Genomic DNA, 110,354 nt, shown 5'->3' with positions numbered 1-110,354 from the left:
GCCTGCCGCCCAGGCCGCCATCCGCGACTCGTTGGAGAGCAACGACGACACCCAGATTCTGCCCGCCTACTCCGACAACTCCTACGACACCACCGTCCGCCAGGACCTGTCCAAGAGCTGACCGCCTGGCGGGGACAGTACTCGAAATGCCGTGTGCCGGTGCGATTTCCGAATCGCACCGGCATTCTGTTCGTCAGGGGAGGTGTTGCGCCCGCCGTCGCTGCCCGGGTGCGATGTCGGCTCGCCGAACCCGTATGACCTGCGAAATCGCACTGGCGCAGCCCTTCTCGGCGGGCGTGGGCCGGCCCTGCCACTTGACGAGTTTCGCCCGACCCGTCACGCTATTGGACAACAGTGATAGCTGTCAGAGGCGGTCCGACCGACTCCGCGGCTCCCGGCGCAGCCAGCGTTACGGGGAGCGGGGAAGGCTCGGCGCGCCACGGGCGCGCTGGATCACACGGATGGTACTTTGACATGTCCGTGCCCAGGGGTGTAAGCTTGGACGTTGCGCTGGCTGCCTCCTGTCCACACCTCGATTCGCACACGTGAGTTCCACCCTTCCGGTGTTACTTCCGTCGTTGCCTGTTCGAGTTTCGTTCGGGTTGTAACCAGCGGAATTCGTAGCAGAAGCAAGCGACGGTCGCGGACCACCACGCGACGCGCGTGAGGTGCTGGAAGGACGCATCTTGGCAGTCTCCACCCAGACCAAGGCAGTTGCCGGAATCCCCGGAGCCCCGAAGCGGGTGTCTTTCGCGAAGATCCGTGAACCCTTGGAGGTGCCCGGTCTTCTCGATCTACAAACGGAATCGTTCGCCTGGTTGATCGGTTCGCCGGATTGGCGTGAGCGGGCCGCCGCTCGCGGCGACGTCGGACTGGTCGGTGGACTGGAGGAGGTGCTCGAGGAGCTCTCGCCGATCGAGGACTTCTCCGGCTCCATGTCCCTGTCCTTCTCCGATCCTCGCTTCGAAGAGGTCAAGGCCTCGATCGACGAGTGCAAAGAAAAGGACATGACCTACGCAGCTCCGCTGTTCGTCACCGCGGAGTTCATCAACAACAACACCGGTGAGATCAAGAGCCAGACGGTCTTCATGGGTGACTTCCCGATGATGACCGACAAGGGCACGTTCATCATCAACGGCACCGAGCGCGTGGTCGTCTCGCAGCTGGTCCGCTCGCCGGGCGTCTACTTCGACCACAGCATCGACAAGGGCACCGAGAAGGATCTGCACAGCGTGCGCGTGATCCCCTCGCGCGGCGCCTGGCTCGAGTTCGACGTCGACAAGCGCGACACCGTCGGTGTGCGCATCGACCGCAAGCGTCGTCAGCCGGTCACCGTGCTGCTCAAGGCGCTGGGCTGGAGCACCGAGGAGATCGCCGAGCGCTTCGGTTTCTCCGAGATCATGATGTCGACCCTGGAGAAGGACAACACCGCCGGTCAGGACGAGGCGCTGTTGGACATCTACCGCAAGCTGCGTCCGGGCGAGCCGCCGACCAAGGAGTCCGCGCAGACCCTGCTGGAGAACCTGTTCTTCAAGGAGAAGCGCTACGACCTGGCGCGCGTCGGTCGCTACAAGATCAACAAGAAGCTCGGCATCAACCTGGGTGTCCCGGTCACCGGTTCGGTGCTGACCAAGGACGACATCGTCACCACGATCGAGTACCTGGTCCGCCTGCACGCCGGCGACAAGGTGATGACCGCGCCCGGCGGCGAAGAGGTGCCCGTCGAGGTCGACGACATCGACCACTTCGGCAACCGTCGTCTGCGCACCGTCGGCGAGCTGATCCAGAACCAGATCCGGGTCGGCCTGTCGCGCATGGAGCGCGTCGTGCGTGAGCGCATGACCACGCAGGACGTCGAGGCCATCACGCCGCAGACCCTGATCAACATCCGCCCGGTCGTCGCCGCGATCAAGGAGTTCTTCGGAACCTCCCAGCTGTCGCAGTTCATGGACCAGAACAACCCGCTGTCGGGCCTGACCCACAAGCGCCGTCTGTCGGCGCTGGGCCCCGGTGGTCTGTCCCGTGAGCGCGCCGGCCTGGAAGTGCGCGACGTGCACCCCTCGCACTACGGCCGCATGTGCCCGATCGAGACCCCGGAAGGCCCGAACATCGGCCTGATCGGCTCGCTGTCGGTGTACGCGCGGGTCAACCCGTTCGGCTTCATCGAGACCCCGTACCGCCGGGTCGAGAACGGCCGGGTGACCGACGAGGTCGTCTACCTCACCGCCGACGAAGAGGACCGGCACGTGCGTGCCCAGGCCAACTCGCCGGTCGGCCCCGACGGCACCTTCCTCGACGACCGGGTGCTGTGCCGCCGCGGTAACGAGGAGATGGAGTACGTCGCGGTCGCCGAGGTCGACTTCATGGACGTCTCACCGCGCCAGATGGTCTCGGTCGCGACCGCGATGATCCCGTTCCTCGAGCACGACGACGCCAACCGTGCCCTCATGGGCGCGAACATGCAGCGTCAGGCCGTGCCGCTGATCCGTTCCGAGGCTCCGATCGTGGGCACCGGTATGGAGTTGCGCGCCGCGGTCGACGCGGGCGACGTCGTGGTGAACGAGAAGGCGGGCGTGGTCGAGGAGGTCTCGGCCGATTACGTCACCGTGATGGCCGACGACGGCAGCCGCAAGAGCTACCGCATGCGCAAGTTCAACCGCTCCAACCAGGGCACCTGCTCCAACCAGCGTCCGATCGTGGACGAGGGGCAGCGCGTGGAGAAGGGCCAGGTCCTGGCCGACGGGCCGTGCACCGAGAACGGTGAGATGGCCCTGGGCAAGAACCTGCTCGTGGCGATCATGCCGTGGGAAGGCCACAACTACGAGGACGCGATCATCCTGTCGCAGCGCCTCGTGGAGGACGACGTGCTCACCTCGATCCACATCGAGGAGCACGAGATCGACGCGCGTGACACCAAGCTGGGCGCCGAGGAGATCACCCGGGACATCCCGAACGTCTCCGACGAGGTGCTGGCCGATCTCGACGAGCGCGGCATCGTGCGCATCGGCGCCGAGGTCCGCGACGGCGACATCCTGGTCGGCAAGGTCACCCCGAAGGGCGAGACCGAGCTGACCCCGGAGGAGCGGCTGCTGCGCGCGATCTTCGGTGAGAAGGCGCGCGAGGTCCGCGACACCTCGCTGAAGGTGCCGCACGGCGAGTCCGGCAAGGTCATCGGCATCCGGGTGTTCTCCCGCGAGGACGACGACGATCTGCCTCCGGGCGTCAACGAGCTGGTCCGGGTGTACGTGGCGCAGAAGCGCAAGATCCAGGACGGCGACAAGCTGGCCGGCCGCCACGGCAACAAGGGCGTCATCGGCAAGATCCTCCCCACCGAGGACATGCCCTTCCTGCCCGACGGCACCCCGGTCGACATCATCCTCAACACCCACGGCGTGCCGCGTCGTATGAACATCGGCCAGATCCTGGAGACCCATCTGGGCTGGATCGGCAAGGCGGGCTGGCAGGTCGAGGGCACCCCCGAGTGGGCCGCGGCGCTGCCGGAGGAGATGTGGGGAGCCCCGCAGAACTCCAACATCGCCACCCCGGTGTTCGACGGCGCCCGCGAGGAAGAGCTCACCGGTCTGCTCAGCTCGACGCTGCCCAACCGCGACGGCGAGCGGATGGTCGACGACAACGGCAAGGCGGTGCTGTTCGACGGTCGTTCCGGCGAGCCGTTCCCGTACCCGGTGGCCGTCGGCTACATGTACATCCTCAAGCTGCACCACCTGGTCGACGACAAGATCCACGCCCGTTCGACCGGCCCGTACTCGATGATCACCCAGCAGCCGCTCGGTGGTAAGGCGCAGTTCGGTGGCCAGCGCTTCGGTGAGATGGAGTGCTGGGCGATGCAGGCCTACGGCGCCGCCTACACCCTGCAGGAACTGCTGACCATCAAGTCCGACGACGTGGTGGGCCGTGTGAAGGTCTACGAGGCGATCGTCAAGGGCGAGAACATTCCGGAGCCGGGCATCCCGGAATCGTTCAAGGTGCTCCTCAAGGAACTCCAGTCGCTGTGCCTCAACGTCGAGGTGCTGTCCTCGGACGGCGCCGCGATCGAGTTGCGCGAAGGCGAGGACGAGGATCTGGAGCGCGCCGCGGCGAACCTGGGCATCAACCTGTCCAGGAACGAAGCGGCCACCGTCGACGATCTGGCGAACTAGGCGGACGGGGCGGACGCCGACGTCGTGCGTGCGCCCCTCCCGCGCTCGATACGAGTTCGGCCGGGGAACCCGGCCGGACCTCACTAGTGAACTCTTGCTCGAATTCGACCCGCACAGGGGAAAGGAAGTTACGTGCTAGACGTCAACTTCTTCGATGAACTCCGGATCGGCCTGGCCACCGCCGACGACATCCGCCAGTGGTCCTACGGCGAGGTGAAGAAGCCGGAGACCATCAACTACCGCACGCTCAAGCCGGAGAAGGACGGCTTGTTCTGCGAGAAGATCTTCGGTCCCACCCGGGACTGGGAGTGCTACTGCGGCAAGTACAAGCGCGTGCGCTTCAAGGGCATCATCTGTGAGCGCTGTGGCGTCGAGGTGACGCGCGCCAAGGTGCGCCGTGAGCGGATGGGCCACATCGAACTGGCCGCGCCGGTCACCCACATCTGGTACTTCAAGGGCGTGCCCTCGCGCCTGGGCTACCTGCTCGACCTGGCGCCGAAGGATCTCGAGAAGATCATCTACTTCGCCGCCTACGTGATCGTCGCCGTCGACGAGGAACTGCGCCACAACGAGCTGTCCACTCTCGAAGCCGAGATGGAGGTCGAGAAGAAGGCCGTCGCCGATCAGCGCGACGCCGACCTCGAGGCCCGCGCGCAGAAGCTGGAAGCCGACCTGGCCGAGCTGGAGGCCGAGGGCGCCAAGTCCGACGTCCGCCGCAAGGTCAAGGACGGCGGCGAGCGCGAGATGCGTCAGCTGCGCGATCGCGCCCAGCGTGAGCTGGACCGGCTCGACGAGATCTGGACCACCTTCACCAAGCTGTCGGTCAAGCAGCTCATCGTGGACGAGGTCCTCTACCGCGAGCTGGTCGACCGCTACGGCGAGTACTTCACCGGCGCGATGGGCGCGGAGTCCATCCAGAAGCTGATGGAGAACTTCGACATCGAGGCCGAGGCCGAGTCGCTGCGCGAGACCATCCGCTCCGGCAAGGGGCAGAAGAAGCTGCGCGCGCTCAAGCGACTCAAGGTCGTCGCGGCCTTCCAGTCCAACGGCAACTCACCGATGGGCATGGTGCTCGACGCCGTTCCGGTGATCCCGCCGGAGCTGCGCCCGATGGTTCAGCTCGACGGTGGCCGTTTCGCCACCTCCGACCTGAACGACCTGTACCGCCGCGTGATCAACCGCAACAACCGCCTCAAGCGACTGATCGACCTCGGCGCACCCGAGATCATCGTCAACAACGAAAAGCGGATGCTGCAGGAGTCCGTGGACGCGCTGTTCGACAACGGCCGTCGCGGCCGTCCGGTGACCGGTCCGGGCAACCGCCCGCTCAAGTCGCTGTCGGACCTGCTCAAGGGCAAGCAGGGCCGGTTCCGTCAGAACCTGCTCGGCAAGCGCGTGGACTACTCCGGTCGTTCCGTCATCGTCGTCGGCCCGCAGCTCAAGCTGCATCAGTGCGGTCTGCCCAAGCTGATGGCGCTGGAGCTGTTCAAGCCGTTCGTGATGAAGCGCCTGGTGGATCTGAACCACGCGCAGAACATCAAGTCCGCCAAGCGGATGGTGGAGCGGCAGCGCCCGCAGGTGTGGGATGTCCTCGAAGAGGTCATCGCCGAGCACCCCGTGCTGCTCAACCGCGCGCCCACCCTGCACCGTCTGGGCATCCAGGCATTCGAGCCGCAGCTGGTGGAAGGCAAGGCCATCCAGCTGCACCCGCTGGTGTGTGAGGCCTTCAACGCCGACTTCGACGGTGACCAGATGGCCGTCCATCTGCCGCTGTCGGCCGAGGCGCAGGCCGAGGCGCGCATCCTGATGCTGTCGTCGAACAACATCCTCTCGCCCGCCTCGGGTCGCCCGCTGGCCATGCCGCGTCTGGACATGGTCACCGGTCTGTACTTCCTGACCCGCCTGGACGAGAACGCCCCGGGCCAGTACCGGCCCGCCACCGCGGACTCCCCGGAGTTCGGCGTCTACTCCTCGCCCGCCGAGGCGCAGATGGCCGTCGACCGCGGCGAGCTGACCGTGCGCTCGATGATCAAGGTCCGCCTGACCACGCAGCGTCCGCCCAAGGACGTCGAGGCCGAGCTGTTCCCCGAGGGTTGGCAGCGCGGCGACGCGTGGACCGTCGAGACCACGCTGGGCCGGGTGCTGTTCAACGAACTGCTGCCCGCCGACTACGCGTTCATCAACGAGCCGATGCCCAAGAAGCGGCAGGCGACGATCATCAACGATCTCGCCGAGCGCTACCCGATGATCGTGGTCGCCCAGACCGTCGACAAGCTCAAGGACGCCGGTTTCTACTGGGCCACGCGTTCGGGTGTCACCGTCTCCATGTCGGACGTGCTCGTTCCGCCGGAGAAGGCCGAGATCATGGAGCGCTACGAGGCGCAGTCGGATCAGATCGAGAAGAAGTACCAGCGTGGTGCGCTCGATCACCAGGAGCGCAACAACGCCCTGGTCAAGATCTGGCAGGAGGCGACCGAGGAGGTCGGTAGGGCGCTGCGCGCGCACTACCCGGCCGACAACCCGATCATCACGATCGTCGACTCGGGCGCCACGGGTAACTTCACCCAGACCCGTACCCTCGCCGGTATGAAGGGCCTGGTGACGAACCCGAAGGGTGAGTTCATCCCGCGGCCGATCAAGTCCTCCTTCCGTGAGGGCCTGACGGTTCTGGAGTACTTCATCAACACCCACGGCGCGCGTAAGGGTCTGGCCGACACCGCGCTTCGGACCGCCGACTCGGGTTACCTGACCCGTCGTCTGGTGGACGTCTCGCAGGACGTGATCGTGCGCGAGCACGACTGTGGCACCGAGCGCGGCATCGTGGTGCCGATCGCGGAGAAGCAGGCCGACGGCACGATCATCCGCGACGCGCATGTCGAGACCTCGACCTACGCTCGCACCCTGGCCTCCGACGCCCTCGACGCCGACGGCAACGTCATCGTGGCCAAGGGCGCCGATCTGGGCGATCCGGCGCTGGAGGCGCTGCTGGAGGCCGGCATCACCGAGGTGAAGGTCCGCTCCGTGCTGACCTGCACCACCGGCACCGGCGTCTGCGCCACCTGCTACGGCCGCTCGATGGCCACCGGCAAGCTGGTCGACATCGGCGAGGCCGTCGGCATCGTCGCCGCCCAGTCCATCGGTGAGCCCGGTACCCAGCTGACCATGCGTACCTTCCACCAGGGTGGCGTCGCCGGCGACGACATCACCGGTGGTCTGCCGCGTGTCCAGGAGCTGTTCGAGGCGCGTGTCCCCAAGGGCAAGGCCCCGATCGCGGAGACCTCCGGCCGGGTGCGGCTCGAGGACGACGACCGCTTCTACAAGATCACCATCATCCCGGACGACGGGAGCGAGGAAGTCGTCTACGACAAGCTCTCGAAGCGTCAGCGTCTGCGTGTGTTCAAGCACGACGACGGCTCCGAGCGCCTGCTCTCCGATGGTGACCACGTCGAGGTCGGCCAGCAGTTGCTGGAAGGCGCGGCGGATCCGCACGAGGTGCTGCGCATCATGGGCCCCCGTCAGGTGCAGGTCCACCTGGTCCACGAGGTCCAGGAGGTCTACCGCTCGCAGGGTGTGTCGATCCACGACAAGCACATCGAGGTGATCGTGCGCCAGATGCTGCGTCGCGTGACCATCATCGACTCGGGTGCGACGGAGTTCCTGCCCGGCTCGCTCACCGAGCGTGCCGAGTTCGAGGCCGCCAACCGCCGTGTCGTCGCCGAGGGCAACGAGCCCGCGGCGGGTCGCCCGGTGTTGATGGGTATCACCAAGGCATCGCTGGCCACCGATTCGTGGCTGTCGGCGGCGTCGTTCCAGGAGACCACTCGCGTGCTGACGGACGCGGCGATCAACTGCCGCTCCGACAAGCTGATCGGTCTCAAGGAGAACGTGATCATCGGCAAGCTGATCCCGGCCGGTACCGGTATCAACCGCTACCGCAACATCCAGGTGCAGCCGACCGAAGAGGCTCGTGCCGCGGCGTACGCGGTGCCGTCCTACGACGACACCTACTACAGCCCGGACAGCTTCGGCGCCTCCACCGGCGCCGCGGTGCCGCTGGACGACTACGGCTTCAGCGACTACCGCTGATCCGCTAGGGCATGAACACATCGGCCCCCGCTCCGAAAACCGGAGCGGGGGCCGAAGTGCGTTGTCGTGAAGTGCGCTCAGCCGACGGCGACGCCGCCGTTGTTGCTCTGCGAGCCGGCCGAACCGGTGATGAACGCGCTGAGGAAGTTGTTGACGAGCACGTTGCTGTCGACCGAGTTGGCGGTGGCGGAGTCGATGAGGGCGATGAAGTTGAGCATGGCTGCGTGTCCTCTTGCTTAAGGCGGATCGAGAAGATCCGAGTGCCTGTGGGGTTCCGGAAGCCCGGTCTGATGCGTTGACGCAATCGGAACAGCAGCTTAGTCACATTGCCGCGATTGTGACCAGAGTTTGTTTCGGATTGGTACGCCCGTGCTGATGCCCGGCGACGGCGCTCGCGCTCAGGGTTGGCCGGTCAGGTAGGCGATCGCCGCGTCCACGGCCGGTTGGCCGCCGCTGTTGTAGAGCCCGACGAAGGCGCCCGCCACGCCGCCGATCACCGCGCCCAGCGGCACGGTGATGAAGTCGAAGACGAACAGTCCGAGCGGGAAGCCCAGCAGGGCCCCGATAGCCGCGCCGATGCCCGCGGCGGCGGTGATCTCGGGCATCGCGCGCTGGGTCGCCTCGTGGAATCGTTCGTAGGAGCTGATGTCGCGCAACGGGGCCGCGGCCTGCTCGGCCGGGGTGAGGGTGAGCCGGGTGCCCGCCTCGTCGACGGTCGGGATCAGGTCGACGTCGTGGTCCTGGATGTGCAGGGTCATCGGCAGGGCGGCCAGCACGCGGCCGTCGGCGTCGTTGATCGTGACGATCCGGTCGTCGTGGACGAGTTCGAAACGGCCGCCGGTGATGTCGGTGACGGTGGCCCGGTGGTCCTCGGTCACCGTCATCCGGTAGTCCACGCCGCCGGTGCTGCCCCGGAGATCGGGAGTCGGCGCCGGGGCGTTCTGGGTGGGCCGGTCCTGTGCGGGTTCGGCGTGCGCACCCGCCGCGGTGAGGCCGATGGCCGCGGCGGCCAGCGCCGCCGCCATCGTCATTGCGCTGCTTCGCATGTGGTCTTCCTGTCGAGCTTCCGGGGATACCGGTTTCCGTATTGTCGGGATCGCCGGTCAACGTACCGGGTGGGCGCACATGCGGGAAGCGGAACCGCGCCGGTCAGTCCCGCGCGGCGTCGCCGATTCGGCGCTTACGCGGCTTCAGGTTCAACGGAGGCATCGGCGGCGCCGGAATGCGTTGCTCGGGAGGATGACCCGCGATGTCGGGGAACCGCGCGGTATCGCGGTTCTCCCACGCGGCGCGCGCCGCCACGATGTCCTCGTGGCCGCGGCCGACGAAGTTCCACCACATCACCAGTTCTTCCTCGAAGGGCTCCCCGCCGATCAGGGCCAGATGGGCGCCGGTGGCGCTGCTCAGCCGCAGTTCGGTACGGCCGCTGCCCAGGTACAGCAGCGGGCCCGGCTTCACCGGTGCCTCTGCCACCGTCACCTCGCCCTCGACGACCAGGACCGCGTGCTCGAAGCTCGGATCGACCGGCAGCGTCACCTCCGCGCCGGGCTCGATGCGGATGTCGGCGCCCACGATCGGGGTGTAAGCCTTGGCGGGCGAGGTCCGCCCCGCCAGGGTGCCGATGAGCACGATCGCCCGTACTCCCGGCGCTTCGTGGACGGGCAGGTCGCGGTGCTGCTCGAAATGCGGGGCGACCCCGGTGCTGTGGGCGGGCAGCGCTATCCACAGCTGCAGCCCCTCGCTCGCGGGCGCGTCGGTGGCGTGGTACTCCGAGTGCGCGATGCCGCGGCCGGACGTCATGAGGTTCAGTTGGCCCGGCTCGATCTCCACATCCGAGCCGACCGAGTCCCGGTGCCGGATGCGGCCGACGAACGGCCAGGTGACCGTCTGCAGACCGATATGCGGATGCGGATCGATATTCGAGGGGGCCTCGGTCCTGGTGACCGTCGGCGCGCCGAAATGATCGAGGAAGCACCAGGCGCCCACTGTGGGCAGATCCCGCTGCGGCAGGACTCGTTCCACGTAGACACCGCGCACGCCGCCGAGCGGCACCTCACGCGCGGGAAAGAATTCCGTCACCGGGCCGGGCCCGGGAGCCGGCGTGCACAGCGCCTCGTCGGGGCGCGGATCCAGATCGCTCATCTCGACACGCCCCGCTCTCAGCCCACCAGGTTCGGGGCGTACTCGGGATGCTTGTCGATGTAGCCCTTGATAAAAGGGCAGGTCGCGACGATGCGCTTGCCGCGGGCGATCGCGTCGTCGAGCGCGTACTTCGCCAGCGCGCCGGCCAGCCCCTTGCCGCCGAAGGCGTCGCCGACCTCGGTGTGGACGAAGTCGGTCCGCTCCCCGCTCTCCTCGTACTCGGCGAAACCGGCCGGCTCGCCGCCGTAGAAGACCTCGTAGCGGCTCTTGTCCGCGTTGCGGGTGAGCGTGATTTCCCTTGCCTGATCGGACATGGCCGACCTCCTTTCGGCTGCGCGGCGCCTCGGCGGCGCACGGGGTGTCGGACAACAGTCGCCTCGCCCGAGCGTACTCACGTCCGAGGGTGTCTTCATCGGCAAGCGTGGCCGTCACCTCGGCCGGGCCGAGCGCGGCTCGGTCCAGTGGCCCAGCTCAGCGCGGCACGTGGAAGGTGACCAGCTCGCCGACGCCCTCCCCGATCTGAGCCCACGGCCGGTCGAAGGTGAGCACCGCCAGTGCGGAGGTGGGGAACTTGCGGCTCAGTTCCATGGCGGCGTCGCTGTCCCGGTTGCCCGCCAGCTCCCAGGCCGTCCACGGCATTCCCGGGGCGTGGCCGATGAGCATCAGCGTCGAGATGTCGTCGTCGGAGAGCTGGACCAGCTCGATCAGCCTGCGCGGGGAGGCCTCGTAGATGCCCCGCTCGTAGACGACGGGGGCGGTGATGCCGGTGGCGTCGAGAGTCTGGCGGGTGCGGGTGGCCGTCGAGCAGCGCACCGCGTCCACGGCGGGCTGGGTTTCGCGCAGCCAGTCGCCCGCGAGCGCGGCCTCGCGCCGTCCGCGCGGGGCGAGTGGACGCTCGTGGTCGTCGACGCCCGCGGGATAGCCGGATTTGCCGTGCCGCATGAGGATCAGGGTCCGCACCATGTCGCCACGGTAATTCGTCACCGATTTCGGGTGCCGAAGTGGGGGAGTTCGCCGCGCCGTAGGTCCGATTGTGGTACTCAGGAGGGGTTCCGAGGAGAGGCGCTCGCCACTCTCGAGGCACACTGAAAGCGGGGTCACATTTCGCTGTGCGTCCATGTGGTCCCGCTGTCCACCTCCGACCCGCGGGTGGCGCACAGCCCCACGTACGTTTCGAGGATCTGCACACTATGGCCTACGTAATCACGCAGCGTTGTTGCAACGACGCCAGCTGCGTCTCCGAGTGCCCGGTCGACTGCATTCGTCCCACCCCGGACGATCCGAATTTCGCGACCACCGAGATGCTCTACATCGACCCGGACACCTGCATCGACTGCGGTGCGTGTGTAGATGCCTGCCCGGTGGAGGCCATCTTCTCCGAGGACGACCTGAGCGCTTCGCTCGCCCGCTTCAGGGACGTCAACGCGGCCTACTTCCAGCGCCATCCGCTGGAGCCGAACTTCGATCCGATCGTGGCGCCGGTGCGCCCGCCGAAGGAACTCGGCACCCTGCGCGTCGCGATCGTCGGCGCGGGCCCGGCCGCCTGCTACGCGGCCGAGGAACTGCTGCGGCGCTGTGAGGTCGAGGTCGAGATGTTCGACCGCCTGCCGACCCCGTGGGGCCTGGTACGCGCGGGCGTGGCGCCCGACCACCCGGGCACCAAGACCGTCTCGGCGATGTTCGAGTCGGCCTTCCGGCGCGAGACACTGCAGTACTACCTCAACGTCGAGATCGGCACGCATCTCAGCCACGAGGAGTTGCTGGCCCATCACCACGCGGTGATCTACGCGGTCGGCGCCGCGGCCGACCGCCGGATGAACGTGCCCGGTGAGGATCTGCCAGGCAGCCACTCCGCGACCGAGTTCGTGGCCTGGTACAACGGTCATCCCGATTTCGCCGAGCGCGGCTTCGACCTGTCGGGCGAGCGCGCGGTCATCGTCGGCAACGGCAATGTCGCCCTCGACGTGGCCCGGGTGCTCACCGTCGATCCCGACGAGCTGGCCAAGACCGACATCGCCGACCACGCGCTGGCCGCCCTGCGCGAATCCAACATTCGCGAGGTGGTCGTGCTCGGCCGTCGCGGCCCGCTGCAGGCCGCGTACACCAGCCCCGAGTTCATGGCGCTGACCCACCTGAAGGGTGTCGACGTCGTCATCGACGATGCCGAACTCGTGCTCGATCACGCCAGCCAGGCGCTGCTCGACGATCCCGAGGTGGAACCGTCGTTGCAGCTGAAATACACCCTGGCGAAGGAGTACGCGGCGGCCACGCCGAACCCGGACAACAAGCGCATCGTCTTCCGCTACCTCGCCTCTCCGACCGCGGTGCTCGGCGAGGACAAGGTCGAGGGCATCGAGTTCTGCCGCAACGAACTCGTCGAGCTGGACGGTCAGCTGGTCGCCCAGGCGACCGGCGAGACCGAACGGCTGGACGCGTCGCTGGTGCTGCGTTCCATCGGCTACCGGGGAGAACCGGTCGCCGATCTGCCCTTCGACGCGAGTCGTGCCGTTGTGCCGAACCAGAAGGGCCGCGTCATCGCCGACGGCGCCGTGCTGCCCGGCGTGTATGTCAGCGGCTGGATCAAGCGCGGCCCGCGCGGCGTGATCGGCTCGAACCGGGTCGACTCGCAGGAGACCGTCGAGCAGTTGATCGCCGACTTCATCGCAGGCGCGCTGCCCGCCCCCGGTGCGGACCGGGCGGCGCTGCGGGCGCTGGTCGCCGAACGTCAGGCCGATCTGGTGGATCGGCAGGGCTGGAAGAACATCGACGCCGCGGAGAAGACGGCGGGCCGCGATGCGGGCCGTCCGCGGGTCAAGTTCACCTCGCGCGAGGATCTGCTCAAGGCCGCGCGCGGCTGACGTCGATCGGTCACACGCGGCCGGTCGCCACGAACACACGCGGCGGACGTCTCTGCACGAGGCGTCCGCCGTGTCGTGTGCGGTTGTCCGGCGGTCGGGCGCGGCGATGGGGCGTAGAACTCAGCCCGGCAGCGGCATGATGCGCACGACCGTGGTGGTCGCCCCGCCCACCACGAACCACAGCCGCAGCATCGGCCGTCCGGTGCTGCGATCGCCGGGCTCGAAGCGGCTGCGCACCGTGATGTGCTGACGCGCCAGGACCGGCGCGACGTACTCGATGACCGCCCGATGCGGCCCGGCGATGAGCTTCGGGTACTCGGCCACGAAGTGCTCGACCGCCTGCCAGTAGCAGGCGTTGTTCACGTGGTTGTACTGGTCGATGTCGGTCACCCGCACCGGGAACGGCAGGTCGGTGTCGGATTCCGGCGGCGCGGCGTCGGTGAGATAGGGCCGCCAGCGCAAGCGGTGCTCGTCGGTGCTCCTGGACAGGTAGGCCAGCCCCTCGTCACTGATCCGGGCGGGCATGCCGGTGGACTCGCTGATGTTGATCCAGAAACCCTCGGTCTCGATCAGCCCGCCGTTGCCGCTGGTGATCCGCACCCGCATGTTCGTCCAGCGCGTGCTCATGCTCGAGCACCACCGCAGCAACCGCACGTCGTCGGGCCACAACACCGGGCGCACGACGTCGATGACGGTGCGCCGCACGATCCAGTTCGGATCGCTGCGTGCCAGGAAGGTCTGATGCAACTGCTCCCAGGCGATATCCTGCAGATACCGCGCGACGGCGTCGAAACGCAGCCGGTTGTAGGGGTCCACATCGCCAGCCCGGACGGGCCACGCCGAATCGAAGCCCATGCCCTGTTCGGGAACCGGGGCGAGTGGCTGATCGAGTGACACTGGTGCTCCTCGCGCTGCACGTTGTGCCGCGGTGTTTCTTGCGGTGCTGTTATGAGACGACTTTACGGGGCGGTTGCCCCACCCTCGTGTCGAGCCGACTGTACTCACAGGTAGAGGCCAGGTGTACCCCCACCGTTACCCATTGTCGCAGCGAATCCGGGGGACAGCACCCGGTGCGGCCGATGGCTTGACCCCCGGCATCGGCCCGCGATCTCGTCAGTAGCCCTGGTAGGCGCCGCCCGAGTTCACCCCGGCGACACCGGGCACGCCGGCCAGCGATCCGTAGCGGTCGATCGCGTACCTGGTGGCGGCGACGATGTTGTCCACCGGGTTCCAGATGTCGGTGTGACCGGGGGCGGCGTAGGCGTTGAACGTGCTGTCGATGGTCTGCATGATGCCTTTGGACGGGTGCCCGGCGAGCCAGTTGCTGTCCCAGCGGTTCTCCGCGTAGGGATTGCCGCCGGATTCGTGCTGGATGATCAGCGCCAAGGCCCGCTCGTCGATGTCCTCGGGCCGGTAGCCCATCTCGATGAGGATCTTCTTGGCGTCCTCGATCCACTTCGCCACATCGCCGGTCGGCATCGGCCCGGTGGGTGCGCTCGAACCCGGACCGGCCGACAACCCGGAGCTCCCCGAATACCCCGGGTTGCCCGAAGACGGAGTGGACCCGTTGTTCCCGGACATGACGTAGTTCGGCTGATTCCCGCCGACCGGCGTCGCGGCGGGCGTGGTGGACGCGGGCGCGGTGTCGGTCGGCGCCCCGAGCTTCGGGTCGCCGAGGGTGCCGAAGGCCTGCTCGAGCGCGGCGTTGGCGGTGTTCACGGCCGCGGTCGCGGCGGCGGCCGCGTCTTCCGCGGCTTTCAGCGCCAGCCGCAGATCCAGGGTGCGCTGGGCGGCCGCGGTCTCCTCGCCCAGGACCAGGGCGGTGACGTCGGCGCCACCCGCGTTGTCGCGGATGCGCTGGATCCGGGCGGCCGCGGTGACCAGGCCGTCGGCGGCCACCTCGAACCCGACCGGCGCTTCGTCGACGTACTGGTTGCGCAGCCGCACGACGGTGTCCTTGCCGCCGGTGAGGATGCCGGCCTGCGTGCGGTAGGCGGTCTCCAGCGCGAGGAGCGCGACGCTGACGACCGAGGCCCGGGTCTTCTCGGTCTCCATACGGGTGGTGGCGGCGGCTCCCGCGACACCCGACCAGGCCTTCGAGTCGGTCAGCCCCTGGGTGTCGGTCAGGGCCTTGCCGACGATGCGGTCGATGCCCTCGTGGATGGTCTTCGCATGCTCGGCGGCGGCGGTGAGCTGCTCGGGCTTCCAGGCGATGACGTTGTCGACGGTCAGGGTCATGGCAGCTGCAGTCCGATGGTGGTGAGGGTCCGGGTGAATTCGGCTTCGGTGAGTGCGAAGACGCCCGCGGCGTTGTCCATGTTGTCGGCGACGGTCGTCAGCCGTTCGCCCATCCGGGACAGGCAGCGGCCGGTCACATCGCCGGATTGTCTTGCGGCGGAACCGAACTCGGTGCCGGGTAGCGCGCTCGCGGCGATCGTGAAGGCCTCGCCCGCGCCGAGTGCGGACAGTTCACCGGCTTCGGCGCCCAACCGGGTGGCGAAGGTCCGCAGCGCGTCCGGATCCACCCGCAGCTGGTCCTCGGACATAGGAATCCCCCCTCCTGTTTCCCCAACCCTCGAAACGGGGCAAGCATAACAATTTCGCGGCTGGTCAGCGGTGGTGTCGGCGAGCCTGGCAGTGTGCGGCGCGCCGCCGGAAAGACCGTTCGTTATGTTGGTCACGGTGTTCGGCGACGACCGGTGTCGCCGGATCGGACCCGTGGAATCGGACAGACCGCGGAATCGGACAGAGAGGTCGGCCCATGCGCGCAGCCCAGGTCAGTAAGTTGGAAGGACCGGAAGCGGTCGAGATCGTCGACATTCCCGAACCCGCCGCCATCCCCGGCGGCGTGGTCATCGACGTGCACGCCGCGGGCATCGCCTTTCCGGACGTGCTGATGTCGCGTGGGCTCTACCAGATGAAGCCGCAGCTGCCGTTCGTGGTGGGCGGCGAGGTCGCCGGCGTGGTGCGCGAGGCCCCCGAGGGCGCGCACGTGCGGCCGGGCGATCGGGTGCTGGCGTTGACCATGCTCGGCGGCGCGACCGCCGAGGTCGCGGTGACCCTGCCCGACCTGGTGTTCAAGCTGCCCGACAACATCTCCATGGCGGCCGGCGCCGGCATCCTGTTCAACGACCTGACGGTGCACTTCTGCCTGCGCAATCGGGGCAGGCTGGCCGAGGGCGAGACCGTGCTGGTGCACGGCGCGGCGGGCGGCATCGGCACCTCCACCCTGCGGATGGCGCGGGCGCTGGGCGCGGGCCGGGTGATCGCCGTGGTCAGCACCGAGGAGAAGGCCGAGGTCGCCAAGGCCAACGGCGCCACCGACGTGGTGCTCACCGACGGCTGGCTGGCCGCGGTCAAGGAACTGACCGGCGGTCGCGGCGTGGACATCGTGCTCGACCCGGTCGGCGGTGACCGGTTCACCGACAGCATCCGCTCGCTGGCCCAGGGCGGCAGGCTGCTGGTCGTCGGCTTCACCGCGGGCGAGATCCCCACGGTGAAGGTCAACCGCCTGCTGCTCAAGAACGTCGAGGTGATCGGCGCCGCGTGGGGCGAGTGGTTCATGTCGAACCCGGGCTACGTGGTCGAGCAGTGGGCCGAGGTGGGGCCGCTGCTGGCGAGCGGGGCGATCCCGGCGCCGGAGCCGGTGACCTACCCGCTGGAGAAGACCGCCGAGGCGGTGGCCTCGCTGGAGAACCGCACCGCCACCGGCAAGGTGGTCGTCACGGTCCGCTGATCGCGCCGACCGCCGAGGGCTTCTACCTGGGCCGATTGTCACGAGCCCGAGGCGGTTTCCGGCAAACCAGTAGAGTGCCAAGCATGCGGATACCGTCGGCGCTGTTCACCGGTCTCGCCCTGGTCGTGACGCTGTCTGCCTGCGGTTCCGGCGGCGGATCGGACACCGACGAGCCGCTGCGCCCGCCGCCGAAAGTGGCCTCGCTCGGCCCGTTCGTGGGCGAATGCGGGCATGTCGGCGACGACGAGGTTCGAGACATCGCGGGAATGTCGCAGATCTCCCAGGTGTTCAAGAATTCGGTCGGCTGCAACTATCAGGCCGCCGGAATCGGTTCGCCGAGCGTTACTTTCGCCTCGTACCGCGGCAGCCCGATCGACCGCGAGAAGGCGTGGGTGAGCAATGTCGGCCGCGAGCCGGACAAGATCGAGGTGGCGGGCAAGCCCGGCTTCGCGGCCCTGGATCCCACCGGCACCGTGTGCGACCTGGCGGTCCAGCTCGACGACGATTTCTTCGAATGGTCCATGTCCTACGGGTTGTTCGGTCCAACCGGCAACCCGTGCGACACGACCAGGAAACTGGCCGAACTCACCGTGTCGCGGCTGAAATGAGGACACTGATGACCGGGGCGGGGAAGCGGGGAGCGGCCGGGCGAGCCGGACGTGTGCTCGCGCTGTGTTCGTTGCTGGCCGCGGTCTCCGCCGCCGTCGGCTGCGGCCAGACCGTCGAGGGCTCCGCGCATCCGGCGGGCGGAAGCCAGGAGATCAACACCAACTTCGACAAGCTGATGCGTGAGTGCGACGTGGTGGAGCCCGCGAAGATCGGCGAAGCGCTCGGCGGCGCCCGATACGTGACCGGATCGTTCAACGGCGCGGTGTGCATGTGGGACGTCGAGGACGCTCCGGGCGGGCTGGCGATGGTGACGTTGAACTGGTACGAGATCGGTTCGCTGAACAACGAGAAGGCCACCGCCGACAAGCTGGGCTACAGTCACGAGACAGTCACCGTGCAGGGCACCCGCGCCTTACAGATGCGCAGGCCGAACGACCCGGACTCGTGCGGGGTCACCGCCTCGGCCGCCGACACCGGCGTGGTCGGCTGGTGGGTCAACTACCGGGCCGGTTCGGGGCACCCCGATCCCTGCGTCGCCGCCAAGACACTCCTGGAGCTGACGTTGAACCTGGCCAGGTGAGCGGGCGGCGGTAGGGCCCGCTTTGACCGTCGGTGCAGGCCGCGAGTATCGTGGACCGCTGTGCCCGACAGCATGCGGGCAAGTTCGTGCGTAGAAGTAGGCCAGCGAGAGCGGCTGACCTCTCCGGCGTGCCCGGATTCCGGGCTCCATCCCGCGCGCGACACGCCCGACCTCGGGACGCGAGAAACGTGGTTGGACGTGCGAGGACAGCTCGAAAACCAGCCATGTAGTTCGAAACACCGTTCCGACACCGCGTAATCAACAAGGAAAGCCGGTCTATGCCAACCATCAACCAGCTGGTCCGCAAGGGTCGCCGTGACAAGGTCTCCAAGACCAAGACCGCGGCCCTCAAGGGGAGCCCGCAGCGTCGTGGCGTGTGCACCCGCGTGTACACCACGACCCCGAAGAAGCCGAACTCCGCGCTGCGCAAGGTCGCGCGTGTTCGCCTGACCAGCGCGGTCGAGGTCACGGCTTACATCCCCGGTGAAGGCCACAACCTGCAGGAGCACTCGATGGTGCTCGTCCGTGGCGGTCGTGTGAAGGACCTTCCCGGTGTGCGCTACAAGATCATCCGCGGCTCGCTCGACACCCAGGGCGTGAAGAACCGCAAGCAGGCCCGCAGCCGCTACGGCGCCAAGAAGGAGAAGAGCTGATATGCCTCGCAAGGGCCCCGCTCCCAAGCGTCCGTTGATCAACGACCCGGTGTACGGGTCTCCGCTGGTCACCCAGCTGGTCAACAAGATCCTGCTGGACGGCAAGAAGTCCACCGCCGAGCGCATCGTCTACGGCGCGCTCGAGCAGGCGCGCGAGAAGACCGGCACCGATCCGGTCGTCACCCTCAAGCGCGCGCTGGACAACGTCAAGCCCGCCCTCGAGGTCAAGCCCCGTCGTGTCGGCGGCGCCACCTACCAGGTGCCGGTCGAGGTCCGTCCGGGCCGCGCCAACACCCTGGCGCTGCGCTGGCTGGTCAACTTCTCCCGCGCTCGTCGTGAGAAGACCATGGTCGAGCGTCTGGCCAACGAGCTCCTCGACGCCAGCAACGGTCTCGGCGCGTCGGTGAAGCGTCGTGAGGACACTCACAAGATGGCCGAGTCGAACCGGGCCTTCGCGCACTACCGCTGGTGACAGCCGCCCGGCCCGTCGCTCGTGTCGGCGCCGGAAGGCCTCACGGTCGGGAGGGCACTACGGTGCCCCTTCCGGCGTTGACATAGTGATGATCCGAACAGGGTCAGACATCAAGATCCCAAAGCAATCGCTGACAGAGCAGAGCGGGGAAGATTTCCGTGGCACAGGACGTGCTCACCGACCTGAAGAAGGTCCGCAACATCGGCATCATGGCCCACATCGATGCCGGTAAGACCACCACAACCGAACGTATTCTCTTCTACACCGGTGTCAACTACAAGATCGGCGAGACGCACGACGGCGCGTCGACCACCGACTGGATGGAGCAGGAGCAGGAGCGCGGCATCACCATCACCTCCGCCGCGGTGACCTGTTTCTGGAACCAGAACCAGATCAACATCATCGACACCCCCGGCCACGTGGACTTCACCGTCGAGGTGGAGCGGTCGCTGCGCGTCCTCGACGGCGCGGTCGCGGTCTTCGACGGCAAAGAAGGCGTGGAGCCGCAGTCGGAGCAGGTGTGGCGTCAGGCCGACAAGTACGACGTGCCGCGCGTGTGCTTCGTCAACAAGATGGACAAGCTGGGCGCCGACTTCTACTTCACGGTGCAGACCATCAAGGACCGCCTCGGCGCGCGTCCGCTGGTGATCCAGCTGCCCATCGGCGCCGAGGACACCTTCGAGGGCGTCGTCGACCTGGTCGAGATGAACGCCAAGGTGTGGACCGGCGAGACCAAGCTCGGTGAAAAGTACGAGGTCAAGGAAATCCCGGCCGATCTGGCCGAGAAGGCCGAGCAGTACCGTCAGGAACTGCTCGAGGCCGTCGCGGAGTCCGACGAGGCGCTGCTGGAGAAGTTCTTCGGCGGCGAGGAGCTCACGATCGACGAGATCAAGGGCGCCATTCGCAAGCTGACGGTCAACTCCGAGGCCTACCCCGTGCTCTGCGGCTCGGCGTTCAAGAACAAGGGCGTGCAGCCCATGCTCGACGCCGTGATCGACTACCTGCCCTCCCCGCTGGACGTGGAGAGCGTGCAGGGCCACGTGCCCGGCAAGGAAGACGAGGTCATCACCCGTCGTCCGAGCGCCGACGAGCCGTTCGCGGCGCTGGCGTTCAAGATCGCGGTGCACCCGTTCTTCGGCAAGCTGACCTACATCCGCGTGTACTCGGGCAAGGTCGACTCCGGTGCTCAGGTCATCAACGCGACCAAGGGCAAGAAGGAGCGTCTGGGCAAGCTCTTCCAGATGCACGCCAACAAGGAGAACCCGGTTCCCGAGGTCTCCACCGGTCACATCTACGCGGTGATCGGCCTCAAGGACACCACCACCGGTGACACCCTGTGCGATCCGCAGAACCAGATCGTGCTCGAGTCCATGACCTTCCCGGACCCGGTCATCGAGGTCTCCATCGAGCCCAAGACCAAGTCCGACCAGGAGAAGCTGGGCACCGCGATCCAGAAGCTGGCCGAAGAGGATCCCACCTTCTCGGTCAAGCTGGACGCCGAGACCGGCCAGACCGTCATCGGCGGCATGGGCGAGCTGCACCTCGACATCCTCGTCGACCGTATGCGTCGTGAGTTCAAGGTCGAGGCGAACGTCGGCAAGCCGCAGGTGGCCTACCGCGAGACGATCACCAAGAAGGTCGAGAAGCTCGAGTTCACCCACAAGAAGCAGACCGGTGGCTCGGGTCAGTTCGCGAAGGTCATCATCGGCCTGGAGCCCTTCGTGGGCGAGGACGGTGCGAGCTACGAGTTCGAGAACAAGGTCACCGGTGGCCGTGTGCCGAGGGAATACATTCCTTCGGTGGACGCCGGTGCCCAGGATGCGATGCAGTACGGCGTGCTCGCCGGCTACCCGCTGGTCAACCTGAAGGTGACCCTGATCGACGGCGCGTACCACGACGTCGACTCCTCCGAGATGGCGTTCAAGATCGCCGGCTCGCAGGCACTGAAGGAAGCGGCCCGTAAGGCCGGTCCGGTGATCCTCGAACCGCTGATGGCGGTCGAGGTCATCACGCCCGAGGATTACATGGGCGACGTGATCGGCGACCTGAACTCCCGCCGTGGCCAGATCCAGGCCATGGAGGAACGCAGTGGTGCCCGTGTCGTCAAGGCGCTGGTTCCGCTCTCGGAGATGTTCGGCTACATCGGTGACCTGCGGTCGAAGACCCAGGGCCGGGCGAACTACTCCATGGTGTTCGATTCGTACGCGGAGGTTCCGGCCAACGTGTCGAAGGAGATCATCGCCAAGGCGACCGGGGAGTGATCCCATCCGGGGCAGGTGGCACACTTGCCCCGGACACTCCCGGGGCGTCTGTACGACCCGAAAGTTCCCTGCATCCGCAGGGATGACCCCCGCACTGCTGCAACTGCAGGAACCAACAAGTCCAGGAGGACCACACAGTGGCGAAGGCGAAGTTCGAGCGGACGAAGCCGCACGTCAACATCGGCACCATCGGTCACGTCGACCACGGCAAGACCACGCTGACCGCGGCGATCACCAAGGTGCTGGCTGACAAGTACCCGGATCTGAACGAGAGCTTCGCGTTCGATCAGATCGACAAGGCGCCCGAAGAGAAGGCGCGTGGCATCACGATCAACATCTCGCACGTCGAGTACCAGACCGAGAAGCGCCACTACGCCCACGTCGACGCGCCGGGTCACGCCGACTACATCAAGAACATGATCACCGGTGCGGCGCAGATGGACGGCGCCATCCTCGTGGTCGCCGCCACCGACGGCCCGATGCCGCAGACCCGCGAGCACGTGCTGCTCGCCCGTCAGGTCGGCGTGCCCTACATCCTGGTCGCGCTGAACAAGTCGGACATGGTCGACGACGAGGAAATCCTCGAGCTCGTCGAGATGGAGGTCCGCGAACTGCTGGCCGCCCAGGAGTTCGACGAGGACGCTCCGGTCGTGCGCGTCTCCGGTCTGAAGGCGCTCGAGGGCGACCCGAAGTGGGCCGAGTCGGTGCTCGAGCTCATGAACGCCGTCGACGAGTCCATCCCGGACCCGGTGCGTGAGACCGACAAGCCGTTCCTGATGCCGGTGGAGGACGTCTTCACCATCACCGGTCGTGGCACCGTCGTCACCGGTCGTGTCGAGCGCGGCATCATCAACGTGAACGAGGAAGTCGAGATCGTCGGCATCCGTCCGGAGAAGACCAAGACCACGGTCACCGGTATCGAGATGTTCCGCAAGCTGCTCGACCAGGGCCAGGCGGGCGACAACGTCGGTCTGCTGGTTCGTGGCATCAAGCGCGAGGATGTCGAGCGCGGCCAGGTCATCGTGAAGCCGGGCACCACCACCCCGCACACCGAGTTCGAGGGCCAGGCGTACATCCTGTCGAAGGACGAGGGCGGCCGCCACACCCCGTTCTTCAACAACTACCGTCCGCAGTTCTACTTCCGTACCACGGACGTGACCGGCGTCGTGACCCTCCCCGAGGGCACCGAGATGGTCATGCCGGGCGACAACACCGAGATGAGCGTCAAGCTGATCCAGCCGGTCGCCATGGACGAGGGCCTGCGCTTCGCGATCCGCGAGGGTGGCCGCACCGTCGGTGCCGGCCGCGTCACCAAGATCATCAAGTGATTCTGTCGAATCGCTGATCTACGTCGACGGCGTCGCTCCTTCGGGAGCGGCGCCGTTCGGCGTTTTCCCGTCATCCGCGCTTTTTTCGAAAACGCTGGGAGGGATCGATGAGCTCCGCACCGAACGCCGCAGGCCTCGACATCACCGAGGGCACGTTGCCCATGGGCCTGCCCTACCGCGCCTTGGGCTCCGGTCCGCCGCTGGTGTTCCTGCGCTGGCTGACCCCCGATCACGCCAATCCCACCGGCATCATGCGCAAAGCCGAGATCGGCGCGCTGGCTCCGCTGGCCCTGCACCGGCGGGTGTACGCGATCAACCGGGCTCCGGGGATGCGGGCCGGTGTCACGATGGCCGAGATCGCCGACGATCACGCCGCCGCGCTACGCGCCACCTACGGCGTTCCGGTCGACGTGCTCGGCATCTCCTCGGGCGGTTCGCTGGCCCTGCAACTGGCGCTGGACCATCCGGACGTGGTGCGCAAACTGGTGGTGGCCGCCTCGGCGTCCCGGCTGGAAGCCCACGCCAGATCCGCGCAGCTGCGGTACGCCGAGGCGGCGGCCGCGGGCAAGCGCGGCCTGCACCATATGGCCGCCCGTCCGCACACGATGAGGGGCCGGATCGACAAGGCGATGATGTGGCTGCTCGATCCGCTGGTCCGCCCGCACGATCCCGCCGACACCCTCGCGTTCGTGCTCGCCGAGGACAGCTTCGACGTCACCGACCGGCTGTCCACCCTGACCGCGCCCACCCTGGTGATCGGCGGCGAGTCGGACGGTTTCTACTCGACGGAGTCCTTCCGGCGCACCGCCGACCGCATCCCGGACTCCCGGCTGGTCATCATTCCCGGCGCCGGGCACATGGGCGCGATCAACCACCCGCGCTTCGCCGCCGAGGTGACCGCCTTCCTCGACGGCTGAGCGATCGGCGCGACAGCGGTGGCGGCTCAACCCGATTGGGCCAGCCCTGCCGCGACCACCTTCGCCACGCCGAGTATCTCGTCGGCGGCGGGCAACGGCAGGCCGTCGAGCGCGTGCAGCCGGTCGGCGCCCGCGACGGTGAACATGGCCGAGACCCAGGTGAGCGCGCAGGCGCGAATCGTGCCGGGCGCGACGGGTCCTGGCGCGCTCGCCTGCAGCACCCGCGCGGTCACCTCCAGCAGATGCTCGCGCAGGCGGCGAAGCTGTCTGCGCACGTCGGGATGGGTGTCCGCCTCGCGCCAGAGGATCACGCGCAGCACCGAGGAGTGGTGGTCGCGCGGGTTCAGCGCGGAGTGCAGGTTCAGCAGGCTCGCGGCCGGGTCGCCGGGGGTGACGACGGCCCCGATGTCGGGCACCGGCTGGTCGGGCACCCGTTCGGTCATGAGCGCGGACAGGATCGCGTTCTTGGTGGGGAAGTAGTAGAAGACGAGTCCTTTGGGGACGCCGGCCCGCGCAGCCACGGCGGAGGTCGGCGTCGCGTCGAAACCTTGGGCGGCGAAGAGGTCTTCGGCCGCGTCGAGAATCAGTTCCCGGGCGTCGCCGTCGCGCTCGGCGTTACGGCGGCGCCCGGTGCGAGTGGACGCCCGAGTGCGCATGTCGGTGCGCCTCGTATCGGACCGGCGAAGCCGGGATCAGTGATGGGCGGCCGGGCGATGCATACGGCCGGTGACGGCGGGCAGCGCGGCGAGCGCGACCACCACGGTGACCAGCCCCACCACCCATGAGGTCCAGGACGCGCCGCGGAACTCGGTGAAGTCCATGACCCACGGGGAAAGGAACAGCAGCGCGCCGAACAGCGCCATCGCGTAGTCGGCCATCGCCATCGCCGGACGTGCCATCTGGGCCAGGCCGGTGAGCGCGATGAGGACGCCGAGCACGACGAGTGTCCACATCGCCCGATCGCTGGTGTCCAGCCACAGCGGCGAGAGTGCGGTGAAGATGCCGAGGACGACGGCGAGGAGATTCTGGGCGCGAGAATCGGTGAACATGGTGTGCCTCCTGCGAGAAAAAAAGTAGTCCTGACCTCGGTATAGACCTGATTGACCGCCCGGTCGATAGCGGGATGAACACGATTGGGCGGCTTTTGCGGGCACAGTGTTCCCGCAGGCGGAGGCTCCCGAAAAATACCAAGCGATTGCTAGGCTCGACGGAGTCGTCTACGGAAGGGACCGGGCTGAATGAGCGCGCCGATCATCATCGTGGGGGCCGGTCTGGCCGGCCTGCGCACCGCCGAGGAACTGCGCAGGGCCGGGTACGAGGGCCGGCTGGTGATGCTCGGCGACGAGTCGCGGCTGCCCTACGACCGTCCGCCGCTGTCGAAGCAGTTCGTGCGCGGTGAAACCGACGACACCACCCTGCGTCCGGTGGAGTTCTTCGAGGAGAAGTCGATCGAGCTGCGTCTCGGCGTCGCGGCGAGCGGGGTGGACACCGCGGCCCGCCGCCTGCGCCTGGCCGATGGTGACGTCCTCGACTACAGCCACCTGATCATCGCCACCGGACTGCGTCCGCGCCGCCTGCCCGGCCTGCCGGACCTGGCCGGCGTGCACGTGCTGCGTGACCACGCCGACGCCGCCGGTCTGCGCGGCGACGTGACGGGGGCGAGCAAGGCGCTGGTGATCGGCGCGGGTTTCATCGGCTGCGAGGTGGCGGCCAGCTTCCGGGCGAGCGGGCTCGAGGTGGTGCTGGTGGAACCCCAGCCCACGCCGCTGGCCTCCGTGCTGGGGGAGCAAGTGGGCGCGCTGGTCGCCCGGATGCATCGCGAAGAAGGGGTGGATCTGCGCTGCGGCGTCGGGCTGGACACCCTGCTGGCCGACGCGGACGGCCGGGTGGCGGGCGCGCGGCTCGCCGACGGTTCCGAGGTCGGCGCCGACCTGGTCGTCGTGGGCGTCGGCTCCCGCCCGGCGATCGACTGGCTCACCGATTCCGGTGTGGCACTGGCCGATCCGGCCGACGGCGGCGGCGTGCTCGCCGACGAGGTGGGCCGGACCAGCGCCGAGAACGTGTGGACGGTCGGCGACGTGGCGGCTTGGCGGCACGACACCGGCAAGCAGGCTCGCGTCGAGCACTGGACCAATGCGGGCGAGCAGGCCAAGCTCCTCGCCTGCGCGCTGCTGGGCGCCGAGCCGCCCACCGCCGCGCGGGTGCCCTACTTCTGGAGCGACCAGTACGACGTCAAGATCCAGGCCCTCGGCACCCCGTCGGCCGCCGACGACGTGGTCGTGGTCAGCGACGACGGCCGCAAGTTCCTGGCCTACTACTCCCGCGAGGGAGCGCTCACCGGCGTGGTCGGGGCGGGCATGACCGCCCAGGTCATGAAGGCTCGCGCGAAGGTGGCAGCGGCGGTCCCGGTCGCCGATCTCCTGGCCACCACCTAGTCCGGCGCTCCGGGCCGGACAGGTCGGCTCCCCAGGCGATGTCGGAGCCGATTCGGGCTGTAATACGGTGGTCGGGTGATCGTCGCGCTCATCGATTCGGGTTTGGGGCTGCTGCCGACGGCCGCCTGGCTGCGGAAGCTGCGTCCGGATCTGGACTTGCTGCTGCAGCTCGACCCGGACGGCGCGCCGTGGGGGCCGAAGCCGGAGCAGTGGACGATCGATCGGGTGGTCGGCGCGGCCCGGACCTCGCTGGCGGCCGGCGCGGAAGTCATCGTGCTGCCGTGCAATACCGCCAGCGTCACCGCCCTGGAACACGTGCGCGCCGATGTCGGGCCAGAGGTGCCGGTGATCGGCACCGTGCCCGCCGTCAAACCGGCCGCCGCGGCCTGCCGTTCGGTCGCCGTGTGGGCTACCGCCGCGACCACCGCCAGCCGCTACCAGGCCGATCTCATCGCGAAATTCGGCGGCGAGGCGGAGGTGACCGGGGTGGCCTGCCACGGCCTGGCCGACGCCATCGATCGTGGGGACCTCTCCGCCGCAGGCGATGCGATCGCCCGTGCCGCCGAGCAGACGCCCGAGGGCACCGAGGGCGTGGTGCTCGGTTGCACGCACTACCCGCTGGTCGCCGACGCCATCCTGGCCACGCTGCCGGTGGGCGTCCGCCTGTTCGACAGCGCGCAGGCCGTCGCCGCGCAGGCCATCAGGAAGGTGGACGGGCTGGGCAGGCCGAGCACCGGCGAGGGCACGGTGCGGGTGCTCAACAGCGGCCGTCCCGGCGCGCTGCCGCCGAGTGCGGCCGCCTACGAAACCGGGCGCATCCTCGGCGCCCGCCTCTGACCACCGCCGGAATCCCGGTGTGACCCAGGCAGATCGGAGCAGCGCATGAGCGAGGCGGCGCAGGTGCGGGCGGCACTGGCCGCGGCGGCCGATCCCGTCGACGCCGCGCAGTCGCAGCGCTTCTTCAAGACCGGGCCGGGCGAGTACGGCGAGGGGGACGTCTTCCTCGGCGTCCGCGTGCCCGCCACCCGCGCCGTCGTCCGCCGGTTCACCGATCTGCCCGTGGACGAGATCGAGATCCTGCTCGACAGCGTCGTCCACGAGGAACGCCTGGCCGGTCTGCTGATCCTGGTGGCGCGCTTCGACCGGGCGAGCAAGCCCCGCACTCTCGACGAGGATGTACGTGCGGAAGTCGTGCGGCGCTACCGCGCGGCGGTGCACCGGGGCCGGGTCGACAACTGGGATCTGGTCGACTCCTCCGCCGAATACATTCTCGGCCGCTGGCTGCTGGACCGCCCCCGCGACGAGCTGTTCGACCTGGCCGCCGCCGAGTCGCTGTGGCACCGCCGCGTGGCCCTGCTGAGCACCTTCGCCTTCATCAAATCCGGCGACGCGACAACCACATTCGCCCTCTGCGAGCGCCTGCTGGACGACCGCCGCGACCTGATCCAGAAAGCCGTCGGCTGGATGCTGCGCGAAGTGGGCAAACGCGTCGACCGCACCCTGCTCACGGATTTCCTGGACCGCTACGCGCCGGCGATGGGCCGCACCGCGCTGTCCTACGCCACCGAGCATCTGGACTCGGCCACGCGTGCGGCCTACCGCGCCGCACGCTGATCCCGTCCGCCCGCCCGCCCGGCTCGGAGAGGTGCCACAGGTGCGCGCGGGGGCGGGCCGTAGACGCGTGACCGGGATCGGCCGCCGGGATCACGCCGCTTCGGCGCCGAGGCCGACCGGGTGGGCCGACGGCGGCGCGGCGCGCGGCCGAGTCGAAAGGGCCGCGCTCAGAACTGGATACGCAGCCGATCGGTGACCGGGCGCGCCTGGCAGCCGAGGATGTAGCCGTTGGCGATGTCCTCGGGATCGAGGATCTCGGCGTTGTCCATCTCCACTTCGCCCTCGAGCACCGTGCACGCGCAGGACCCGCACTCGCCCTCCTGGCAGGAGTAGGGCACGTCGATGCCCTTGGCGAGCATGATGTCGACCAGGGTCTGCTTGCGCGGCCAGTTCAGCTCGTGGATTTCCCCGTCGAGTTCGACCTCGACGGTGGCGGCGTCGGCGGCCTCCTCGTCGCTGATCTCGACCGGAGCGTGATCGGCGAAGGGGTCGCCGGCGAGTGAGTTGAAGACCTCGGCGTGGACGCGGCTGCGGGGCATGCCGAGCCGGGCCAGCGCGTCGTGCACGCCGTCCATGAACGGCTTGGGACCGCACATGAACGCCTCGTACTCGGCGTAGGGGCGGACCAGAGTGGCCAGTCCTTCGGCGGTGGGCAGACCCTGCAGCGGTTCCAGCCAGTGGATGACGGTGAGCCGCTCGGCGTGCTCGGCGCCCAGTGCGCGCAGTTCGTCGGCGAAGATGACGTTGTCGGTGTCGCGGTTGGCGTAGACCAGCACCAGCTTGCCCGTGCCGCGCGCCAGCGCCGATTTCAGGATCGACATCACCGGGGTGATGCCGCTGCCCGCGCCGAACAGCAACAGGTTCTCGTCCAGATTCCCCGGGGTGAACACTCCGGAGGGCGGCAGCACCTCGAGCTGGTCGCCGGGCTTGACGTTGTCGCAGACCCAGTTGGAGCCGTAGCCGCCCTCGGTGCGCTTGACGGTCACCTTCGGCTTGTCGTCGGTGTGCGGCGAGCTGGCCAGCGAATAGCACCGCGCCACCGAACCGGTCTGCTCGCTCGGGATTCGCAGCGTGAGGAACTGGCCGGGGCGGTAGCGGAACTTGTCGCTCAACTCCTCGGGCACGTCGAAGACCAGCGAGTGGCTGTCCGCCGTCTCGGCGATCACCGCGGCGACCCGCAGCACGACCGAGCGTGAACCGTGTGGAACCTCGACGGTGGTCATGTCGTCCTCTCGAACCCGAAAACTAGAACGTGTTTCAATTTCATCGTACGTCGGGGTCCGCTCCCGCGACAAGCCGGGCTTCCAAGCCCGCGATGAGCACGTCCATGCCGAAGTCGTAGGTGTAGCGGCCGCGCAGGTCGGGCATGTGCGCGGTGGCGCGGGCGACCACGTCGGGCAGGTCCACTCCGGTCAGCGCCGCGGGCTCGCGCGGGTTCACCCGGCGCCGGCCGAACAGGTAGGTGTGCACGGTCGCGTAGGCGGACAGGATGTCGCGGTCGCCGAACCCGGCGTCGGCCAGGATGCTCATGACTCCGGCGATCAGGTCGAGCTGCTTGCCCAGCATCTGCTCGATGAGCACATCGCCCAACCCGGGATGCCTGCGCAGCTTCTCGTCGATCTGGTCGACGAGCTCGCGCAGCCGCTGCTGCCACGGACCCGAGTCGCGCGGCGGCGTGCGGACTCCCGTCAGCGCGGCGCCCGCCACCAGGTCGAGCAGTTCACGCTTGTCGGCGACGTAGTAGTACGGCGCCATGGGGGAGACGCCCAGCTCGCGCGACAATCGCCGCATCGATAGTTTCTCGACCCCGTCCTCGCGGACCACCCGCAGTGCCGCCTCGACTATCTCGGACTCCGACAGCGTGCTGCCGCCCCCGTTGGTCTGTATGCGTCCGACTCCCATGCCACCTCTACCGCCGCGGGCATGTGTTGCCCATCACAATCTGTTCCGCCGATGTACACCCGAAGTCTAGAGGCCGTCGGTGCGGTCGAGGGCCGCGACGTGGGGCGCGGGCTCATCAGGGCATCGCGGCCGGACTCCGGGGACCGAAGGCCTTCCGAAAAGCGACATGGTTCACTCCCAGCGAAGACGTGGTTATGGTGTGACGTGGACTACGGATGGTGGTCCGTATGATCTCCAGGAGGTTTGTGATGACTGTGAAGACTCGGCAGTTCTTCGTCCCCGCCGACGGCGAGACCGGACCGGTCGCCGCCGAACTCGTCGAGGAGAGCCTGATCGAAGAGGTCTCCATCGACGGCATGTGCGGCGTCTACTGACAGGGCGGGCAGACGAATGCTCGATCTCGATACCCGTTGGCAGCTGCATCCCCGGGTGGCGTTGCGCCCCGAGCCGTTCGGCGCGTTGCTCTACCACTTCGGCACCCGCAAACTCTCGTTCCTCAAGAACCCACGGATCGTCGAGGTCGTGCGCTCGCTGCCCGATCACACCTCCGCTCGCGCCGCACTGCACGCGGCCGGTGTCTCGGATGAGGCGCTCGCCCCGTACGCGGCGGCGCTGAGCCAACTCGCCGACGGCCGGATGATCGTCGGCGGCACCGTCACGAACCCGCCTGCCGGGACTCCCACGGCCGCCGGTTCCCGGACTGTCGCCTCCGCGGCCGTGGATTCCCCGGCGCGGGAGGACAAGGCCGTGAAGCTGGTGGATCGCTTCGAGAGCGGCCTGGCCGCGCCGATCTGCCTGACCTGGGAACTCACCTACGCCTGCAATCTGTCCTGCGTGCACTGCCTGTCGTCCTCGGGCAGGCGCGATCCCCGTGAGCTGACCACCGAGCAGTGCAAGGCGCTCATCGACGAGTTCGAGCGGATGCAGATCTTCTACGTCAACATCGGCGGCGGCGAACCGACGGTGCGCCAGGACTTCTGGGAGCTCGTCGACTACGCCACCGAGCACCACGTGGGAGTCAAGTTCTCCACCAACGGCGTTCGCATCACCCCCGAGGTCGCCACCCGGCTGGCCGCCAGCGACTACGTCGACGTGCAGATCTCGCTGGACGGCGCGACCGCCGAGGTCAACGACGCGGTGCGCGGGCCGGGCTCCTTCGACACGGCGATCCGCGCGCTGGAGAATCTCGCCGCGGCCGGATTCCGTGACGCGAAACTCTCGGTCGTGGCCACCCGCCACAACATCCCCCAGCTCGACGAGTTCCGCGCCATCGCCGACCGCTACGGCGCCACCCTGCGCCTGACCCGCCTGCGTCCCTCGGGTCGCGGCGCGGATGTCTGGGACGAACTGCACCCCACCTCCGACCAGCAGCGGGTTCTCTACGACTGGCTGGTGGCCAACGGCGAGGGCGTGCTGACCGGCGACTCCTTCTTCCATCTGTCGGCCTTCGGTTCGGCGCTGCCGGGATTGAACATGTGCGGCGCGGGCCGGGTGGTCTGCCTGGTCGATCCGGTCGGCGACGTCTACGCCTGCCCGTTCGCCATCCACGACCGATTCCAGGCCGGAAACGTGCTCACCGACGGCGGTTTCGAAGGCGTGTGGCGCGACTCGTCGCTGTTCGGCGAACTGCGTGAGCCCACCGGTGGTGGCGCCTGCTCGAGCTGCGCGCACTACGACGCCTGCCGGGGCGGTTGCATGGCGGCCAAGTTCTTCACCGGCCTGCCCGCCGACGGACCCGATCCCGAGTGCGTGCAGGGCTACGGCGAGGCCGCGCTCGCCGACGCCGGGCGCACCATCCCGCGCTCGTCGGTCGACCACTCCCGCAAGGCCGGCTCGCGGCGCGGGGCGCGCAAGCCGGGTCCGATCCCGCTGACCCTGACCGCCCGCATGCCCTCGCGCGCCTGCGACGAGAGCCCGCTCGCGTGATCGGCCGGGTGGTGTGAGGGGCCGAGTCCCCACCGGTTGCCCTCCTGTTGCGGCCCCGGCGGTCGCAGCGGGAGGCACCCTCGCCGGTCCGGCTGTCGACCGCGACACGCCGTCGCTCCGGATCGCCGCGCGTGCACTGGCGATTCGGGGCGTTTCGCAGCGATTTCGCGCACCGATGATGCTCGAACGCGCGTGATTGCCTAGCATGCGAGGGATGCGCCACGATCGATTGCCGGACGGCTTCGGGGTACGGATCGATCCACGGGTACGCGCATACTCCGGGGGGCGCGTCCTCGTCGGTGGAACACCCGCCCGCGTGCTGCGGCTCGCGCCGGAGGCCGCCGAGATGATCGGCGACGGGTACCTGGAGGTGTCCGGGCCCAAATCCGCCGTCGTCGCCCGCAGGCTCCTCGATTCCGGGGTCGCCAATCCGCGCCCACGTCTGCTGCCCTCCACCGAGGACGTCACCATCGTCGTCCCGCTGCGCAACAACGCCGAGGGCCTGGCCCGCATGCTGGCGGTGCTGCGCGGCCACCACGTCATCGTCGTCGACGACGGCTCCGATCAACCGGTACAGGTGCCGAGCGAACGCGGCCCGCGCTGCCGGGTGACGGTGCTGCGCCACGACCGCGCCAAGGGTCCGGCGGCCGCGCGCAATGCCGGCCTGCGGGCGGCGACAACCGAATTCGTCGCGTTCCTGGATTCGGACGTGGTCCCGCGCAGCGGCTGGCTGGAGGTCGTGCTCGGGCATTTCAGCGATCCCGAGGTCGCGCTGGTGGCCCCGCGGGTCACCGCCCTCGACCCGGAATCCAACGCGCTGGCCCGTTACGAGCACACCCGGTCCTCGCTGGATCTGGGCAGGCGCGAGGCGGCGGTGCATTCGGGCGGGCGGATCTCCTATGTGCCCAGCGCGGCGCTGCTGGTGCGCAGGCAGGCGCTGCTCGCGGTCGGCGGCTTCGACGAATCCCTGCACGTCGCCGAGGATGTGGACCTGTGCTGGCGGCTGGAGCGCGCGGGCAGGCGGCTGCGCTACGAGCCCGCCGCGCACGTCGCTCACGACCACCGCGTCCGTTTTCGCGCCTGGTTCGGCCGCAAGCTGTTCTACGGCACCGGCGCCGCGCCGCTCGCCGAACGTCACGACCCGCGGATGGTCTCCCCGCTGACGGTGCCGTCCTGGACGGTGCTGGCCGCCGTGCTGTTCGCCACCCTCACCCGCTGGGGCGCGCTCGGCGGTCTGGTCACCCTCGGTGCCGCGTTGCTGCGCCTGCGCCGGGTCTTCGCCGGGCTCGACAACCCGACCAGGATCGCCTCGCTGTACCTGGCCCGCGGTTTCTTCGCCGGCCTGTGGCGGCTGGCCTCGGCGATGTGCCGACACTATTGGCCGGTCACTGTGCTGGCGATGCTGCTGTCGCGGCGCGTGCGCCGGATCGCGGTGACCATGGCGGTCGCCGACGGCCTGGCCGACTGGTTCACCCATCGTGAGCCCGGTGGCCTGGACCCGGTGCGTTACGTGGCCTACAAACGCCTCGACGACATCGCCTACGGAACCGGTCTGTGGGTCGGCGCTTTCCGGGCGCGCAGCCTGGCCGCTGTGCGTCCGACCCTGGCCCGCCGCTGAACCGGATCCGACACCGTGCGCATCCCGCGGGGACATCGATGACCGACACCCTGATCGTCGGCGGCGGCACCGCGGGCTGCGTCCTGGCCGCGCGCCTGAGCGAGGACCCCGCGCACGCGGTCCGGGTGCTCGAAGCAGGCCGGGTCCGGCTCGACCCCGCCGCGTTCCCCGAAGCTCTGCGCGACGCGACGCGAATGCCGCTGGACCCGAACGCTGCCTGGCTCTGGCGCTACCCGACGATCCTTTCGGCCGACAGCGACTCGGCCGAAGGCGCGCACGACGCATACGACCCGGTGCTGGGCGAACTGGTGCGCGGGCGCGTGCTCGGCGGTTCGAGTGCGGTGAACGGCAGCTACTTCGGGCGGGCGCGGGCCGCGGACTTCGCGGCGTGGGACGACATCGCGGGCGGACCCGGCTGGGATTTCGGCACCGTCCTCGACGCCTACCGCCGCAGTGAATGCGACAAGGACTTCGGCGACCGCCCCGGCCACGGCCGGACCGGTCCGATCCCGGTGATCCGCAGCGCGCACCCGGCGCCGATCAGTCGCGCGGTCGCCGCCGCCGCACACAGCCTCGGCCTGCCCGAACGCGAGGACCTCAATGCCGTACCGGGCGATGGGCCGCAGACCGGAGTGGCGCGGGTGCCCTGCAATGTCGATCGTGGCCTGCGGATCGGCACTGCCACGGCCTATCTGCTGCCCGCCGCCCATCGGCCGAATCTGCGGGTGGACGGCGGGGCGACGGTATCGCGGGTGCTCGTCCGCCACGGCAGGGCCGTCGGGGTCGAGTACCGGCGCGACGATGTGACCGAGACGGCGTGGGCCGACCACATCGTGCTGTGCGCGGGTGCGGTGGAAACCGCTGCGCTGCTGCTGCGTTCGGGGATCGGCCCGGCCTCGCTGCCGGCCGGGACCGGCATACCGCTGGTGCATCCGGCCCCGGTGGGGCAGTGGTTCACCGACCACCCGGAGATCGGCCTGGAGTACCGGGTCGGCGCGGAGCCGGGCGAAAAGCCGCCCGCCACGGTCCCGCTCGAGTACGTCGTCGATCTGGACGACATCGAATTACGTCCCTACACCGTCGAATTCACCCCGGGCATACGCCGTCTGGGGGTCGCGCTCATGCGGCCGCACTCCTGGGGCGTGCTGCGTCTGTCCTCCGGCGACCCGGCGGCGCGGCCGGTGATCGCGCACCGTTATCTGTCCGAGGCGGCCGATCGGACGCGGTTGCTGGAAGCCGCGGCGCTGGCGGAAGAATTGCTGTCGCGGATTCCCGGCGCGAGGCTCCTCACGAGGGTTCCGCCCGCGACGCATCCGCGGGCCGTGGTGTGGCTGCGCGAACGGCTCGGTACCTCGCAGCACCTTTCGGGCACCTGCCGGATGGGCGCCGCGCACGACGAGCGCGCCGTGGTCGACCACGGCCTGCGAGTCCACGGTGTGCGGGGGCTGTCGGTGGTGGATATGTCGGTGCCACCGGTGCCGCTGAGCCGTGGTCCGCAGGCCAGTGCGGTGATGATCGCCGAGCGCGCGGCCGATCTGCCGAGGTGAGTGTTCGCCCCGGGCGATCAATCAGAAAGACAAGTGAGTCACAATTCGCTGAGGAGTCGCTGTGGTGTGACCTGTCGGACAAACCGTAGATCCTTCCCGCGCAGGGTATGGCGCGCCGGTAAGGTTTGGAGCGGAAAGAAAGGCAAATGGTCAGCAATCTCGCAGGTGGGCGGCCCCCACGGCACCGCGTCGAGCCAGGCACGCAGCTCGGCGCGCTGGAAGCCTATGCCGCACAAGCTCACGGATACCTCAGTGCGGGCGGTGAACAGCTCTCGCAGCTGGCGGGTCTGCTGCGCCCTCTCGTGCTGGATTCCTGGCTGCGCAGCCTGCGTAGCGGCGTCGATCCGATGGATGTGCTCAGCGAGCGCGGCCTGCGCGGCGCCGACCTGCAGCGCTATCGCGACGCCCACGCGCTGGCCCCGCTGATGCCGCTGATCGACAAACTGCTCGTCCAGGACGCCGCCCGTGCCGGCCTCGTCGTCGCGCTCGCCGACCAGTTCGGCCGGGTGCTCTCGGTGTACGGCAACCCTGATCGGGTGGCCGCCGCCGCCGAGGTCGGGCTGCGGGCGGGCGACGACCTGAGTGAACGCCGCATCGGCACCAATGCCGCCGGTCTGGTGGTGCGCACCGGACGGGCGGCCTGGATTCACGGCCCCGAACACTTCCTGCACCGGATGCACCAGATCACCTGCGCCGCCGCGCCCGTGCACGACCCGGACGGCAGGCTCGTCGGTGTGCTGATGGTCGCCGGTGGCGTGCGGGTCGCCCGGCCCGAGATATTGGCGCTGGTCAAGGCGACGGCCACGGCGGCGGAGATGGAACTGGTGCTGACCGCGATGCGCTCGGGCCGTGCCGACGCGGGCGGAGGGCAGGCGGCCTCCCGGCCCGCCGAGGCGCGCTCGCTCGGGCTCGAGGTACTCGGGCAAGGGCAGCCGCAGCTGACCATCGCGGGAGATCGGGTGCCGCTGTCACAACGGCACGCCGAAATACTGCTACTGCTCGCCGAGCATCCCGAAGGGCTCGGCGCCGACCATCTCGCCCTGCTGCTCGACGACACCGATCTGGACAACGGCACCATCCGCGCGGCGGTGTCGCGCTTGCGTTCGGTGGTCGGCCCGACGGTGTTCGGCTCGCGCCCCTACCGTCTGCGGGTTCCGGTCGCAACCGATGTGGACGCGCTGCGGGCCGCACTGGACTCCGGTGATGTGGAATCCGCATTACGGCTCTACGCCGGCCCGGTGCTGCCGCGCTCCACCGCACCCGGCATCGTCGACATCCGCGACGAGCTCCGAGTGCGTCTGCGCACCGCGGTGCTCGCCTCCCGTGACAGTGGGGTCTTGCGCCGGTGGACCTCCGGTGCAGAGGGGCGTGACGATGCCGCCGCCTGGGCGGTCTATCGCGCCTCGGTCGATCGTGATTCGCCGCTGTATGCGCAGATCGAGGCCAAGATCCGGGTGCTCGACCGCAGGTTGGGCGCGGATGCAACGCGGATGCAACGTTTCGGCTCATAGTCTGCACATCTGACAGTGTGATAGCTCACTACGTGGACGCCCTAGGCTCTGCGCGATAGCCGCTGTCCAGGGCTTTCTACCCTGTAAGACAATCTGGACATCTGATCAAAATATTTCAGTGGAACCTGTTACTTTTTATTCACTCACCGCCTAATGTTCGCAGTGCACGCAACGATCGTGTGACGCAGAGAACACGGCCGGGTCTCGATCGAGAACCCCGAGCGGCGAAAGTTGGAGGAACGATCACAAGCTAGGCACACCCGGCGCGGAGCTGCTCCGCCACGGTTGGCGGACCCCGAGTCCGCCGTCTCGTTCAACGCAATCTGTCGGATCCCGCGCGGGTGACATCGTCACCGACCGCGCTCTCCCCGAAAAACGCCCGTGGGGGCACGCCTGCCCGCCCGCGTCCGGTCGTGACGACCGGTAGCCGGGCTGATCGGTGCTGCCCGAAATCGCCACGGGCAGTGGTTCTTTCACCGGTCAAGGAGGCTCTGGTGCACGGTACGGAGTTGGATGGATTCGGCGCGCGGCCCGGCGAGAACGCCTCCGACCGGCGCGATGCCCAGCACTTTCCGCTCTCGCCCGCGCAACTGGGCGTCTGGTACGCGCAGTTGCTCGATCCGCAGACCCCGATCAACATCGCCCAGTACGTCGATCTGCGCGGCGACCTCGATATCGAGCTGCTGCAGGAGGTCACGCCGCAGGCCGCGCTGGTCTACGGCTCCGGCTTCGTGCGGCTGCGCGAGATCGACGGCGTGCCGCACCAGTGCGTGGACCCCGATCTCTCCAGCGACCTGACGGTCCTGGACTTCCGCACCCACGCCGACCCGGTGGCCGCGGCGAGCGAATGGATGCGCGCCGACGCGGCCGCGCCGGTCGACCTGCTGCGCGACCGACTGACCCGCGGCGCGGTACTGCGCGTCGGCGAACGCCGCTGGTTCTGGTACCTGCGCGCGCACCACATCGTGCTCGACGGCTACGCCGCGCTGATCAACACCCAGCGCGTCGCCGAGCTGTACACCGCACGCGTCCGCGGCACCCGGGCCGCCGACGTACGCCCCGCCTCGCTCACCGAGCTGGAGGAGGGGGAGCGGACCTACCGCGCGAGCAGTCGCTTCGAGTCCGACCGTGCGCACTGGGCCGAGCGGGTGGCCGGTCTGGACAGCGTGACCAGCCTCGACGGTCGCACCGCCGCCCGCGCCGCGAGCAATCTGGTGGTCGGACGGCCGCTGCCGCAGTCGCTGGTCGAGCGGATGAACACCATCGCCGCCGACCAGGACTCGACCATCGCCGCTGTGCTGATCGCGGCCTTCGCCGGCTACCTCGGCAGGCTCACCGACCGCTCCGACGTGGTGCTGAGCCTGCCGGTCACCGCGCGCACCACCGCGGCCATGCGCCGCTCGGCCGGCATGCTGTCCAATATCGTGCCGCTGCGGCTCCCGGTCGGCGAGATCGGCTGGGCCGCTCTGCTGCGCGCGACCCGCGTCGAGCTGGCCGGGGCACTGCGCCACCAGCGCTACCGGCACGAGGACATCCGCCGTGACGCCGAGCACGACGGCCGTCCCGCGCACCGGGCGCTGTTCGGTCCGCTGGCCAACATCATGCTGTTCGGCCGCGACCTGCGTCTGGGCGACACCGTCGGGCGCTACCACGTGCTGTCCACCGGTCCGATCGAGGACCTGAGCATGAACGTCTACTACGGCGAGCGCGACAGCGTGCACGTCGATTTCGAGGCGAACCCGAACCTCTACCGCGCCGACGACCTGGCCCGCCATCACGCCCGCTTCCTGGGCTATCTGACCCGCCTGGTCGACGCCGGTCCCGAGGACGACCTGTCGCGCATCCCGGTGACCACCGAGCTGGAGCTCGAGGTCAGCACCCGGATCTGGAACGCCACCGGCTTCGACGTGCGCGCGGCGCTCGGCCCCGCCTGCGGGATCGGCGGTCTCGCCCAGCCGCCGACGCTGGTCTCGATGTTCGCGGCCCAGGCAGGCCGCACCCCCGACGCACCGGCCCTGCGCTACGCGGGCGCTCCCGGGCAGGCCGATCAGCACACCCTCACCTACCGAGCCCTCGACGCCCGCGTCAACCGGCTGGCCCGTCACCTCATCGATCGGGGCGTCGGACCGGAAAGCCTGGTGGCGCTGCACTTCCGCCGCTCGCCCGAACTGGTGATCGCCATGTACGCGGTGCTGGCCGCCGGTGGCGCCTACGTCCCGCTCGACCCCGATCACCCGGCCGAGCGCACCGCGCACATCCTGCGCACGGCCGCCCCGATGTACGTGCTGACCACCGGCGACACCGATCTGCCCGAGGCCGCGCCGCCGGTGCTGCGCCTGGACGAACTCGACCTGACCGGTCACCCGGACGGCCCGGTGTGGGATCGCGAGCGGCGCAGCGCGCTGACCCCGCGCCACCTCGCCTACGTCATCTTCACCTCCGGCTCGACCGGCCTGCCCAAGGGTGTGGCCGTCACCCACGAGGCGATCGTGAACCGGCTGGTGTGGATGCAGCAGACCTACCGGCTCACCGACACCGACGTGGTGCTGCAGAAGACCCCGGCCACCTTCGACGTGTCGGTGTGGGAGTTCTTCTGGCCGCTGCAGACCGGCGCGCAACTGGTGCTGGCCGGGCCCGACGAGCACCGCGATCCGGCCGCGCTGCGCCGGGTCATCGCCGAATACGGCGTGACGACAGCGCATTTCGTGCCCTCGATGCTGGAGTTGTTTCTCGCGCGGCGCGACGGCGACTCCCGCGACGTCGCCGCGGCCGACGAGGTCGCCGGTTCGCTGCGGCAGGTGTTCGCCTCCGGCGAGGCGCTGCCCGCCACGCTGGCGCAGCGCCTGCGGGTGCTCACGGGGGTGCGGCTGCACAATCTCTACGGACCGACCGAAGCGGCGGTCGACGTCACCTTCCACGAGGTGACCGACACCGATATCGCGACGGTGCCGATCGGTGCGCCGGTCTTCAATACGCGGCTCTACGTGCTGGACTCGCGATTGCGGCCGGTCCCGGTCGGGGCGCCGGGTGAGCTGTATCTGTCGGGGGTACAGCTCGCCCGGGGTTACCTCGCGCGTCCCGGCCTGACCGCCGATCGGTTCGTCGCCGACCCGTTCGGCGCCGAACCGGGCGGCTCCGCAGGCGGGTCCGCCGCACCGGGCGCCCGGATGTACCGCACGGGCGACCTGGTGCGCTGGACCACCGACGGCGAGCTCGAGTACCTGGGCCGCACCGACTTCCAGGTGAAGCTGCGCGGCCTGCGCATCGAGCTCGGTGAGATCGAGACGGTGCTGGCCACGGTGGACGGTGTGGTGCGCGCGGTCGTGGTGGTCCGCGACGACGCCGGTGCCGGGGAGCAGCTGGTCGCCTACGTGGCCGAGGCCGAGCCGGGCGCGGTGCGGCCCGAGCAGCTGCGCGCCGCCGCGCTCGACGCCCTGCCCGCCTATATGGCGCCCGCCGTGTATGTGGTGCTCGACGCCCTGCCGGTCAATGCCTCCGGCAAGCTCGACCGGGCCGCCCTGCCCGCTCCCGAGCGCACGGTCCTCGCCTACGCCGCGCCCGCGACCCCGCTGGAGGCGGCCGTCGCCCGCGCCTTCACCGAGGCTCTGGGCAGAGGCGGTCGTGGCGACGGGGACCCGATCGGCCGCGACGACGACTTCTTCGCTCTCGGCGGTAACAGCTTGGTCGCCACGCAGGTGGCCGCCCGGCTGGCCGCCGACCTGAACTGCGCGCTCTCGGTTCGCGATATGTTCACCGCCACCACGGTGCGCGATCTCGCCGAACTGATCGAGCGCGCAGGCGGAACCGGCGGCGGCCCGAGCCGCCGGCTGCGGGTGGTTCCGCGGCCGCCGCTGGTTCCGCTCTCTCCTGCCCAGCAGCGGATCTGGTTCCTGAGCCGCTTCGAACAGGCCGGGATCAGCTATCACATGCCGTTCGTGCTTCGCCTGAGCGGCGCGCTCGATGTGGCCGCCCTGCACGCCGCGCTCAACGATGTGATCGACCGTCACGAAGTGCTGCGCACGGTGTTCCCCGTCGACGCCGACGGTTCCCCACGCCAGGAGGTCCTGCCGGTCGCCGGGCTCCCGGTGGCGGTGGAGTTCGTCACCGCGGGCGAACTCGACGCCGCGGTGTCCGCGTTCGCCGCCCGGCCCTTCGCGCTGGAGAGCGAGATCCCGTTCCGGGTGGCGCTTTTCCTGCTCGGCGCGGGGGAGTACGCACTGGCGATCGTGCTGCACCACATCGCCGCCGACGGCCTGTCGCTGCCGGTACTCGCCGCCGACACCGCCGCCGCCTACACCGCCCGTCGCGCCGGTCTGCCGCCGCAGTGGGCGCCGCTGCCGATGCAGTACGCCGACTACGCCGTGTGGCAGCGCGAGCGTCTCGGCGAGGTGACCGATCCCGAATCCCTGGCAGCCCGCCAGCTCGCCTTCTGGTCCGCCGAGCTCGCCGGTGCGCCCGATCATCTCGAATTGCCCACGGACCGGCCACGTCCCGCGGTCGCCGACGGCGCGGGCGCGACCTACTGCACCGAGATCCCCGCCGAATTGCACCGGCGCACAGTGGAGCTCGCGCGCGCCGAGGGCGTCTCCACCTTCATGCTGCTGCACGCGACACTCGCGGTGCTGTTGTCCCGTCTGTCCGGCACGAGCGATGTGGTGATCGGCGCGCCCATCGGCGGTCGCGACGGCGCGGGTCTGGACGCCCTGGTCGGCATGTTCGTCAACACGCTGCCCCTGCGGACCACGCTCGACGGCCCGGAAACCTTCCGTGACCTGCTGCGCAAGGTACGCGATCGCGATCTGGCCGCTTTCTCGCACGCCGACGTTCCCTTCGAGCAACTGGTCGACGCGCTGCGTCCGACGCGCTCGCAGGCCTGGCATCCGGTCTTCCAGGTGGCGTTGTCGGCGGCGGTCACCGGCGACATGAGCGTGGACCTCCCCGAGGTTTCGGTGCGAACGAGTACGGTGAACACCGGGGTGGCCAAGTTCGACCTGTCGATCGAGGTCACCGAGCTCTTCGCCGGTGCCGATCTCGGGGAAGGATCGGCACCGGCGGGGATCGCCACGGAATTCACCTACGCGACCGCGCTTTTCGACGCGGACACCATCGCGTCCTTCGCGGCCCGTCTGTCGCGCCTGCTCGACGCGGTCACCGCCGATCCCGCCGGCCGCGTCGACGAACTGCCGCTGCTGGATGCCGCCGAGCGCATCGCCCTCACCACCCGTGGCGACGCGCCTGCGCTGGCGACCGCCCTGCTGCCCGATGTGCTCGCGGCCGCCGCCGCGACCGCGCCGGACCGAATCGCCTTGTGCGCCAACGACACCACGATGACCTACCGGGAGCTGGATGTCGCCTCCTCCCGGTTGGCCCGGGTACTGATCGGGCGGGGCATCGGCCCAGACGACGTGGTCGCGCTCGCTGTGCCGCGTTCGACGGCATTCGTCACCGCGGTCTGGGCGATCGCCAAAGCCGGCGGGGCCTGGGTGCCCGTCGATCCCACCTACCCGGCCGAGCGAATCGAGCACATGGTGCGCGATTGTGGTGCGGCACTGGGTCTCACGCTCGCCGACGTGCGCGCGGGCCTGCCCGACATGGCGGGCGATGCGCAGTGGCTGGTTCTCGACGACGCCGAATTCGTCTTTCACTGCGCAGGATTCGCGGCCGAACCCGTTCGCGACGCCGAGCGGGCGCGTCCACTGCGGCCGGGCAATCTGGCCTACGTCATCTACACCTCCGGTTCCACCGGCGTCCCGAAGGGCGTGTTGGTGACCCAGGCCGGTATCGCCGGTTTCGCCGCCGAACAGACTGCCCGCTATCCCGTCGACCCCTCGGCCCGGGTGCTGCATGTGGGGTCCCCCTCGTTCGACATCACCGTCTCCGAGATGCTGATGGCCTTCGACTCGGCGGCCACCCTCGTCGTCGCGCCGGAAGAGGCGCGCTTCGGCAGGGAACTGGTGGAATTTCTGCGCGACCAGCGGGTCACGCATTCGATCATGACCCCGTCGGGAGCGATGTCCATCGACCCGGTCGATGTGCCCGATCTGCGGGTACTCGTCGCGGGCGGCGAAGCCTGCCCGCCGGAACTGGTGCGCCGCTGGTCGGCCGCGGGCCGCAGGCTCGTCAATGCCTACGGCCCGACCGAGGCCACGGTGGCGGTCGACATCAGCGGCCCCGCCGAGCCCGGTGCCCGGGTCACCATCGGCGCACCGCTGCGCGGTGTGCGGCAGTGGGTGCTCGACGCGCGGCTACGACCCGTGCCCGCCGGTGTCGCCGGTGAGTTGTATGTCGCCGGCGCTCAGGTGGCCCGCGGCTACCACGGCAGGCGCGCGACCACGGCCGAACGCTTCGTCGCCTGCCCGTGGGCGCCGGGGGAGCGCATGTACCGCACCGGCGACCTGGTGCGCTGGACCCTGGAATCCGGTGGCGAGGAGCTGGAGTACCTGGGCCGCAACGACGCCCAGGTGAAGGTGCGCGGCTTCCGCATCGAACTGGGCGAGATCGAGGCAGCGCTGTCCGCGCACCCCGCGGTGGCGCACGCGGTCGTAATCGTGCACACCGACCAGGCGCGCGGTGATCAACTCGCCGCGTACGTCGTTCCCCGAACCAGCGGAGCGGGCCCTCGAACCGGCGGCGTCGCTTCCGGCGCCGGTGCCGACGGACCGCATGCCCGCGAGTGCGATTCCGGCGACGGCGAGTTCGAGTCGAGTGCCCCGGTGGTCGATCCCGCCGAGCTGCGCGCGAGTCTGCGCACTCGGCTGGCCGCGCACATGGTGCCCGCCTCGATCACGGTGATCGACGCTCTGCCGCTCACCCCGAACGGCAAGCTCGATCGAAGCGCCCTGCCCGCACCGCACTTCGGCACCGGCGAGTTCCGTGCCCCGGTCACCGGTGTCGAACGGGCCGTGGCCGCCGTGTTCGCCGAGGTGCTGGGGATCGCCGGAACCCCGGGTGTCGGGCTCGACGACGATTTCTTCGAACTGGGCGGAAACTCGCTGGTCGCCACGCGCCTGGTCGCCCGCCTCGGCGCGGCGCTGGACGCGACCGTGCCGGTGCGGCTGGTCTTCGAGACCTCCACCGTCGCGGGCCTGGCCGCCGCGCTGGCCGCGCACGCGGGTTCGGGCGGGCGGCTCCCGCTGCTGGCTCAGTCGCGCCCGCAGCGCATTCCGCTGTCCTACGCCCAGCAGCGCATGTGGTTCCTCAACCGCTTCGACGCCGACTCCCTGGCCGACAACCTCACCACCGCCCTGCGCATCCGCGGGCCGCTCGACCACGCCGCCCTCGCCGCCGCCGTCACCGATCTGGTGACCAGGCACGAAGTGCTGCGCACCCGCTACCCCGCCGTGGACGGCGTCGCCCACCAGCAGGTGTGCGACCCGGACGAGGCAGGTATCGCGCTCGTCGTCGAGGATGTCTCGCCGGATGTCGCCGACGACGTCGCCGAGGACGCGATGCGCGCACGGGTCCGCGAACTCGCCGCGCAATCGTTCGACGTGACCGCCCGCCCGCCGTTGCGTCTCACCCTGCTGCGCACGGGCGCCGAGGTCCACGTGCTGGTGGTCTCGCTGCACCACATCGCCGCCGACGGCTGGTCGGTCGCCCCGCTGACCCGGGACCTGTTGTGCGCCTACGAGGCCCGCCGCCGGGGCGCCGCCCCCGACTGGTCGCCGCTGCCCGTGCAGTACGCCGATTTCGCCCTGTGGCAGCGTGACCTGCTCGGCGACGCCGCCGACCCCGAGTCGCTGCTGGCCCGCCAGCTCGCCTTCTGGTCGTCCGAACTCGCGGGCCTGCCGGAACTGCTCACCCTGCCCACCGACCGGCCGCGACCCGCCCAGGCTTCCGGGCACGGCGCCCGGCACCGTTTCCACCTGCCCGCCGACACCGCGCGCGCACTGCGCGAGATCGCCGAGACCACCGGCGCCTCGCTGTTCATGGTGTTGCACGCCGCCTTCGCCACCCTGTTGGCCAAGCTCTCCGGTCAGCGCGACATCGTCCTGGGCACCCCGGTCGCCGGTCGCGGCGAGGCCGCCCTCGACGACCTCGTCGGCATGTTCGTCAACACCCTGGTCCTGCGTGCCGAGGTGCGCCCCGACCAGAGCTTCACCGACCTGGTCGGCGCCGTCCGCGGCGCGGACCTGCGCGCGTTCGACCACGCCGAGATCCCGTTCGAGCGACTGGTGGAGGCGGTCCAGCCGCGGCGATCGGCCGCGAGTCATCCGCTGTTCCAGGTCATGCTCGACCTGAACAACACCGCTGCCGCCCGGATCGAGACCGCCGGGCTGAGCGCGTCGGTCCTCGACCTCGACAGCGAGGCGGCGAAATTCGACCTGCAATTGAGCCTGGTCGAGACCGTCGAGGGATTCGACGCGGTCTTCGAGTACGCCACCGACCTGTTCGACCCGATCACCATCGCCGGATTCGCCGCCCGGCTGCGGACTGTCCTGGACACCGTGTGCGCGGACCCCGGCATCCGCATCGGCGACATCGACCTGCTCGCCGCGGGCGAACACGCCGTACTCGCCGCCCGCAATGCCACCGCCCGCGAGCTCGGCCCGCCCGCCACCTTGACCTCGCTGTTCCAGGAGCAGGCCGCCCGCACCCCGGACGCCGCGGCGCTGTCGTTCCAGGGCAGCCACCTCACCTACCGCGAGTTCTCGATCCGGGTGAACCGCCTCGCGCGGCTGCTCGTCTCCTTCGGCGCGGGCCCGGAACGCACCGTCGCCCTGGGCATGGCGCGCTCGACCGATCTGGTGGTCGCCATGTACGCGGTGCTGGCCACCGGCGCGGCCTACGTCCCGCTCGATCCGGAGCACCCGGCCGAGCGCCTCGACCACGTCCTGCGCACCGCCCGTCCGGTCTGCGTGCTCACCCGTGCGGGCGACGGCCTGGAACTGCCGGCCGGCGAGGACGCCCGTCGCTGGCCGGTCCTGGACTTCGACCGTCTCGACACCACCGCCAATTCCGGTGCCCCGCTCACCGACGCCGAACGGCTCGCCCCGCTGCGCCCTGAGCACACCGCCTACGTCATCTTCACCTCCGGTTCCACCGGTCGTCCGAAGGGCGTCGCGGTCACCCACGCCGCCATCGTCAACCGCCTGCGCTGGATGCAGGCGCAGTATCGGCTCGAGGCGAGCGATGCGGTCCTGCAGAAGACGCCCGCCACCTTCGACGTGTCGGTGTGGGAGTTCTTCTGGCCCTTGCAGATCGGCGCGCGTCTGGTCCTGGCCGCGCCCGGCGGTCACCGCGACCCCCGCTACCTGGCCGAGCTGATCGCGAGCGAGAACGTCACCGTCGCGCACTTCGTGCCCTCGATGCTGGCGGTGTTCGTCGCTGCCGCCGAACCTCCCGCCGCCGAACCGTCCGCCGCCGGCCGTGCGTCGCTGCGCCAGGTGTTCTGCTCCGGCGAGGCGCTACCCCCCGCCCCGGCGCACCGGCTGCGCGCGCTGACCGGCGCTCGCGTGCACAACCTCTACGGTCCCACCGAGGCCGCCGTCGACGTCACCTTCCACGAGGTCACCGATGCCGACACCCATACCGTGCCGATCGGCCTGCCGGTCGCCAACACCGCCGTCCACGTGCTCGACACCTGGCTGCGTCCGGTTCCCGCGGGCGTCCCCGGCGAGCTGTACCTGTCCGGCGTCCAGCTCGCCCGCGGCTACGTCGCCCGCCCCGACCTCACCGCCGACCGCTTCGTCGCCGATCCCTTCCTCCCCGGCGCGCGGATGTACCGCACCGGCGACCTGGTGACCTGGTCGGCCACCGGCGAGCTGATCTACCTGGGCCGTACCGACTTCCAGGTGAAGGTGCGCGGCCTGCGCATCGAGCTCGGCGAGATCGAAGCCGCTCTCACCGATCTCGACGAGATCGCCCAGGCCGTGGTCGTCGCCCGCGGGGGCGAACAGCTGATCGCCTACGTGATCCCCGAGAACACCAGCCGCCTCCATCCGCACGCCGCAGGCGACCCCGACCTCACTGTCGACCTCGATGCCGTGCGCGCCGCGCTGGCCGCCCGCCTGCCCGCGTACATGCTGCCCGCCGCCTACGTGCCGCTGGCCGAGTTCCCGCTCAACGCCTCCGGCAAGCTCGACCGCCGCGCGCTGCCGGAACCGGTGTTCGAGGCCGCCGCCTACCGCGCCCCGGTCACCGCGACCGAGCAGGTCGTCGCCGCGGTGTTCGCGGGCCTGCTCGCTGCCGACCGGGTCGGTCTCGACGACGACTTCTTCGCCCTCGGTGGCAATTCGCTGAGCGCTACCCAGGTCGTCGCCCGCCTCGGTGCGGCCCTGGACGCCCAGATCCCGGTCCGTGTCCTCTTCGACGCCCCGACCGTGCAGGACCTGGCCGAGCGGGTGGAACCGTTGCGCGGTTCCGGCGCGCGTCCCGCCCTCACCGCCCGCCCGCGCCCGCAGCGCATTCCGCTCTCGGCCGCCCAGCAGCGGATCTGGTTCCTCAACCGCTTCCTCGCCGACGCCGACGGCGTCGGCGACGCGGTCAGCAATATCCCGGTCGCCCTGCGCCTGACCGGCGCGGTCGACGAAGCCGCCCTCACCGCCGCCCTGCACGACGTGATCGCCCGCCACGAATCGCTGCGCACGGTCCATCCCGCCGACGCCGACGGACCACACCAGGTGATCCTGCCCGCCGCCGCACCGGCGCAGCGGGTCGCGAATCTGCGCGCCCGGCAGGTGGCCCCGGCCGACCTGCCCGCCCGGCTGGCCGCGAGCACCGCCGAGACCTTCGACCTCACCACCGACATCCCGGTCCGCGCGGAGCTGTTCGCCCTGTCCGGCGCGGAATATGTGCTGCTGGTCGTCCTGCACCACATCTGCGCGGACGGTTTCTCCCTCGGGCCGCTGGCCGCCGACCTCATGACCGCCTATGCCGCGCGTCGCGAGGGCGCCGCCCCGCAGTGGCGTCCGCTGCCGGTCCATTACGCCGACTACACCCTCTGGCAGGCCGACCTGCTCGGCACGGACACCGATCCCGGCTCCCGCGCCCACCGCGAACTCGAGTTCTGGCGCACCGCTCTGGACGGCCTGCCCGAACAGCTCGACCTGCCCACCGATCGCCCGCGCCCGGCGGTCTCCAGCAACCGGGGCGCCACCCACCGCCTGCGTATCGACGCCGACCTGCACAGCGAACTGCGCGAATTGGCCCGCAAGCGCGAGGCCACCCTGTTCACCACCGTGCACGCCGCCCTCGCGGTGCTGCTGGCCCGCCTGTCCGGCACCGAGGACATCGCGGTCGGCACCCCCGTCGCCGGCCGCGGCGAGCAGGGCCTCGACGGCATGGTCGGCATGTTCGTCAACACACTGGTGCTGCGCAGCCACATCGACCCCCGCGCCAGATTCGAGACCGTCCTCGACGACACCCGTCGCCGCGACCTGGAAGCGCTGTCGCATCCGGATCTGCCCTTCGAGCGCCTGGTGGAGGTGCTCGCGCCCAGCCGCGCCCGCAACCGCCACCCGCTGTTCCAGGTGGCGCTGACCATGCAGAACTTCACCCTGCCCGAGCTGGAGCTGCCCGGCCTGCGGGTCGCGGAGCTGCCGCTGTCCGCCGTGGCCGCCGAGTTCGACCTCCAGTTCACCGTCCGGGAAGACACCGACGCCGACGGCCGCGCCGACGGCATGGACATCGAGATCACCTACGCCACCGATCTTTTCGACGCCGCCTCGATCGCGGTGCTGGCCCGTCGCTTCACCCAGGTGCTCGACGGGGTGGCCGCCGACGCCACCGTGGTGGTCGGCGACATCCAGTTGCTCTCCGCCGAGGAACAGCACCGCGCCCTGTACGAGTGGTCGAGCACCGCTCCCGGCCGCGTCGGCCGTGGCACCGCCACCGACACCCTGGCGGACCGCTTCGCCGCCGTCGCCCATCGCGACCCGGCCGCCGTCGCGGTGCGTGGCGGGCACACGGTGGGCGCGGTCGACAGCCTCACCTACGGCGAACTCGACGCCAGGTCCAACCGGCTGGCCCGCCGCCTCGTCGCGGCGGGCGTCGGCCCGGAGACCCTGGTCGCGGTCTCGATGGCCCGCACTCCCGACCTGGTCGTGGCGCTGCTGGCGGTGCTCAAGGCAGGCGGCGGCTATCTGCCCGTCGACCCGAACTACCCGGCCGACCGGATCGAGTACATGCTCGACGACGCGCGCCCGGTGTGCGCGCTGACCGGACCCGGTGGCCCGCGGACCCCCGGCTGGTTCGACGGCCCGGTCATCGACCTCACCCACGACGTCGACCCGCGCTACCACTGCTCGGCCCCGCTCACCGACGCCGAACGCCGCGCCCCGATGCATCCGGCCCATCCGGCCTACGTCATCTACACCTCCGGCTCCACCGGCCGCCCCAAGGGCGTGGTGATCCCGCACCGCAATGTGCTGCGACTGCTCGACAATGCCGCCGCCCTGTTCGATTTCGGCCCGGCGGACGTGTGGACGATGTTCCACTCCTATGCCTTCGACTTCTCGGTGTGGGAACTGTGGGGCGCGCTGCTCACCGGCGGTCGCGTGGTCCTCGTCGACTACTTCACCTCGCGCTCGCCCGAACAGTTCCGTCAGCTGCTCGTCGACGAGCGGGTGACCGTCCTCGACCAGACGCCCTCGGCCTTCTATCAGCTCGTCGCCGCCGACGCCGCCCGCGAACCCAGCGACTACGCCCTGCGCTATGTCGTCTTCGGCGGCGAAGCGCTCGAGCCTCAGCGGCTCGGCGGCTGGCTGCGCCGCTACCCGCACGGCCCGCGGCTGGTGAACATGTACGGCATCACCGAGACCACCGTGCACGTCTCGCACCGCCCGATCGACCTGACCACCGGGTCGGCCAGCGTCATCGGCGGCGCGCTGCCCGGCCTCACCGTCCGGGTGCTCGACGCCCGCCTGCGCCCGGTCCCCGTGGGCGTGCCCGGCGAAATCTACGTCTCCGGCGGCCAATTGGCGCGCGGCTACCTCGGCAGGCCGGACCTGACCGCGACCCGCTTCGTCGCCGACCCCTACGGGGAGCCGGGCGCACTGGCCTACCGCTCCGGCGATCTGGCGCGCTGGACCGCCTGCGGCGACCTCGAATACCTGGGACGCGCCGACCAGCAGGTCAACCTGCGCGGCTTCCGCATCGAACTCGGCGAGATCGAAGCCGCGCTGCTGGAGCAGCCCGAGGTCGCCGAAGCCGCGGTCGTCGTGCGCGACGACCAGACCGAGGACCGCATCGTCGGCTACCTCGTCCCCGCCGGGGGAGATGCCGCCGCCCGGGTCGATGTCGCCGCGCTGCGCGACCGGCTCGCCCGCGTCCTACCCGAGCACATGGTCCCCGCCGCGCTGGTGCGGGTCGACCGGATCCCGTTGACTGTCAACGGCAAACTCGATCGCGCCGCGCTGCCCGCCCCGGTCTTCACCGGCACCGTCTACCGTGCGCCCACCGGCCCGGCCGAGGAGATCATCGCCGGGGTCTACGCCGAGGTGCTCGGCATGTCCGCGGACGATCGGGTCGGGGCCGACGACGACTTCTTCGCCCTCGGCGGCAGCTCCCTGCTCGCCGCCAAGGCCGCCGCCCGCATCGGCGCCGCGCTGGACCGCCAGGTCTCGGTGCGCACCCTGTTCGAAACGCCGAGGGTCGCCGACCTGGCCGCCGTGGTCGCCGTGGCCGCCGACGCCGCAGCCGCTCGTCCGCCGCTGGTCGCCGCCGCCCGCCCGGACCGCCTGCCGCTCTCGCCCGCCCAGCAGCGCATGTGGTTCCTCAACCGCTTCGACGCCGCCTCCACCGCCTACACCATCCCGATGGCCCTGCGCATGTCCGGCGACCTCGACGTGGCCGCCTTGCGGGCCGCCGTCGCCGATGTGATGGCCAGGCACGAGTCGCTGCGCACCCGCTACCCCGAGATCGACGGCGAGCCGGTCCAACAGATCCTCTCGCCGCGCGATGTCGCCCTGCACCTCGAGCCGCAGGACATCGCCGAAGCCGAACTGCCGCAGCGCATCCGCGAACTCGTCGAGATCCCCTTCGACGTCACCGCCGAGGTGCCCGTGCGCCTGTGGCTGCTGCGCCCGGCCGCCGCCGAATACGTGCTCGTCGGCGTGCTGCACCACATCGCCGCCGACGGCTCGTCCACCGTCCCGTTCGTCCGCGACCTGATGACCGCCTACACCGCGCGTCTGGACGGCGCGGCCCCGGACTGGCGGCCGCTGCCGATCCAGTACGCCGACTACGCGCTGTGGCAGCGCGATCTGCTCGGCGACGAGCACGACCCCGCCTCCCGCGCTGCCGAACAGCTGGCCTACTGGACCGAAACCCTGGCCGGGCTGCCCGACCAGCTCGCCCTGCCCACCGACCGCCCGCGCCCGGCCAAGCAGAGCATGCGCGGCGGCCTGGTGCGCTTCGACCTCGACGCCGACCTGCACGCCCGCCTGGTCGCCGTCGGCCGCGACGCGGGGGCGACCCTGTTCATGGTCGTGCACGCCGCCTTCGCCGCCCTGCTCTCGCGGCTGTCCGGCGGCGACGACATCGCGGTCGGCACCCCGGTCGCCGGCCGCGGCGAAGCCGAACTCGACGACGTCATCGGCATGTTCGTCAACACCCTGGTGCTGCGCACCCGCGTCGACGCCGCCCAGACCTTCACCGCCCTGCTCGACCAGGCCAAGGCCACCGACATCGCCGCCTTCGGCCACGCCGACGTGCCCTTCGAACGCCTGGTGGAAGTGCTCAACCCCGAACGCTCCACTGCCCGCCACCCCCTGTTCCAGGTCGGCTACTCCTTCCAGAACCACGAACGCGGCACCCTCGAACTGCCCGGCCTCACCGTCACCGACGTCGAATTCGACAGCGGTGTGGCCCAATTCGACCTGCACCTGTTCGCCTTCGACACCTACCGCTCCGGCGGCGCGCCCCAGGGCATCCGCCTGGTCCTCGGGTATGCCGAAGACCTGTTCGACGCGGAAACCGTGCGCCGCTTCGCCACTCAGCTGCGTAGCGTGCTCGACACCGTCGCCGCCCGGCCGCAGATCGAGATCGGCGCGATCGACCTGCTCGGCGCGCGGCAGCGCCGCCGGATGCTCGTCGACTGGAACGCCACCGAACACCCGCTCGCCCCCGCCACCCTCGCCGACCTCGGCGCGGAACAGGCCGCCCGCACCCCGGACGCCCTCGCCCTGGTGGATGCCGCCCTCGTCGACGCCGCCTCTGTCACTCCCGCCGCGGCCCGGCGCGATGCCGGGACGACCGCGCGCAGCCTCACCTACCGGGAGTTCGACGCCGAGGTCAACCGCCTGGCCCGTGTCCTGATCCGCGCGGGCGTCGGCCCCGAGACGACCGTGGTCCTGGCCATGCGCCGTTCGATCGAACTGGTGCTCGCCATGCACGCCGTGGTGCGCGCGGGCGGCGCTTATGTGCCGATCGACCCCGACCACCCGGCCGAGCGCATCGGCTACATCATCGAGACCGCGGCCCCGATCTGTGCGCTGACCACCTCGGCCGACGGCATGCCGATCGCCACCGAGCTGCCGGTCCTCGAGATCGACCGCCTCCGCGCGGGGTCGGTAGCGGATGCCGCGTCGTCGTCGGCCGCTGTGTCGGTGGCGGCGGGAACGTCGATGCCTGCCGCGGCTTCGACGGCTTCGACGGCTCCGATCCGCGACGACGAACGCCTGCGTCCGCTGCGGCCCGAACATCCCGCCTACATCATCTTCACCTCCGGCTCCACCGGCCGCCCCAAGGGCGTGACCGTCCCGCACGCCGCCGTGGTCAACCAGATCCGCTGGCTGCGTGCGCAGTACGCGCTCGACACCACCACGGTGAGCCTGCTGAAGACCCCCGCCACCTTCGACCTGTCGGTCTGGGAGTTCTGGGGTCCGCTGCTGTCCGGCGGCAGCCTGGTCGTCACCGCCCCCGGTGCCGAGCGCGACCCGGACCGCCTGCGCGCGACCATGGACTCTCACGGCGTCACCGTGCTGTTCGCGGTCCCGTCCCTGGTCGCCATGCTGCTCGGCGTCGCCGCGGACCTGCCGCCCGCATTGCGCCAGGTGCTGGCCATCGGCGAAGCCCTGCCGCCCGCCGTCGCCACCGAATTCCTCGACCGCGCCGCCCGCACCGGCGCCTCCCTGCACAACCTCTACGGCCCCACCGAAGCCGCCGTCTCCATCACCGCCCACGAAGTCCGCGAACGCCCGTCGCACACCGTGCCCATCGGCGCACCCGCCTGGAACAGCCGCGTCTACGTCCTCGACCGCCGCCTCCAGCCCGTCCCCGTCGGCGTCGCGGGCGAGCTCTACCTCGCGGGTGCCCAGCTCGCCCGCGGCTACCACGGTCGCGCCGACCTCACCGCCGACCGCTTCGTCGCCGATCCCTTCGCCGGTCCCGGCGCGCGGATGTACCGCACCGGCGACATCGTCCGCCACCGCGCCGACGGCACCCTCGAATACCTCGAGCGCGCCGACTTCCAGGTCAAGATCGGCGGCTTCCGTATCGAACTCGCCGAAGTCGAATCCGCGCTGCTCTCCCTCCCCGGCGTCCGCGCGGCCGTCGCTCTCGCCCGTCCGGCGGGGGAGAACGGCGGCGACCGTCTCGTCGCCTACGTCGGGATGCCGGAGGTCGGGATGCCGGAGGTCGGGATGCCGGAGGTCGGGATGCCGGAGGTCGAGCCCACCGCTGCGGCTGTGACCGTCTCGGCCCGCCTGCGCGCGGAACTCGCGACCCGGCTGCCGGGCTACATGGTCCCCGCCGCGATCGTCGTCCTGCCGGGCGTGCCGCTCAATGCCAACGGCAAGGTCGACCGGTCGAAGCTGCCCGAGCCGGTGTTCGCCGAGGCGCAGTCCGAGGATCCCACCGGTGCGATGGAACGACTGGTGGCCGCGACCTTCGCCGAACTCACCGGCGTCCCGGCCGACCGCGTCGGCTCCGGCACCGACTTCTTCGCCCTCGGCGGAAACTCGCTGCTGGCGACCAAGCTGGCGGCCCGGCTGAGCGCCGCCCTCGGCGTCCGGGTGCCGGTGGCCGAGGTCTTCGACGTCCCGACCGTCGCGGCCCTGGCCCGCAGGCTCGGCGAACTCGACGACACCGGTGCGCGGCCCCCGCTGGTGCGCCGCGCCGGCGACGGCCCGGTCCCGCTCGCCCCCGCCCAGCAGCGCATGTGGGTGGTCAACCGCCTCGCCCCGGACTCCGCGGCCTACAACATCCCGGCCGCCATCCGCTTGACCGGCGAGCTCGACCACGCCGCCCTCACCGCCGCCGTCGCGGACCTGCTGGCCCGCCACGAGACCCTGCGCACCCGCTACCCGGACAGTCCCGATGGCCCGATTCAGGAAGTGCTGCCCCCGGAGGCCGTCACCGTCGACCTCACCCCTGTCCCGGTCGACCGCGCTCGACTGCACCAGCACCTCGCCGACGTCGTGGCCCAGGGCTTCGACATCGCCGCGACTCCACCGATTCGCGTCGCGCTGTTCCATTGCGTCACCGATTCCGGCGGCACCGCCGCCCAGCCCGCTTCCGCCCCCGAGCACGTGCTCGTCGTGGTCATCCACCACATCAGCGGCGACGGTTACTCCGTCCTGCCCCTCACCCGCGATCTCGTGCGCGCCTACGTCGACCGCGCGGCCGGGCGCGCACCGGCCTGGGAACCCCTGCCCATCGGCTACACCGATTACAGCGTCTGGCAGCACGAACTGCTCGGCCGCCCCGGCGACCCGGACTCCACCCACGACCGTCAGCTCGCGTACTGGCGCAAGGAACTGGCGAACGCCCCGGAAGTCCTCGCCCTGCCCACCGACCGCCCCCGCCCGGCCCACCGCGACATGCGCGGCGCGACCGTCGTCACCGACCTCGACGCCGACACCACCCGCGCACTGGATCGGCTGGCTCGTGAACACGGCGCCACCCTGTTCACAGTCCTGCACAGCGCCCTGGCGGTCCTGCTGGCCAAGCTCTCCGGAAGCGCCGACATCACCGTCGGCGTCCCGGTCGCCGGGCGCGGCGTGCGCGAGATCGACGACCTCATCGGCATGTTCGTCAACACGGTCACCCTGCGCACCGAGATCGACACCCGCGCCGCCTTCGCCGACCTGCTGCGGCAGGCGAGCACCCGCAACCTGGCCGCCCTCTCGCACGCCGACGTGCCGTTCGACCAGGTCGTCGAGGCCATCGGACGCCCCAGGTCCAGCGCCTACACCCCGCTGTTCCAGGTCATGTTCGCCTTCCAGAACATGCGCCCGGGCACGGTCGAACTCCCCGGCCTGGCGGTCGAGGTCATCGACCCGGCGCCCGCCGAGGCCAAGTTCGACCTGCAATTGACCGGTATCGAGGAATTCGACGAAGCGGGCGAGCGGACCGGGTTGTCCCTGCGCCTGACCTACGCCGTCGACATCTTCGACGCAGACACCGTCCGCGGCTACGCCGAGCGCCTGCACCTGGTGCTGGCCGCCGTGGTGGCGGACCCGTCGACCGCCCTGCGGGCGATCGACATCAGGACCGAGGCCGAACGGCAGCCAGCCGTCCGGCGCTCGGTGGGCACGAGCTCGGCACCGGCCTCGCCGGGGACGGCATCCTCCTGCGCGCCCGCCACCATGGCGGACCTGCCCGGATTGATCGCCACCGCCGCCGAACTCGCACCGACGGCCGTCGCTTTCGCGCACGGCGAGCATCGGGTCACCTATGCCGAACTCCAGGCGAAACTGGCCGGCGTCGCGAAGGCGATGGGCGCCGCGGCCTCACCCGAAGCGCTCATCAATGTCGCCCTCGCCGGGCTGGTGCCCGGCATCCTCACGGCGCTCGGCGGAGCAGGTCTGGCCGCCGCGCTGAAAACCCTTCTCGCCGAGACGAACTCCCTCGTCTCCGAAAGGAACAGCTGATGTCTCGAGCAGAATCGCTCACCTCCCGTGGACTCGGCAACAGCCCCGGCGACACCCCGGGCACGGATCGGCACGCCGCCCTGCGTCGCGCCTACGGACTGGCGGATCTGCCCCGCCTGATCGAGACCGTCGCCGATCTGGAACCCGAGCGCGTGGCGCTGCGATCCCCGGACGCCACGGTCGGTTCTGCCACGATCGGTTACGCGGAACTGTCCGCCGAGATCGGCGCGCTCGGCATCGCGATGGGCGGCGCGCTCAGCCCCGACGCCCTGATCTCGGTGGTCGTCTCCGGCCGGCTGCCCGACCTGGTGGAGGCGGGCGAGGGTGCGCTCGGCGAGGTGCTCGACGCGCTGCTCGACGACGCCCTGCTGGCCGCGGCGCCGATGCTGCCGGTGCGCTTCACGCCGGTGGAGACGCTGGTGACCGAATTCGCCGATCAGGTGCGTCGCACCCCCGACGCGATCGCGCTGGAATTCGAGGACACCGTCCTCACCTACGCCGAATTCGACGCCCGCGCCGAAGCGCTGGCACGGCGCCTGGTGACCCTCGGCGTCGGTCCGGAAGCGCTGGTCGGACTCGCCGTGCGGCGTTCGATCGAGCTGCTGGTCGGCATGTACGCGGTGCTGAAGGCCGGTGGCGGTTACGTGCCGATCGACCCGGAGCATCCGGCCGAACGCATCGCCTACGTGCTCGAGACCGCCGCGCCGGTGCTGGTGCTCACCACCACCGCCGACGAGCCCGCCGGGCTCGCGGGCGCCCCGGTGCTGCGCATCGACGAATGCGAAGCAGCGGCGGCAGAGGCAGAGGCAGCGGCAGAGGCAGAGGCTCGCCTCCAGCCCCTGCCCGGTCCCGGCGCGGACAATATCGCCTACGTCATCTTCACCTCCGGCTCCACCGGACGCCCCAAGGGCGTGGCGGTCTCGCACCGCTCGGTGATCGCCAACCTGCGCTGGCGGCAGCGCCTGCACCCGATGCTCGAGACCGATCGGGTGATCCAGAAGACGCCGTTCACCTTCGACGTGTCGGTGTGGGAGTTCTTCTGGCCGTTGCAGGTCGGCGCGCGTCTGGTGATCGCCCGGCCCGACGGGCACCGTGACCCGGCCTACCTGGTGCGCTTCATGGCCGAACGCGGCGTCACCATCGCCCATTTCGTGCCGTCCATGCTCTCGGTGTTCGTGGCCGAACTGGCAAGCGGCGGCGCGTCGCTGGACGCGCTGCGGATGGTGGTCTCCTCCGGTGAGGCGCTGCCCGCCGCGACCGCGGCCGCCCTGCGCGATGTCAGCGGGGCGACGCTGCAGAACACCTACGGCCCCACCGAGGCCACCGTCGACGTGACCGCTCACGAGGTGACCGCCGCCGACACGGTGACCGTCCCGATCGGCACCGTCGCCGACGACAACGAACTGCTCGTGCTCGACGAGGGCCTGCGTCCGGTGCCCACCGGTGTGGTCGGCGAGCTGTATCTGGCGGGCGTGCAGCTCGCCCGCGGCTACGTGGCCAGGCCCGGTCTGACCGCCGACCGGTTCGTGGCCAATCCGCACGGTGCGCCCGGCGATCGCATGTACCGCACCGGTGACCTGGTGCGCTGGGTCTGCGACGGCGACGGCGGCCCACTCGAACTGGAATACCTGGGCCGCACCGATTTCCAGATCAAGCTCCGCGGCCTGCGCATCGAACTCGGCGAGGTCGAGGCCGCGCTGCTGCGGTCGGACGCGGTCGCGCAGGCGGCGGTCGTGTCAGCCCAGCACGCGGGCGGCGACCACCTCGTCGGCTACGTGGTCCCCGCCCCCGATGTAACGATGCTCGACACCGGCGCGGTGCTGGACCTGGCCCGCGCATCGCTGCCCGAGTACATGGTGCCCTCGCTGGTACAGGTGCTCGACGAGATGCCGGTCAACGCCAACGGCAAACTCGACCGCCGCGCTCTGCCCGCACCCGACTTCGCCTCCGCCGCGGCCGAGTTCCGCGAACCCTCGACCGAAGCCGAGCGTCTGGTCGCCGGGGTCTTCGCCGATCTGCTCGGCGCGCAACGCGTCGGCGCGGACGACGACTTCTTCTCCCTCGGCGGCAACTCGCTGCTGGCCACCCGCGCCATCGCCCGCCTCACCGAGGCGCTGGGCGTGACCATCGACGTCAGGGACTTCTTCGACCGCCCGTCGGTGTCGGCTCTGGCCGCCCTCGGCGACACCGCCGATCGCGCGAATGCCGCTGCCCGACCGCCACTCGTCGCCCAGCCACGCCCGGAGCGCATTCCGCTGTCGCCGGCCCAGCGCCGCATGTGGTTCCTCAACCGCCTCGGCACCGATTCCGGCCGCGACCCGGCGGCGGGCGCGGTCGACAACATCCCTGTCGCCCTGCGCCTGCGCGGCGACCTCCACCCCGTCGCGCTCGATGCCGCTCTGTCGGATCTCGTCGCCCGCCACGAGATCCTGCGCACCCTCTACCCGCAGACCGCGACCGGACCGGTGCAGGTCGTCCGCGCGATGCACCCGGTGCCCGCGCTGACGCCCACCGACGTGCCGGAATCCGAACTGGTGCAGGCCGTGCGGGCCATCGCCGTTCGCGGTTTCGACGTCGCCGAGGAGGTGCCGCTGCGGGTGCGGCTGCTGCGCAGCGGACCCGAGGACCACACCCTGGTGTTCGTCGTGCACCACATCGCCGCCGACGGCGTCTCGATGGGCGTGCTGGTCCGCGACCTCATCACCGCCTACGCCGCCCGTCGCGCGGGCGCCGAGCCCGGCTGGGCCCCGCTGGAGGTCCAGTACGCCGACTACGCGCTCTGGCAGCGCGATGTGCTCGGGGAGGAGACCGACCCCGGCTCGGCGTTGTCCGCCCAGCTGGACTTCTGGCGCGCCGAACTCGCCGACCTGCCCGCCCAGCTGGATCTGCCCGCCGACCGGCCCAGGCCCGCGGTGTCGTCCTACCTCGGCGCCACCCACGCCTTCGCCCTGGACGCCGACCTGCGCACCGCCGTCGACCGGATCGCGGCCCGCTACAACGCGACCCCGTTCATGGTCGTCCACGCCGCCCTGGCCGCCCTGCTGGCGCGCCTGTCCGGCACCACCGACATCGCGGTCGGCACCCCGACCGCCGGTCGCGGCGAGGCCAGGCTCGACGATGTGGTCGGCATGTTCGTCAACACCCTCGTGCTGCGCACCGAGGTCGACGCCGGGCGCAGCTTCGCCGATCTGCTCGCCCACGCCCGCGACCGCGACCTGCGCGCTTTCGCCCACCGCGACATCCCGTTCGAGCAGTTGGTCGAGGCCGTCAACCCGGCCCGCTCCCAGGGCAGGCACCCGCTGTTCCAGGTGGCGCTGTTCATGCAGAACATCGGCCCGATCGCCCTCGATCTGCCCGGCCTGCGCGCCGAACAGCTCGACTTCGATCCCGGCTTCGCCAAATTCGATCTGCAGCTGACACTGTCGGAGCCGCTCGGCGAAACGGGGGACAACCGCGAGGCGATCGGCTCCCGCGAGGCGGGTTACCGCGCCGAGATGACCTACGCCACCGACCTGTTCGACGGCCCGACGGCGGCCGAGTTCGCCGCGAAGTTCACCCGCCTGCTGCGCGCGGCCCTGGCCGACCCGGATCAGCCGGTCGGCGATATCGACCTGCTGGACGCGGGCGAACTCGACTACGTGTTGACGAGCTGGAACGCCAGCGGCCACAAGGTCGCCGAGCGCTTCCTGCACGACGGCTTCGACATGCAGGTGCGCCGCACCCCCGAGGCGGTCGCGCTGCGCACCGCCGACGGCGAATCGCTCACCTACTCCGAGCTGTCCGCGCGCGCCAACCGACTCGCGCGGCTGCTCATCGCGACCGGTGTCGGCGCGGAAACCCTGGTGGTGCTGGCCATGCCGCGCTGCGCGGAACTGGTCGTCGCCATGTACGCGGTGCTGCGCGCGGGCGGCGCGTACGTGCCGGTGGATCCCGAGCACCCGGCCGAGCGCATCGGCCACATCATCGAGACCGCCGCCCCGCACACCATCCTCACCACCACGAACGCCGGCTTCACCGCGCCGGACTCGGCGCACATCCAGACCTTGACCCTGGACGAGCTGGATCTGTCCGGTTACGCGCAGACCCGCATCACCGAGGCCGAACGCGGCCCGCTGCGTCCGGAGAACCCGGCCTACGTCATCTTCACCTCCGGCTCCACCGGCCGCCCCAAGGGCGTGTCGATCAGCCACCACGCCATCGCCAACCAGCTCGTCTGGATGCACGCCGAATACGGGGTGCGCGCGGGCGACGTCTATCTGCAGAAGACCGCGACGACCTTCGACGTATCGCTGTGGGGCTACTTCCTGCCGCTGCGCGCCGGCGCGACCCTGCTCCTGGCGACCCCCGACGGCCACCGCGACCCGCGCTATCTCGCCGAGACCATCGCCGCCGAACGGGTCACCCTCACCGACTTCGTCCCCTCCATGCTCGCGGTGTTCGCCCACCACGCCGAAGAAGGCGAACTCGATTCGCTGCGCGATGTCTTCGTCATCGGCGAAGCGCTGCCCCCGGAGACCGTCGCCGCCTTCGACGCGGTCAGCCCCGCCGCGCTGCACAACCTCTACGGCCCCACCGAGGCCGCCGTCTCGATCACCTACCGCGAGGTCACCGTCGCCGACGGACCGCTGGTGCCGATCGGCGAACCGGAATGGAACAGCCGGGTCTACGTGCTGGATTCGCGTCTGCACCCCGCGCCGATCGGCGTGCCCGGCGAGCTGTATCTGGCCGGTGACCAGCTGGCCCGCGGGTACCACGGTCGGGTCGACCTGACCGCCGACCGGTTCGTCGCCAACCCGTTCGGCTTCACGGGCGAACGCATGTACCGCACCGGCGACCTGGTGCGCTGGAGCCCCGACGGCGAACTGATCTACCTGGGCCGGGTGGATTTCCAGGTGAAGTTCCGCGGCCAGCGCATCGAGCTCGCCGAGATCGAGACCGCGCTGCTGGCCGAGGAAGGCGTCGCGCAGGCCGCGGCCCGGCTGTGGTCGGGCGAGCAGGGCGAGCACCTGATCGGCTACGTCGTTCCCGCGCCCGGTTGCGTCGTCGACACCGATGCCCTGCGTGCCGCGCTGACCCGCCGCCTGCCGTCCTACATGGTGCCGACGGCGCTGGTCGTACTATCGGAGTTCCCGCTCAACACCAGCGGCAAGCTGGACCGCCGCGCCCTGCCCGCGCCGATGTTGCGTGCCGCCGAATTCCGGCCGCCCGCCGACCCGGTGCAGACCATGGTCGCCGAGGTGTTCGCCGAGGTGCTCGGCGCCGAACGCGCCGGACTCGACGACGATTTCTTCGCCCTCGGCGGCAGCTCGCTCGACGCCACCCAGGTCACCGCCCGCATCGGTGCGGCACTGGGCGGCGCCCGCGTCCCGGTGCGCACCCTGTTCGAGGCCCCCACGGTCGAGGCGTTCGCCGCCGCCGTCCGCCCGCTCGCCGAACACGCCGCGAGCCCGGCGGCGCGGCCGTCGGCCGTCCTGACCCGCCGCGAACGCCCCGTCCGCATCCCGCTCTCCCCCGCCCAGCAGCGGCTGTGGTTCCTCAACCGCGTCGAGGTGCAGGACGGCCTCGGTGCCGGGGACGGCGCGGGGATGCAGGCGAGTACCGCAGGTGTCTACAACCTGCCCGCCGTCCTGCGGCTCACCGGCGACCTGGATGTTCCCGCGCTGGACCGCGCCGTGCTCGACGTGCTCGGCAGGCACGAGACTCTGCGCACCGTCTTCCCCCAGGACGCGGACGGCCCCTTCCAGTCCGTGCTGCCCGCCGCCTCCCTCGGTTTCGCGCTCGCCCGCATGACGGTCGACGAAGCGGGCCTGGCCGCCGCCATCGCCACCCTGGTGCGCACCGGCTTCGACGTCACCACCGAACTGCCCGCCCGCGTCGCCCTGCTCGGCATCGAACCCACCGAACCCGGCGCGCCCGCCGAACACGTGCTGGTGTTCGTCGTCCACCACATCGCCGCCGACGCCCTGTCCATGCCGCCGCTGGTCGCCGACCTGATGCGCGCCTACGCCGCGCGCGTGCGCGGCCAGGCTCCGGCGTGGGACGAATTGCCCGTCCACTACGCCGATTACAGCCTCTGGCAGCACGAACTGCTCGGCTCCACCGAACGCGAGGGCGACCTGGCCCACCAGCAGCTCGGTTTCTGGCGCGACACGCTGGCCGGTCTGCCCGCCCAGCTGACGCTGCCCACCGACCGCCCCCGGCCCGCGCGCCCCACGCTGCGCGGAGCCGCCGTCGACATCACTGTCGACGCCGAGACCACGGCGGGCCTGCGCGCCCTGGCCGCCCGCTCCGGCGCCACCCTGTTCATGGTCCTGCACGCCGCCTTCGCCGCCACCCTGTCGCGCCTCGGCGGTGGCGCCGACATCGCCATCGGCTCCCCGGTCGGCGGCCGCGGCCTCAGCGAACTCGACGCCTTGGTCGGCATGTTCGTCAACACCGTGGTCCTGCGCACCGCCGTCGATCCGGCCGTGCCGCTGGACCGGCTGGTCGCCGAGGTCCGCGACGCCGACCTGGCCGCCTTCGCCCATACCGAGCTGCCCTTCGAGCGCATCGTCGAGGAACTGGTCTCCGACCGCAGCAGCGGCGCGCACCCGCTGTTCCAGGTCATGCTCAGCTATGCGGCGGGGCAGCAGGCGCACGAGGCGCTGACCCTGCCCGGCCTCACCGTGGCGCCCGTGCCCGTTCCCGACGACGGCGCGAAATTCGACCTGCACCTGATCATCGACGAATCCACCGCCACCGGCGGCCTGACCGGCAGTCTGCGCTACGCCACCGACCTGTTCGACCACGCCACCGCCGCCGCTGCCGCCGCCCGACTCACCCGTGTCCTCACCGCCGCCGCCACCGCCCCCGGCACCCGCGTCGGTGACGTGGAACTGCTCGACGACACCGAGCGTGCCCGGGTTCTGCGCGACTGGAACGACACCGCGCACCCGTTCGCCGCCACCGACACCCTGGTCTCGCTGTTCCAGCGTCAGGCCGCCCGCACCCCTGAGCGCCCCGCGCTGACCTTCGACGGCGTCACCCTCACCTACGGCGAATTCGCCGCCCGCGTGAACCGGCTGGCCCGCCGGCTGATCGAGTGTGGCGTCGGCCCGGATTCCCTTGTCGCCCTAGGGATGCGCCGCTCCATCGATTTGGTGACCGGCATGTACGCCGTCGTCGTCGCGGGCGGCGGTTACGTCCCGCTCGATCCCGACCACCCGGCCGAGCGCATCGGCCACGTGCTCGACACCGCCCGCCCGATCGCGGTGCTGACCTCGGGCACGGACCTCGATCTTCCCGGCTACCCCGCCGATGGCGACCAGCCCCGCACCGACCGGACCGAGGGCGCCGAGGTCCAGCCCAGCCGGTCCGATATCGAGCAGGTCCGTATCGATCTCCTCGACCTGAGCGGCTATTCGGCGGCCCCCGTCACCGACGCCGACCGCTCGGCCCCGCTGCGCCCGCAGCACACCGCCTACGTCATCTTCACCTCCGGCTCCACCGGCCGCCCCAAGGGCGTGGCCGTCGAACACGCCGCCATCGTGAACCGGCTGTGCTGGATGCAGTCCGCCCACGTTTCCCTCGGCCCGGAAGACGTGCTGCTGCAGAAGACCCCGGTGACCTTCGACGTGTCCGTGCCGGAGTTCTTCTGGCCGCTGCAGGTCGGCGCCCGCATGGTGCTGGCCGCCCCCGACGGCCACCGCGACCCGCGCTACCTCGCCGAACTCATCGCCGCCGAGCGCGTCACCGTCGCCCACTTCGTGCCCTCGATGCTGGCGGTCTTCCTGGCCGAGACGTTCCCGACCGGCGATCAGGCGGCGACCACGCTGCGCCATGTGTTCTGCTCCGGCGAGGCACTGCCCGCCGTGACCGCGCGCAGGCTGCGCGAACTCACCGGCGCGCGGGTGCACAACCTCTACGGCCCCACCGAGGCCGCCGTCGAGGTGACCGCCCACGAGGTCACCGACGCCGACACCCACACCGTCGCCATGGGTCGCCCGGTCTGGAACACCCGCGTCTACGTGCTCGACGCCCGCCTGCGTCCGGTTCCCGTCGGCGTCCCCGGCGAGCTCTACCTGGCAGGCGCCCAGCTGGCCCGCGGCTACCTCGGCCGCACCGACCTCACGGCCGACCGCTTCGTCGCCGATCCGCACGGACTCGCGGGCGAACGGATGTACCGCACCGGCGACCTGGTCCGCTGGACCCGCGCCGGTGAACTGGAGTACTTGGGCCGCACCGACTTCCAGGTCAAAGTGCGCGGCCTGCGCATCGAACTCGGGGAGATCGAGACGGCGCTTCTCGACCTGCCCGGCGTAGCCCAAGCCGCTGTCCTCGTCCGCGACGACCACGGCACCGGCGATCAGCTGGTGGCGTACCTGGTCGCCGCGACCGGCGCCGGTACGGACCTGCCCGGCGCGGCGAACGACACGACGGCTGTCGGCGCCGGGCCGCTCACCCCGGACACGGTGCGCTCCGCGCTCGCGCGCCGCCTGCCCGCCTACATGGTGCCGACCGCCGTGGTCACCCTCGACGCCTTCCCGGTCAACGCCTCCGGCAAGCTCGACCGCAAGGCCCTGCCCGCTCCGGCGCCGGTCGGCGTCGAGTTCCGTGCCCCCGCGACCGCCACCGAGATCCTGGTGGCAGATGTCTTCGCGGAACTGTTGGGCCACCACGAGATCGGCGCGAGCGACGACTTCTTCGCGCTCGGCGGCAACTCCCTCGTCGCGACTCAGCTCGCCGCCCGGCTGACCGCCGCCTCCGGCGGGCAGGTGCCGGTGCGCGCAGTCTTCGACGCGCCCACCGTCGCCGAACTGGCGCGCGTGATCGACTCTGCCGCAGGCGTATCCGGCAGCGAGGCAGCCGCGCTCCCGCCGCTGGTCGCGGGCGAACGCACCGAGCCCGTCCCGCTGTCGATCGCCCAGCAGCGCATGTGGTTCCTCAATCGCTTCGATCTCAGCCGCCCCGGCGGCGACAGCCCCGGCAGCGACAGCACCGGCAGCGACAGCACCGATAGCGGCGGCGGCAACTACAACATCCCCTTCGCGCTGCGTCTGAACGGCGAACTGGACGCGGCGGCACTGGAAGCCGCGATCGGCGACGTGGTCGCCAGGCACGAGACGCTGCGCACCGTCTATCCCGAACGCGACGGCGTGGCCCACCAGGTCGTGCTGCCGGTGGCCATGCACTCGCTCGACCTGCTCGCCCGCGCCGTGCGCGCGCGGGAACTGCCCGAGTTGGTCGCCGACGCCGCGACCACTCCGTTCGACGTCACCGCCGAGGTGCCGGTCCGCGTGCGCCTGCTGCGGGTGACCGACGCCGACGGACCCGAACACGTGCTGTTGTTCGTCGTCCACCACATCGCCGCCGACGGCTGGTCCTTCGCCCCGCTGACCCGCGACCTGGCCGCCGCCTACGTCGCCCGCTGCGCCGGGGACTCGCCGAGCTGGTCCCCGCTGCCGGTGCAGTACGCCGACTTCGCCTGCTGGCAGCGCCGCGCCCTCGGCGACGCGAACGAGCCGGGCTCGGTGCTGTCGCGTCAACTGCGCTACTGGACAACGCAACTCGACAGCCTGCCGGATGTGATCACCCTGCCTGCTGATCGCCCCCGCCCCGCTGTGGCGAGCACCCGCGGCGGCGCGATCACCGGCCGGCTCGACGCCGACCTGCACCGCGGCATCCAGGATCTGGCCGCCGCACACCGCGCGACCCCGTTCATGGTGCTGCACGCCGCCCTGGCCGCCCTGCTCAGCCGCCTGGCGGTCACCGACGACATCGTGATCGGCGCCCCCGTCGCGGGCCGCGGCGAGCAGGCTCTCGACGAGCTGGTCGGCATGTTCGTCAACACCCTGGTCCTGCGCACACGTATCCGTCCCGACGCCACCCTGGCCGAACTGGTCGAGTCGGTGCGCCGCACCGATGTGGCGGCCTTCGATCACGCGCTCGTGCCCTTCGAGCAGCTGGTCGAAGTGGTCAATCCGGTGCGCTCGCAGGCGCATTCGCCGCTCTATCAGGTCGCCCTGACGCTGCAGAACCAGGCACGGCCCCAGGTCAGGCTGAACGAACTCGAAATCGGCGCCCTCGACGTCGGGCCCGCGCCCATCCAGCTGGACATGGACTGGACGCTGACCGACCACCACGCCGCCGACGGCGCCCCCGCGGGCATCGACATCTACCTGCACTACGCGCTCGACCTGTTCGACGAGCGCACCGTCACCGGTTTCCTCACCGGCTTCGAGCGGGTGCTGCGGGCGATGGTCCGCGACACCCGCACCGCGGTCGGCGATGTCGAACTCATGTCGGTGGCCGAACGCGGCCTGCTGCTCTCGGAGCGCAACGCGACCGGGCGTCGCCTGCCCGAGGAAACCCTCGACGACCTGCTGACCGTCCGCGCCGACGCCGACCCGCACGGTCGCGCCGTCATTTTCGAAGGCTCGTCGTGCACCTACGCCGAGCTGGCCGAACGGGTGAACCGGTTGGCGCACCACTTGATCGAGGCCGGCGTCGGCCCGGAGACCGTGGTGGGCCTGGCCGCCCTGCGCTCGATCGACATGCTCGTCGCCATGTTCGCGATCGTGCGCGCGGGCGGCGCCTACCTGCCGCTGGACCCCGCGCATCCGGCCGACCGCCTGGATCGGATCGTCGAGGAAGCCCGGCCCGCCCTGGTGCTCGTGGTCGGCGGCGCGGAACTGCCGCCGCTGCCCGGCGTGCGCGCGGTCACCCTCGCGGACCTCGACCTGTCCGGCTACCCGGTCCGCCCGGTCGTCGACGACGACCGCACCGCCGCGCTGCGCCAGGACAACACCGCCTACATCCTGTTCACCTCCGGCTCCACCGGCCGACCCAAGGGCGTCGCGGTGACCCACCGCGCCATCATGAACCAGCTGCGCTGGCTCGAATACCGCTACCAGGTGACCGGCTCCGACCGCATCCTGCAGCGCGCCCCGCTGACCTTCGACGTCTCGGTCTGGGAATGCTTCCTGCCGATCGCGGTCGGCGCCCCGCTGGTGATCGCCAAGCCCGGCGGGCACCTCGACCTCGCCTACTTCGCCGGCCTGCTGCGCGAACACCGCATCACCATCGCCGAATACGTGCCCTCGGTGCTGGCCGCGCTCATCGGCGAGGGCATGGGCGACGCCCTGGCCTCCTTCCGGCACCTGCACTGCGGCGGCGAGGCGCTCACCCCCGACCTGCTCGCCGCCATCCGTGGCGTGTTCGACGGCGCGGTGCACAACGCCTACGGCCCCACCGAGGCCGCAATCTCGGCGGTCTACCACGAATTCACCGATGCCGACCTGCCCGAGACCGGCGCCGAGGCACGCGAACTGGCGATCGGACGGCCGTGCTGGAACACCCGCGTCTATGTCCTCGACGCCAGGCTGCGGCCGGTGCCGACCGGCGTGGCAGGCGAGCTGTATCTGGCCGGTGACCAGCTGGCGCGCGGCTACCAGGGCCGCGCGGCGCTCACCGCCGAACGCTTCGTCGCCGACCCGTTCGGCGTGCCGGGACGGCTCATGTACCGCACCGGTGACCTGGTCCGCTGGAACGCCGAGGGCGATCTGGTCTATCTGGGCCGCAACGATTTCCAGATCAAGCTGCGCGGCCAGCGCATCGAACTCGGCGAGATCGAGGCCGCGCTGGCCGCCGTCCCCGGCGTGAGAAACGCCGCTGTGCTGGTCGCCACCGACGCGGCGGGCCGCGACGCGCTCGTCGGCTACGTCAGCGGCGCGGATCTCACCGCCGAGGCCGTGCTCGACGCGGTGCGCGCGCACCTGCCCGGGTACATGGTGCCCGCGCACCTGGTCGTGCTGGACGAGATGCCGCTGACCACCGTCGGCAAGCTCGACCGCAAGGCGCTGCCGCCTGCCGAGTTCACCACCGCCACCACGACCTACCGGAAGCCGCGCCCCGGCGTCGAAGCGGTGCTCGCCGGCTTGATCGCCGACCTCCTGGGTAACGCGGGCAGTGCGGGCAACGGTGCGGGCGGCAGTGGCAGTGTTGATGTCGGCGCCGACGACGACTTCTTCGCCCTGGGTGGCAACTCGCTGCTGGCCATGCGACTGGTCGCCCGCGCCAACGCCGCGCTGGATACCGCGCTCACCGTCCGCGAGATCTTCCAGGCCCCCACCGTGGCCGCGCTCGCCGCCCGGATCGCGGGCACCGCCTCGGCCGCGCCGCGTCCCGCGCTGGTCGCCGCCGCGCGCCCGGCGCGTATCCCGCTCTCGCACGCCCAGACCCGGATCTGGCTGCTCAACCGCCTCGACCCCGATTCGCCGGTCTACAACATCCCGCTCACCCTCCGGCTGACCGGCGATCTGGACATCGCCGCGCTGCAATCCGCGCTCGCCGACGTGGTCGCCAGGCACGAATCGCTGCGGACGCTGTTCCCCGCCGACGCCGAAGGCCCGCACCAGGTGATCCAGGAGCGGGCACCGCACCTGGACCTCAGCCCGGTCGCCGCCGCCGACCCGCAGGCGATGGTCCTGGAATTCCTCTCCGCCGGTTTCGATCTGCGCACCACGCTGCCGGTGCGGGCGCGCCTGCTGAGCCCGGCTCCCGGCGAGCACGTGCTCGTCGTGGTCGTGCACCACATCGCCGCCGACGGTGTCTCCATCGCCCCGATGGCTCGCGACCTGATGACCGCCTACGCCGCCCGTGCGGCGGGCGCCTCCCCGCAGTGGCAGCCGCTGCCGGTGCAGTACGCCGACTTCGCGCTCTGGCAGCACGCCACGCTCGGCGACCCCGCCGATCCGGAGTCGCTGCTCGCGCGCCAGAGCGCGTACTGGCGCGCCGAACTCGCCGGTCTCGCCCCGGTGCTGGAGTTGCCCGCCGACCGTCCCCGCCCGCCGGTGGCCTCCGGACGCGGCGCGACGGTCGAGTTCGCCTTCTCCGCCGAACTCACCGCCGCCGTCGCCGACCTGGCCCGCACGCACCACGTCTCGTCGTTCATGGTCGTGCACGCCGCCTACGCCGCCCTGCTCGCCCGCCTGGCGGGCACCGACGACATCGCCGTGGGCACCCCCGTCGCGGGCCGCTCCGAACAGGCCCTCGACGACCTCGTCGGCATGTTCGTCAACACGGTCGTCCTGCGCACTCCGGTCCCCGCCGACCGGTCCTTCGCCGACCTGCTGGCCCGGGTCCGGGAGATCGACGTGCGCGCCTTCGCCCATGCCGACCTGCCCTTCGAGCGCGTCGTCGATGAGCTGAATCCGGTCCGTTCCCAGGCGCATTCGCCGGTCGTCCAGGCCCTGCTCACCTACGAGCACCGCGACGACACCGTGCTGCGCCTGCCCGGTCTCGAGGTCGCGCCGTACCCGCTGGACAACGGCATCGCCCAGTTCGACCTCGCCCTCGAGCTCGCCGAACACGGCGCCGAGGAGGGTGCCGCCACCGCCGTCCGCGCCGTCCTGCGCTACGCCACCGACCTGTTCGACCAGGCGACCGTGATCTCCTTCGGCGACCGGCTGATCCGGCTGCTCGAATCCGCCGTCGCCGACCCGTCCCGCCCCGTCGGCGACATCGAACTGCTCGACCCCGCCGAACGCACCCTGGTCCTGTCGCATTGGAACGACACCGCCCACCCGGTCGCCGCCCCCAGCGATACCCTCGCCTCGCTGTTCGAACGTCAGGTCACCCGAACCCCGTCTGCCATCGCCCTCACCTTCGAGGACGTCGTCCTCGGCGACGGCGACCTCACCCGCGACGAGCTCGCGCACTCCGCTCAGAAGCACGGCGACTCCGCGCGTGCCGGGTCCGCTCATGCCGAGCTGACCTATGGCGAACTCGCGCGGCGGGCACGGCGACTCGCGCGTTGGCTGGTCGCTCGGGGTGTGGGTCCGGGCGCGTATGTCGCGCTGGGCATGCGCCGTTCGGCCGACCTGGTGACCGCCATGTACGCGGTCACGCTGACCGGCGGCGCGTACGTGCCGCTCGATCCGGAGCACCCGGCCGAGCGCACCGAGTACGTGCTCCGCACCGCGCAGCCGATCTGCGTCCTGACCGCGGGTGCGGACCTGCCCGTCGACGCCGTGCCCCAGGTGCGTCTCGACCGCCTGGACCTGAGCGGTTTCGGCGACAGCCCGCTCACCGACGCGGACCGCACGGCACCGCTGCACCCGCGGCATCCGGCCTACGTCATCTTCACCTCCGGCTCGACCGGCAGGCCGAAGGGCGTGGCGGTCTCGCACGCGGCGATCGTCAACCGCCTGGTGTGGATGCAGGACCGCTACGGCCTGCGCCCGGACGACACGGTCCTGCAGAAGACGCCCGCCACCTTCGACGTGTCGGTGTGGGAGTTCTTCTGGCCGTTGCAGGTCGGCGCCCGCCTGGTCCTGGCCCGTCACGACGGCCACCGCGACCCCGCCTACCTGGCCGCGCTGATCGCCGCCGAGTCCGTCACCACCGTGCACTTCGTGCCGTCTCTGCTCGCGGTCTTCCTCGCCGAGCCGAAGGCGCGCGACTGCCGTGGCCTGCGCCGGGTGTTCGCCTCCGGCGAAGCGCTGCCCGCTCCCACCGCCCAGCGCGCCCGGTCGATCCTGGGGACCCGTGTGCACAACCTCTACGGCCCCACCGAAGCCGCCGTCGACGTCACCTTCCACGAGGTCACCGACGCCGATGTCGACACCGTCCCGATCGGCCGCCCGGTCTTCAACACCCGCCTGCTGGTCCTCGACGCCCGCCTGCGCCCCGTGCCCGTCGGCGTCCCCGGCGAGCTCTACCTGGCAGGCGACCAGCTGGCCCTGGGCTATGTCGCGCGCCCCGACCTGACCGCCGACCGCTTCGTCGCCGATCCCTTCACCGCCGACAGCTCCGCCCCCGCGGGTACCCGCATGTACCGCACCGGCGATCTGGTCCGCTGGACCCCCGAAGGCGAACTCGACTATCTGGGCCGCACCGACTTCCAGGTGAAACTGCGCGGCCTGCGCATCGAACTCGGCGAAATCGAATCCGCGCTCACCGCCCTCCCCGGCATCGATCGCGCCGCCGTCGTCGTGCGCCGATCCGCCGCAGGCGAGGACATGCTGGTCGCCTATGTGGTCACCGCCGCGCTCGACATCGACTCGGTGCGTGCCGCGCTGGCCGAGCGCTTGCCCGCCTACATGGTGCCCGCCGCGTTCGTGACGCTCACGGAGTTCCCGCTGAACTCCTCCGGCAAGCTCGACCGGAAGGCTCTGCCGGAACCGGTGTTCGAGGCCGCGTCCCACCGCGCCCCCGAGACCGAGGCCGAGCGCATCGTCGCCGCTGTCTTCGCCGAGGTGCTCGGCCTGGGCGAACTCGGCGCGGACGACGATTTCTTCGCCCTCGGCGGCAACTCCCTCAGCGCTACCAGGGCGGTCGCCCGCCTCGGCGCGGAACTGTCCGCCGACCTGCCCGTCCGCCTGCTCTTCGACGCACCCACCGTCACCGGACTCGCCGCGCGCGTCGCCGAATTCACCGACGCCCCGCCCCGCCCCGCGCTACTGGTGGGCCCGCGTCCGGACACCCTGCCGCTCTCGCCGGCCCAGCAGCGCATGTGGTTCCTCAACCGCTTCGACCCGCAGGAGACGGCAAACAACATCCCGGTCGCGATCCGCTTCACCGGCAGCCTCGACCGCGAGGCCCTCACCGCGGCCGTCGCCGACATCGTCGACCGGCACGAGACCCTGCGCACCGTCTACCCGGACCGCGACGGCGTCGGCCACCAGCTGATCCTGGCTCCCGGCCACACTCCGGAGATCGCCGAACTCGACGGCTCCGACCCGGCCGCCGCGCTGACCGCCTTCGTGACCACGCCCTTCGACGTGACCGCCGACGTCCCGCTGCGCATCGGCCTGGCGCGGCTGTCCGAGCGTGAGCACCTGCTCGCCCTCGTGGTGCACCACATCGCCGCCGACGGCTACTCGATGGGCCCGCTGGCCCGCGACCTCGCCGCCGCCTACACCGCGCGGGTCACCGGCACCGCCCCGGCCTGGCCCGAACTCACCGTCCAGTACGTCGACTACGCGCTGTGGCAACGTGATCTGCTCGGCGGCGAATCCGACCCCGAGTCCCTGGCCGCCGCCCAGCTCGGCTTCTGGCGCGAACGGCTGCGCGGCCTGCCCGCCCAGCTCGACCTGCCCACCGACCGCCCGCGCCCGGCAACGGCCTCCCAGCGCGCCGCGAGCGTGGTGGTTCCGCTGCCCGAGCAGCTCGACACCGCCATCGCCGCTGTCGCGGCCCGCTACGAGGCGACCCCGTTCATGGTCGTGCACGCCGCGCTGGCCGTGCTGCTGGCCCGGTTGTCCGGCACCGCCGACATCGCCATCGGCGCGCCCGTCGCCGGTCGCGGTCACCGCGGGCTCGACGATCTGGTCGGCATGTTCGTCAACACGCTGGTGCTGCGCACCGAGATCACCGGCGCCGACACCTTCGACACCGTGCTGCGCCGGGTGCGCGAGGGCGACCTCGACGCCTTCGCCCACGCCGAGGTGCCCTTCGAGCGACTGGTCGAGGTGCTCGACCCGCCGCGTTCGGAGGCCAGGCACCCGCTGTTCCAGGTGGCCCTGTTCTTCCAGAACCTGGAGCCCATCTCGGTGGAGCTGCCCGGCGTCACCGTCGGCGAGTACCGGATCGACCACGAGGTCTCCCGCTTCGACCTGCAACTGACCGTCGCCGAACGGTCGCTGCGCTTCACCTACGCCACCGACCTGTTCGACGAGCCGACCGTGCGCACCATGGCCGAGCGCTACCTGCGGCTGCTCGCCGCCGTGGCGACCGAGCGCGACGTGCCGATCGGCGACATCGACCTGTTCGGCGCGGGGGAGTTGCACCGCGTGGTCACCGAGTGGAACGACTCCGCGCACACCGCCCCGCTGGCCGAACTGCTGCTCGACGAGTTCGAGGCCCAGGCCGCTGCCACCCCGGACGACCCGGCTCTGGTCTATGTCCCCGACGGCGGCTCGGCCGCGACCGTGCTCACCTACGGCGAGCTCGACCGGCGCGGCAACCAGCTGGCCCGCCACCTCCTCGCCCTCGGCGTCGGGCCGGAAAGCCTGGTGGCCCTCGGCATCCGGCGTTCGGCGGAACTCGTGGTCGCCATGTACGCGGTGCTCAAGGCCGGTGGCGCCTACGTGCCGATCGACCCCGACCACCCGCCGCTGCGCATCGCGCACATCATGGAGACCGCCGATCCGGCCGCCCTCCTGACCACCGCCTGCGGCGGGGTCGCCCTCGACTACGCGGGTCCGATCGTCGCCGTCGACACCATCGACCTCGAGCGGTATTCCGACGAGCCGATCGCCGCCGACGAACGCCCTGCCCCGCTGATGCCGGAGCACCCGGCCTACGTGATCTTCACCTCCGGCTCCACCGGCAAACCCAAGGGCGTCAGCGTCTCCCACGCCGCGATCGTCAACCAGATCACCTGGATGCAGTCGCGGTACCGGCTCGACGCCGACGATGTGTACCTGCAGAAGACGGCCACCACCTTCGACGTCTCGCTGTGGGGCTACTTCCTGCCGCTGCGCGTCGGCGCGACCGTCGTGCTGGCCACCCCCGACGGCCACCGCGATCCGGCGTACCTCGCCGAGGTGATGGGCGCCTACGGCGTGACCGTCACCGACTTCGTGCCGACCATGCTCGGCGTCTTCGCCGGTCACGTCGCCGAATCCGGTGACACCGCCGCGCTCGAGCAGTTGCGGATGGTGTTCGTGATCGGCGAGGCGCTGCCCGCCGAGACGGTGCGGACGTTCGGCGCGGTCAGCTCCGCCGCCCTGCACAACCTCTACGGGCCGACCGAGGCGGCGGTGAGCATCACCTACCGCGAGGTCACCGGCGAGACCGAGCGCGTCGTCATGCCGATCGGCAGCCCGGAGTGGAACAGCCGCGTCTACGTGCTCGATTCGCGCTTGCGCCCCACCCTGCCCGGCGTGGCGGGCGAGCTGTATCTCGCCGGCGTCCAGCTGGCCCGCGGCTACCACGGCCGCGCCGCGCTGACCGCCGACCGTTTCGTCGCCAACCCGTTCGGACCGTCCGGCGAGCGCATGTACCGCACCGGCGACCTGGTGCGCTGGGAGACCCACGGCGACGCCGCCGAACTGGTCTACCTGGGCCGCACCGACTTCCAGGTGAAGTTCCGCGGCCAGCGCATCGAACTCGGCGAGATCGAAGCGGTGCTGGCCGCCGTGCCCGGCGTCGCCCAGGCCGCCGCCCGGGTGATCGGCGACCATCTGGTCGGCTACCTGCTGCCCGGCGGGAACACCGCCGCCCGGGGCGAGGCTGCCGACGAGGTCGCCGCGACGGCGGGCACGGCCGCGATCGACGCCGCGCGACTGGTCGAGCGTGCCCGCGCGGCCGCCCACGCCGCCCTGCCCGCGTACATGATCCCGTCCGCCGTGCTGACGGTCGAGGAGTTCCCGCTCAACACCTCCGGCAAGCTGGATCGCTCCGCCCTGCCCGAACCGGTCTTCGACTCCGGCGACTACCACGCTCCGGTGACGCCCGCCGAACGTCTCGTCGCCCAAGCGTTCGCCGAGGTGCTCGGCGTGGACCGCGTCGGAGTCGACGACAGCTTCTTCGATCTCGGCGGCAACTCGCTCAGCGCCACCCGCGTCCTGGCTCGCATCGGCGAGCGCCTCGGCAAGCGGGTGCCCGTGCGCCTGCTGTTCGAGGAACCCACCGTGGCCGGCCTGGCCGCCGCGCTCACCGCCGACGGCGACACCGGCGCGGTCGTGGTCCCGCTGGTCGCGGGCGCGCGCCCGGAGGTGCTGCCGCTCGCCCCGGTCCAGCGCGGCATGTGGTTGCTCAACCGCCTCGACCCGGACTCCCCGGCGCACAACATCCCGGTCGCCCTGCGCCTCACCGGCGAGATCGACGAGGCCAGGCTCATCGAGGCCTTCGCCGTCGTCGTCGCCCGCCACGAAACCCTGCGCACCTACTATCCGGAGGGCGCCGACGGCGCAGGTCACCAGGTGATCCTGCCCGCCGACGAGCATTCCGTGCGACTGGCCGTCGAGGACGCCGAGGTGGGCCGGCTCGACGCCCGTATCGCCGAATTCCTGCGCGCCGGTTTCGATGTCACCACCGAGGTCCCGGTGCGCGCGGTGCTGCTGCGCGAGACCGCGACCAGCCACGTGCTGGTCGCCGTCCTGCACCATCTGGCCGCCGACGGGTTCTCGATGCGTCCGCTGCTGCGCGACCTCGTGGCCGCCTATTTCGCGGGCATCATGGAGACCGAACCGGCCTGGCCGCAGCTGCGCGCCCAGTACGCCGACTACGCGCTGTGGCAGTCCGCGGCGGTGGACGCCGTCGCCGACAGCGAACTCGCCTACTGGCGCGAGACCTTGCGCGGCCTGCCCGAAGAACTGGCCCTGCCGACCGACCGCCCCCGCCCGGCGGTCGCGTCCAAGCGCGGCGCGACCGTGCGCGGCAGGCTCGGCGGCGACCTCGACACCAGGATCGCCGAACTGGCCCGCCGCCACGACGCGACACCGTTCATGGTCGTGCACGCCGCGCTCGCGGTGCTGCTGGCCCGGCTGTCCGGCTCCGACGACATCGCTGTCGGCACCCCGGTGGCCGGTCGCGGTGAGGCCGCCCTCGACGATCTGGTCGGCATGTTCGTCAACACCCTGGCCCTGCGCACCCACCTCGCGCCGCGGCAGAGCTTCGACACCCTGATCGAGGCCACCAGAACCGCCGACTTGCAGGCCTTCTCGCACGCCACGGTCCCGTTCGAGCGCGTCGTGGAGGGCTTGGGCGTCATCGCGAACGCGTCCCGCCACCCGCTGTTCACGGTGGTGCTGAACTACCAGAACCTTGATTCCGGCGTCGTCGCCGTGCCCGGCCTCGAACTCGCCCCGGTGGCCTTCGACGAGACCGTCGCCCGCTTCGACCTGCAGTTCACCGTGGCCGACGCCCCCGATGCCGAGGGGTACCTGGCCGTCGAACTCGAGTACGCCACCGACCTGTTCGACGAGTCCACCGCCGCGGGCCTGCTGCGCCGCTTCGGCCGCCTGCTCGGCGCGCTCACCGGCCACCCGGACCAGCCGATCGGCACGGCCGACCTGCTGGCCCCCGGCGAACGCGCCGCCCTGCTCGACCGCCACGGCCCGGCCACCCCGCCGTGCACGCTGCCCGACATGCTGGCGGGCGCGGTCGCCGCCAACCCCGACGGCCTCGCGGTCGTCGACGGCGACACCCGCCTGACCTACCGCGAACTGGACGACCAGTCCGCGCGGCTGGCCAGAATGCTGATCGGCCACGGCATCGGCGCCGAGGACATCGTCGCGCTCGCGATCCCGCGCTCGGCCCGCTTCCAGCTCGCGCTGTGGGCGGTCGCCAAGACCGGCGCGGCCTTCGTCCCGGTCGACCCCACCTACCCGGCCGAGCGCATCGCCCACATGCTCACCGACTCCGGCGCGGTCCTCGGCCTCACCGTCGAATCCGCCCGCGCCGCCCTGCCCGGCGACACCGAGTGGGTCGTGCTGGACGCTCCCGCGACGGCCACCCGTCTGCGCCACACCAGTCCCGCCCCGATCGCCGCCGACGAACTGGTGCGCCCGGCGCGCATCGCCAACCCGGCCTGGATGATCTACACCTCCGGCTCGACCGGCCTGCCCAAGGGCGCGCTGGTCACCCACGCCGGCATCGCGGGCGTCGCGCGCACCCAGCGCGATCGCTACGCCGTCACCGCGAACGCCCGGGTGCTCGGCGTCGCCTCCCCGAGCTTCGACGCCGCCATGCTCGAACTGCTGCTGGCACTGGTCGAAGGCGGCACGCTGTTCCTCACCCCACCCGAGGTGTTCGGCGGCGACGAACTCACCGAGTTCATGGCCGCCCACGAGGTCAGCCACGCCTTCATCACCCCGTCGGTGCTGCGCACCCTCGATCCGGTCCGTCTGCCCGCCTTCAGTCACCTGATCATCGGCGGCGAGGGCTTCGGCCAGGACGCGGTGGACACCTGGGCGCCCGGCCGCGCCGTGCACAACGGCTACGGCCCGACGGAGACCACCATCGTCGCCACCGTCAGCCCCGAACTGCTACCGGGCCGTCCGGTGGAACTCGGTGTGCCGCTGGCCAATATGTCGGCGGTCGTCCTCGACTCCGGTCTGCGTCCGGTGCCCGCCGGCGTCGCCGGTGAGCTGTACCTGCGTGGTGCGGGCCTGGCGCGCGGATACCATGCCCGCCCCGGCCTCACCGCCGAGCGCTTCGTCGCCGACCCCTACGGTGCGCCGGGCGAAAGGCTCTACCGCACCGGTGATCTCGCGCGCTGGACGGCCGAGGGCGCGTTGCAGTACCTCGGCCGCACCGATCATCAGGTGAAGGTCCGCGGCCTGCGCATCGAACTCGGCGAGATCGACGCCGCGCTCTCCACACACCCGAGCGTCCGCGAGGTCGTCACCCTCGGCCACACCGGCTCCGACGGCACCATCTCCCTGGTCTCCTATGTGGTCGCCGAACCCGGACACCACGTCGACCCCGCCGAACTGACCGCGCACGCCGCCCGCTCGCTGACCGCGTACATGGTGCCCGCCGCCATCGTGGTCCTCGACCGTATGCCGCTCACCCCGGTCGGCAAGCTCGACCGCGACGCCCTGCCCGCACCGGTCTTCCAGGCCGCGGCCTTCCGCGCACCGGAGACCTCGGCACAGATCGCGGTGGCAGGGGTCTTCGCCGAGGTGCTCGGCCTGCCCGCCGGGGAAGTCGGTCTCGACGACGACTTCTTCGCCCGCGGCGGCAACTCGCTCACCGCGACTCAGGTCGCCGCCCGCCTCGGCACGGCCCTGTCGGTCACCGTCGGCGTTCGGACGGTCTTCGAGCACAGCACCGTCGCCGCCCTGGCCGCGGCCCTCGCCGACGCGGGGGAGACCGCCGGTCCCCGGCTGGTCGCCCGCGACCGTTCGGCAGGCGAGACCGTCCCGCTCTCGCTCGCCCAGCAGCGCATGTGGTTCCTCAACCGCCTCGACCACCAGTCCACCGCCTACAACATCCCGTTGGCGGTCCGCCTCACCGGCGAACTGGACGTGGCCGCGCTCAACGCCGCCGTCGCCGACGTGGTCGCCAGGCACGAAGTCCTGCGCACCGTCTACCCCGAACGCGACGGCAGCCCGGTGCAGGTGGTCCTGCCCGCCGACCGAGCGGGCATCCCGGTGCTCGTGCCGATCGCGGTCGCCGTGGACGACCTGCCCACGGCCGTCCTCGATTTCGTCGGCGCCGGCTTCGACGTCACCGACGCCCCGCCGCTGCGCGCCCGGCTGTTCCGCCCCTACACCGGCACCGACTCCGCGCGTGTCGACCCGGCCGACCTCGCGGCAGGCGAACACGTCCTGGTCGTGGTCATGCACCACATCGCCGCCGACGGTTCCTCCCTGGCGCCGCTGGCCCGCGACGTGATGGTGGCCTACGCCGCCCGCCGCCGCGGCCAGGCCCCGGCATGGACCCCGCTGCCGGTGCAGTACGCGGATTTCAGCCTCTGGCAGCGCGCCCTGCTCGGCGCCGAGGACGACCCGGACTCGCTGATCTCCCGCCAGCTGCGGTTCTGGCTCGACACCCTCGCCGACCTGCCCGCACAGCTGCCGCTGCCCACCGACCGCCCGCGCCCCGCGGTGGCCTCCACCCGGGGCAGGCACGTCGACTTCACCATCGACGCCGCCACGCACGCCGCACTCGCCGACCTGGCCCGCGCCCACGGCGCGACGCCGTTCATGGTCGTGCACGCCGCCTTCGCGGTGCTGCTGGCCAGGCTCTCCGGCACCGACGACATCGCCGTCGGCACCCCGGTCGCCGGTCGCGGTGCGGCCGAACTCGACGACGTGGTCGGCATGTTCGTCAACACCCTGGTGCTGCGCGCCCGCGTCGCACCCGCGGCGAGCTTCACCGACCTGCTCGGACAGGTGCGCGAGGCCGACCTGGCCGCGTTCGCCCACGCCGACATCCCGTTCGAACGCCTCGTCGAGGTCGTCAACCCGGAGCGCTCCACCGCCAGGCACCCGCTGTTCCAGGTCGGCTACTCCTTCCACAACCAGGCCGAAGCCGACGTCGACCTCGACGGGATCACCGCCACCGCGGTCGATTTCGACACCGAGGTCTCCCAGTTCGATCTGCACCTCGTGGTGACCGACCGCCACGCCCCCGACGGCACCCCGTCGGGCATGGACGCCGCCCTCACCTACGCGACCGCCCTGTTCGACGAATCGACCGTCGCCAATATCGCCGGCCGCCTGCGCCGCCTGCTGACCGCGGTCCTCGCCGCCCCGGAGACCCCGGTCGGCGATCTGCCGCTGCTCGACGCCGCCGAAACCGAACGCATCGCGCACGGCTGGAACCAGCCCGACCGATACTGCGCGACCGGCACCCTGGCCGCCGGATTCCACTCCCAGGCCGCCCGCACCCCCGATGCCGTCGCGGTTCTCGATGGAGAGCGGACCCTGACCTACGCCCAGTTCGCCGCCGGGGTCAACCGCCTCGCCCGGGTGCTCATCGCGCGCGGCGTCGGCCCGGAAACAACTGTTGCCCTGGCGATTCCGCGCAGCGTCGAACTGCTGACCGCCATGTACGCGGTGCTCACGGCGGGCGCGGCCTACGTCCCGCTGGACCCGGCCCATCCACTCGACCGCACCTCCGCGGTGCTCTCGGCCGCGGACCCGGCCCTGGTTCTGATCTCGGCGAGCAACCCGATGCTGCCCGAGAGCGTGCGGGCCCACGAGATCGTGCTGGATGTGGACACCGCCGCCGTGATCGGCGCCGAGATCAGCCCCCACCCGGTGCGACCCTACGAACTGATCCGCCCGGCACGCCCGCAGGACGCCGCCTACATCGTGTTCACCTCCGGTTCCACCGGCACTCCCAAGGGCGTGGTGGTCCCGCAGGCCGCCGTCACCCACCAGCTCGAGTGGATGCAGTCCGAATACCGCCTCACCACCGACGACGCGGTCCTGCTGCATACCTCCGCCGCCTTCGACCTCTCGGTCTGGGAGCTCTGGTGGGCCCCGCGCACCGGAGCGGCCCTCGTGCTCGCTCCCGAAGGCGCGCACCGCGATCCACAGGGCCTGCTCGACCTGATCGACCGCTCCGAAGTCACCACCGTGACCCTGGTGCCCTCGCAGCTGGCCATGCTCACCGAGGTCTGCGACGGCGCGCTACCCGCTGCCCTGCGCAGGCTGCTGGTGATCGGCGAGCCCCTGCCCGCCGAGACCGTGAACCGCACCGCCGCCCTGACCGAGGCCCGCCTGGACAACCTCTACGGCCCCACCGAGGCCGCCGTCTCGGTGACCAGATACCGCACCAGCGCGGCCGATCCCGGCGCGATCGCCCCCATCGGCACCCCCGAGGCGGGCACCCGCGTCTACGTCCTCGACGACCGCCTGCACCCGGTCCCGACCGGCGTCGTCGGCGAGCTCTACCTGGGCGGCGCTCAGCTGGCCCGCGGCTACCACGGCAGGCCCGACCTCACCGCCGACCGCTTCGTCGCGGACCCGTTCGGTGTCCCGGGCGACCGCCTCTACCGCACCGGCGACATGGTCCGCTGGACCGCCGAAGGTCAGCTGGTCTTCGTCCAGCGCCGTGACTTCCAGGTCAAGGTGCGCGGCTATCGCATCGAACTCGCCGAGATCGAACACGCCATGCGCGCCCACCCGGCCGTCGGCGAGGCCGCCGTCCTCGCCCACGACTCCGGCGGCGCGGACGCCATGCTGGTCGGCTACTACACCCTGCTCGACGGCGCGGCGCAGGCCGGCGATCAGGAACCCGCTCAGATCACCGCGGGATCTGTCGATCAGGAAACCGGTCGGCGCGTGCTCGAACCGGAGAAACTGCGTGCGGCCCTGGCGCAGTCTCTGCCCAGCTATATGGTCCCCGCAGCCCTGATGGCCATGGACGCCCTGCCGCGCAACGCCAACGGCAAGCTCGACCGCGCCGCCCTGCCCCGGCCGGAACTCCGGGAGCGCGAATATCGCGCCCCCGTATCGGAGTTGGAGACCACGGTCTGCGCGGTGTTCGCCGAACTGCTGCGCACCGACCGCGTCGGCATGGACGACAACTTCTTCGAACGCGGCGGCAACTCGCTGCTGGCGACCCGCCTGGCCACCCACCTCGCCGAGGTACTGGGCGAACGGGTGCCGGTCCTGTGGCTGTTCTCCGCCCCGACCCCCGCGGGCGTGGTGAACCACCTCGAACAGGCCAGAGCGAATCGCGGCCGAATCGACCACGACGCCGCGTTCGACGTGCTCCTCCCGCTGCGCACCGGCAGCGGCGGGGAACCGCTGTTCTGCGTCCACCCCGTGGGTGGTGTGGCCTGGTCGTTCGCGGGCCTGGCCGCCCACATCGGCACCGGCCGCGACATCTACGGCCTGCAGTCACCCGTGCTGAATTCGGCCGAGCCACTGCCGGATTCGATCGACGACTGGGCCCGCCGCTACGTGCGCGAGATCCGCGCCGTCCAGCCCGAAGGCCCCTACCACCTGCTCGGCTGGTCGCTCGGCGGCGTGCTCGCGCACGCCATCGCCATCCAGCTCCAGGACGAGGGCCAGCACGTCGCCACCCTGGCCATGATGGACAGCCCCCGCATCGTCGAACCCGTCGCCGTCTCCACGGTGCCGGTCGCCGACCTGATGGGCGGCCTGCTCGGCGAACACACCGCGGAACTCGACGCCGTGCTCGGCGCCGACGTCGACCCGGCCGACTGGGACTCCGCCCGCCTGGCCGAGCTGATCGCCGACCTCCCCGAACCGTTCGCCTCCTTCGGCGCCGACCGCCTCACCCGCCTGCTCGCCGAAGGCACCCGCTCCCTGGACCTGCTGGCCCGCTACCGCCCTCGCCGCTACAAGGGCAACCTGCTCTACTTCACCGCCGCCCACGACGACCCCACCGGCGCGACCGGCGCGGCAACCTGGGCCGAGGCCGTGGACGGCACCGTTCACAACCACGCTGTAGCCGCCACCCACTGGCGGATGACCTCCGACCGGGCCCTCGCCCGCATCGGCCACGTCCTGACCACCACCTGGGCCGCCACCCACCGCGCCTGAGCCGTTTCCCGAAAGGAATCCCCATGAGCAACCCGTTCGACGACGACACCGCCGAGTTCTACGTCCTGGTCAACGACGAGGGCCAGCACTCCCTGTGGCCGATCTTCGCCGCCGTCCCCACCGGCTGGCAGATCGCCCACGGCGCGGCCTCCCGCGAAGCCTGCCTCGACTACGTCGAAACCCATTGGCTCGACATGCGTCCCCTGTCCCTCATCGCCGCCACCCAGGGGGAATGACCGCGCCGCGGCCTCCCGGCCCGCACCCCGGTCGACCCGGCCGGGTTTCCGATACCGCCGTGCGCCCCTTCGACTTCCGTGTCGGAGGGTGCGGGTAGTTTGCCGAGCACCTGCCGCACCTGCGCTTGATCCTGGACGACCTGACCACCGTCGATCTGCCCACCCTGCGATCCCGCCCCCTCACCCCAGCGGCCCGGCTGACGCTGGTGTTGCACGAGATCGCCGCAGGCAACCGCACCCTGGGCGAGGACCTGACTTCGTGGCTGGGGGACCTGCAAGATCCGGCCGCCCCGGGTGGCCTGGATGACCTGCAATCCCTGGTGACGTACATTTTCCTTGTGGGCGAGACCAGCGAAGACGATCTGGGCCCCGTGATCGATAAGCTCGGTCCCCGAGCGAAGGAGGTCATCATGACAACCGCCGAACGACTCCGCGCCGAAGGTCGCGCCGAAGGCCGCACTGAAGCGCGTACCGAAGGACACGTCGAAGTCTTGCTGGGACAGTTGTCGACGAAGTTCGGTCCGATCCCGGCCCACATCCGTGATCGCATCCGCAGCGCCGATGTCGCGCACTTGCTGACCTGGTCTCAGCGCCTGCTCACCGCCTCCACTCTCGACGAGGTCTTCTCGGAAAAAGCTTGACCCTCACGCTGCGTGAGGCCGGAGGGTGGCGTGCGTGAGCGACTACTACAACGCCTTCGAGATCAGTCCCGTCCCCACTCCCGGTCCGGACGCGGTGGCGCCGGAGCCCTTTCGGGGCATCTACGGAATGCCCGCCTTCGTGACGATCCCCACCACCGATCTGCCCGCGTCGGTGGACTTCTGGGTTCGCGGACTCGGGTTCTTCGAACTGTTCGGCATCCCCGGCACGCTCGTGCACCTGCGCCGGTGGGCGTTCCAGGACGTCCTGCTCGTCTCGGAAGCGCACGTCCCCGCGCACCCACCGGCGATGAGCGTCTCTTTCGCCTGCGTGCTCGGCGAGGTCGATGCCCTCGCCGGGGCCTGCCGGACGTTGCGCCCGGACTCGGTCGACGGCCCGCGAGACACGCCGTGGAACACCCGCGATGTCGAGGTGATCACCCCCGAGAACGCGCGGATCGTCCTGACCGCCGCGAAGCCCTTCGATCCGGACAGCCAGGAGGCGCGCAACCTCGCGGCCATCGGGATCACCGCACCGGACGCCGGTCCCGGCGACAATGGACAACGTGCCCGAGACCGCTGACGCCGATGGCCTGACCGTCGGTCAGGTCTCGACACGGCTGGGCGTGACCGTCCGGGCACTGCATCACTGGGACGAGATCGGTCTGGCCCGGCCGTCACTGCGCACGCGGGCCGGCTACCGGCTCTACACCGCAGGCGATCTGGAACGGCTGCACCGCATTGTCGTCTACCGGGAGATCGGCCTCGGCTTGGACAGGATCGGAGCCATCCTGGACGACTCGACCGCAGACGTGCCCGCCGCATTGCGCGCGCAGCGAACCCAGGTCGCCGAACGGATCGACCGCCTCCGGCGACTCGCCACGGGCCTGGACCGCATGATCGACGCCCATGAGCGCGGCCTGCTGCTGACCGTCGAGCAGCAGGCCGCGATCTTCGGCCCCCGATGGGACCCGGACTGGGCCGCCCAAGCTCGTCAGCACTACGGCGACACGCCACAATGGCAGCAGTACGCCGAACGCGCGGCCGCACGCGGTGCGGACGAATGGCGGGCCGTCGCCGACACCGTCGCCGACCTCGACCGCGCCTTCGCCGACGCGATGGACGTCGGGGTAGCGCCCGGCAGCCCGGAAGCGAACCAGCTCGTCGAGCGGCACCGCGAGGTGTTCGCTGCTGCGTACTTCACCCTGACCAGGCAGATGCAGGTCTGTCTCGGTCGCAAGTACGAGACCGATCCCGCATTCGCCGCCCACTACGACGACATCCGTCCCGGCCTCGCCACCTGGTTGCGCCGAAGCATCGACGCCTGCGCACGCACCCACGGCGTCGACCCCGACACCGCCGCCTGGCGATAGCGGCGGCTCAGGATCCGCGCGGTCCCGATATCCGCTGAGCCGCCGCGACGAACGCGGCGCACGCCCGCGCATCCTTGTCGCCCGTGGGCGATTCGACTCCGCTGTTGACGTCGATGCCGTGCGGCGCGACCGCCGCGATGGCTTCGGCGACGTTGCCGGGATGCAGCCCGCCCGCGAGGATCACCGAGCACCCCGAGCCGTCCAACGCGCGCACGATGCGCGCGCTGATCGACCAGTCGTGGGTTCTGCCGGTGCCACCGAGACGATCACCGGTTCGGGAATCCAGGACGATGCCGTCACAGATCGAAGCCGCGCGCAGTGCGCTGTCGATCGCCGCGGGTCCGGTCACATGCACCGCGCGCAGCACTTTCCGTCCACGGGCCGAGGCGCGTACCCGGCGGACAGTGTCCTCGGTGACCAATCCGTGTACCTGGATGGCATCGACGCCGATGTGATCGGCGAGCTGCACGATCGAGGAGGCGTCCGCCAAGTGCGTCACCAACACCTTGGTGACGGAAGGCGGTGTACGCGCGGCAAGTTCCGCTGCCCGGTCTCCATCCAACGCGTCTTCGCTGAAATGCGTTACCCCGCTGATGAATCCGATCGCGTCGGCCCCCGCTTCCACCGCGACGCGCACGTCTTCCTCGGATCGGATCCCGCAGATCTTCGCGCGTATCGGCACGGGATACACCCTATCGACCGGACCGTTCGCCTCGAAGCGAGGATCGGAACGACCATGCCGGTCGACGGGCGAGGTCATGTTCCGTTTACGACGGAGGTGATGTGGGCGGCGATGGAGGAACGCAGGGCGAGCGGTTCTGCAGACACCAGCGTGGCTGTCTCCTCGGCTACCTCGGCGTAGAGATCGACCAGTTCGCGGAGGGCGCGCAGCAGATCTTCCGCGCTGTAGCGGGCGTGCGTGGCCGCGATGCGATCTCGGTAGCGTTCCGGGAGCCATTCGTCGAGGTGGTGGCCGTCGTACCAGACATCGAGCGTGCGGTGGGAGCGGGCAAGGGCGTTCCATTCGAGCATGGTGAGCAGGAGCGCACGCATCTGCGCTTCACGAAGGCCCGCCGGCCACAAGTCGCCACGGGCGAGGTAGATCGGCACTTGGGTGGCCTCGAACCAGAACTCCCTCTGGTTCGTTGCGAACTCGTCGGCATCGGGGAGCGGTGGCGCCGCCGGGACGACAGGGGCAACGGGAAGACCGCGAGTAACACCTGTCTTGTCCAGGTGCACGAGATAGCCGCGCTCGTAGAGGCTGTCCAGACCGTCGAGTGCCATCCGCTCGATCCGCTCCGTTCCGGCGAGCGTGAAGTCGATTTTGCGTCCGCCCGCGAAGACGACCAGGCAGGTAGGCCAGTCGGGCTCCTCCGGCCCTTCGTTGGCGAGGTGGATGCCGACCAGGACGTCCGCGATGGTCGTCGGCCAGTCGTCGTTGCCGACCAGCGCTGCTGTGCCGTGGCCGATGAGTTCGATATCGAGGTCCGAAAGGGCGTCCACGCGCCGACCTCGCGCCCGCGATCCTGTCTGCACGACAACCTCGATTCCCGCATGATCGAGGGCGAATTCCAGGACTCGGTTCAGCAGTTCGTCCGGATCTTCCACAGGCGCGAGGGTAACCGGTTGTCACTGCTGTGAGTGCGGCACTCGACCCGGCCGGGCTGTTCGTAGCCGAATGCCCTTACCAGGACACGAGCCGATCGGAGGGCTCACCGCACTACAGCGGGTGGTGCATCCACGGTGGTGGCGCGGGTGCGCAGCGTGGGCCGCGACTCCCGTGGGAATGTCCCGATGGGTTTCGTCAAACCGTACAGCGACCAGTCGGCGTCTCAATGGAAGTATTGGACCAGGCAGAACTCGTGCTCCTCGGGATCGCGCATGACCATGACAACTCCTTCGTCGTAGTCGTGCCGCTCGCCGGACCAGCGGCCGCCCAAGTTCTCCACCTGGCGGCGACCGGCTTCGATGTCGTCGACCTCGATGTCGAGGTGGATGCGGACCTTTCCGATCTTGGGCTCGGCCACTCGTTGAAAGGTCAAGCGCGGCCTGTCGTCGAACCGCGAGCCGAGGGTTGCCCATCCCGGGTCATCGCCATGTTCGGCGGTGGCGGGGATACTCAGGATCGCGCTCCAAAACGATGCCAGTCGCGTGGGGTTCGCGCAGTCGATCGTGATCCCAACCCATCGATTTGCCATGCCTGTCAGCATGGACGAATCGGGTTCTCTGTGTACGGCGGTCAAGCCGGAATCGGTGCGGGAACTCGTTAGGGCTGCTCGGTTTTCAGCATCGCGTAGAGGACGTCGCGGCGTCGCCGGGCCAGGCAGATGAGAGCGGCGTTGCGCTTCCTGCCCTCGCCTCTCTTCGTCACGATGGCCGTGCCGGCCGTTGTCACTGCTGCTACCGCCGCCGCAGTGCTCGCCCGCCACCCCGATCCCACCGGGAGACCGCGTCGAGCGCCGTAGATTCCGGGCAGGCGCGGCGATGACGAGCAGAAGGCCGGGTCAGTCCGCGGGGGTGATCCGGAAGACCGGATACCGGTCCGCGATCCGTGCGAACTCCTCGAGTGTGGCGGTGCGGTCGATCGGGAAATGCGGGCGGGCGCCGGGAGCGACAGCGAGATAGCGACGCAGGATCGGTGCCCTTTCCCCCACCGCGACCTCGGTGAGCTGCACTGCTTCGCTGCCGCGCCGGTGCAGGAAGGCGCGACCGTGCGCCGCGTGGACATTGCGCACCCAGCCGGCGTCCGTCCCGAGCATCGACACCAGGTATCGCTGACCTTCGTACTCGGCGACCACGATCGGCAGCTTCACCGGGCGACCGGTGCGCCTGCCGACCACCTCGAGGGTCATGGCGTAGCCGGGGGAGAGCACGCCCGCCGAGTACATCCATTCCGATGCCCGGTTCAGCACCCGGGCGAGCCATCCCACCCGATTGTCTTTGTACATACGGCGTTTCGCCGCGTAGAGCAGATCTCGTACGCCCATGTGTCCGTCCTCCCCGCGCAGTTCCGACTTCGCCGAACGCGCGTGCCGATGGGTACCGGACGAAGGTACCGAGGAAGCCTCCGGATCGCTTGACCAACCACTACTAAGTGTTACTATCTAGTGGTAGTCAGTGACGCTGAGTAGTGAAAGGAGGTGTGCGTGGGCAAGCAGGAGACGGAGATGCTCAAGGGAACGCTGGAGGGCATCGTCCTGGCGATCCTGTCCGGGCGCCCCGCGTACGGCTACGAGATCACCGCGTGGCTGCGGGAGCGGGGCTTCTCCGACATCGCCGAGGGCACCATCTACGCCTTGCTGGTCAGGGTCGAGAAGAAGGGGCTCGTGGATGTCGAGAAAGTCCCCTCGGAGAAGGGGCCCCCGCGAAAGGTGTACTCCCTCAACGCCGAGGGACAGGAATATCTCGATGAGTTCTGGAGGACGTGGAGCTTCCTCGCGGAACGGCTCGATCAGCTTCGTGCGCAAGGAGGCAGGCAATCATGAACATCTCGGATCTCACCTCGAAGGTGATCGGCGAGGTCGGCGACAAGCGGAGGTGGCGACAGTACAAGGCGCGGGTGGGGCGACTGCCCGCGAATTACCGCACAGTGGTCGAGGCGTTCGAGCGGTACCTGATGTACGCGGGACCCGGTGGTGGCGTCTCGATGCTCGAAGACCTCGCCGACCTGTTCGAGCAGAGCGCGGCCGCCGGGACCCCGATACGTGAGGTCGTCGGGGAGGATCCCGTGGAGTTCATCGAGACGTTCGCGCGGAATTACCAAGAGGAATCGTGGCTCAACCGGGAGCGGGCGCGGCTGAACAGTGCTGTCGAGCGCGCCGTCGCCGAAGGGAAGTAGGTCGCACGATGACGAGGAACGGCATCTCTCGCGCCGGTGCGACGTGGAAGGGCATGGTGGCGGTCGACGACACGGCCTTGGCGGTCACCGATACCGGGGGCTCGGGCAGTCCGGTGGTCTATCTGAACGGCGCCTACGCCGACCATCGGCCCTGGCGGCCGGTGATCGACGACCTCGGTGACGGCTTCCGGCACATCACCTTCGACGGGCGAGCGCGCGGCGCGTCGAAGCGGTCTTCGGACTACTCCTTCGAGGCCGCGCTGCGCGACGTCGATGCCGTCCTCGCGGCCAGGGGCGTGGACCGGCCGCTGCTGGTGGGCTGGTCCTACGGCGGAATCCTCGCGTGGCACTGGGCCGACCGGCATCCCGACCGGATCGTCGGTGTGGTGACCGTGGACGCGGCGCCCTGCGGTTTGACCGGCGAAGAAGGCCGGGAGCGGATCCGGAAACTGTTTCGCCGGATGCGGTTCGTGCTGCCGCTGGCGCGCCCGTTCGGGATGGCCGCGCGGATGAGCGCCGACCAGCACGCCGAGGTCAACATCGATGCCAACGAGGTCGCCGCCGCGAGTGTGCCGGTCCTCACGCGGCTGACCTGCCCGGTACGGTTCATCCTGGCCACCGGCGACGGTCTGGGCACCGGCAACGGGGAGATGGAACAGGCGAGAGCCTCGCTGGATCCGGTGCTCGCCGGCAACCCGAACGTGAAGGTGAGCGCGAAGGTCGCCAGCAACCACGACAAGATTCTGCGCAGGGACTATCGGGCCGTCGCCGCGGCTGTTCGGGAAACCCTCGACGCGGCGGGCGGTCGGGGCGCGTCGAGCCGCTGATCGAGGAGTCCGCTGCCGGCGAGAGTGCGACGCCCGCGCTCCCGCCGGTCGGTGTGGGTGGACGGGGGGACTACGCGGTGGTCGTCACATAAGTGATTGGCTATTCCGAGCGTGACGAGGCTTACATGATGGCCTTCAATCCGGTATGTTAACTACTGTTCTCATTTGGTGTTGCGGCTGGAGGATGTCGAGGTGGCATCCCGAAGCCGGTGGACGTCGTCGTCCCGGCTGTGGTGCCCGCCTGCGCGGGCCCCTCCGCGCGGACGCGGCAGGCCGGGGGTCGTATGCGTAGATCTGCTCCACTGACCGCGTCGGCGTTGCTGACGGCGGGACTGCTCATGTCGGGTTCCGAGGCGTTGGGCGCGAACGCGGCCGAGGCGCGTCCGGATCTGTCCGCTCTTCCCGAACCGGGGGCCGACCGCACCGTCGGCCTGCTGACCGTCGCCGCGGACACGCCGCGGTCGCTGCGCAGTGTCACCCCACCCGCGGACGGGTCGCCGAGCGCTACCGAGGTGGCGCTGCGGGAGATCTCGCTGCCGCGCACGGGAGGACTGCTCGGCATCCCGGAGATCGTGCTTGCGGCGTATCGGAACGCCGAACTGGCGCTGGAATCCTCGATGCCAGGCTGCGGGCTGCGCTGGCATCTGCTGGCCGGGATCGGGCGTATCGAATCCGCGCACGCCGACAACGGGCGCACCGACGCGGCGGGCACGGCGGTCTCGCCGATTCTCGGCCCGGCCCTGGATGGGACGTTGCCGGGCAACGAGATCATCGCGGCCGCCGACGGCGGCTATGTGCGGGCGGTCGGCCCGATGCAGTTCCTGCCCTCGACCTGGGCGCTGTATGCCGCCGACGGCAACGGCGACGGGGTTTCCGACCCGCAGAACGTCTTCGACTCGGCGCTGGCGGCGGGCAAGTATCTGTGCTCGGGCGGGATGAATCTCGCCGACAGCGAGCAGGAGCTGCGGGCGGTGTTGCGCTACAACAACTCCATGTCCTACGCCGCCGATGTGCTGAGCTGGTCGGCGGCCTACCGCGGCGGCGGCGCACCCCGCCCGGTCACCATCGCCCCCGGCCTCGTCCCGCCGTCGAGCCCGACCTCACCGTCGCGTCCGGGCGGCGGCGCCGAAGTGCTGGCCGCCGCACCGGGTTCGCGCACGCTGCGCTTGCAGCCGATGGCTCCGACCACCGTGCCCGACCCGGCGCCACCGGTTCTGGTGAATCTGCCGGGGATCGGTGCGGTGTCGTGCGGACTGCTGTGTGACACACCCGGTACGCAGCACGCTCCGAAAACGCTGCCCGCCCCTGTGCCCGCCCCTCCGCAGTCGCAGCCTGCCCCCGTCGCCCCGCAGGGCGGTGCGCCGCTCCAGTCCGCCCCGGCCGCGCCGTCGGACGGCGCGCGACTGCAGCCCGCCCCTGCTGCTCCCGCTCCCGCGCCGACCGGCCCGAGTATCGAGCTGCCGCTGGGTATTTCGATTCCGCTGCCGGCTCCGCCGACCTGAGTCCTGGGCGCATCGGTCACCCACGCCTGCCCGCGCAGCCCGCGAGGATCTCTACGGCGGCCCGGCGAAACGGTCGACCAGGACGTCGGCGGACTCGTCCGGCCGCGATCGCGTGGTATCGAAGCGGGGTCGGCTCTCGATGCCGATGCCGATGCCGATGGCGGCCCGGTCGGCTCTGCGGTTCCGGTGCCCGAACCCGCGAGCATGCCGTGGTGTCCGGTGAACTGCGCGAAGCCCTCGTCCTGAGACGAGGGCTTCGTGGTCTGTGCGGCCGGGATACTCAGTTCTTCTTGTTCTGCCGCAGTTCCTGCTCGCAGGTGTCCAACGCGAACCTGAAGCCGGTCGTGATCAGCGGCACCATCATCAGTGTGAACAGGTCCGAGGCGAACCGTGCCTTCACCTCGAACCGGGTGTACCAGCGCACGTGGGTGCCGCCGGGCACCTCCTCGAACCGCATGAAACCCTCGTCGTGGCGCAGCGGGGGCGTGGAGCGGGGAATGTAATAACGCATGAACGTGGGTCGTTCGAACTCGAGGATCTCCTCGGTCATCCGGAACAGAGGAGTGTGGACGACGCGGATGGCGCCCACGCCGTGGCCGTGGGTGTCGCCGGGGCGAACGAGGATGACGCGACGAACCGCCGGAACCCGGTGATAGTTCGTCGCATCGGTCATCCAGTCGAACACCTCGCCGATCGGCGAGGCGATCGTTCGGTGCATGTCCACGACGCGCATGCGATCACACTAGATACTTGCGCCGCCGCCTGCGGAGTTTCAGGTCACCCATCAGTACATAGCTGCCCGCGTGCCGGATGAACCGGGGGATGAACCGGTTGACGAAGCCGACGAACATGAACAGGTGCTCGAAGCGGCGCTGGTCGGCGGCGGTCCACTCGAGCTGCATCTGTTCGCGGAAGTGCGGCGCGAGGAAGCCGGTGGTCAGGAAGCGCAGCAGGCTGCGGAACGTCACCCGCAGCGGCCAGGCGATCATCTTCAATTCGATGAGGGCGTTGATGTACTCGCGCACATAGTCGTCGAGTACCGCCTCTTCGCACGCCTTGTTCCAGTACGCGTCGAACTCGGCGCGGGTGGCCGGCCACATGTCCTCGGTGACCTGCAGGGTGGTGCCCAGCGTGGAGGCGGTGGCGTAGAACTGCTCGGCCTGCTCGTCGCTCATCCTGCCCGACAGCAGCTGGTAGGTGTCCTCGAAGCCGATGTAGAGGCAGGCCGCCACCCACAACTGCAGATGCCGGTCGAAGGCGTTGTACTTGACCTTCGCGCCCGGCTCCGAGCGCACATGCCGGTGCACGGCGTTCACCGCTTCCCGGTACGCCGCGCGTTCCTCGTCGGTGCCGAGGATGGCGACCGCGAGGTAGGTGGTCGTGGTGCGCGCACGCTTCCACGGGTGCTTCATCAGCGATCCCGAATCGACCTTGCTCTCGGCCACGCCGTAGCCGACGCCCGGATGTGCCATCTGCATCGCGACATTGGCGGCCGCGCCCGCGAACGACCAGAAGTCCAGTGCGTCGGAGAGCTTCAACGGCTTCTTGGTGAGTGGCCGATGCTCGGTCGGGATCAGGATGCGGGTCTGTTCCTTGGTCAGCGGTGCGGGTTCGTGCCGGTGATCGTCCCGGGCTACGGCGGTCATGGGAGTCCTTCCCTGTCGTCCACGCGGCCGGGGTGCGCCGAGGCCCGAGTCGTCTGGTGATGCGGCAGCGCACCCCGCTCCGCGATGCTATGTTACTGACGATTCTTCTCGGTCGGAACAGGTATGGCGAGAATATTTGGTAACTTCTTTCCGGGGCCACTCGGCCCTCGTGAGCAGAGGAAACGATGGTCGAGCGGACATCCGATTCGCTGAAGTTCTTCCGCAGCAGCGTGAATCATGAGTAACATACGGCCCGGGCGTCCCGGCCGGCCACGGTAGCCGACGATGGACCGGCCTGCGCGACGGAAAGGAAGCACTTCAGTGTTGAAGAAGCTGGATCGAATATTCAGTTATGAGATGAAGGTGTCGGAGTTCCTCGGCACGCTGATCATCCTCGCGATCCCGTACGGCTTGATCGGCCTGGTGTGGAGCCTGACGCACACCTCGCACCTACGCGATATGCACGGCATCGACGTGATCATCTCGTTCCTCGGCTCGATCGTCTGCTGGCCGGTGCTCATCTTCGCGAATGTGACGATGACATGATGATTCTGGTCTGGCTCATCGACATCCTGGTCTCCGGTATCAGGATTCTGGGCGGAGGAATCGAGGTCAATCCGGTGCTGCGCTTCGGGTTGTGGATCGCGGTGCTCGCCACCGCGGCGGCCGGTGTCGCGGCGCTCGGTGCGGGGCTGTACTTCCTTCAGCAGTATCTGAGCAATCCGGCCTGAGCTCTTCCTGATCTTCCGGCACCCCATCGTAATTTGCAGGAACTTTTTCCGGCGATGAGTAGTGCGCGGCAAGAATCTCCCACTGCCTTCCTGGGTGCAGTGAACTGCGATAACTCCGGGAGAGGCGGGCGCTGTCCAGGGATTGCCGCGTGCTCGAACCAGGTAGTTCGATTCCGAGAATAGTTATTCACTTACAGCTTGTGAGGCGCGTCTCCGCTATGGGAGACTGCACACGCTCCGCGCACTCGCAGGGAAAGACCGCCATCGGTCGGCGAGGCAAGCGGCGAAAAGCCCAGAAAGGAACGCGGGCAGCGTGACAACCACCGAACGCCCTTCGGCGAGCACCGATCTCGAGCGTGCCGTCGATGATGTGAAGGGACTGTGGAAGCGGCATCCGCAGCAGTCCCTGGAAACCCTCGGCCGTCAGGTCAGCCTGGGCCGGGCCGCGGTGATCGAGCTCTTCCGCTCGATCGTCGCCCGGCGGTTCCCCTACCACGAGTTCATCAAGCAGTGCGCGTTCATGTCGAATGTCTCGGCCGCGCCGACGGTGTTCGTCGCGATCCCGATCGCGGTGGTGGTCTCCATCCAGATCGGCGCGCTGGTCAATCAGGTCGGCGCGACCACCTTCATCGGCGCGGTCGCGGGCCTGGGCATCATCCGCCAGGGCGCCCCGCTGGTGACCTCGCTGATGATCGCGGGCGCGGTCGGCTCGGCCATCTGCGCCGACCTCGGCTCGCGCACCATCCGCGAGGAGATCGACGCCATGCGGGTGATGGGCGTGGACCCGGTGCGCAGGCTGGTCGCGCCGCGACTGCTGGCGGCGGTGCTGGTCAGCATGCTGCTGTGCGGGTTCGTGGTGTTCGTCGGCTTCGCGACCGCCTACATGTTCAACGTCTACGCCCAGTCCGGCACGCCGGGCTCGTTCATCGGCTCGTTCGCCTCCTTCGCGGTGGCCAACGACATGATCGTGGCGCTGGTGAAGGCGGCGATCTTCGGCGCGCTGACCGCGATCATCGCCTGCGACATCGGTCTGCACGCCAAGGGCGGTCCGGGCGGTGTGGCCAACGCGGTGAACTCCGCGGTGGTGACCTCGGCGCTGATGTTGTTCGCCACCAACATCATTCTCACCCAGCTGTACAACACGCTGTTCCCGACGAAGGTGGTCTGAGGTGGGGACCAAGTACACCCCGCCCGCGCTCAAGCCCGTGCGGATAGCGAGCAACGCGCTGGCCGTGCCGTACAAGGCGAATCAGCGCCTCGGGCATCAGGCGATCACGTTCTTCCAGACCCTCGGCGCGATTCCGTTCGTGCTCAAGCACTACCGCAAGGAAGTGCTGCGGCTGACCGCTGACATCGGCTGGGGCAACGGCTCGCTGGTCGTCGGCGGCGGCACCATCGGCGTGGTGGTGATCCTGTGCGCGTTCGGCGGGATCACCGTCGGCATGGAGTCGTTCAACGCGCTGAATCTGCTCACCATGGGCCCGCTGACCGGCGCGATCTCCGGTTTCGCGACGACGCGTGAGCTGGCCCCGATCCTGGCGACGCTGGCCTTCGCCATCCAGGCCGGCTGCCGGTTCACCGCTCAGCTCGGCTCGATGCGCATCTCCGAGGAGATCGACGCGCTGGAGTCCATCGCGATCCGCCCGCTGCCGTATCTGATCAGCACCAGGATGATCGCCTCCACGCTGACCATCATCCCGCTCTACACCATCGGCCTGGCCACGTCCTATATGGCGACCAAGCTGTCGGTGCTGTTCCTGGGCGGCACCTCGGCGGGGACCTACGACCACTACTTCTTCCAGTTCCTCATCGGCACCGACGTGTTCTTCTCGCTGCTCAAAGTGGTGATCTTCGTCCTGCTGGCGACCTTCATCCAGTGCTACTACGGCTATGTCGCCTCCGGCGGCCCCGAAGGCGTCGGGGTCGCCGCCGGGCAGGCGATCAAGATGGTCATCGTCGTGATGGTCTTCGCGAATCTGTTCCTGACACTGGCTATCTGGGGCATCGACCCCGGCTTCCGGATCTCGGGATAGGGGAAAAGGTGTTACTCGATCCCAGTGGCCGCGGCGCGACCGCGCGCCAGCTCACTCTGGCCGGTCTGGCCATGCTCGTGGCGTTCTCCCTGGTGCTCGGCGCGCTCGTGCTGCGCTACAACGGCTACTTCGAGGACAAGGTGCCGGTGAGCGCCGACCTGACCAGTACCGGCGACGGTCTGCCGCAGCGGGCCGACGTGAAGTTCCGCGGCATGGTCGTGGGCCGGGTCGACGCCGTCGAGGTGGTGGCCAAGGGGCAGCGTCAGCGGGTGGACATCCATCTCGAACCGGCTGCCGCGCAGACCATTCCGGCGAATGTCACCGCGCGTGTCATACCGAACAACATCTTCGGCGTCTCCGCGATCGAGCTGGTGGACAACGGCCGCTCCGGCGCCGTGCTCACCGCGGGCGCGTCCATCGCCGAGGACACCAGCACCGAGACCATGCAGTTGCAGACGACGCTGACCGTGCTGCGCGACGTGCTCGACAACATCCAGCCGGCCAAGCTGGGCCGGGTGCTGGCCACCCTGGCCGCCGCGCTCGATCCGGCCGCGCGGGTGCCCGGGTCGACGATCGAGCGCCTGGACCGCTGGATCACCGAGGTCAGGGCGATCCCCGGCATCGGGGAACTGCTCGGCGATCTCGGCGCGGCCACCACCGCGCTGAGCCAGTCCGCGCCCGAACTCGTCGGCGTGCTCACCGAATCGGTCACCGCCGCGCAGACCCTGACCGAGCGCCGGAGCAATCTGGTCGCCCTGCTGGCCAACGCCTCGGGCACCGTGGATTCGGTCAACAGCCTGTTCGCCCGGAACCCGAATGCCGCCAAGGATCTGGTGCCCGGCCTCGGGGACCTGTTCGGCGGTCTGGCCGAGGATCCCGACGCCATTCCGTACACCGCGCGCAACCTCAACCAGTCCCTGGCCGCGCTGGCCTCGGTGTTCACCTGGGGCCCCAAGAAACAGATGGTCTGGAAGATGGACGTGAGTTTCACCCCGTTCCAGCAGTACACCGCCGAGGACTGCCCCCGCTACGGCGATCTGTCCGGTCCGCGCTGTGGCGGCCCGACCGTGCCGACCGAGGCCCCCGAGCAGGTGTACCCGGAACAGATGCGCCCCGGCTGGCTGGATGCCGCCGGGCCCGCGCCGACCGTGGTCGTGCCCGGCCTGCCGGGAACCGATGCGGGCGCGACGGTTCCGGGTGCTTTGGGCATCCCCGGCCTGCCGTCGATTCCCGGTCTGCCGTCGATTCCCGGGCTGCCCCTGATCCCCGGGCTGACCGCGCCCGCCGCCGACGTCGAGGAGCCGGCTGTCGAGGCTCCGGCTGTCGAGGAGCCGGCGCAGGACCCGACGGCCACGGCTCCCGCCGCGGCGACGACCATGCGCCCCATCGCCTCGGGGCGTGGATACGCGGCGGTCGCGGCGGTGGTCGGTGGCAGGCCGACGGCGGCGCAGTTGCTGCTGCTCACGCCGGTGCTGGCCGGCGGTGAAGTGACTGTGTACGAAATGGACGAGCTGGACGAGATGGACGAGCTGGACGAGACCGTCGACACGGACGGGGGTGCGTGAGGTGAAATCCGGAAAAGCGTTGGCGGGGTTCAGCTTCTTCGCCATCCTGGCGATCCTGCTGACCTACACCATCTGGTCGACGCTGCAACGGTCGGTGCCGGGAACCACCCACTCCTACTCGGCGACCTTCACCGATGTCATGGGCGTGCGGATCGGTGACGACGTCCGCATGGCGGGAGTCCGCGTGGGCCGGGTCGACAAGATCGACTTCGACGAGGGGTACTTGGCGCGGGTGGACTTCAGCATCCAGGACAGGCAACACCTGACCACCACCACGAAAGCACTGGTGCGGTATCAGAACCTGATCGGCCAGCGCTATATCGCCCTGGTGCCCGGCGAGGGGGAGGGCGAACCCCTCGACCCCGGCGGGCACATCCCGGTGGACCGCACCGAGCCCTCCTTCGACGTCTCGGCACTGCTGTCGGGCTTCGAGCCGCTGTTCTCGGTGCTGCAACCGGATCAGATCAACTCCCTGTCGGAGACGCTGATCCAGGCGCTGCAGGGCGACAATGTCTCGTTGTCCACGCTGATCATGCAGGCCGCCGACCTCGCGGCCACCTTCGGTCAGCGCGACGAGATCCTGGGGCAGGTCATCGCCAATCTCAGCTCGGTGCTGGCCGGCCTGGCCAACCGCAGCGGTGAGCTGGAATCGCTGATCACCCAGTCCACCGCGCTGGTGGAAGCCCTCTACGCCGAGGGCGAGCTGTTGAAGTCCTCGGTCGACCAGGTCGCGACCTCCACCGACTCCCTGGTGGGCCTGCTGGCCCAGGTCAAGCCGGACATGGCCGCCGCGCAGAACGAGGCGACCACCGGTGTGGCGCTGCTGCTGCTCAACGGCGCCGCGCTCGACAAGGCGGCGGTCCAGCTGCCCGGTCTGCTCAACTCGCTGGCCCGGTTCACCAGCTACGGCACCTACGGCAACGCCTACTTCTGCAGCCTGGATGTCTCGCTGTGGGGCGTGCTGCTGCCACCCGGCCTGTTCTCCCAGGTCGGCGGCAACTCGCATTCGGAGGTGTGCCGGTGATGGCACGGATTCGTACGCTTCTGGCGGGCAACCGCTTCCTCTGGCAGGGCGTCGCGGCCGCGATGTTCGTGGTGCTCTTGCTGGTGGGTTCCAGCCTCGTCAAGCAGATCGGCTTGTCCGACAAGACGATCCACGCGGAGTTCGCCCAGGCCGCCGGAATGCGTCCGGGCGCGACGGTCGACGTCTCCGGCATCGAGGTCGGTGCCGTGCGCTCGGTGAAGCTGGCCGGTGACAAGGTCGTCATCGACATGCGGGTGCGCGGCGATCTGCGGCTGGGCCCCGACGCGCGTGCCTCGATCAAGATGTCGACCATCCTGGGACGCCTGCACATCGAGCTGTTCCCCGGCGACGGCAGCGGCCTGCCCGGCGACACCATTCCGTTGGAGAACACCACCGTCCCCTACAACCTGGGCAAGGTCATCCAGGACACCCAGTACGGCTCGTCCTTCGAGCGCATCGAGCGCATCGACCCGGACAAGCTGCGCCAGGCCCTCGACGCCCTCGATCACCAGATGGGCGATTCCCCGCAGCTGACGGTGGCCGCGCTCGACAGCATCGGCTCGCTGGCCAAGGTCATCAACGACCGCCGCGACGAGGTCGACACGCTGTTGAAGAGTATGGACACGGTCTCGACCCTGGTGGCCGACAACCAGAACGCGGTGCTGCTGTTGCTCACCCGCGGCGAGGCGATCGGCAACGCGGTGGCCGTGCGCCAGCAGATGCTCGCCCAGCTGCTCGACAATGTCGCCGCCCTCTCCGCGCTGCTGCAGGAGATGGGCATCGAGAACAACGGTCAGCTAGGGCCGTTGATCCACGACCTCAACACCATGACCGAGGGCCTCGAGAAGAACAAAGAGAACCTCGACCGGCTCTACGAGACCATGCCCGTGGCCATGCGGCAGTTCAACAATGTGCTCGGCAACGGACCCTACGGCGATGTGCTCGCGCCGTGGATCCTGCCCGACAACTGGCTGTGCGCTGTCCAAGCGATTCCGGGGTGCCAATAATGACCATTCGCAACAGATTCGGTGTCAGCACCGCCCTCAAACTGGCCGCGTTGTGCCTGGCGGCCGGGGTGGCCTCGGGCTGCTCGCTGCTGCCCGATTCCATCGCCGGCCTGCCGCAGCAGTATCTCGGTGAACATCTGCGCATCAGCGCCGATTTCGAGAATGTCGCCGGCATGTACGAGGGCAACGAGGTCGCCGTGCTCGGCGTCCCGGTGGGCCGTGTCGACACGGTGACCCCCAAGGGCAGCTACGTCCAGGTCACCATGTCCATCGACCGCGATGTGCAGATCCCCGCCGACGCCATGGCGGCGCTGATCTCCCCACAGCTGATCACCAACCGGCACGTCGAACTGGCCCCCGCCTACACCGGCGACGGCCCCGTTCTCGAAGACGGCGACCACATTCCGCTGCAGCGCACCCGCGTCCCGGTGGAACTCGACCGCATCCTGGAGAACTTCGATCAGCTCGGCGCGGCGCTGAAGGGCGACGCGGAGAACGGCCCGATGGCCAGCCGGGTGTTGTTCCCGCTGCTCGACGGCAACGGCGACCGGCTGCGCCAGACTCTCGACCAGCTCTCCGGCGCCTTCGAGGTGAGCTTCGCCAACAAGGACCAGATCTCCAACACCATCATCAAGCTCAACGAGATCACCCACGTCATCGCCTCCAACGATGCGACGGTGCGCGAGTTCAGTGGCAAGCTCACCGAACTCGTGCAATTGCTCGGCGCGCAGTCGCCCGGTCTGCACGCGGTGCTCACCCAGCTCAACGACTTCGTCGCCAACACCGCCACGGTGGTCGGCCAGAACGAGGACCAGCTGGCGGGCGCGCTCACCCGGTTCGTGACCATCACCGAGCAGATGCGCGCCAACGCCCGCGGTCTCACCGAGATGATCGACGTCACGCCGCTGTTCTTCGAGAACCTCGCCAACGCGACCAGCCAGGAGCACCGCGCGATCCGCCTGCACGGCCTGCTCGACAAGTCGGTCTTCGACGGTGAATGGCTGTCGACCTTCTGCGAGCGCGTGCAGATGCGCGCCGACGGCTGTCGCACCGGCAAGATCATGGACATGGGGCCCGATTTCGGCCTCACCGCCGCGCTGCTGGGACTGACCTCATGAGCGCCCGCGCCTTCACCTCCCGCCTGGCCGCCGTCGTGCTGAGCCTGGCCGTGTTCACCGGCGCCACTGGCTGCGCGGTCACCGTGGACAACGTCCCGTTGCCCAAGCCGGGCATCGGCGGCCCCGGCTACAAGATCAACGCGGTGTTCACCGACGCGCTGAACCTGCCCGAACGCGCCCACGTGCGCATCGGCGGCACCGACATCGGCGTCGTCTCGGCGATCAGCACCACCAATTTCCTCGCCGAGGTGGAGCTCGAGATCCGCGAGGGCATCGACCTGCCGCGCGGCACCACCGCCGAACTGCGCCAGGCCACCCCGCTCGGCGACATCTTCATCGCGATGACCCTGCCCGAGGCCGACCCGAACGCCGAGTTGCTTCGCCCCGGCGACACCATCGGCGTGGAGCTGACCTCGGCGGGCGCGTCGGTGGAGCAGCTGATGGTTTCCATCTCGATGCTGCTCAACGGCGGCGGTCTCAACCAGGCCGCCAAGATCACCTCCGAGATGAACTCGATGTTCGCCGGTCGCGCACCGCAACTGGCGCACCTGCTCAACGAACTCGGCGCCGCCATCTCCGCGCTCAACCAGCGCACCACCGACATCGACAGCGTGCTGCACGGCGTCAACGTCCTGACCGGTGAACTGGCCGCCCGCAAGGAACAACTCGGCCGTGCCGCCGACACCTTCCCCGCGCTGCTGGGCCTGCTGGCCGAGAACAACCGGGACATCTCGGCGCTGATGGGCAAGGTCTCGGTGACCATGGCCGCGCTCGGCGACTTCACCGAGACCACCGGTCCCGACTTCGTCGGCCTCTTCGAGAGCATCAAGGCGCTGATGGGCGGATTCACCCAGATGGGCGACGACCTCGGGCAGCTGCTGCAGCGCTACGAGGAGGTCTACCCCTCGGTCGCGGCCTCGTTCCGTGGTGAGGGCCTGGCCGTGGCGGCCACCGTGTCCTACCTGAGCATCGGCGCGCTGACCGACCCCTCGGGCAGCCGCGCGCCCGAGCTCAACGATGTGCCGCTGTTCATCGGCAGCCTGGCGCAGGTGCTCGAGAAGGTCATCGGCAGGCTCAACAGCCCGCCGCAGCAGCAGGAGGGCGGCCGATGAACATCCCGCTGTGGAACTACCTGGTGGCCCGCCGGATCGCGGTGGCCAATATCGGCCTGATCCTGGTGCTCGTCGCCGGTTCGGTCTATCTCGGCGTGGAGGTGCTGCGGGTCAACCCGTTCGCCCGCTCCTACGTCGTCACCGTCGAACTCGACAATTCTGGCGGCCTGCTGGCGGGCAACGACGTCACCTTCCGCGGCAGCCGCATCGGCATCGTGCGCGACGTGCGCGCGGGTGAGGTCGGGGTGCTCGCCGAGGCCGAGATCGATTCCGGGACCAAGGTTCCCGTCGGCGGCACCGTCGCCGTCGGCCGGTTGTCCGCCGCGGGTGAGCAGTATCTGGACTTCCGTCCCGACGCCGAGGGCGGCCCGTATCTGAGCGACGGCGATCGGATCGGCCGCGAGCAGACCCGCACCCCGGTCACCGTGCCGTCGGTGCTGAACAATATGAGCGGGCTGATCGGCGGCATGAACCCCGACCGTCTCAACGTGATCATCAACGAGCTGGACAAGGCCCTGGCGGGCGGCCCGGATCGGTTGCGCAACATGATCTCCGGCATCAGCCGGGCGATGGCAGGCCTCGACGGCCTGCTCCCGCAGACCGAGCAGCTGATCGAGAACCTGCAGGTCATCTCCGACACCACCTCGCACGCCCAGCCCGACCTGACCACTCTCACCACCGGCGCGGGCGCGCTGTTCGAACAGCTCACCGCCGCCGACCAGGAACTGCGCCGCTTCCTGGACCTCGCCCCCGATCAGCTGGCCACCCTCGGCGGTTTCATCGCCGACACCGAGGATCCGATCACCAACCTCACCACCAATTTCGTGGCCATCACCCGCGCCGCGAAACTGCGCCAGCCCGCCATCGAAGCTCTGTTCCCCGCCCTGCGCGTGGGCTCGGCGGCGATCGGCGTACCCGCCCACGACGGCGCCTACCACACTCTCGTCGACCCGTGGCCTCGCCCGACCTGCGACTATCCCACGGTCCCGAAGATCCCCGTCGTCGAAACCACCGACACCAGGGTCCGTCTTTACAACTACTGCGTGACCGAGGACCCGGCCCTGCAGATCCGCGGCTCCGCCAACGCCCCGCGGCCCAACGTGCCCGACAACGGCTCCGGCCCGCCGCCCGGCGTGACCGGCGACGAGCTGTCCCAACCTGTACCTCGGTAGACAAGGAATCCCCACGCCATGAGTGACAACGACGTCGATCCGGGCTCGGCCGAGAAGGTTTCGTCCGCGGCCGCCGCTACTTCCGGCACGGATGCCGCCTCTTCCGGTAAGGGCGCCGGGTCGGAGGCGGTCGCCTCCGGCACGGCCGGCGGCTCGGAGGAGACCGTGAAGACTCGGAAGTCCGGGCCTTCGGAGGAGACCGTGAAGACTCGGAAGTCCGGGCCTTCGGAGGAGACCGTGGCCGCGGAACCCGCGGAACCCGCCGAGACCGTCGAGGTGGCGGAGCTCGCGGGTTCGGAGAAGACCGTGAAGACGTCGGGTCCGGCGCGGAATACCGATGCTGCGAAGACCGCCGCGGGCGCTGGCGCGACAGCGCCGACCTCGGTCGACGGATCGAGCCAGGCCGCTGGTCGCGCCAAGCTCGTCGCCGCGGGCTCGATCGGGGCGATCGTGCTCGGCGCCGCGGTCGGCGCGGCAGGCTACTTCTTCGTCCAGAACGGCCGGAACGAAGCCCTGCTGGCCGCGCACGAGGAAGCCCGCCAGGCCGCCTGCGACTACGCCCCCCGTCTGGCCGACTACGACGCGAAGAACCTCGACGCCTACTTCGCCGCCGTCCTCGACGGCGCGACCGGTGAGTGGCACGAGCAGTTCGACGACACCAGCCGAGAACTGCGTGAAGTGCTCACCGAGGGCCAGGTGGTCTCCAAGGTGCAACATGTGGAATGCGCCATCAAGGCCGGCGACGAGACCTCGGCCGAAGCCGTCATCATGATCGGCCAGACCATCACCAGCGTCGGCACCCAGGGCCAAGCCTCACCCGGCCAGCTCTCGATGGTCTTGCGGATGGAGAAGTCCGACGGCCGCTGGTTGGTCAACCAGGTGGACTCACCCCTGCCCGCCCCACAGCAGTGACCTATGCCCTCAGGCGCCGGCCTGCTCGAGGTTGTCGATGATGCGACCGAGGACGTCCATCATCTGCCCGAACTCCTCCTCGCCGACACCGGCTGCCGACAGTTCGCGGATGCGCCCCACCGACTCCTCGGCGGCGGCGTGTGCGGCGCGGCCCGCGTCGGTGAGCGAGTAGCGGCCCGTGTACTCGACGACCCAGCCTCGGCCGGTCAGGTCTCTGATCAGCTCCTCGAGGCTCTCGTCGTTCACCTCCCAGAACGGCCGCAGCGCGTCGGTGAGCTGCGCCTCGTCGGCCGGGCCCGCGCTCAGCGTGTTCAGTGTCTGCCACTGCCGCCGGGTGATTCCGGCGTCGCCGAGCAGTCGGTCGAAGGTCGATTCGATCAGTTGATCGAGCCGTTTCACCTGGTAGCCGATCATGCGGTGCTCGCCGGTCGGCGTGCTCGCCTGCCGGTCGGGCTCGTCGGCCGAACCGCCGCAAGCGGCGAGCGGAAGCAGCGCCGCGGCTACAACCAGGAGAAGGACTACGCGCGGTTTCATGGGAGGCTCCTGCCGAGTTAGATTCACAGAGACATATACATGCTACGAGACATGTATATGTCTTCAGTAGCATCTGCCTGTGGACGATGTCGAGCGCGTAGAACGAGCCATGATCGCGATCAGGCGCAGGCAGACCCGCCGTGCGCTCGCCGAGGACGGTGTTCCCGGTGGACAGTCTTTCGATGTCCTCGACGTCATCGAGGCCGAATCCGAGCCCACCGTCTCGGCGATCGCGGCGGCGCTGGCCGTGGATCAGCCGCGAGCCAGCAAACTCGTCGCCGCGGCGGTCGCCGACGGACTGGTCATGCGCGTCGCCGACCAAACCGACGGCAGGCGTTCGGTTCTCGTTCTCACCGATCGCGGCCATGAACTGCTGGACCGCGTGCACGAGCGCCGCCGCGCCGCGTTCGACACCGCCATGAACGGCTGGTCGCCGAGCGAGCGCACCGAGTTCGCCCGCCTGTTGGCCCGATTCGTCGAGGCGATGCCGTGACAGGCCGGTCCGTCAGGCGAGCATCGTCGACAGCGATTGCCTGCGTGGTGAACTCGGCGGTTGGATGTCCGTCCCCGGGAGCGACCGCACTCCGACGCTAGTCCGCTTTGCGGGGTCGGTCCGCCAGGTGTCCGCGGAGGGTGGCGGCTCGCAATGTGAGGTGGTTGCGCTCGGCGAGGTTGGGAGCCTGCGCGGCGGCCTCCAGGTAGAGCTGTACCGCCGTGTCGAGGTCGCCCGCCCGTTCGTGGAGATAGGCGGCCGACGCGGTGTATCGGGGCAGCGTCGGGTCGATTTCGGCGAGTGCCGCCAGCCCGGCTTGCGGGCCGTCCGCTTCCCCCACGGCGACGGCGCGATTGAGCCGCACCACCGGGCTGTCGGTGAGCGCGACCAGTTCGTCGTACCACTCCACGATCTGCACCCAGTCGGTCTCCTCGGCGGTCTGGGCGTCGGCGTGCAGGGCCGCGATCGCGGCCTGGGCCTGGTACTCGCCGAGCCGGTCGCGAGCCAGCGCCGCCTGGAGCACCCGCACGCCCTCGGCGATCAGATCTCGCCGCCACAGGCCGCGGTCCTGTTCGGCCAGGGGTACGAGGCTGCCGTCGGGGCGGGTGCGGGCCGGGCGCCGGGCGTGGTGGAGCAGGAAGAGGGCGAGCAGACCCGCGACCTCCGGATCGTCGGTGCTCGCATGCAGTTGCCGAGCGAGCCGGATGGCCTCGGCCGCGAGGTCGAGATCGCCGCTGTAGCCCTCGTTGAACACCAGGTACAGCGTCCGCGACACCGTGCGCAGGTCGCCGGGCCGATCCAGCCTGACCGCGCTCACCGTGCGCTTGGCACGGCTGATCCGCTGGGCCATGGTCGCTTCGGGCACCAGGTAGGCCCGTGCGATCTGGCGGGTGGTCAGCCCGCCGACCGCCCGCAGGGTGAGGGCTACGGCGGAGGCCGGGGTGAGGCTCGGGTGCGCGCACAGGAAGTACAGGTGCAAGGTCTCGTCCACGCCGACGGCCGGACCGGGCGCCGACTCGTCGGTGACCAGCAGCTCACGGCGACGCCGGGCGGCCTCGGAGCGGCTGAGATCGACGAAGCGATGCCAGGCCGTGGTGATCAGCCAGCCCTTGGGATCGGCGGGCGGCTGCCGCGGCCAGGTCTCGACGGCCCGGATCAGAGCCTCCTGCACCGCGTCCTCCGCCGAGGCGAAGTCCGCCCCGCGGTGGACGAGCGCCGCCAGGACTCCGGGAATCAGGTCCCGCAGCCGTGCCTCGTCCACCGCGTCGGCGGCCATCACTCGGTGACGGTCGGCGAAGCGGTCAGCAGCGGCCGGACCTCGAGCCACTCGTGGATCGGCTCGCCGCCCGCGCCGGGCGCCGACGACAGCTCACCGGCCAGCTCGACCGCACGCTCGTAGGAGTCCACGTCGATGATCATCCACCCGGCGATGAGATCCTTGGTCTCCGCGAACGGCCCATCGGTCACCGGGGGCTTGCCTTCGCCGTCCGAGCGCACCCACGCGCCCTCCGGCGCCAGCGCCTGCCCGTCGACGAATTCCCCACTGGCCTCCAGTTTCGCCGCGAAGTCGTTCATGTACTGGATGTGCGCCTGGATCTCCTCCGGCGTCCACCGGTCCATCGGCACGTCGTTGACCGCGGCCGGTGCGCCCCGGTAATGCTTGAGAAGCAGGTACTTCGCCATGAGATCTTCCCTTCGGTTCTCGCGGCCCTGGTTGGTCGCTTACCCCTGGGACGGAGCGGGTACGCCGGTTTCGACATCCCTCGCCGAACTTTCTTCACGAATTTCTCGGAGTCCGTCGGGAACCCGGCTCGTTCACGCGGCGGCGGGGCCGAAGAGGATGGTGTGCATGAGGTGGATGACCCGGGTCCGGGCGCAGATCGGATTGTCGGGGCCCAGCCATTGGCCCAAATCGACGACCTGCGCCAAGGCGGCGTGGACGAGGACACGGGCTTCGGCGGGGGAGAGTTCGGGGCGCGCCTGCCCGAGCAGCTTGGCCCATTCCTCGACATTGAGGCGCTGGATATTGCGCAGGACGGTGCGGTCCTCGCGGGGGACGTTGCTGATCTCGGCGTAGTAGACGAAGGTCAGTTCGCGTTCGGCGAAGGAACCGTCCACGTAGAGCTCGACGAGTTTGGTGAGGGCTTCGCCCGGACCGGCGGAGGAGGCGATGGCGGGACCGATGGCGGCGGAGACACGATCGGCGGCGCGGCGGAATGCGGCGGCGAGGATGTCGCCTTTGCTGCGGTAGAAGCGATAGACGGCCGAGGAGGCAGGCAAGCCCGCGGCATTGGCGATGTCCTCGACGCTGACATTGGGGTAGCCGTGCTTGTGGAACAGCTCCACCGAATTCTTCAGCAGCAGTTCGTGTTTGAAGGTCAGCGGAACCTCCACCGGGCCGGCGGGCTCGCGGCCCCCGCCCGCGGGCGGCAGTTCGCTGCCCAGGACGGCGTGGGCGGAAGCGCGCAGCAGCTTGGTCAGGGCGCGTGCCGGAATGGAGACCTGGTGATCGGAGATGGAGCCGATCACGCTCAGCGCCGAGGCGGACAGCACGAGGAGATCGTCGTCGCCGAGTTCGGGGCGGATCTGGGCGAGCAGGCGGCACAGCACCTCCTGGCCGTCGGCCAGTTGGCTCATCAGGACGCGATAGTCCTCGGGTTCGAGGTAGCGGCTCTGCCAGCGCAGCAGCGCCGCGCCCCGGCGATTGGCGATCGCACGGTCGATCAGGGCGTCGACGACGTGCTCCAGGCGTTCGCGGGCGGGCGCGTCCCGCAGTCTCGCGGGTAGTGTGACGGCCTCCTCGCACAGCGCGCTCAGCCGCAGCGCCTCTTCCCGGAACAGCGCGTACTTGCTGGGGTAGTGCCGGTAGAGGGCGGTGGAGCTGATGTCGAGACGTGAGGCGATGTCCTCCATGCTCACACCGTGATAGCCGAGGAGCCCGAAGGCTTCGGCGGAAGCGGCGGCGATCTGTGCGCGACGATCTCTGGGGCGTTTGCGAACCACGCGCTCGGCAGCCTGACCGCGACTTGCCGTGCCGCCGGAAGTGCGGCGCTTGTGCGCGTCCATTCGGCGATGTTATCCCAATCGGATGCTTGGTCGTGGGGCTGTCGCGGTACCCGAATCAAACTGAATCAAAGGTCACAAATTGTGCGTAACGGTGCTGCTCCTACGCGCGATTCTCATTATCAGGATCGGAATATTCGTTAACATGATGGTGTTCGTGCCGACGCTCGGCGACGGAATTACGCGGTGCTGACGGGCCGGCCGAACAGGGTGAGTTCCATCAGCCTGCGTACCCGTAGCTGGGAGGCGATGGGGTCGGCGCCGAAAGTACGGCCCAGGTCGACCACGAGCGCGAACGCCGCGTGCACGAGGAAACGGGTCTCGGCGGGGGAGAGATTTGAGCGCACATCGCGCACGAGCTTGCTCCACTCCTCGACATTCAGTCGCTGGATATTGCGCAGCACAGCGCGTTCCTCGGCGGGCACGTGCTGGAATTCGGTGTAGTAGACGAAAGTCAACGCGCGTTCGGCGAACGAACCGGAGACGAAACGTTCGATCAGCACGCTCATGGCGGCTTCGGGAGTCGGGGCGGCGGCCACCGCGGGCCCGATAGCCGCCGAGACGCGATCGGCGGCGCGCCGGAAGGCCGCCGCGAGCAGATCGGACTTGCCGCGATAGAAGCGATAGACCGCCGACGCCGCGGAAAGCCCCGCCGCACTGGCGATCTCCTCGACGCTGACGTTCGGATAACCGCGCTCGTGGAACAGCTCCACGGCCTTGCGCAACAGCAGTTCGTGCTTGAAGGAGTCCGGAATATCCACGGCCGCGACTGGTTCGGGGTCCGGCGCGGCAGGGGGGAGTTCGGCCAGGGCGAGGGTCCAGCAGACCGAGTCGAGCAGCTGGATCAGCGATTTCGCGGGCAGGGTGGCGTGGTGGTCGGCGATGCTGGTGAGCACGCTGAGCATGGCCCCGCGCAGAACGCGCACATCGTCGTCGGCGAGATCCGGCCGCAGCGCGCGCAATTCGGCGCCCAAGGCGGCCAGCACGGCGGACTGCTGGTCCTCGAGCGTCTGCCGATCCGGTTCTTCGAGGTAGCGACCCTCCCAGCGGACCAGGGTGACGGTGGCGCGGTTGTCGACGACCGCGCGGGCCACCGCCCGCACGACGAGGCGCAGCCTGTCTTCGGGCGAGGAGTCCCGCGCCTCCTCCGGCAGCTGGACCGAGTCCGCCATCGCTGTTCCCACCCGGAGCAGTTCCTCCCGGAACAGGGCGTACTTGCTGGGGAAATGCCGGTACAGCGCGGCCGAGCTGATGCCGAGACCCGACGCGATGTCCTCCATGCTGACGCCGTGATAGCCCAGCGCGCCGAACGCGGCGGCCGAGGCGGCGGCGATCTGCGCCCGTCGGTTCTTCGGCCTGCGCCGGATCGGACGTGGTGCCGAGTCGCCGTCGACCGCTGGGCGCGCCGTGCGGCGGTTGTCGACACTCATGAAAGACATCGTAACGATGCCCGCGGGCACAGGATTTGCCCAGGTCGGATGCGGCGCAACCGGGGTCCTTCGGGTCGTGGATGTTGCTACCTTGCGGGGGATGGTTCGACAAAGGAGTTGTGCCGATGAACGCCCGACAGGTGGCGATCGTGCTGTACCCGGGGATGACCGCGCTGGATGCGATCGGCCCCTACGAGGTGCTGCGTTTCCTGCCCGACGTGCAGGTGCGGCTGGTCGGCCACGAGGTGGGGCCGGTGCTCACCGACAGCGGTGTGCTGGCTCTCGGGGTGACGCACACCTTCGAGGAGACGCCCGCGCCGCACATCATCGTGGTCCCGGGCGGTCCCGCCGCCACCGCCGTCGCCGGTGATCGGCGGGTGCTGGACTGGCTGCGGGCCGCGCACAGCCGGGCGGAATGGACCACCTCCGTGTGCACCGGATCGCTGATCCTGGCGGGCGCGGGACTGCTCGACGACAAGCCCGCGACCACGCACTGGGCCGCCCAGTCCGCGCTGGGCCTGATGGGCGCGCGCCCCCGGCGCGACGAACGGCTCGTGCGCTCGGGTCCGGGAATCGTCACGGCGGCCGGTGTCTCGGCGGGGATCGACATGGCGCTGTGGCTGGTGGGGGAGATGGACGGGCCGAAGCGGGCGCAGACCATTCAGCTCGACATCGAATACGACCCGCACCCGCCGTTCGACGCCGGTCACCCGCGCAAGGCCGACAGCTCCGTGCACCGCGCGTCCATGGCCGACCAGGCGTTGCTGGTCCGCGCGTTCACGGCCGGTGAGCTGATGCGCACGGTCACCGGAGCTCAGCGCGCCCTCTGGCGCAACGTGCTGCGCCGCGCTCGCGGCTGAGGCGCCCCTACTTCTCGCCCGGCCCGACGGCGGCGTACCAATCCAGCAGGTCGGGGTCGTCGACCGCGCTGCGCTCGACGACGCGGGTGGCGTCGGCGCCCTGCAGCAGCTTCTTGATGGGCACCTCGAGTTTCTTGCCGGTGCGGGTGTGCGGGATGCCGGGCGCGAGCAGGATCTCGTCGGGGACGTGCCGGGGCGAGACCTCGGTGCGGATGACCCGCTTGATGCGGTCGATCAGCTCGGCGTTCAGTTCCGCGCCGGGGGCGAGCAGGACGAACAGCGGCATCCAGTAGCCGCCGTCGGGCTGCTCCACGCCGATCACCAAGGCCTCGGTGATCTCGGGCAGGCTCTCGACCGCCTGGTAGATGTCGGCGCTGCCCATCCGGATGCCGTGGCGGTTGAGCGTGGAATCCGAACGACCGTGCACGACGATGCTGCCGTGGTCGGTGCGGGTGATCCAGTCGCCGTGCCGCCATACGCCGGGAAACATATCGAAATAGGCGTCGTGGTAACGCTTTCCGTCCTCGTCCCGCCAGAACGCGACCGGCATGGACGGCATCGGCGCGGTGACCACGAGTTCGCCGACCTCGCCGCGCACCGAGTTGCCGGACTCGTCGTAGGCATCCAGGGCGACGCCGAGATAGGGCGCCGACAGTTCGCCCGGCCAGACCGGAACCGTGCGGGCCCAGCCGAGGAAGGCCGAGACCACGTCGGTGCCGCCGCTGATCGACGCGACCGGCACGCCGACGTTGTCGCGCAACCACAACGCCGAGGACGGCGGCAGGGCCGAGCCGGTGATGCCGACCAGGCGCAGCGGCGACAGGTCGTGCTCGGCCGCGGGATGTGCGCCCGCCTTGATGCAGGCCAGGACGTACCCCGGGCTGGTGCCCAGGACGGTGGCCCCGACCTCGGCGGCCAGCCGCCACAGACCGTCCGGGGCCGGATAGGTGGGGCTGCCGTCGTAGCAGACGATGGTGGAGCCGATCAGCAGGCCGGCGACCTGGAAGTTCCACATCATCCAGCTCGGGCTGGTGTACCAGAAGAAGGTGTCCTCGGGGCCGATGTCCGATTGCAGCGCAACGGCTTTGAGATGTTCGAGGACGACGCCGCCGTGGCCGTGCACGATGCCCTTGGGCAGGCCGGTGGTGCCGGAGGAGAACACGATCCACAGCGGATGGTCGAAGGCAACCTGCTCGGTCGCGAGCTCCGGCGTGGCACCGGTGCTCGCGACGGCCTCGGTCCACGAGGTGGTGTCCGGCACGATCCCGCCGAGCCGGTTCACCACGATGGTCGAGCGCAGTGTCGGCAGGCCGTCGCGCAGCGCGGCGATATCGGCGCTCTTGTCGTGGGCCTTGCCACCGAAGCGATAGCCGTCGGCGGTGATCAGGACGGTGGGCTCGAGCTGGCCCAGCCGATCGAGGGCGGCCTTGGGGGAGTAGTCCTGGCCGCAGGCGCTCCATACCGCGCCGATGCTCGCGGTCGCGAGGAAGGCGACCACCGTCTCGGGGATGTTGGGCAGGTAGCCGATGACGCGGTCGCCCGGTCGCACGCCGAGGCCGCGCAGCGTGTGCGCCAGGGCCGCGGTCTGGTCGATCAGCTCGGCCCAGGAGACCTCGCGGACCGGCTCGTCCTCGGTGAGGGCGAGGATCGCCGGGCGATCGGTGCGGGCCTGGCGCAGCACTCGGTCGACGTAGTTGAGCCGGGTGCCGGGGAACCAGTTCGCGCCCGGCATCCGATCGTCGGCCAGCACCTCGCCCGCGATCGAGCCGAGGTCGAAGTACTCCCAGACCGCGCGCCAGAACCCGGGCAGATCCCGCACCGACCATTCCCACAGCCGTTGGTAGTCGGCCCGGTCGGGCGCGTCGTAACTGCTGTGTTCGGCCGCGAATCGGGCGAAATCCGTGATCCGGGCCTCGGCGATATCGCGCTCGGTCGGCGTCCACTGTGGTTGCATGGCGGTGCTCCTCGGTGCCCGGGTGATCAGTGGCGTCCGGCGCGACGCAGCATTTGTTCGGCGTGCAGCAGGACCGGGCCGTCGACCATCCGGCCCTCGAAGGCGAACACGCCGCGATGGTGGGGCACCTCGGCGAGCACTCGCTTCGCCCAGGAGAT

At 70.1% G+C, this 110,354-nt stretch carries 67 protein-coding genes and 1 pseudogene (1 of these 68 running past the window's edge); 43 read left to right on the top strand and 25 right to left on the bottom strand.

Annotated elements, in window-relative coordinates; genetic code table 11:
* Positions 1–668: 668 nt before the first annotated feature.
* Both rpoB and NS3_RS03720 read left to right on the top strand, forming a co-directional pair.
* Positions 669–4,160: a DNA-directed RNA polymerase subunit beta gene (gene rpoB, locus NS3_RS03725; RefSeq protein WP_067853469.1), complete on the top strand. Its 3,492-nt coding sequence runs from the start codon at positions 669–671 to the stop codon at positions 4,158–4,160.
* 132 nt (positions 4,161–4,292) lie between these two features.
* Positions 4,293–8,246, top strand: a complete 3,954-nt coding sequence (locus tag NS3_RS03720) for a DNA-directed RNA polymerase subunit beta' (RefSeq protein WP_067853466.1) — start codon at positions 4,293–4,295, stop codon at positions 8,244–8,246.
* 77 nt (positions 8,247–8,323) lie between these two features.
* Here the strand turns inward: NS3_RS03720 and NS3_RS28865 are convergent, their stop codons facing one another.
* The 5 genes from NS3_RS28865 to NS3_RS03700 all read right to left on the bottom strand — a co-directional run bounded on the left by NS3_RS28865 (position 8,324) and on the right by NS3_RS03700 (position 11,351).
* Entirely contained in the window at positions 8,324–8,464 is a 141-nt protein-coding gene (locus NS3_RS28865; protein ID WP_157101150.1) for a hypothetical protein, read from the bottom strand.
* A 180-nt stretch (positions 8,465–8,644) separates the two neighbouring features.
* Positions 8,645–9,292 carry a DUF8020 domain-containing protein gene (locus NS3_RS03715; protein ID WP_067853464.1) on the bottom strand — a complete coding sequence of 216 codons (648 nt, stop codon included), beginning with the start codon at positions 9,290–9,292 and terminating at the stop codon, positions 8,645–8,647.
* 103 nt (positions 9,293–9,395) lie between these two features.
* The gene (locus NS3_RS03710; protein ID WP_067853461.1) at positions 9,396–10,388 is read right to left on the bottom strand and encodes a pirin family protein; all 993 of its coding nucleotides are present in this window, start codon (positions 10,386–10,388) and stop codon (positions 9,396–9,398) included.
* Positions 10,389–10,405: 17 nt separating this feature from the next.
* Complete coding sequence (locus NS3_RS03705; protein ID WP_067853458.1) at positions 10,406–10,702, bottom strand: GNAT family N-acetyltransferase; 297 nt, start codon at positions 10,700–10,702, stop codon at positions 10,406–10,408.
* 157 nt (positions 10,703–10,859) lie between these two features.
* Entirely contained in the window at positions 10,860–11,351 is a 492-nt protein-coding gene (locus NS3_RS03700; protein ID WP_067853455.1) for a SixA phosphatase family protein, read from the bottom strand.
* Positions 11,352–11,578: 227 nt separating this feature from the next.
* Between NS3_RS03700 and NS3_RS03695 the strand changes: the two genes are divergently transcribed.
* Complete coding sequence (locus NS3_RS03695; protein WP_067853451.1) at positions 11,579–13,246, top strand: FAD-dependent oxidoreductase; 1,668 nt, start codon at positions 11,579–11,581, stop codon at positions 13,244–13,246.
* 120 nt (positions 13,247–13,366) lie between these two features.
* On the opposite strand, the gene NS3_RS03690 is transcribed toward NS3_RS03695, so the two are convergent.
* The 3 genes from NS3_RS03690 to NS3_RS03680 all read right to left on the bottom strand — a co-directional run bounded on the left by NS3_RS03690 (position 13,367) and on the right by NS3_RS03680 (position 15,792).
* A complete protein-coding gene (locus NS3_RS03690) occupies positions 13,367–14,143 on the bottom strand; it encodes an acyl-[acyl-carrier-protein] thioesterase (protein ID WP_067853448.1) in 777 nt (258 codons plus the stop codon).
* A 216-nt stretch (positions 14,144–14,359) separates the two neighbouring features.
* Positions 14,360–15,484: a lytic transglycosylase domain-containing protein gene (locus tag NS3_RS03685; protein WP_067853446.1), complete on the bottom strand. Its 1,125-nt coding sequence runs from the start codon at positions 15,482–15,484 to the stop codon at positions 14,360–14,362.
* Positions 15,481–15,792, bottom strand: coding sequence for a type VII secretion target (locus NS3_RS03680; RefSeq protein WP_067853443.1), 312 nt, complete (start codon positions 15,790–15,792; stop codon positions 15,481–15,483). Before NS3_RS03680 ends, NS3_RS03685 begins: the two co-directional genes overlap by 4 nt.
* Before the next feature lie 215 nt (positions 15,793–16,007).
* Between NS3_RS03680 and NS3_RS03675 the strand changes: the two genes are divergently transcribed.
* The 8 genes from NS3_RS03675 to NS3_RS03640 all read left to right on the top strand — a co-directional run bounded on the left by NS3_RS03675 (position 16,008) and on the right by NS3_RS03640 (position 23,802).
* Positions 16,008–16,982 (top strand): NADPH:quinone oxidoreductase family protein, encoded by a 975-nt coding sequence (locus tag NS3_RS03675; RefSeq protein ID WP_067853440.1) that lies wholly within the window; start codon positions 16,008–16,010, stop codon positions 16,980–16,982.
* A gap of 83 nt (positions 16,983–17,065) precedes the next feature.
* Complete coding sequence (locus NS3_RS03670) at positions 17,066–17,590, top strand: DUF3558 domain-containing protein (protein WP_067853437.1); 525 nt, start codon at positions 17,066–17,068, stop codon at positions 17,588–17,590.
* An 8-nt stretch (positions 17,591–17,598) separates the two neighbouring features.
* On the top strand, positions 17,599–18,171 hold the full coding sequence (locus NS3_RS03665) for a DUF3558 domain-containing protein (protein WP_067853622.1): 573 nt from the start codon (positions 17,599–17,601) through the stop codon (positions 18,169–18,171).
* A 278-nt stretch (positions 18,172–18,449) separates the two neighbouring features.
* Complete coding sequence (gene rpsL / locus NS3_RS03660) at positions 18,450–18,824, top strand: 30S ribosomal protein S12 (protein ID WP_019049359.1); 375 nt, start codon at positions 18,450–18,452, stop codon at positions 18,822–18,824.
* Position 18,825: 1 nt separating this feature from the next.
* Positions 18,826–19,296: a 30S ribosomal protein S7 gene (gene rpsG, locus NS3_RS03655; protein ID WP_040798748.1), complete on the top strand. Its 471-nt coding sequence runs from the start codon at positions 18,826–18,828 to the stop codon at positions 19,294–19,296.
* Between the two features lie 158 nt (positions 19,297–19,454).
* A complete protein-coding gene (gene fusA / locus NS3_RS03650; protein ID WP_067853434.1) occupies positions 19,455–21,557 on the top strand; it encodes an elongation factor G in 2,103 nt (700 codons plus the stop codon).
* Between the two features lie 137 nt (positions 21,558–21,694).
* On the top strand, positions 21,695–22,885 hold the full coding sequence (tuf, locus tag NS3_RS03645; protein WP_067853430.1) for an elongation factor Tu: 1,191 nt from the start codon (positions 21,695–21,697) through the stop codon (positions 22,883–22,885).
* 107 nt (positions 22,886–22,992) lie between these two features.
* Positions 22,993–23,802: an alpha/beta fold hydrolase gene (locus tag NS3_RS03640; protein WP_067853427.1), complete on the top strand. Its 810-nt coding sequence runs from the start codon at positions 22,993–22,995 to the stop codon at positions 23,800–23,802.
* Positions 23,803–23,828: 26 nt separating this feature from the next.
* Here the strand turns inward: NS3_RS03640 and NS3_RS03635 are convergent, their stop codons facing one another.
* On the bottom strand, positions 23,829–24,458 hold the full coding sequence (locus NS3_RS03635; RefSeq protein WP_067853424.1) for a TetR/AcrR family transcriptional regulator: 630 nt from the start codon (positions 24,456–24,458) through the stop codon (positions 23,829–23,831).
* Positions 24,459–24,494: 36 nt separating this feature from the next.
* Positions 24,495–24,851 carry an SPW repeat domain-containing protein gene (locus tag NS3_RS03630; RefSeq protein WP_067853421.1) on the bottom strand — a complete coding sequence of 119 codons (357 nt, stop codon included), beginning with the start codon at positions 24,849–24,851 and terminating at the stop codon, positions 24,495–24,497.
* A gap of 189 nt (positions 24,852–25,040) precedes the next feature.
* On the opposite strand from NS3_RS03630, the gene NS3_RS03625 reads away from it, so the two are divergent.
* The 3 genes from NS3_RS03625 to NS3_RS03615 all read left to right on the top strand — a co-directional run bounded on the left by NS3_RS03625 (position 25,041) and on the right by NS3_RS03615 (position 27,851).
* Positions 25,041–26,237 carry an NAD(P)/FAD-dependent oxidoreductase gene (locus NS3_RS03625; protein ID WP_084495000.1) on the top strand — a complete coding sequence of 399 codons (1,197 nt, stop codon included), beginning with the start codon at positions 25,041–25,043 and terminating at the stop codon, positions 26,235–26,237.
* Positions 26,238–26,312: 75 nt separating this feature from the next.
* The gene (locus NS3_RS03620; RefSeq protein ID WP_067853418.1) at positions 26,313–27,074 is read left to right on the top strand and encodes a glutamate racemase; all 762 of its coding nucleotides are present in this window, start codon (positions 26,313–26,315) and stop codon (positions 27,072–27,074) included.
* Between the two features lie 45 nt (positions 27,075–27,119).
* Positions 27,120–27,851: a DNA alkylation repair protein gene (locus tag NS3_RS03615; protein ID WP_067853415.1), complete on the top strand. Its 732-nt coding sequence runs from the start codon at positions 27,120–27,122 to the stop codon at positions 27,849–27,851.
* A gap of 167 nt (positions 27,852–28,018) precedes the next feature.
* Here NS3_RS03615 and NS3_RS03610 read toward each other — a convergent pair whose 3' ends face one another.
* Entirely contained in the window at positions 28,019–29,074 is a 1,056-nt protein-coding gene (locus NS3_RS03610; RefSeq protein ID WP_067853412.1) for a ferredoxin--NADP reductase, read from the bottom strand.
* Positions 29,075–29,114: 40 nt separating this feature from the next.
* Positions 29,115–29,753 carry a mycofactocin system transcriptional regulator MftR2 gene (mftR2, locus tag NS3_RS03605; protein ID WP_245649451.1) on the bottom strand — a complete coding sequence of 213 codons (639 nt, stop codon included), beginning with the start codon at positions 29,751–29,753 and terminating at the stop codon, positions 29,115–29,117.
* Positions 29,754–30,001: 248 nt separating this feature from the next.
* On the opposite strand from mftR2, the gene mftA reads away from it, so the two are divergent.
* The 12 genes and pseudogenes from mftA to NS3_RS03555 all read left to right on the top strand — a co-directional run bounded on the left by mftA (position 30,002) and on the right by NS3_RS03555 (position 83,375).
* A complete protein-coding gene (mftA, locus tag NS3_RS28250) occupies positions 30,002–30,127 on the top strand; it encodes a mycofactocin precursor MftA (protein ID WP_245649450.1) in 126 nt (41 codons plus the stop codon).
* Between the two features lie 16 nt (positions 30,128–30,143).
* Positions 30,144–30,338, top strand: a pseudogene (mftB, locus tag NS3_RS30415) (mycofactocin biosynthesis chaperone MftB); the annotation flags it as partial.
* Between the two features lie 51 nt (positions 30,339–30,389).
* On the top strand, positions 30,390–31,679 hold the full coding sequence (gene mftC, locus NS3_RS03600; RefSeq protein WP_373865275.1) for a mycofactocin radical SAM maturase: 1,290 nt from the start codon (positions 30,390–30,392) through the stop codon (positions 31,677–31,679).
* A 214-nt stretch (positions 31,680–31,893) separates the two neighbouring features.
* A complete protein-coding gene (gene mftF / locus NS3_RS03595) occupies positions 31,894–33,297 on the top strand; it encodes a mycofactocin biosynthesis glycosyltransferase MftF (RefSeq protein ID WP_067853409.1) in 1,404 nt (467 codons plus the stop codon).
* Positions 33,298–33,335: 38 nt separating this feature from the next.
* Positions 33,336–34,844, top strand: a complete 1,509-nt coding sequence (gene mftG, locus NS3_RS03590; RefSeq protein ID WP_067853406.1) for a mycofactocin dehydrogenase MftG — start codon at positions 33,336–33,338, stop codon at positions 34,842–34,844.
* A gap of 146 nt (positions 34,845–34,990) precedes the next feature.
* Positions 34,991–36,355, top strand: a complete 1,365-nt coding sequence (locus NS3_RS03585) for a GAF domain-containing protein (RefSeq protein ID WP_067853403.1) — start codon at positions 34,991–34,993, stop codon at positions 36,353–36,355.
* Between the two features lie 494 nt (positions 36,356–36,849).
* Positions 36,850–55,170: a non-ribosomal peptide synthetase gene (locus NS3_RS03580; RefSeq protein ID WP_084495016.1), complete on the top strand. Its 18,321-nt coding sequence runs from the start codon at positions 36,850–36,852 to the stop codon at positions 55,168–55,170.
* Entirely contained in the window at positions 55,170–81,128 is a 25,959-nt protein-coding gene (locus tag NS3_RS03575; RefSeq protein WP_067853397.1) for a non-ribosomal peptide synthetase, read from the top strand. The genes NS3_RS03580 and NS3_RS03575 overlap by 1 nt, the downstream gene beginning before the upstream one ends.
* Positions 81,129–81,151: 23 nt before the next feature.
* The gene (locus NS3_RS03570) at positions 81,152–81,364 is read left to right on the top strand and encodes an MbtH family protein (RefSeq protein WP_067853394.1); all 213 of its coding nucleotides are present in this window, start codon (positions 81,152–81,154) and stop codon (positions 81,362–81,364) included.
* Between the two features lie 125 nt (positions 81,365–81,489).
* The gene (locus NS3_RS28245) at positions 81,490–82,005 is read left to right on the top strand and encodes an RpnC/YadD family protein (protein ID WP_084494997.1); all 516 of its coding nucleotides are present in this window, start codon (positions 81,490–81,492) and stop codon (positions 82,003–82,005) included.
* 34 nt (positions 82,006–82,039) lie between these two features.
* On the top strand, positions 82,040–82,585 hold the full coding sequence (locus NS3_RS03560) for a VOC family protein (RefSeq protein WP_067853391.1): 546 nt from the start codon (positions 82,040–82,042) through the stop codon (positions 82,583–82,585).
* Positions 82,560–83,375 (top strand): MerR family transcriptional regulator, encoded by an 816-nt coding sequence (locus tag NS3_RS03555; protein WP_067853387.1) that lies wholly within the window; start codon positions 82,560–82,562, stop codon positions 83,373–83,375. The genes NS3_RS03560 and NS3_RS03555 overlap by 26 nt, the downstream gene beginning before the upstream one ends.
* Before the next feature lie 7 nt (positions 83,376–83,382).
* Here NS3_RS03555 and NS3_RS03550 read toward each other — a convergent pair whose 3' ends face one another.
* The 4 genes from NS3_RS03550 to NS3_RS03535 all read right to left on the bottom strand — a co-directional run bounded on the left by NS3_RS03550 (position 83,383) and on the right by NS3_RS03535 (position 86,362).
* Positions 83,383–84,057 carry a phosphoribosylanthranilate isomerase gene (locus NS3_RS03550; RefSeq protein WP_067853608.1) on the bottom strand — a complete coding sequence of 225 codons (675 nt, stop codon included), beginning with the start codon at positions 84,055–84,057 and terminating at the stop codon, positions 83,383–83,385.
* Positions 84,058–84,131: 74 nt separating this feature from the next.
* The gene (locus NS3_RS03545) at positions 84,132–84,983 is read right to left on the bottom strand and encodes an aminoglycoside 6-adenylyltransferase (RefSeq protein ID WP_067853384.1); all 852 of its coding nucleotides are present in this window, start codon (positions 84,981–84,983) and stop codon (positions 84,132–84,134) included.
* 224 nt (positions 84,984–85,207) lie between these two features.
* Positions 85,208–85,573, bottom strand: a complete 366-nt coding sequence (locus NS3_RS03540) for a VOC family protein (RefSeq protein ID WP_067853381.1) — start codon at positions 85,571–85,573, stop codon at positions 85,208–85,210.
* A 306-nt stretch (positions 85,574–85,879) separates the two neighbouring features.
* Positions 85,880–86,362 (bottom strand): nitroreductase/quinone reductase family protein, encoded by a 483-nt coding sequence (locus NS3_RS03535; RefSeq protein WP_218018185.1) that lies wholly within the window; start codon positions 86,360–86,362, stop codon positions 85,880–85,882.
* Between the two features lie 159 nt (positions 86,363–86,521).
* On the opposite strand from NS3_RS03535, the gene NS3_RS03530 reads away from it, so the two are divergent.
* The 4 genes from NS3_RS03530 (at position 86,522) to NS3_RS03515 (ending at position 89,542) form a co-directional block, all read left to right on the top strand.
* Complete coding sequence (locus tag NS3_RS03530) at positions 86,522–86,860, top strand: PadR family transcriptional regulator (RefSeq protein ID WP_067853378.1); 339 nt, start codon at positions 86,522–86,524, stop codon at positions 86,858–86,860.
* The gene (locus NS3_RS03525) at positions 86,857–87,213 is read left to right on the top strand and encodes a DUF1048 domain-containing protein (protein WP_067853375.1); all 357 of its coding nucleotides are present in this window, start codon (positions 86,857–86,859) and stop codon (positions 87,211–87,213) included. Before NS3_RS03530 ends, NS3_RS03525 begins: the two co-directional genes overlap by 4 nt.
* Before the next feature lie 8 nt (positions 87,214–87,221).
* Complete coding sequence (locus NS3_RS03520; protein WP_218018184.1) at positions 87,222–88,040, top strand: alpha/beta fold hydrolase; 819 nt, start codon at positions 87,222–87,224, stop codon at positions 88,038–88,040.
* Between the two features lie 284 nt (positions 88,041–88,324).
* The gene (locus NS3_RS03515; RefSeq protein WP_067853599.1) at positions 88,325–89,542 is read left to right on the top strand and encodes a lytic transglycosylase domain-containing protein; all 1,218 of its coding nucleotides are present in this window, start codon (positions 88,325–88,327) and stop codon (positions 89,540–89,542) included.
* A gap of 280 nt (positions 89,543–89,822) precedes the next feature.
* On the opposite strand, the gene NS3_RS03510 is transcribed toward NS3_RS03515, so the two are convergent.
* On the bottom strand, positions 89,823–90,275 hold the full coding sequence (locus tag NS3_RS03510; RefSeq protein WP_084494996.1) for an SRPBCC family protein: 453 nt from the start codon (positions 90,273–90,275) through the stop codon (positions 89,823–89,825).
* Positions 90,276–90,279: 4 nt separating this feature from the next.
* On the bottom strand, positions 90,280–91,188 hold the full coding sequence (locus NS3_RS03505; protein WP_067853372.1) for an oxygenase MpaB family protein: 909 nt from the start codon (positions 91,186–91,188) through the stop codon (positions 90,280–90,282).
* Between the two features lie 321 nt (positions 91,189–91,509).
* On the opposite strand from NS3_RS03505, the gene NS3_RS03500 reads away from it, so the two are divergent.
* The 11 genes from NS3_RS03500 (at position 91,510) to NS3_RS03450 (ending at position 101,862) form a co-directional block, all read left to right on the top strand.
* Positions 91,510–91,734, top strand: a complete 225-nt coding sequence (locus NS3_RS03500) for a hypothetical protein (RefSeq protein ID WP_067853370.1) — start codon at positions 91,510–91,512, stop codon at positions 91,732–91,734.
* Positions 91,731–91,919, top strand: a complete 189-nt coding sequence (locus tag NS3_RS03495) for a hypothetical protein (protein WP_067853367.1) — start codon at positions 91,731–91,733, stop codon at positions 91,917–91,919. The genes NS3_RS03500 and NS3_RS03495 overlap by 4 nt, the downstream gene beginning before the upstream one ends.
* 313 nt (positions 91,920–92,232) lie before the next feature.
* Positions 92,233–93,087, top strand: coding sequence for an MlaE family ABC transporter permease (locus NS3_RS03490; protein ID WP_067853364.1), 855 nt, complete (start codon positions 92,233–92,235; stop codon positions 93,085–93,087).
* Between the two features lies 1 nt (position 93,088).
* On the top strand, positions 93,089–93,952 hold the full coding sequence (locus tag NS3_RS03485; protein ID WP_067853361.1) for an ABC transporter permease: 864 nt from the start codon (positions 93,089–93,091) through the stop codon (positions 93,950–93,952).
* An 8-nt stretch (positions 93,953–93,960) separates the two neighbouring features.
* Positions 93,961–95,517, top strand: a complete 1,557-nt coding sequence (locus NS3_RS03480; protein ID WP_067853358.1) for an MlaD family protein — start codon at positions 93,961–93,963, stop codon at positions 95,515–95,517.
* Between the two features lies 1 nt (position 95,518).
* On the top strand, positions 95,519–96,541 hold the full coding sequence (locus NS3_RS03475; protein ID WP_067853594.1) for an MlaD family protein: 1,023 nt from the start codon (positions 95,519–95,521) through the stop codon (positions 96,539–96,541).
* Positions 96,541–97,548 (top strand): MCE family protein, encoded by a 1,008-nt coding sequence (locus NS3_RS03470; RefSeq protein ID WP_067853596.1) that lies wholly within the window; start codon positions 96,541–96,543, stop codon positions 97,546–97,548. The genes NS3_RS03475 and NS3_RS03470 overlap by 1 nt, the downstream gene beginning before the upstream one ends.
* Entirely contained in the window at positions 97,548–98,666 is a 1,119-nt protein-coding gene (locus NS3_RS03465) for an MCE family protein (protein ID WP_067853355.1), read from the top strand. The genes NS3_RS03470 and NS3_RS03465 overlap by 1 nt, the downstream gene beginning before the upstream one ends.
* A complete protein-coding gene (locus tag NS3_RS03460) occupies positions 98,663–99,778 on the top strand; it encodes an MCE family protein (protein WP_067853352.1) in 1,116 nt (371 codons plus the stop codon). The genes NS3_RS03465 and NS3_RS03460 overlap by 4 nt, the downstream gene beginning before the upstream one ends.
* Entirely contained in the window at positions 99,775–100,950 is a 1,176-nt protein-coding gene (locus NS3_RS03455) for an MCE family protein (RefSeq protein WP_067853348.1), read from the top strand. Before NS3_RS03460 ends, NS3_RS03455 begins: the two co-directional genes overlap by 4 nt.
* Before the next feature lie 18 nt (positions 100,951–100,968).
* A complete protein-coding gene (locus tag NS3_RS03450) occupies positions 100,969–101,862 on the top strand; it encodes a hypothetical protein (protein WP_067853345.1) in 894 nt (297 codons plus the stop codon).
* Between the two features lie 9 nt (positions 101,863–101,871).
* Here NS3_RS03450 and NS3_RS03445 read toward each other — a convergent pair whose 3' ends face one another.
* Positions 101,872–102,396 carry a winged helix DNA-binding protein gene (locus tag NS3_RS03445; protein WP_245649448.1) on the bottom strand — a complete coding sequence of 175 codons (525 nt, stop codon included), beginning with the start codon at positions 102,394–102,396 and terminating at the stop codon, positions 101,872–101,874.
* A 79-nt stretch (positions 102,397–102,475) separates the two neighbouring features.
* Between NS3_RS03445 and NS3_RS03440 the strand changes: the two genes are divergently transcribed.
* Entirely contained in the window at positions 102,476–102,889 is a 414-nt protein-coding gene (locus NS3_RS03440) for a MarR family winged helix-turn-helix transcriptional regulator (protein ID WP_084494995.1), read from the top strand.
* 97 nt (positions 102,890–102,986) lie between these two features.
* Here NS3_RS03440 and NS3_RS03435 read toward each other — a convergent pair whose 3' ends face one another.
* From NS3_RS03435 to NS3_RS03420, 4 genes are all read right to left on the bottom strand, one after another.
* Positions 102,987–104,165, bottom strand: a complete 1,179-nt coding sequence (locus NS3_RS03435; protein WP_067853340.1) for an RNA polymerase sigma factor — start codon at positions 104,163–104,165, stop codon at positions 102,987–102,989.
* Positions 104,165–104,572, bottom strand: a complete 408-nt coding sequence (locus NS3_RS03430; RefSeq protein ID WP_067853337.1) for a YciI family protein — start codon at positions 104,570–104,572, stop codon at positions 104,165–104,167. The genes NS3_RS03435 and NS3_RS03430 overlap by 1 nt, the downstream gene beginning before the upstream one ends.
* Before the next feature lie 132 nt (positions 104,573–104,704).
* The gene (locus NS3_RS03425; RefSeq protein WP_067853335.1) at positions 104,705–105,955 is read right to left on the bottom strand and encodes a TetR/AcrR family transcriptional regulator; all 1,251 of its coding nucleotides are present in this window, start codon (positions 105,953–105,955) and stop codon (positions 104,705–104,707) included.
* A gap of 176 nt (positions 105,956–106,131) precedes the next feature.
* On the bottom strand, positions 106,132–107,382 hold the full coding sequence (locus NS3_RS03420; RefSeq protein WP_067853332.1) for a TetR/AcrR family transcriptional regulator: 1,251 nt from the start codon (positions 107,380–107,382) through the stop codon (positions 106,132–106,134).
* A gap of 125 nt (positions 107,383–107,507) precedes the next feature.
* Between NS3_RS03420 and NS3_RS03415 the strand changes: the two genes are divergently transcribed.
* Positions 107,508–108,242, top strand: coding sequence for a DJ-1/PfpI family protein (locus tag NS3_RS03415; RefSeq protein ID WP_067853329.1), 735 nt, complete (start codon positions 107,508–107,510; stop codon positions 108,240–108,242).
* Between the two features lie 7 nt (positions 108,243–108,249).
* Here the strand turns inward: NS3_RS03415 and NS3_RS03410 are convergent, their stop codons facing one another.
* Positions 108,250–110,196: an acetoacetate--CoA ligase gene (locus NS3_RS03410; RefSeq protein ID WP_067853326.1), complete on the bottom strand. Its 1,947-nt coding sequence runs from the start codon at positions 110,194–110,196 to the stop codon at positions 108,250–108,252.
* Between the two features lie 26 nt (positions 110,197–110,222).
* Positions 110,223–110,354 carry the end of an HpcH/HpaI aldolase/citrate lyase family protein gene (locus NS3_RS03405; RefSeq protein WP_067853323.1) on the bottom strand. The gene runs 696 nt beyond the window's last position, so the window shows 132 of its 828 coding nt (coding positions 697–828); its start codon lies beyond the right edge, outside the window — the gene reads right to left on this strand; it ends in the stop codon at positions 110,223–110,225.

The organism is Nocardia shimofusensis NBRC 100134 (assembly GCF_001613125.1).
GTDB lineage: Bacteria > Actinomycetota > Actinomycetes > Mycobacteriales > Mycobacteriaceae > Nocardia > Nocardia shimofusensis.
Note: the sequence above shows the minus strand (reverse complement) of the source record. Positions and strands in the feature narration are given on the sequence as shown.

Bases quoted from the DNA above. Each gene is read 5' to 3' on its own strand.
- NS3_RS28865 (WP_157101150.1), bottom strand. From the start codon at position 8,464: ATGCTCAACTTCATCGCCCTCATCGACTCCGCCACCGCCAACTCGGTC.
- NS3_RS03715 (WP_067853464.1), bottom strand. From the start codon at position 9,292: ATGCGAAGCAGCGCAATGACGATGGCGGCGGCGCTGGCCGCCGCGGCC.
- NS3_RS03710 (WP_067853461.1), bottom strand. From the start codon at position 10,388: ATGAGCGATCTGGATCCGCGCCCCGACGAGGCGCTGTGCACGCCGGCT.
- NS3_RS03705 (WP_067853458.1), bottom strand. From the start codon at position 10,702: ATGTCCGATCAGGCAAGGGAAATCACGCTCACCCGCAACGCGGACAAG.
- NS3_RS03700 (WP_067853455.1), bottom strand. From the start codon at position 11,351: ATGGTGCGGACCCTGATCCTCATGCGGCACGGCAAATCCGGCTATCCC.
- NS3_RS03695 (WP_067853451.1), top strand. From the start codon at position 11,579: ATGGCCTACGTAATCACGCAGCGTTGTTGCAACGACGCCAGCTGCGTC.
- NS3_RS03685 (WP_067853446.1), bottom strand. From the start codon at position 15,484: ATGACCCTGACCGTCGACAACGTCATCGCCTGGAAGCCCGAGCAGCTC.
- NS3_RS03680 (WP_067853443.1), bottom strand. From the start codon at position 15,792: ATGTCCGAGGACCAGCTGCGGGTGGATCCGGACGCGCTGCGGACCTTC.
- NS3_RS03675 (WP_067853440.1), top strand. From the start codon at position 16,008: ATGCGCGCAGCCCAGGTCAGTAAGTTGGAAGGACCGGAAGCGGTCGAG.
- NS3_RS03670 (WP_067853437.1), top strand. From the start codon at position 17,066: ATGCGGATACCGTCGGCGCTGTTCACCGGTCTCGCCCTGGTCGTGACG.
- NS3_RS03665 (WP_067853622.1), top strand. From the start codon at position 17,599: ATGACCGGGGCGGGGAAGCGGGGAGCGGCCGGGCGAGCCGGACGTGTG.
- rpsL (WP_019049359.1), top strand. From the start codon at position 18,450: ATGCCAACCATCAACCAGCTGGTCCGCAAGGGTCGCCGTGACAAGGTC.
- rpsG (WP_040798748.1), top strand. From the start codon at position 18,826: ATGCCTCGCAAGGGCCCCGCTCCCAAGCGTCCGTTGATCAACGACCCG.
- NS3_RS03640 (WP_067853427.1), top strand. From the start codon at position 22,993: ATGAGCTCCGCACCGAACGCCGCAGGCCTCGACATCACCGAGGGCACG.
- NS3_RS03635 (WP_067853424.1), bottom strand. From the start codon at position 24,458: ATGCGCACTCGGGCGTCCACTCGCACCGGGCGCCGCCGTAACGCCGAG.
- NS3_RS03630 (WP_067853421.1), bottom strand. From the start codon at position 24,851: ATGTTCACCGATTCTCGCGCCCAGAATCTCCTCGCCGTCGTCCTCGGC.
- NS3_RS03625 (WP_084495000.1), top strand. From the start codon at position 25,041: ATGAGCGCGCCGATCATCATCGTGGGGGCCGGTCTGGCCGGCCTGCGC.
- NS3_RS03615 (WP_067853415.1), top strand. From the start codon at position 27,120: ATGAGCGAGGCGGCGCAGGTGCGGGCGGCACTGGCCGCGGCGGCCGAT.
- NS3_RS03610 (WP_067853412.1), bottom strand. From the start codon at position 29,074: ATGACCACCGTCGAGGTTCCACACGGTTCACGCTCGGTCGTGCTGCGG.
- mftR2 (WP_245649451.1), bottom strand. From the start codon at position 29,753: ATGGGAGTCGGACGCATACAGACCAACGGGGGCGGCAGCACGCTGTCG.
- mftA (WP_245649450.1), top strand. From the start codon at position 30,002: ATGACTGTGAAGACTCGGCAGTTCTTCGTCCCCGCCGACGGCGAGACC.
- mftC (WP_373865275.1), top strand. From the start codon at position 30,390: ATGATCGTCGGCGGCACCGTCACGAACCCGCCTGCCGGGACTCCCACG.
- mftF (WP_067853409.1), top strand. From the start codon at position 31,894: ATGCGCCACGATCGATTGCCGGACGGCTTCGGGGTACGGATCGATCCA.
- mftG (WP_067853406.1), top strand. From the start codon at position 33,336: ATGACCGACACCCTGATCGTCGGCGGCGGCACCGCGGGCTGCGTCCTG.
- NS3_RS03585 (WP_067853403.1), top strand. From the start codon at position 34,991: ATGGTCAGCAATCTCGCAGGTGGGCGGCCCCCACGGCACCGCGTCGAG.
- NS3_RS03575 (WP_067853397.1), top strand. From the start codon at position 55,170: ATGTCTCGAGCAGAATCGCTCACCTCCCGTGGACTCGGCAACAGCCCC.
- NS3_RS03570 (WP_067853394.1), top strand. From the start codon at position 81,152: ATGAGCAACCCGTTCGACGACGACACCGCCGAGTTCTACGTCCTGGTC.
- NS3_RS03555 (WP_067853387.1), top strand. From the start codon at position 82,560: ATGGACAACGTGCCCGAGACCGCTGACGCCGATGGCCTGACCGTCGGT.
- NS3_RS03540 (WP_067853381.1), bottom strand. From the start codon at position 85,573: ATGGCAAATCGATGGGTTGGGATCACGATCGACTGCGCGAACCCCACG.
- NS3_RS03535 (WP_218018185.1), bottom strand. From the start codon at position 86,362: ATGGGCGTACGAGATCTGCTCTACGCGGCGAAACGCCGTATGTACAAA.
- NS3_RS03525 (WP_067853375.1), top strand. From the start codon at position 86,857: ATGAACATCTCGGATCTCACCTCGAAGGTGATCGGCGAGGTCGGCGAC.
- NS3_RS03520 (WP_218018184.1), top strand. From the start codon at position 87,222: ATGACGAGGAACGGCATCTCTCGCGCCGGTGCGACGTGGAAGGGCATG.
- NS3_RS03515 (WP_067853599.1), top strand. From the start codon at position 88,325: ATGCGTAGATCTGCTCCACTGACCGCGTCGGCGTTGCTGACGGCGGGA.
- NS3_RS03510 (WP_084494996.1), bottom strand. From the start codon at position 90,275: ATGCGCGTCGTGGACATGCACCGAACGATCGCCTCGCCGATCGGCGAG.
- NS3_RS03505 (WP_067853372.1), bottom strand. From the start codon at position 91,188: ATGACCGCCGTAGCCCGGGACGATCACCGGCACGAACCCGCACCGCTG.
- NS3_RS03495 (WP_067853367.1), top strand. From the start codon at position 91,731: ATGATGATTCTGGTCTGGCTCATCGACATCCTGGTCTCCGGTATCAGG.
- NS3_RS03470 (WP_067853596.1), top strand. From the start codon at position 96,541: ATGGCACGGATTCGTACGCTTCTGGCGGGCAACCGCTTCCTCTGGCAG.
- NS3_RS03465 (WP_067853355.1), top strand. From the start codon at position 97,548: ATGACCATTCGCAACAGATTCGGTGTCAGCACCGCCCTCAAACTGGCC.
- NS3_RS03460 (WP_067853352.1), top strand. From the start codon at position 98,663: ATGAGCGCCCGCGCCTTCACCTCCCGCCTGGCCGCCGTCGTGCTGAGC.
- NS3_RS03455 (WP_067853348.1), top strand. From the start codon at position 99,775: ATGAACATCCCGCTGTGGAACTACCTGGTGGCCCGCCGGATCGCGGTG.
- NS3_RS03450 (WP_067853345.1), top strand. From the start codon at position 100,969: ATGAGTGACAACGACGTCGATCCGGGCTCGGCCGAGAAGGTTTCGTCC.
- NS3_RS03445 (WP_245649448.1), bottom strand. From the start codon at position 102,396: ATGAAACCGCGCGTAGTCCTTCTCCTGGTTGTAGCCGCGGCGCTGCTT.
- NS3_RS03435 (WP_067853340.1), bottom strand. From the start codon at position 104,165: ATGGCCGCCGACGCGGTGGACGAGGCACGGCTGCGGGACCTGATTCCC.
- NS3_RS03430 (WP_067853337.1), bottom strand. From the start codon at position 104,572: ATGGCGAAGTACCTGCTTCTCAAGCATTACCGGGGCGCACCGGCCGCG.
- NS3_RS03425 (WP_067853335.1), bottom strand. From the start codon at position 105,955: ATGGACGCGCACAAGCGCCGCACTTCCGGCGGCACGGCAAGTCGCGGT.
- NS3_RS03420 (WP_067853332.1), bottom strand. From the start codon at position 107,382: ATGAGTGTCGACAACCGCCGCACGGCGCGCCCAGCGGTCGACGGCGAC.
- NS3_RS03415 (WP_067853329.1), top strand. From the start codon at position 107,508: ATGAACGCCCGACAGGTGGCGATCGTGCTGTACCCGGGGATGACCGCG.
- NS3_RS03410 (WP_067853326.1), bottom strand. From the start codon at position 110,196: ATGCAACCACAGTGGACGCCGACCGAGCGCGATATCGCCGAGGCCCGG.